The 110,225-nt window shown below is 61.4% G+C and carries 118 protein-coding genes and 6 pseudogenes (2 of these 124 only partly in view); 79 read left to right on the plus strand and 45 right to left on the minus strand.

What is annotated here, in order from left to right; translation table 11 throughout:
- A protein-coding gene (locus tag ACERZ8_RS13075; protein ID WP_407592614.1) for a thioesterase family protein crosses the window boundary here: on the minus strand, window positions 1-175 show its beginning. The gene continues 299 nt to the left of window position 1, outside the view; only the first 175 of its 474 coding nucleotides appear in the window; the start codon lies at window positions 173-175; its stop codon lies off the left edge, out of view.
- Between the two features lie 133 nt (window positions 176-308).
- On the opposite strand from ACERZ8_RS13075, the gene ACERZ8_RS13080 reads away from it, so the two are divergent.
- Window positions 309-1,499: a class I SAM-dependent methyltransferase gene (locus ACERZ8_RS13080; protein ID WP_407592615.1), complete on the plus strand. Its 1,191-nt coding sequence runs from the start codon at window positions 309-311 to the stop codon at window positions 1,497-1,499.
- Between the two features lie 80 nt (window positions 1,500-1,579).
- Here the strand turns inward: ACERZ8_RS13080 and gatB are convergent, their stop codons facing one another.
- A complete protein-coding gene (gene gatB / locus ACERZ8_RS13085) occupies window positions 1,580-3,103 on the minus strand; it encodes an Asp-tRNA(Asn)/Glu-tRNA(Gln) amidotransferase subunit GatB (RefSeq protein ID WP_407592616.1) in 1,524 nt (507 codons plus the stop codon).
- Between the two features lie 119 nt (window positions 3,104-3,222).
- Between gatB and ACERZ8_RS13090 the strand changes: the two genes are divergently transcribed.
- Window positions 3,223-3,705, plus strand: a complete 483-nt coding sequence (locus tag ACERZ8_RS13090; RefSeq protein WP_407592617.1) for a hypothetical protein — start codon at window positions 3,223-3,225, stop codon at window positions 3,703-3,705.
- 8 nt (window positions 3,706-3,713) lie between these two features.
- On the opposite strand, the gene ACERZ8_RS13095 is transcribed toward ACERZ8_RS13090, so the two are convergent.
- The 5 genes from ACERZ8_RS13095 to ACERZ8_RS13115 form a co-directional block, all read right to left on the minus strand.
- Entirely contained in the window at window positions 3,714-4,181 is a 468-nt protein-coding gene (locus ACERZ8_RS13095; RefSeq protein WP_407592618.1) for a hypothetical protein, read from the minus strand.
- Window positions 4,182-4,197: 16 nt separating this feature from the next.
- Window positions 4,198-4,671 (minus strand): hypothetical protein, encoded by a 474-nt coding sequence (locus ACERZ8_RS13100; protein WP_407592619.1) that lies wholly within the window; start codon window positions 4,669-4,671, stop codon window positions 4,198-4,200.
- The gene (locus ACERZ8_RS13105; RefSeq protein WP_407592620.1) at window positions 4,668-4,913 is read right to left on the minus strand and encodes a hypothetical protein; all 246 of its coding nucleotides are present in this window, start codon (window positions 4,911-4,913) and stop codon (window positions 4,668-4,670) included. Before ACERZ8_RS13105 ends, ACERZ8_RS13100 begins: the two co-directional genes overlap by 4 nt.
- A 203-nt stretch (window positions 4,914-5,116) precedes the next feature.
- Window positions 5,117-5,650 (minus strand): hypothetical protein, encoded by a 534-nt coding sequence (locus tag ACERZ8_RS13110; protein ID WP_407592621.1) that lies wholly within the window; start codon window positions 5,648-5,650, stop codon window positions 5,117-5,119.
- Window positions 5,622-6,413, minus strand: a complete 792-nt coding sequence (locus ACERZ8_RS13115) for a hypothetical protein (RefSeq protein ID WP_407592622.1) — start codon at window positions 6,411-6,413, stop codon at window positions 5,622-5,624. Before ACERZ8_RS13115 ends, ACERZ8_RS13110 begins: the two co-directional genes overlap by 29 nt.
- A gap of 203 nt (window positions 6,414-6,616) precedes the next feature.
- Between ACERZ8_RS13115 and ACERZ8_RS13120 the strand changes: the two genes are divergently transcribed.
- Window positions 6,617-7,378: a transglycosylase SLT domain-containing protein gene (locus tag ACERZ8_RS13120; RefSeq protein ID WP_407592623.1), complete on the plus strand. Its 762-nt coding sequence runs from the start codon at window positions 6,617-6,619 to the stop codon at window positions 7,376-7,378.
- 29 nt (window positions 7,379-7,407) lie between these two features.
- On the opposite strand, the gene ACERZ8_RS13125 is transcribed toward ACERZ8_RS13120, so the two are convergent.
- Window positions 7,408-8,082 carry an alpha/beta fold hydrolase gene (locus ACERZ8_RS13125; protein ID WP_407594267.1) on the minus strand — a complete coding sequence of 225 codons (675 nt, stop codon included), beginning with the start codon at window positions 8,080-8,082 and terminating at the stop codon, window positions 7,408-7,410.
- On the opposite strand from ACERZ8_RS13125, the gene ACERZ8_RS13130 reads away from it, so the two are divergent.
- Complete coding sequence (locus ACERZ8_RS13130; protein ID WP_407592624.1) at window positions 7,966-8,211, plus strand: hypothetical protein; 246 nt, start codon at window positions 7,966-7,968, stop codon at window positions 8,209-8,211. The two genes, ACERZ8_RS13125 and ACERZ8_RS13130, sit on opposite strands and share 117 nt — an antisense overlap.
- An 82-nt stretch (window positions 8,212-8,293) precedes the next feature.
- Here ACERZ8_RS13130 and ACERZ8_RS13135 read toward each other — a convergent pair whose 3' ends face one another.
- The 5 genes and pseudogenes from ACERZ8_RS13135 to pepN all read right to left on the minus strand — a co-directional run bounded on the left by ACERZ8_RS13135 (window position 8,294) and on the right by pepN (window position 12,634).
- Complete coding sequence (locus ACERZ8_RS13135; protein WP_407592625.1) at window positions 8,294-8,725, minus strand: hypothetical protein; 432 nt, start codon at window positions 8,723-8,725, stop codon at window positions 8,294-8,296.
- A 7-nt stretch (window positions 8,726-8,732) separates the two neighbouring features.
- On the minus strand, window positions 8,733-8,843 hold the full coding sequence (locus tag ACERZ8_RS13140) for an SDR family oxidoreductase (protein ID WP_407592626.1): 111 nt from the start codon (window positions 8,841-8,843) through the stop codon (window positions 8,733-8,735).
- Window positions 8,840-9,475, minus strand: coding sequence for an SDR family NAD(P)-dependent oxidoreductase (locus ACERZ8_RS13145; protein WP_407592627.1), 636 nt, complete (start codon window positions 9,473-9,475; stop codon window positions 8,840-8,842). The genes ACERZ8_RS13140 and ACERZ8_RS13145 overlap by 4 nt, the downstream gene beginning before the upstream one ends.
- A gap of 20 nt (window positions 9,476-9,495) precedes the next feature.
- A complete protein-coding gene (locus tag ACERZ8_RS13150; RefSeq protein ID WP_407592628.1) occupies window positions 9,496-9,837 on the minus strand; it encodes a DUF1993 family protein in 342 nt (113 codons plus the stop codon).
- 252 nt (window positions 9,838-10,089) lie between these two features.
- Window positions 10,090-12,634 (minus strand): annotated as a pseudogene (gene pepN / locus ACERZ8_RS13155) (aminopeptidase N).
- Between the two features lie 190 nt (window positions 12,635-12,824).
- Between pepN and ACERZ8_RS13160 the strand changes: the two are divergent.
- The 13 genes from ACERZ8_RS13160 (at window position 12,825) to ACERZ8_RS13220 (ending at window position 25,265) form a co-directional block, all read left to right on the plus strand.
- Window positions 12,825-13,016: a hypothetical protein gene (locus tag ACERZ8_RS13160; RefSeq protein WP_407592629.1), complete on the plus strand. Its 192-nt coding sequence runs from the start codon at window positions 12,825-12,827 to the stop codon at window positions 13,014-13,016.
- Window positions 13,017-13,221: 205 nt separating this feature from the next.
- Window positions 13,222-13,851: a deoxyribodipyrimidine photo-lyase gene (locus tag ACERZ8_RS13165; RefSeq protein ID WP_407592630.1), complete on the plus strand. Its 630-nt coding sequence runs from the start codon at window positions 13,222-13,224 to the stop codon at window positions 13,849-13,851.
- Entirely contained in the window at window positions 13,836-14,732 is an 897-nt protein-coding gene (locus tag ACERZ8_RS13170; RefSeq protein ID WP_407592631.1) for an FAD-binding domain-containing protein, read from the plus strand. Before ACERZ8_RS13165 ends, ACERZ8_RS13170 begins: the two co-directional genes overlap by 16 nt.
- A gap of 1 nt (window position 14,733) precedes the next feature.
- Window positions 14,734-14,880: a DUF2256 domain-containing protein gene (locus ACERZ8_RS13175; RefSeq protein ID WP_407592632.1), complete on the plus strand. Its 147-nt coding sequence runs from the start codon at window positions 14,734-14,736 to the stop codon at window positions 14,878-14,880.
- 194 nt (window positions 14,881-15,074) lie between these two features.
- The gene (locus ACERZ8_RS13180) at window positions 15,075-17,228 is read left to right on the plus strand and encodes a malate synthase G (protein WP_407592633.1); all 2,154 of its coding nucleotides are present in this window, start codon (window positions 15,075-15,077) and stop codon (window positions 17,226-17,228) included.
- 120 nt (window positions 17,229-17,348) lie between these two features.
- Window positions 17,349-17,774, plus strand: a complete 426-nt coding sequence (locus tag ACERZ8_RS13185) for a GlcG/HbpS family heme-binding protein (RefSeq protein ID WP_407592634.1) — start codon at window positions 17,349-17,351, stop codon at window positions 17,772-17,774.
- 112 nt (window positions 17,775-17,886) lie between these two features.
- Complete coding sequence (locus ACERZ8_RS13190) at window positions 17,887-18,666, plus strand: gamma-glutamyl-gamma-aminobutyrate hydrolase family protein (protein ID WP_407592635.1); 780 nt, start codon at window positions 17,887-17,889, stop codon at window positions 18,664-18,666.
- Between the two features lie 144 nt (window positions 18,667-18,810).
- Window positions 18,811-19,281: an REP-associated tyrosine transposase gene (locus tag ACERZ8_RS13195; protein ID WP_407594268.1), complete on the plus strand. Its 471-nt coding sequence runs from the start codon at window positions 18,811-18,813 to the stop codon at window positions 19,279-19,281.
- Window positions 19,282-19,367: 86 nt separating this feature from the next.
- Window positions 19,368-19,820 (plus strand): methyltransferase family protein, encoded by a 453-nt coding sequence (locus ACERZ8_RS13200; RefSeq protein WP_407592636.1) that lies wholly within the window; start codon window positions 19,368-19,370, stop codon window positions 19,818-19,820.
- A 151-nt stretch (window positions 19,821-19,971) separates the two neighbouring features.
- A complete protein-coding gene (locus ACERZ8_RS13205; protein ID WP_407592637.1) occupies window positions 19,972-21,552 on the plus strand; it encodes a Re/Si-specific NAD(P)(+) transhydrogenase subunit alpha in 1,581 nt (526 codons plus the stop codon).
- A gap of 17 nt (window positions 21,553-21,569) precedes the next feature.
- The gene (locus ACERZ8_RS13210) at window positions 21,570-23,087 is read left to right on the plus strand and encodes an NAD(P)(+) transhydrogenase (Re/Si-specific) subunit beta (protein WP_407592638.1); all 1,518 of its coding nucleotides are present in this window, start codon (window positions 21,570-21,572) and stop codon (window positions 23,085-23,087) included.
- Between the two features lie 319 nt (window positions 23,088-23,406).
- Window positions 23,407-24,690 (plus strand): DUF3422 family protein, encoded by a 1,284-nt coding sequence (locus ACERZ8_RS13215; RefSeq protein WP_407592639.1) that lies wholly within the window; start codon window positions 23,407-23,409, stop codon window positions 24,688-24,690.
- A gap of 110 nt (window positions 24,691-24,800) precedes the next feature.
- The gene (locus tag ACERZ8_RS13220) at window positions 24,801-25,265 is read left to right on the plus strand and encodes a cupin domain-containing protein (RefSeq protein WP_407592640.1); all 465 of its coding nucleotides are present in this window, start codon (window positions 24,801-24,803) and stop codon (window positions 25,263-25,265) included.
- 53 nt (window positions 25,266-25,318) lie between these two features.
- On the opposite strand, the gene ACERZ8_RS13225 is transcribed toward ACERZ8_RS13220, so the two are convergent.
- The 3 genes from ACERZ8_RS13225 to ACERZ8_RS13235 form a co-directional block, all read right to left on the minus strand.
- The gene (locus ACERZ8_RS13225; RefSeq protein ID WP_407592641.1) at window positions 25,319-26,290 is read right to left on the minus strand and encodes an ABC transporter permease; all 972 of its coding nucleotides are present in this window, start codon (window positions 26,288-26,290) and stop codon (window positions 25,319-25,321) included.
- On the minus strand, window positions 26,283-27,290 hold the full coding sequence (locus ACERZ8_RS13230) for an ABC transporter permease (RefSeq protein WP_407592642.1): 1,008 nt from the start codon (window positions 27,288-27,290) through the stop codon (window positions 26,283-26,285). Before ACERZ8_RS13230 ends, ACERZ8_RS13225 begins: the two co-directional genes overlap by 8 nt.
- Before the next feature lie 88 nt (window positions 27,291-27,378).
- The gene (locus ACERZ8_RS13235) at window positions 27,379-29,082 is read right to left on the minus strand and encodes a peptide ABC transporter substrate-binding protein (RefSeq protein WP_407592643.1); all 1,704 of its coding nucleotides are present in this window, start codon (window positions 29,080-29,082) and stop codon (window positions 27,379-27,381) included.
- 302 nt (window positions 29,083-29,384) lie between these two features.
- Here ACERZ8_RS13235 and ACERZ8_RS13240 point away from each other — a divergent pair.
- From ACERZ8_RS13240 to ACERZ8_RS13265, 6 genes and pseudogenes are all read left to right on the plus strand, one after another.
- Window positions 29,385-31,216 (plus strand): annotated as a pseudogene (locus tag ACERZ8_RS13240) (ABC transporter ATP-binding protein).
- A gap of 6 nt (window positions 31,217-31,222) precedes the next feature.
- Entirely contained in the window at window positions 31,223-31,936 is a 714-nt protein-coding gene (locus tag ACERZ8_RS13245) for an SDR family NAD(P)-dependent oxidoreductase (RefSeq protein WP_407592644.1), read from the plus strand.
- Window positions 31,933-33,085 (plus strand): annotated as a pseudogene (gene argE, locus ACERZ8_RS13250) (acetylornithine deacetylase). Before ACERZ8_RS13245 ends, argE begins: the two are co-directional and overlap by 4 nt.
- A gap of 70 nt (window positions 33,086-33,155) precedes the next feature.
- Window positions 33,156-34,499: an NAD(P)/FAD-dependent oxidoreductase gene (locus ACERZ8_RS13255; protein ID WP_407594269.1), complete on the plus strand. Its 1,344-nt coding sequence runs from the start codon at window positions 33,156-33,158 to the stop codon at window positions 34,497-34,499.
- A gap of 19 nt (window positions 34,500-34,518) precedes the next feature.
- Complete coding sequence (locus tag ACERZ8_RS13260) at window positions 34,519-35,685, plus strand: M20 aminoacylase family protein (RefSeq protein ID WP_407592645.1); 1,167 nt, start codon at window positions 34,519-34,521, stop codon at window positions 35,683-35,685.
- A gap of 26 nt (window positions 35,686-35,711) precedes the next feature.
- Window positions 35,712-36,878 carry a M20 aminoacylase family protein gene (locus ACERZ8_RS13265; RefSeq protein WP_407592646.1) on the plus strand — a complete coding sequence of 389 codons (1,167 nt, stop codon included), beginning with the start codon at window positions 35,712-35,714 and terminating at the stop codon, window positions 36,876-36,878.
- Window positions 36,879-36,919: 41 nt separating this feature from the next.
- Here ACERZ8_RS13265 and ACERZ8_RS13270 read toward each other — a convergent pair whose 3' ends face one another.
- From ACERZ8_RS13270 to moaA, 3 genes are read right to left on the minus strand one after another with little or no spacing between them, the layout of a single operon-like run.
- Window positions 36,920-37,969: a glycosyltransferase family 4 protein gene (locus ACERZ8_RS13270; RefSeq protein WP_407592647.1), complete on the minus strand. Its 1,050-nt coding sequence runs from the start codon at window positions 37,967-37,969 to the stop codon at window positions 36,920-36,922.
- Entirely contained in the window at window positions 37,966-39,258 is a 1,293-nt protein-coding gene (locus ACERZ8_RS13275) for a 3-deoxy-D-manno-octulosonic acid transferase (protein ID WP_407592648.1), read from the minus strand. Before ACERZ8_RS13275 ends, ACERZ8_RS13270 begins: the two co-directional genes overlap by 4 nt.
- A 5-nt stretch (window positions 39,259-39,263) precedes the next feature.
- Window positions 39,264-40,271: a GTP 3',8-cyclase MoaA gene (gene moaA, locus ACERZ8_RS13280; protein ID WP_407592649.1), complete on the minus strand. Its 1,008-nt coding sequence runs from the start codon at window positions 40,269-40,271 to the stop codon at window positions 39,264-39,266.
- Between the two features lie 85 nt (window positions 40,272-40,356).
- Between moaA and ACERZ8_RS13285 the strand changes: the two genes are divergently transcribed.
- On the plus strand, window positions 40,357-40,773 hold the full coding sequence (locus ACERZ8_RS13285) for a hypothetical protein (protein ID WP_407592650.1): 417 nt from the start codon (window positions 40,357-40,359) through the stop codon (window positions 40,771-40,773).
- 4 nt (window positions 40,774-40,777) lie between these two features.
- Here ACERZ8_RS13285 and ACERZ8_RS13290 read toward each other — a convergent pair whose 3' ends face one another.
- The 3 genes from ACERZ8_RS13290 to glmU are packed head-to-tail and all read right to left on the minus strand — an operon-like array spanning window position 40,778 to window position 44,635.
- Window positions 40,778-41,461: a DNA alkylation repair protein gene (locus tag ACERZ8_RS13290; protein WP_407592651.1), complete on the minus strand. Its 684-nt coding sequence runs from the start codon at window positions 41,459-41,461 to the stop codon at window positions 40,778-40,780.
- Window positions 41,458-43,278: a glutamine--fructose-6-phosphate transaminase (isomerizing) gene (gene glmS / locus ACERZ8_RS13295; protein ID WP_407592652.1), complete on the minus strand. Its 1,821-nt coding sequence runs from the start codon at window positions 43,276-43,278 to the stop codon at window positions 41,458-41,460. The genes ACERZ8_RS13290 and glmS overlap by 4 nt, the downstream gene beginning before the upstream one ends.
- Window position 43,279: 1 nt before the next feature.
- The gene (gene glmU / locus ACERZ8_RS13300; protein WP_407592653.1) at window positions 43,280-44,635 is read right to left on the minus strand and encodes a bifunctional UDP-N-acetylglucosamine diphosphorylase/glucosamine-1-phosphate N-acetyltransferase GlmU; all 1,356 of its coding nucleotides are present in this window, start codon (window positions 44,633-44,635) and stop codon (window positions 43,280-43,282) included.
- A gap of 141 nt (window positions 44,636-44,776) precedes the next feature.
- On the opposite strand from glmU, the gene ACERZ8_RS13305 reads away from it, so the two are divergent.
- The 45 genes and pseudogenes from ACERZ8_RS13305 to ACERZ8_RS13525 all read left to right on the plus strand — a co-directional run bounded on the left by ACERZ8_RS13305 (window position 44,777) and on the right by ACERZ8_RS13525 (window position 82,761).
- Complete coding sequence (locus ACERZ8_RS13305) at window positions 44,777-45,439, plus strand: HAD-IA family hydrolase (protein ID WP_407592654.1); 663 nt, start codon at window positions 44,777-44,779, stop codon at window positions 45,437-45,439.
- An 81-nt stretch (window positions 45,440-45,520) separates the two neighbouring features.
- Complete coding sequence (locus ACERZ8_RS13310) at window positions 45,521-46,717, plus strand: DegT/DnrJ/EryC1/StrS family aminotransferase (protein WP_407592655.1); 1,197 nt, start codon at window positions 45,521-45,523, stop codon at window positions 46,715-46,717.
- A gap of 112 nt (window positions 46,718-46,829) precedes the next feature.
- Entirely contained in the window at window positions 46,830-47,207 is a 378-nt protein-coding gene (locus tag ACERZ8_RS13315; protein ID WP_407592656.1) for a SnoaL-like domain-containing protein, read from the plus strand.
- 152 nt (window positions 47,208-47,359) lie between these two features.
- Window positions 47,360-48,523 (plus strand): isovaleryl-CoA dehydrogenase, encoded by a 1,164-nt coding sequence (locus ACERZ8_RS13320; protein ID WP_407592657.1) that lies wholly within the window; start codon window positions 47,360-47,362, stop codon window positions 48,521-48,523.
- Window positions 48,523-48,795 (plus strand): hypothetical protein, encoded by a 273-nt coding sequence (locus tag ACERZ8_RS13325; protein ID WP_407592658.1) that lies wholly within the window; start codon window positions 48,523-48,525, stop codon window positions 48,793-48,795. Before ACERZ8_RS13320 ends, ACERZ8_RS13325 begins: the two co-directional genes overlap by 1 nt.
- Before the next feature lie 2 nt (window positions 48,796-48,797).
- Window positions 48,798-50,261 (plus strand): AMP-binding protein, encoded by a 1,464-nt coding sequence (locus tag ACERZ8_RS13330; protein ID WP_407592659.1) that lies wholly within the window; start codon window positions 48,798-48,800, stop codon window positions 50,259-50,261.
- Entirely contained in the window at window positions 50,258-51,862 is a 1,605-nt protein-coding gene (locus tag ACERZ8_RS13335; protein WP_407592660.1) for a carboxyl transferase domain-containing protein, read from the plus strand. Before ACERZ8_RS13330 ends, ACERZ8_RS13335 begins: the two co-directional genes overlap by 4 nt.
- A 51-nt stretch (window positions 51,863-51,913) precedes the next feature.
- Window positions 51,914-53,851, plus strand: a complete 1,938-nt coding sequence (locus tag ACERZ8_RS13340) for an acetyl/propionyl/methylcrotonyl-CoA carboxylase subunit alpha (RefSeq protein ID WP_407592661.1) — start codon at window positions 51,914-51,916, stop codon at window positions 53,849-53,851.
- Window positions 53,848-54,513, plus strand: a complete 666-nt coding sequence (locus ACERZ8_RS13345) for a glutathione S-transferase family protein (RefSeq protein ID WP_407592662.1) — start codon at window positions 53,848-53,850, stop codon at window positions 54,511-54,513. The genes ACERZ8_RS13340 and ACERZ8_RS13345 overlap by 4 nt, the downstream gene beginning before the upstream one ends.
- Window positions 54,514-55,365, plus strand: coding sequence for a hydroxymethylglutaryl-CoA lyase (locus ACERZ8_RS13350; RefSeq protein ID WP_407592663.1), 852 nt, complete (start codon window positions 54,514-54,516; stop codon window positions 55,363-55,365).
- An 11-nt stretch (window positions 55,366-55,376) separates the two neighbouring features.
- Window positions 55,377-56,165 carry a crotonase/enoyl-CoA hydratase family protein gene (locus tag ACERZ8_RS13355; RefSeq protein ID WP_407592664.1) on the plus strand — a complete coding sequence of 263 codons (789 nt, stop codon included), beginning with the start codon at window positions 55,377-55,379 and terminating at the stop codon, window positions 56,163-56,165.
- 207 nt (window positions 56,166-56,372) lie between these two features.
- Window positions 56,373-57,152, plus strand: a complete 780-nt coding sequence (locus ACERZ8_RS13360; protein WP_407592665.1) for a GAF domain-containing protein — start codon at window positions 56,373-56,375, stop codon at window positions 57,150-57,152.
- Window positions 57,153-57,295: 143 nt separating this feature from the next.
- Window positions 57,296-57,661, plus strand: a complete 366-nt coding sequence (locus ACERZ8_RS13365) for an NADH-quinone oxidoreductase subunit A (protein WP_108837585.1) — start codon at window positions 57,296-57,298, stop codon at window positions 57,659-57,661.
- A 536-nt stretch (window positions 57,662-58,197) separates the two neighbouring features.
- The gene (locus ACERZ8_RS13370; RefSeq protein WP_407592666.1) at window positions 58,198-58,731 is read left to right on the plus strand and encodes a NuoB/complex I 20 kDa subunit family protein; all 534 of its coding nucleotides are present in this window, start codon (window positions 58,198-58,200) and stop codon (window positions 58,729-58,731) included.
- Window positions 58,732-58,783: 52 nt separating this feature from the next.
- Window positions 58,784-59,392, plus strand: coding sequence for an NADH-quinone oxidoreductase subunit C (locus tag ACERZ8_RS13375; protein ID WP_407592667.1), 609 nt, complete (start codon window positions 58,784-58,786; stop codon window positions 59,390-59,392).
- A gap of 5 nt (window positions 59,393-59,397) precedes the next feature.
- Window positions 59,398-59,565, plus strand: coding sequence for a hypothetical protein (locus ACERZ8_RS13380; RefSeq protein ID WP_407592668.1), 168 nt, complete (start codon window positions 59,398-59,400; stop codon window positions 59,563-59,565).
- Window positions 59,565-59,954 (plus strand): nuclear transport factor 2 family protein, encoded by a 390-nt coding sequence (locus tag ACERZ8_RS13385; RefSeq protein ID WP_407592669.1) that lies wholly within the window; start codon window positions 59,565-59,567, stop codon window positions 59,952-59,954. Before ACERZ8_RS13380 ends, ACERZ8_RS13385 begins: the two co-directional genes overlap by 1 nt.
- A 10-nt stretch (window positions 59,955-59,964) precedes the next feature.
- Entirely contained in the window at window positions 59,965-61,176 is a 1,212-nt protein-coding gene (locus tag ACERZ8_RS13390; RefSeq protein WP_407594270.1) for an NADH-quinone oxidoreductase subunit D, read from the plus strand.
- Entirely contained in the window at window positions 61,173-61,445 is a 273-nt protein-coding gene (locus ACERZ8_RS13395) for a hypothetical protein (RefSeq protein ID WP_407592670.1), read from the plus strand. The genes ACERZ8_RS13390 and ACERZ8_RS13395 overlap by 4 nt, the downstream gene beginning before the upstream one ends.
- A gap of 26 nt (window positions 61,446-61,471) precedes the next feature.
- Window positions 61,472-61,726 carry a hypothetical protein gene (locus ACERZ8_RS13400; RefSeq protein WP_407592671.1) on the plus strand — a complete coding sequence of 85 codons (255 nt, stop codon included), beginning with the start codon at window positions 61,472-61,474 and terminating at the stop codon, window positions 61,724-61,726.
- Window positions 61,727-61,746: 20 nt separating this feature from the next.
- Window positions 61,747-62,919 (plus strand): NADH-quinone oxidoreductase subunit E, encoded by a 1,173-nt coding sequence (locus ACERZ8_RS13405; protein WP_407592672.1) that lies wholly within the window; start codon window positions 61,747-61,749, stop codon window positions 62,917-62,919.
- A 27-nt stretch (window positions 62,920-62,946) separates the two neighbouring features.
- Complete coding sequence (locus tag ACERZ8_RS13410; RefSeq protein WP_407592673.1) at window positions 62,947-63,684, plus strand: endonuclease; 738 nt, start codon at window positions 62,947-62,949, stop codon at window positions 63,682-63,684.
- Between the two features lie 3 nt (window positions 63,685-63,687).
- Window positions 63,688-63,906, plus strand: coding sequence for a DUF5337 family protein (locus ACERZ8_RS13415; RefSeq protein WP_407592674.1), 219 nt, complete (start codon window positions 63,688-63,690; stop codon window positions 63,904-63,906).
- Window positions 63,907-64,221: 315 nt separating this feature from the next.
- A complete protein-coding gene (nuoF, locus tag ACERZ8_RS13420) occupies window positions 64,222-65,499 on the plus strand; it encodes an NADH-quinone oxidoreductase subunit NuoF (RefSeq protein ID WP_407592675.1) in 1,278 nt (425 codons plus the stop codon).
- Entirely contained in the window at window positions 65,496-65,876 is a 381-nt protein-coding gene (locus ACERZ8_RS13425) for a hypothetical protein (protein ID WP_407592676.1), read from the plus strand. Before nuoF ends, ACERZ8_RS13425 begins: the two co-directional genes overlap by 4 nt.
- Window positions 65,877-65,882: 6 nt before the next feature.
- Complete coding sequence (locus tag ACERZ8_RS13430; protein WP_407592677.1) at window positions 65,883-66,323, plus strand: DUF3291 domain-containing protein; 441 nt, start codon at window positions 65,883-65,885, stop codon at window positions 66,321-66,323.
- A gap of 20 nt (window positions 66,324-66,343) precedes the next feature.
- Window positions 66,344-66,721, plus strand: a complete 378-nt coding sequence (locus tag ACERZ8_RS13435; protein WP_407592678.1) for a hypothetical protein — start codon at window positions 66,344-66,346, stop codon at window positions 66,719-66,721.
- Window positions 66,722-66,841: 120 nt separating this feature from the next.
- Window positions 66,842-67,240 carry a DUF5333 domain-containing protein gene (locus tag ACERZ8_RS13440; RefSeq protein WP_407592679.1) on the plus strand — a complete coding sequence of 133 codons (399 nt, stop codon included), beginning with the start codon at window positions 66,842-66,844 and terminating at the stop codon, window positions 67,238-67,240.
- 4 nt (window positions 67,241-67,244) lie between these two features.
- Window positions 67,245-69,263, plus strand: coding sequence for an NADH-quinone oxidoreductase subunit NuoG (gene nuoG / locus ACERZ8_RS13445; protein ID WP_407592680.1), 2,019 nt, complete (start codon window positions 67,245-67,247; stop codon window positions 69,261-69,263).
- Window positions 69,260-69,640: a hypothetical protein gene (locus tag ACERZ8_RS13450; RefSeq protein ID WP_407592681.1), complete on the plus strand. Its 381-nt coding sequence runs from the start codon at window positions 69,260-69,262 to the stop codon at window positions 69,638-69,640. The genes nuoG and ACERZ8_RS13450 overlap by 4 nt, the downstream gene beginning before the upstream one ends.
- Window positions 69,641-69,646: 6 nt before the next feature.
- Window positions 69,647-70,687, plus strand: coding sequence for an NADH-quinone oxidoreductase subunit NuoH (nuoH, locus tag ACERZ8_RS13455; protein ID WP_407592682.1), 1,041 nt, complete (start codon window positions 69,647-69,649; stop codon window positions 70,685-70,687).
- A gap of 1 nt (window position 70,688) precedes the next feature.
- Window positions 70,689-71,183, plus strand: coding sequence for an NADH-quinone oxidoreductase subunit NuoI (gene nuoI, locus ACERZ8_RS13460; RefSeq protein ID WP_407592683.1), 495 nt, complete (start codon window positions 70,689-70,691; stop codon window positions 71,181-71,183).
- Complete coding sequence (locus ACERZ8_RS13465) at window positions 71,180-71,563, plus strand: carboxymuconolactone decarboxylase family protein (RefSeq protein ID WP_407592684.1); 384 nt, start codon at window positions 71,180-71,182, stop codon at window positions 71,561-71,563. The genes nuoI and ACERZ8_RS13465 overlap by 4 nt, the downstream gene beginning before the upstream one ends.
- Window positions 71,556-71,975, plus strand: coding sequence for a carboxymuconolactone decarboxylase family protein (locus ACERZ8_RS13470; protein WP_407592685.1), 420 nt, complete (start codon window positions 71,556-71,558; stop codon window positions 71,973-71,975). Before ACERZ8_RS13465 ends, ACERZ8_RS13470 begins: the two co-directional genes overlap by 8 nt.
- A complete protein-coding gene (locus ACERZ8_RS13475; protein WP_407592686.1) occupies window positions 71,972-72,574 on the plus strand; it encodes an NADH-quinone oxidoreductase subunit J in 603 nt (200 codons plus the stop codon). Before ACERZ8_RS13470 ends, ACERZ8_RS13475 begins: the two co-directional genes overlap by 4 nt.
- Window positions 72,575-72,605: 31 nt before the next feature.
- On the plus strand, window positions 72,606-73,046 hold the full coding sequence (locus ACERZ8_RS13480; RefSeq protein WP_407592687.1) for a hypothetical protein: 441 nt from the start codon (window positions 72,606-72,608) through the stop codon (window positions 73,044-73,046).
- Between the two features lie 42 nt (window positions 73,047-73,088).
- Window positions 73,089-73,394 (plus strand): NADH-quinone oxidoreductase subunit NuoK, encoded by a 306-nt coding sequence (nuoK, locus tag ACERZ8_RS13485; protein WP_039686350.1) that lies wholly within the window; start codon window positions 73,089-73,091, stop codon window positions 73,392-73,394.
- Between the two features lie 219 nt (window positions 73,395-73,613).
- On the plus strand, window positions 73,614-75,713 hold the full coding sequence (gene nuoL, locus ACERZ8_RS13490) for an NADH-quinone oxidoreductase subunit L (protein ID WP_407592688.1): 2,100 nt from the start codon (window positions 73,614-73,616) through the stop codon (window positions 75,711-75,713).
- Window positions 75,713-75,970: a hypothetical protein gene (locus ACERZ8_RS13495; RefSeq protein WP_407592689.1), complete on the plus strand. Its 258-nt coding sequence runs from the start codon at window positions 75,713-75,715 to the stop codon at window positions 75,968-75,970. The genes nuoL and ACERZ8_RS13495 overlap by 1 nt, the downstream gene beginning before the upstream one ends.
- The gene (locus ACERZ8_RS13500; RefSeq protein ID WP_407592690.1) at window positions 75,970-77,511 is read left to right on the plus strand and encodes an NADH-quinone oxidoreductase subunit M; all 1,542 of its coding nucleotides are present in this window, start codon (window positions 75,970-75,972) and stop codon (window positions 77,509-77,511) included. The genes ACERZ8_RS13495 and ACERZ8_RS13500 overlap by 1 nt, the downstream gene beginning before the upstream one ends.
- 16 nt (window positions 77,512-77,527) lie before the next feature.
- The gene (gene nuoN, locus ACERZ8_RS13505) at window positions 77,528-78,964 is read left to right on the plus strand and encodes an NADH-quinone oxidoreductase subunit NuoN (RefSeq protein ID WP_407592691.1); all 1,437 of its coding nucleotides are present in this window, start codon (window positions 77,528-77,530) and stop codon (window positions 78,962-78,964) included.
- A gap of 51 nt (window positions 78,965-79,015) precedes the next feature.
- Window positions 79,016-79,765, plus strand: a complete 750-nt coding sequence (locus tag ACERZ8_RS13510) for a biotin--[acetyl-CoA-carboxylase] ligase (protein ID WP_407592692.1) — start codon at window positions 79,016-79,018, stop codon at window positions 79,763-79,765.
- A gap of 12 nt (window positions 79,766-79,777) precedes the next feature.
- Window positions 79,778-80,551, plus strand: coding sequence for a type III pantothenate kinase (locus ACERZ8_RS13515; protein ID WP_407592693.1), 774 nt, complete (start codon window positions 79,778-79,780; stop codon window positions 80,549-80,551).
- A gap of 4 nt (window positions 80,552-80,555) precedes the next feature.
- Window positions 80,556-82,225: pseudogene (locus ACERZ8_RS13520) on the plus strand (ribonuclease J).
- 47 nt (window positions 82,226-82,272) lie between these two features.
- Entirely contained in the window at window positions 82,273-82,761 is a 489-nt protein-coding gene (locus tag ACERZ8_RS13525; RefSeq protein WP_407592694.1) for a hypothetical protein, read from the plus strand.
- Between the two features lie 4 nt (window positions 82,762-82,765).
- Here ACERZ8_RS13525 and ACERZ8_RS13530 read toward each other — a convergent pair whose 3' ends face one another.
- The 4 genes from ACERZ8_RS13530 to ACERZ8_RS13545 all read right to left on the minus strand — a co-directional run bounded on the left by ACERZ8_RS13530 (window position 82,766) and on the right by ACERZ8_RS13545 (window position 87,896).
- Window positions 82,766-84,244 carry a DEAD/DEAH box helicase gene (locus ACERZ8_RS13530; RefSeq protein ID WP_407592695.1) on the minus strand — a complete coding sequence of 493 codons (1,479 nt, stop codon included), beginning with the start codon at window positions 84,242-84,244 and terminating at the stop codon, window positions 82,766-82,768.
- A gap of 159 nt (window positions 84,245-84,403) precedes the next feature.
- Window positions 84,404-85,339, minus strand: coding sequence for a glycosyltransferase family 2 protein (locus ACERZ8_RS13535; protein WP_407592696.1), 936 nt, complete (start codon window positions 85,337-85,339; stop codon window positions 84,404-84,406).
- 3 nt (window positions 85,340-85,342) lie between these two features.
- Window positions 85,343-86,293 carry a glycosyltransferase family 2 protein gene (locus tag ACERZ8_RS13540; protein ID WP_407592697.1) on the minus strand — a complete coding sequence of 317 codons (951 nt, stop codon included), beginning with the start codon at window positions 86,291-86,293 and terminating at the stop codon, window positions 85,343-85,345.
- Between the two features lie 4 nt (window positions 86,294-86,297).
- On the minus strand, window positions 86,298-87,896 hold the full coding sequence (locus tag ACERZ8_RS13545) for a peptide chain release factor 3 (protein ID WP_407592698.1): 1,599 nt from the start codon (window positions 87,894-87,896) through the stop codon (window positions 86,298-86,300).
- A gap of 167 nt (window positions 87,897-88,063) precedes the next feature.
- Between ACERZ8_RS13545 and ACERZ8_RS13550 the strand changes: the two genes are divergently transcribed.
- Window positions 88,064-88,429 carry a SnoaL-like domain-containing protein gene (locus ACERZ8_RS13550; protein ID WP_407592699.1) on the plus strand — a complete coding sequence of 122 codons (366 nt, stop codon included), beginning with the start codon at window positions 88,064-88,066 and terminating at the stop codon, window positions 88,427-88,429.
- Window positions 88,430-88,461: 32 nt separating this feature from the next.
- Here the strand turns inward: ACERZ8_RS13550 and ACERZ8_RS13555 are convergent, their stop codons facing one another.
- Window positions 88,462-89,466 (minus strand): Hint domain-containing protein, encoded by a 1,005-nt coding sequence (locus tag ACERZ8_RS13555; RefSeq protein WP_407594271.1) that lies wholly within the window; start codon window positions 89,464-89,466, stop codon window positions 88,462-88,464.
- A gap of 136 nt (window positions 89,467-89,602) precedes the next feature.
- On the opposite strand from ACERZ8_RS13555, the pseudogene ACERZ8_RS13560 reads away from it, so the two are divergent.
- The 5 genes and pseudogenes from ACERZ8_RS13560 (at window position 89,603) to ACERZ8_RS13580 (ending at window position 93,405) form a co-directional block, all read left to right on the plus strand.
- Window positions 89,603-90,381, plus strand: a pseudogene (locus ACERZ8_RS13560) (SDR family oxidoreductase).
- A gap of 12 nt (window positions 90,382-90,393) precedes the next feature.
- Window positions 90,394-91,521, plus strand: a complete 1,128-nt coding sequence (locus tag ACERZ8_RS13565; protein WP_407592701.1) for a DNA alkylation repair protein — start codon at window positions 90,394-90,396, stop codon at window positions 91,519-91,521.
- Between the two features lie 137 nt (window positions 91,522-91,658).
- Window positions 91,659-92,714, plus strand: a complete 1,056-nt coding sequence (locus tag ACERZ8_RS13570) for an ABC transporter ATP-binding protein (RefSeq protein WP_407594273.1) — start codon at window positions 91,659-91,661, stop codon at window positions 92,712-92,714.
- Window positions 92,714-93,073, plus strand: coding sequence for a Lin0512 family protein (locus tag ACERZ8_RS13575; RefSeq protein WP_407592702.1), 360 nt, complete (start codon window positions 92,714-92,716; stop codon window positions 93,071-93,073). The genes ACERZ8_RS13570 and ACERZ8_RS13575 overlap by 1 nt, the downstream gene beginning before the upstream one ends.
- Window positions 93,070-93,405, plus strand: a complete 336-nt coding sequence (locus ACERZ8_RS13580; RefSeq protein WP_407592703.1) for a Lin0512 family protein — start codon at window positions 93,070-93,072, stop codon at window positions 93,403-93,405. Before ACERZ8_RS13575 ends, ACERZ8_RS13580 begins: the two co-directional genes overlap by 4 nt.
- 15 nt (window positions 93,406-93,420) lie before the next feature.
- Here ACERZ8_RS13580 and ACERZ8_RS13585 read toward each other — a convergent pair whose 3' ends face one another.
- Window positions 93,421-94,092, minus strand: coding sequence for a helix-turn-helix transcriptional regulator (locus ACERZ8_RS13585; protein ID WP_407592704.1), 672 nt, complete (start codon window positions 94,090-94,092; stop codon window positions 93,421-93,423).
- Window position 94,093: 1 nt separating this feature from the next.
- Window positions 94,094-94,396, minus strand: a complete 303-nt coding sequence (locus ACERZ8_RS13590; protein ID WP_407592705.1) for a hypothetical protein — start codon at window positions 94,394-94,396, stop codon at window positions 94,094-94,096.
- Between the two features lie 209 nt (window positions 94,397-94,605).
- Here ACERZ8_RS13590 and ACERZ8_RS13595 point away from each other — a divergent pair, with 209 nt between their 5' ends.
- From ACERZ8_RS13595 to ACERZ8_RS13610, 4 genes are read left to right on the plus strand one after another with little or no spacing between them, the layout of a single operon-like run.
- Window positions 94,606-94,872, plus strand: a complete 267-nt coding sequence (locus ACERZ8_RS13595) for a twin-arginine translocase TatA/TatE family subunit (protein WP_407592706.1) — start codon at window positions 94,606-94,608, stop codon at window positions 94,870-94,872.
- A gap of 3 nt (window positions 94,873-94,875) precedes the next feature.
- Window positions 94,876-95,358 (plus strand): Sec-independent protein translocase protein TatB, encoded by a 483-nt coding sequence (tatB, locus tag ACERZ8_RS13600; RefSeq protein ID WP_407592707.1) that lies wholly within the window; start codon window positions 94,876-94,878, stop codon window positions 95,356-95,358.
- The gene (tatC, locus tag ACERZ8_RS13605; RefSeq protein ID WP_407592708.1) at window positions 95,351-96,268 is read left to right on the plus strand and encodes a twin-arginine translocase subunit TatC; all 918 of its coding nucleotides are present in this window, start codon (window positions 95,351-95,353) and stop codon (window positions 96,266-96,268) included. The genes tatB and tatC overlap by 8 nt, the downstream gene beginning before the upstream one ends.
- Window positions 96,265-97,107, plus strand: a complete 843-nt coding sequence (locus ACERZ8_RS13610) for an ATP-binding protein (RefSeq protein ID WP_407592709.1) — start codon at window positions 96,265-96,267, stop codon at window positions 97,105-97,107. The genes tatC and ACERZ8_RS13610 overlap by 4 nt, the downstream gene beginning before the upstream one ends.
- 74 nt (window positions 97,108-97,181) lie before the next feature.
- Here ACERZ8_RS13610 and ACERZ8_RS13615 read toward each other — a convergent pair whose 3' ends face one another.
- The 16 genes and pseudogenes from ACERZ8_RS13615 to ACERZ8_RS13690 all read right to left on the minus strand — a co-directional run.
- Window positions 97,182-98,225, minus strand: coding sequence for a Hint domain-containing protein (locus ACERZ8_RS13615; protein ID WP_407592710.1), 1,044 nt, complete (start codon window positions 98,223-98,225; stop codon window positions 97,182-97,184).
- Between the two features lie 148 nt (window positions 98,226-98,373).
- A complete protein-coding gene (locus ACERZ8_RS13620) occupies window positions 98,374-99,567 on the minus strand; it encodes a peptidoglycan DD-metalloendopeptidase family protein (RefSeq protein ID WP_407592711.1) in 1,194 nt (397 codons plus the stop codon).
- Between the two features lie 94 nt (window positions 99,568-99,661).
- Entirely contained in the window at window positions 99,662-100,309 is a 648-nt protein-coding gene (locus tag ACERZ8_RS13625; RefSeq protein ID WP_407592712.1) for a protein-L-isoaspartate(D-aspartate) O-methyltransferase, read from the minus strand.
- Window positions 100,306-101,088 (minus strand): 5'/3'-nucleotidase SurE, encoded by a 783-nt coding sequence (gene surE / locus ACERZ8_RS13630; protein ID WP_407594274.1) that lies wholly within the window; start codon window positions 101,086-101,088, stop codon window positions 100,306-100,308. The genes ACERZ8_RS13625 and surE overlap by 4 nt, the downstream gene beginning before the upstream one ends.
- Before the next feature lie 107 nt (window positions 101,089-101,195).
- Window positions 101,196-101,381 carry a hypothetical protein gene (locus ACERZ8_RS13635; protein ID WP_407594337.1) on the minus strand — a complete coding sequence of 62 codons (186 nt, stop codon included), beginning with the start codon at window positions 101,379-101,381 and terminating at the stop codon, window positions 101,196-101,198.
- A gap of 100 nt (window positions 101,382-101,481) precedes the next feature.
- Window positions 101,482-101,847 (minus strand): annotated as a pseudogene (locus ACERZ8_RS13640) (methyltransferase domain-containing protein); the annotation flags it as partial.
- A complete protein-coding gene (locus ACERZ8_RS13645) occupies window positions 101,822-102,520 on the minus strand; it encodes an SDR family NAD(P)-dependent oxidoreductase (protein WP_407592713.1) in 699 nt (232 codons plus the stop codon). The pseudogene ACERZ8_RS13640 and the gene ACERZ8_RS13645, both read right to left, overlap by 26 nt.
- A 31-nt stretch (window positions 102,521-102,551) precedes the next feature.
- Entirely contained in the window at window positions 102,552-102,842 is a 291-nt protein-coding gene (locus tag ACERZ8_RS13650) for a pilus assembly protein PilP (protein ID WP_407592714.1), read from the minus strand.
- Window positions 102,843-103,010: 168 nt separating this feature from the next.
- Window positions 103,011-103,886, minus strand: coding sequence for a regulator of G-protein signaling domain-containing protein (locus ACERZ8_RS13655; RefSeq protein ID WP_407592715.1), 876 nt, complete (start codon window positions 103,884-103,886; stop codon window positions 103,011-103,013).
- A 101-nt stretch (window positions 103,887-103,987) separates the two neighbouring features.
- Window positions 103,988-104,320, minus strand: coding sequence for a hypothetical protein (locus ACERZ8_RS13660; RefSeq protein ID WP_407592716.1), 333 nt, complete (start codon window positions 104,318-104,320; stop codon window positions 103,988-103,990).
- A gap of 111 nt (window positions 104,321-104,431) precedes the next feature.
- Entirely contained in the window at window positions 104,432-105,886 is a 1,455-nt protein-coding gene (purF, locus tag ACERZ8_RS13665) for an amidophosphoribosyltransferase (RefSeq protein WP_407594275.1), read from the minus strand.
- Between the two features lie 116 nt (window positions 105,887-106,002).
- The gene (locus tag ACERZ8_RS13670; protein ID WP_407592717.1) at window positions 106,003-106,572 is read right to left on the minus strand and encodes a hypothetical protein; all 570 of its coding nucleotides are present in this window, start codon (window positions 106,570-106,572) and stop codon (window positions 106,003-106,005) included.
- 257 nt (window positions 106,573-106,829) lie between these two features.
- Window positions 106,830-107,864 carry a Hint domain-containing protein gene (locus ACERZ8_RS13675; protein WP_407592718.1) on the minus strand — a complete coding sequence of 345 codons (1,035 nt, stop codon included), beginning with the start codon at window positions 107,862-107,864 and terminating at the stop codon, window positions 106,830-106,832.
- Window positions 107,865-107,962: 98 nt separating this feature from the next.
- Complete coding sequence (locus ACERZ8_RS13680) at window positions 107,963-108,517, minus strand: CvpA family protein (RefSeq protein ID WP_407592719.1); 555 nt, start codon at window positions 108,515-108,517, stop codon at window positions 107,963-107,965.
- 33 nt (window positions 108,518-108,550) lie between these two features.
- Complete coding sequence (gene radA / locus ACERZ8_RS13685; protein ID WP_407592720.1) at window positions 108,551-109,915, minus strand: DNA repair protein RadA; 1,365 nt, start codon at window positions 109,913-109,915, stop codon at window positions 108,551-108,553.
- 39 nt (window positions 109,916-109,954) lie between these two features.
- Window positions 109,955-110,225, minus strand: the 3' end of a protein-coding gene (locus tag ACERZ8_RS13690) for a DNA repair protein (RefSeq protein WP_407592721.1). It continues 482 nt past the right edge of the window; the window shows 271 of its 753 coding nt (coding positions 483-753); the start codon falls outside the window, past its right edge; its stop codon occupies window positions 109,955-109,957.

The following is a 110,225-nucleotide window of genomic DNA, read 5'->3' on the forward strand; positions in this document are numbered from 1 at the left end:
CGTAAGTCGTGTTGCCCGTGCGTGCGTGATAGTCGGGGCCAAAGCCCATGATTTCGTAAACCTCGTCGGCGCATTGATCGAAGAGGACGTTGTAATAGGCCATGTTCAGATGGCCGTTATAGTCGATCCATTCCGGTTTCACGGTCATGATCGAGGATGTAAACGGGGCGGTCATGGGCAGGCCTGTCTTTGGGTGTCCGGTATGGTCGAAGGCTAGGCGAGCTTGGCGCAATTGGAAAGGCGACAGGCCGTTGCGCGCGCGCGCAGTGCTGCTAGGTTGCGCGCCAACAGCGAAGGGACCGCCGCAGATGACGCAAGACGCCGTGCAGGCCCAATACGAAGCCTATCCGTATCCCGAGCGCAAACCGAGCGATGAGCGCAAGCGGTTGATCACAGGCTCGCCCTCGCTGCCAGTTGAAATGGATCACTGGCTGTGGGGTGGTGAGCGCGACTGGTCCCAACCTTTGCGCGCGCTGGTCGCGGGGGGTGGCACGGGGGATGCGCTGATCCAGTTGGCACAACGGCTGACGGATGCGGGTCGGCCCTATGACATCACCTATCTGGACATGTCCGTGGCGGCGCGCGGCATTGCCGAAAAGCGTGCAAAAGTGCGCAAGCTCGACCGCATCACCTTTGTCACGGGATCGTTGCTGGATGCGGGCGATTACGGCCTGTTTGATTACATCGACTGCTGCGGCGTGCTGCATCATCTGGAGAATCCACAGGCCGGATTTGACGCGTTGGCGGGGGCTTTGGCCCCGGATGGCGGGATGGGCATCATGGTCTATGCCCCGCACGGGCGGTCGGGCGTCTATCCCTTGCAGGCCGCATTTGGGACGCTGTTTCAAGGGCTTGCCCCGGAAAAGCGCCTCAAGCAGGCCAAACGCATCTTTGCCGCCTTGCCAGATGCGCATCCGTTCAAGCGCAACACGCGACTGGTCGATCACGAACAGGGCGATGCGGGGTTTTACGACCTGCTGCTGCACGGGCGCGACCGGCCCTTTACCATCACCGAAGTGCTGGCGGCGCTGGAGGTGGCGGGGCTTGACTATGCAGGCAGTCCCGAGCCGATGCTGTATGATCCGACACCGCTGATGGGTCAGTTGCCTGCGGCGATGGATCGTGTGGAGCGGATGCAACTGGCCGAAGATCTGCGCGGCACGTTTAAGACCCATGTGATCTATGCGCGCAAATCAGGGCAGGTGGTTGCACCGCCCTTGGGGCAGAAGGATGCCGTGCCGCACCTGCGCGGCGTCGCACCCGAAGCGTTGGCGGCGCATGTCGCCGAGACGGGGCAGATCACCATCGACACGGCGGGCGAGGCGTTCACTTTTGACGTGCCGCGCGCCGCCGCCGGGGCCATTGCGCTGGTGGACGGGCGACGTGACCTTGAACAGATCGGGCGGGGGCAGGACGGGTTTGCGCCGCTCTGGGCGCAGGTCGAGGCGGCGCTGTGTGGCTCGGGCATGATGCACTATTCGTGCATATTGGCCGTTTGATCCTTCGCCTCACCTGAACCGGGTGCCGCTCTCGCGCATCCCTTTGGGATACTCTGCCGCGCACTCAATCCAAAAACTGTTTACGAGTTCAGTTTCTTCGAAACCAACTCATTTACCGCTTTTGGATTGGCCTTGCCCCCCGTCGCCTTCATCACCTGACCCACGAACCATCCCGCCAGCTTGGGGTTCTCGCGCGCCTTTTCGACCTGCGCGGGGTTGGCGGCGATGATCTCGTCCACAGCCGCTTCGATGGCGCCGGTGTCCGTGACCTGTTTCATGCCGCGCGCCTCGACCACCTGGGCCGGGTCGCCGCCTTCGGAGTAGATAATTTCGAACAGGTCCTTGGCGATCTTGCCCGAAATGTCACCCTTGGCAATCAGGTCCACGATCCCGCCCAGTTGGGCAGGGGAAACGGGGCTGTCGGTGATGTCGCGGTCGTCCTTTTTCAGGCGGCCAAAGAGTTCGTTGATCACCCAGTTGGCGGCCTGCTTGCCATCGCGCTCCTCGGCCACGGCCTCGAAATAGGCGGCGGTGTCGACTTCGGCGGTCAGAACGCTCGCGTCATATTCCGTCAGGCCATAGTCGCCCATGAACCGCGCCTTTTTGGCGTCGGGCAGTTCTGGCAGGCTGGCGGCGATGTCGTCCACCCATGCCTGTTCAATCTCGAGCGGCAGCAGGTCGGGATCGGGGAAATAGCGGTAGTCATGCGCCTCTTCCTTGGAGCGCATCGAGCGGGTTTCGCCCTTGTCCGGATCATAAAGTCGGGTCTCCTGATCGACCTTCCCACCACCTTCGACGATGGCGATCTGGCGGCGCGCCTCGACCTCAATGGCCTGCTGGATAAAGCGCATTGAGTTCATGTTCTTGATTTCACAGCGCGTGCCGAGATGGGAGAAATCCTGCGTTTCCTGATACTTCTCGTACTGACCCGGCAAGCAGATCGATACGTTCACGTCCGCACGCAAGTTGCCGTTCTGCATGTTGCCATCGCAAGTGCCGAGGTAACGCAGGATCTGGCGCAGCTTGGTGATGTAGGCCGCCGCCTCTTCGGGGCCGCGGATGTCAGGGCGGGAGACGATCTCCATCAGCGCCACGCCCGTGCGGTTCAGGTCAACAAAGGACATGTTCGGGTCCATGTCGTGGATCGATTTGCCCGCGTCCTGTTCCATGTGGATACGCTCGATCCGCACCAGACGCTTTTTGCCAAGGTCAGGGCCCGGACCCATTTCCACCAACACTTCGCCTTCGCCCACGATGGGGTGGTACAGCTGGGAAATCTGGTAGCCTTGGGGCAGGTCGGGGTAGAAATAGTTTTTGCGGTCAAAGGCCGAAGTCAGGTTGATTGCTGCCTTGAGGCCAAGGCCCGTGCGCACCGCCTGTTCGACGCAAAACTCGTTGATCACGGGCAACATGCCGGGCATGGCCGCGTCCACGAAGGCGACGTTGGAATTGGGTTCGGCCCCGAAGGTGGTTGAGGCCCCGGAAAACAGTTTCGCATTCGAGCTGATCTGGGCGTGCACCTCCATCCCGATCACCAGTTCCCAATCGTGTTTGGCACCGGCAATGGTTTTGATCTTGGGGGTCTCGTAGGTCAGGTCCAGCATGGGTGTCTTCCCGTCTAACAGCGCTGGTGCGGGAATAGATCAGCCCTGTCAGCGCTGCAAGGGGGCGCGACCATTGCGCCCCTATGCAACGGCTCAGCTTATGCCAAACTGACCGGGTTATGAGCGTTCAGGAAACATCACCACCGGCAGGCAGCCTGCTTGCTGAGTACGCAACGCGCGACGCGTACTACACCGACTGTTTTGAAACGCACCTTGAAGGCGATGTGCCGCTTTCGGCCTTTATCACCGCGTTTTACACGCAGCCCCTGTTTCGCGCCGAACGGCTGGTGCTGCGGGTGGCCGCGCGCGCACCGTCCACGGACGCAGATGTGGCAGCACTGGCGGCGGGAGAGGCCACGCGTTTTGCCGTTTGGCAAGTTGAGGGGCGCAAGGACGACGAGATTCTGTTGAAGGACAGAAGCGGGCGCACCTGTTCGTGGCTGCAGGTCGCACCCGGCACGCTGCGCTTTGGGTCGGTCGTGGTGCCGGTCGCGGGGCGCGGTGGAACGCTGACCCTTGGCCCGGTCTTTCACAGCCTTTTGGGTGCACATAAGGTCTATTCGCGCGCGCTTTTGTCAGGTGCCGCGCGAAAGCTGCGTTGAGGTCCGCGCTATTTGTAGCAGTGAAACACGTTGGCCTTGGTGATCGACACGCCGTAATTCGACGTCGATCCGGACACCTGTTCAAACAGGATCTTGATCCCGGCCTTTTTCATGATGGCTGACAGCTTTTTCTTGTCATCATTGCTCAGGTTTTTGACGGAAACGTCCTGCGCTTTGCCGCCCACATGGGGAAAGCCGGGGGATTTTCCGGCCTGCGCCATGATCGCCTTTTTCCACCACGCCAACTGGTCCTTGGTCAGGTCGCCACGTTTCTTGGGCAGTTCCTTGAGCGAGAATTTGGCAAGAAAGCGCGCCTTGATGTTCTTGTAGTTCTTGGCCCGCTTGGGCTGCAGGATGATGTCGAGCTGATCCTGCCACGTCCGGCTGCCAGAGGTCAGGTACGCCTTGCCCTTCAGCTTGGGGTTTTCCTTTTCGAAGGTCGCGATGGCGGCCTGTACGTCACTTTTGATACCCATCTTGTCTGTGTTTCCCTTACCCTAAGAACCCTTGAAAACGGCTGAACTGAAATGTCTGGACCACCTCGCCGTCGCGGATCACGTCGACAACGAAATGACGATAGATGTGCTGGGCGACGGAAATGCGCTCCCATTCAGACAGGCGCAGCACGCCGCCCTCGATCGGCACATCGGCCAGAATGCGGGCATCGGCCAGCGTTGTGATCTCTCCGATCGGGCTTTGATCGGGATCAAAGGCGGTGCCGAAGGCGGATTGGTACTGTGCGCGGAATGTCTCGCGATATGCATCGGCTTCGGCGGCTTCTTCTACGCTGGTGGCCCGCAACGCACCTGCCTGTGAAAAGTCGGGTGGCCCCGCAAATGGGCCTGTCCATCCCAGGACGGCGCTGGCTGGCACGCCCGCCTCAGCCCGGTACAGGCCAAGGCGATCATCGGTGTCACAATTGTCCGGCATGCCCGGGTCAAAGACATTCAACGTCTCATCGGTCACAGGCGTACCTTCCCGCCCGCAGCGCCCCCCGGCGGAGGGTGCGTTTTCGGCCGCAGGGGGTGCACGTCGCGTGCGATCCGGTCAAGCCTTGCGTCTGCGCCCTGTGCATCGTCGCGTAGCGGCATCAGCGATATTGTGTCCGGCCACTGAATGTCATCCCCGTCCGGGGCCATCATGTAGATCGCGCCAGATGGGTAGGATTGGCCAAGCATCACAGTCTGGGCCGCGCCGGATATCGGCATCGCAAATGCGGCGCATGCAAGGATGAATAAACCGCGGCACAGAACTGACAAACGCATACAAAATTCCCGTTTTACGGGGATCAGCGTAGCGGCAAAGTCCGGGGCCTGCAACGGGACAAGACCATGAAATCACAGCGGATGCTGGGGCGCACTCTCGGGCAAGGCCAAGCCGCCGGGAACGTCAGCCAATTCAGTTGCAAACCTCAGGCCGCGTGGACTTCTGCCCCGGTCTTGGTGAACACAACGCGCTTGCCATCATGCAATTCACGACGATACAGGCCACGCAGGAAATGCATCGCATCTGAATGGCCGGAGGCGGCAAAACGGCTGGGTGAGCGGACGCGCAGCGCATTGTCAAACCCACGTGCGGCATGCGCCCACAGCATCGGGTGCAGTTCAACCAGATGCTCCAGCACGATCCACTGCGCAGTTTCGGCGATCTGGGCGCGGACGTAATCGGCCTCGTCATTGCCGGTTTGCGTGGCCCCCATCGTGTTGGCGCAATAGGCCAGCAACAGGTTGACGGTGTGCTGGTCATTTGAATGACGCAGGACATCGCGCAGCCCCTCCTGGAAAAACGTCAGATCAACCTGCGCACAGGCGGTCACGTCGCTCGAAATGGCGTCGAACATGGTCCACGCATAGCCCCCGGCGCCCCAGATGTCGTAGGTGCGCCCGGCGGTGCGGCGGGCCTCAAGCTCAAGCTGGTCATAGGTGCCGTTCCAGCGCGGGAGCATCTGGGCACCAAAGGTGCGGTAGGCCTGTGCGTTCTTGGGATCGAGTTCGATCCAGGTTTCGAAACGGCGCGCGACCTGGCGCGTGGTTTCGGTGCGCCCGGCGCACAGCGCACATTGCGCCGCCGCGACCAGCGGCGAGATCGAGTGCGGCGGCGTCAAAATCCGACAGAATGCTGGCGGCCCGGTCGAAATGCGCGCTGAACGCTTCGAGGTTGCGGGCTGGCACATCGATCTTCCACGCCGTGCCGCGCCAGGCCCAGCCAAGATCGACATGGGCCAGAGCGACAATGGACGCAAGAATGGGGTTTTCGGGATGTTCGGACAGCACATGTTCCAGCGCCTCGATCCCGGCCATCAAGGGCGCGTCATGCGCGGGACGCCCATTCATCAGGGCGTGTTCGGCGGCGCTGACCACATCGTTGCGCGCCCCGAAGGCGAGGATTTCGGCCACGGGCATACCGCCCGGCGTCTTCACCCGCCCTGCATCGGCCTGCACGATTTCATCGGTCAGCTTTTCCCAATCCTCAAGGCGGGCCAGTTTCTGGCCGCGCATCTGATGCACGTCGCGTGCGCGTTCTTCGGCGGTGGGATCAGGACAGGGGATCGTCAGGTTGTTCGGAGGCGACTGGCTGGCCGTGTGCCGGATCGGCTGCGGCGCTTTCAACGGCTGCATCACACCATCATGCGCCATCTCCATCTTTTGGGGTTTGAATTTCCCGCGGATATGCGCGATCGGCGCAAAAATACGTTCTGCCAGGGCCATGATACTTCCAAACTGATTACCGGGAAACAGATGCCAGCAGATTGGGTCACAAACGGGGCAGGGGCGGGACATGTTCGGGCAGCTTTGGTGATGATTTCGAGCAGGTTTTGGGGTGGGTTTCTACAATCCTGCCTTTTTCGGTGGATTGTTGCGCGGTTTCGGTCAGAATCCGCCTGAAAACGCCCGGCGCTGGACAGGTGACGATGGGCACGCGCATACTGCGCGGCATGTTTTGGAATGGCCCCCTTTGGATGATCTGTGCGGCAGCGGCGACGCTGATCCTGCCGATCAGTGCGCACGCCGATGCGCAAACCGTGACGGCGCCCGTTCCGGCGATACAATCTGACGTAGAAACAAGCACTTCCGTGCCAGACCCGGCCATCGCGGTGGTCCGCCCCCAGATGCGCGAGCGCAATGTGTCCGCCACCCGCTGGACCCATCAGCCCGGACATATGGTGTGGAACCGGGCCGCGTTGAGCGCCCTGAAAACCCATGGCAGTGCTTTGGTCGACATGGTGCCCGGCGACATCGGGTCGTGGTGCCCCCTTTACCCGGATGCGACGCAGGCGCAGCGCCGCGCCTTCTGGCTTGGGTTCATGTCGGCGCTGGCCAAGTATGAAAGCACCTACAGGCCCACGGCGGTCGGTGGTGGCGGGCGCTGGTACGGGCTTTTGCAGATCCTTCCGGCCACGGCACGCGGCTATCAGTGCAATGTGGGCACCGGTGCCGCCCTCAAGAACGGGGCGGCGAACCTGAGCTGTGCCGTGCGCATCATGGCCGAAACTGTCCCCCGCGACGGTGTGATCTATGCACCCGGCGGGCGCGGCGTGGCTGCGGACTGGGGGCCGATGCGATCACGCGCCAAGCGGGCCGACATGGCTGGGTGGCTCAAGCGCCAGCGCTATTGCATGCCGGTTGCCACAACGCGCCCCGCATTGCGCCCTGTTCGGATCGCCGCAGACTGAGGCCTTCGTCGCGGTCAAGGCCGCTTTGATCAGGGCGCAGCGATGCTGGCGGTGATTTGATCCCAGACTTCTGGATAGGTCAGCAGCAGCAGATGACCATGCCCCTCGATCAGATGCAGGTCTGCACCCGGCAGGGTGTTCACGAACCGCGCTGTGATGCGGGGAGGAAAGACCGGATCGACCGCACCGTGATAGTAGTCAAGCTGCGCGCCTGTCAGAGCCGCAGCGTTGCGGTTCTGCCATTGCCGGAGATCGCGGGTGTGCCGCCGCCCGAGGCCGCGGCTCGGCAAGGTGATCCGATCATCATTGGCCGCCACCAGAGCGTCGGCGGCCTGCGCCACTTGCGGATCGGTTTCGGCATCCGGGCCGTAGGCGAGGCGGCGGTAGTATTCCAGCCAGACAGTGCGCGGCTTGAGGCTGCCCGAGCGCGCGGCCGCCGCCACAGTCCCCGCCGCCCCGCGCATCCCGGCCAGCAGCGGTTGCGGCGCGGGCAGGGCCGTCGAGATGGCGTGCACACGTACGTCCGTTTCAGGCGTGGTCTGGCGAATGGCCTTGGCCGCCTCAACTGCGATCACGGCCCCGGTTGAATGGCCGACGAGGTCGACCCGGTCGAGCCGCTGCTGCTGCACCAGCGTCGCGATGCGCTTTGCTGCGCGGTCGATATCGACCCACTCGGCCTCGGGGCGACCGTCATATCCCGGCAGGCGGTAGTAGGCGACGGCGCGCTGGCGCGTCGCAACAGCACCGAGCGGGAGAGCACGCGGATCGAGGTCAACGCGCCGGGGATGCCGATCACCGCACTGCTGGCGCGCGCCATCGCCCGTTCGTCATAGAGCAGGGGGTCAGATGCATCCGGTTGCTGTGGCACAGCGCAGGCCGCAAGCAGGCCCATCAGCAGGAAGGCCGCGATATGCCTCATCCGACAAGAGAAAAGTGATGGCGTTTGACCTTGATGCCGCGCGCGGTGAGTTCCTGTTCGAATGTCTCTGCATCCGGGGTGCTTTCGAGCGGCAGGCGCACCTTGCGGCCCGTAACCAGCACGGCACTGGCGCGCACCGAAAAGTCGAGGCGGGTGTCAAGGCGCATGTGGCTGATCTTGTCCCATGTGATCTGTCCGGTGCGTTTGCCCGCAAACCAGTGCAGCCCGTCGGAGGCCAGCCGCACGCCAGCGCGGCGCGCGGCGATCAGATCGTAAAGGGCAGGGGCCGTGCACAGGCCGATCAGCCCCGCAAGCCAACGAGAGGCGTCAATAAACACCACCGCCGCGATGATCGCCGCCCAGACCCCGAGCAACGCGATCAGCGTTTTGCGGTTTCTGCCGCTGGTCTCGAAGGCATATGGCGTCATGTCCCGCTCAACGCCCGCCGGTGACATCCAGTGTGGAGCCTGTGACATAGCTTGCCTCGGGCGAGGCCAGCCAGAGGATGGCGCGGGCGACTTCCTCGGCCGAGCCTTCGCGTTTCATCGGAACCATGTGCGCAAGGCGCTGGGCGCGACCGGGCTGGCCCCCTTGGCATGGATGGCGGTGTCGATCAGGCCGGGGCGGATCGACATCACACGGATATTGTCGCCCGCCACCTCATCCGACAGCCCCTTGGTGAAACAGTCAATCGCGGCTTTGGACGCGGCGTAGTCGACATATTGATTGCCTGATCCAGGTCGCGCGGCGGCGGAGGAGATGTTGATGATCGCGCCGCCGTCGCCCTGATCCTGCATGCGGATCACCGCCTCTTTCGCGACCAGCATGGCGCCGATCACGTTGACATTCATCATCCGGGTCAGGCGCGCGTGATCGATGTCGGTCAGTCTGGCGGATTGATCGACGATGCCTGCATTGTTGATCAGCACATCGAGGCGGCCAAAGCTGTCATCGACCGTCTTGTAGATGGCTGCGATGTCACCGGGATCAGCGACGTCACCCTGAGCAAGCACCGCCCGCCCGCCTGCGGCCTCGATATCCGCCTTGACCGTTTCTGCCGCATCGGTGTTGCTGCGGTAGTTCAGCACGAAATCATATGTGTTGGCACCCAGGCGCGCGCAGGCCGCGCCGATTCCTGTGGAGGCACCTGTGATCAGGCAGATGGGGCGTTGGGTCATGTCGGTGATGCCTTTTGAATTCAGTGTTGTGTCTGTGGCGTGGTGTAGATGTGATAGCCATCCAGATCGCCTTTGCCCACTGCAGCGCCCGTGTGGCGCAGGGTGGCATAGCCGAGGGTCAGGTGAAACTGCGCATTGGGCAGGCCGAACAGCAGGGCATAATCCTGTCCGTTCTGGGTGATCGTCGCCTCGCCCGCAATATCGGTGATCTCGCGATGGGCCGCATCATCGAAATCGGACCGTTTCACAGTATCGAGCAGAAACGTCATGTCTTCGGCCAGTGCGACGATCAGGCCCGGGTCGTCGTCAAAGGGCAGGTCGGGAATGTCGCGCCCCACAAGCGGCAGCACCGTGCGCGCCACGAACCCGAGCGCGCAGCAGAAATGTTCGCCCCCGTGAACCCGTCCGGTGCAAGGCGCGCGGACAGGGGGGCGGCGTCGTCAAGGCAGGCGATCAGGCGCGGGACGGCCTTGGTCAGCCGTTTGAGCGGTGGGACGGTGGCGTCAAAAAGGGTCAAGTGCAGGTGCCTTTTGTCGGGTGCGGGAGCGAGGGGCCAGCCCCTCACACTCCCCGGAGTTTATCGGGCGAGATGAAGCCCTGATTGTGGGTGGTCCTCAGGCCTCGCGGATGCGTGTGATCATTTCGGTGGTATCCCTGCTGAGGCCCGGTGTTGCCGCGATCCGCTCAAGTTCCTTGCGGATCATCGATTGGCGGATGGCGTCATAGCGCCGCCATGTCTGGAAGGCAGCACACATGCGCGCGGTGGTCTGCGGGTTCACGGGATCGAGCGTGATCAGCCAGTCGGCCAGCAAGGTATAACCCGACCCGTCCTTGGCATGAAAACCTGCGTGATGCGCGGCAAGTGCGCCGAGGGTGGCGCGGAAGCGGTTGGGGTTTTTCCAGTTGAACCCCTTGTGCCGGGTCAGCGCCTTGGCGGTGTCGGCGGCATCGTCGGGCTTGGCCTCAATCACCTGCAGGCCGAACCATTTGTCCATGACAAGGCGGTCGTCTTTCCACTGCGCCTCGAACCGGGACAGGGCGGCGTCGCCGCGCCCGGCGCGGATCAGGTTGGCCAGCGCGCTGAGTTGCTGGGTCATGTTGTCCGCCGCGTCATACTGCGCCTGCGCCTGATCGCCGCCGTCCTGACGGGTCAGCAGCGACAGCAGCGCATTGCCAAAGGCGCGCATGCCGGATTGCGTGGCATCGGGGGAATAGGGTGCCGTGACCTGATGGGCGGCATAAAGCGCGGGCAGATCATCGCGGATCTGATCGGACAGCGCCTGTTTCAGCGTGTTTACAGCGACCCAGATCGCGTCCGGGTCGGGGATATGTCCGGCGCGCTGCATTTCGGCTGCGAGTTCCGACTGGCCGGGCAGGCCGACCATCAGCGCCTTGTAGGCAGGGTCCAGCGCATCGTCGGAGAGCACTTTGGCAACGCCATTGATCCACGCGGGGTCAGGTGCCGCGCCATTGAGTATCGTGTCCATCAGCGAGGCGCGGGCAAGGCTGCGCCCGGCCTCCCACCGGTTGAACGGGTCCGTGTCGTGGGCCAGCAGGAAGGCGTGATCCGCGTCGTGTTCAAGCACCACGGGTGCGGAAAAGCCGCGCAGGATCGACGGTACCGGTTTGGCGTCCAGCCCGGGGAAAGTGAATGTCTGGCTGGCCTGATCAAGCTCCAGTATCTGCGTTGGCATCACTTCGGACCCGTCCTGAGCCAGCAGGCCCACGGCGATGGGAATGACCAGTGGCTGCGGGTCAGGCGTTGTGGCCGAGGGCGGTGTGTTCTGAGTAAACTCAAGCGTGTATGTGCCCGCCTCAAAGCCATCACTTGCCTTGACGTGTGGCGTACCGGCCTGCCCGTACCAACGCTTGAACTGGGTCAGATCGCGGCCCGTGGCATCCTGAAACACGCCCAGCCAATCCTCGATCGTGCAGGCCTGTCCGTCGTGCCGATCGAAGTAGAGATCGAGTGCCTTTGAATAAGCCGCATCACCGACAAGCGTCTTGAGCATCGCGATGACTTCGGCCCCTTTTTCATAGACGGTTGCGGTGTAAAAGTTGTTGATCTCCTGAAAGCTTTCGGGGCGCACCGGGTGCGCGAGCGGACCTTGATCTTCGGGGAACTGGCGCGCACGCAAATCGATCACGTCGCTGATCCGCTTGACCGGTTCAGAGCGCATGTCGGCGGTGAACTGGCTGTCGCGGAAGACGGTCAGCCCTTCTTTCAGACACAGCTGGAACCAGTCGCGGCAGGTGATCCGGTTGCCCGTCCAGTTGTGGAAATACTCGTGCGCGATGATCGCCTCGATCCGCTCGAAATTGCCGTCGGTCGAGGTTTCGGGCGAGGCGAGCACGGCGGAGGCGTTGAAGATGTTCAGCCCCTTGTTTTCCATCGCGCCCATGTTGAAATCGTCCACGGCTACGATGTTGAACACATCGAGGTCGTAGGCGCGGCCATAGATGTCTTCGTCCCATTTCATCGAGATCCTTGAGCGCCTGCATCCCAAAGGCGCATTTGCCCTCGTCACCCGGGCGGACATAGAGGGCCAGGTCGACCTTGCGCCCCTCTATCGTGGTGAAGCTGTCGCGATGGGCGATGAGTTCGCCTGCCACCAATGCGAACAGATAGGCGGGCTTGGGCCACGGATCATGCCATTCGGCCCAGCCATCGCCCGCCGCAACCGGGTTGCCGTTGGATAGGAGTGTGCCGTGCGGGCCGTTGATGCGCACGGTGAATGTGCTCATGACGTCTGGGCGGTCGGGGTAGTAGGTGATCTTGCGAAAGCCCTCGGCCTCGCACTGGGTGCAATACATTCCGTTGGACAAATACAGCCCCTCAAGCGCTGTGTTTGCCTCTGGATCGATCTGAACCTCGGCCTCAAAAGTGAAGGCCATGTCCGGTACGTCACAGGTCAGCCCCTGATCGGTGAGGGTCGGCTTGATCGCCTCGCCGTCGATCTTGGCAGAGATCAGGGTCAGGTCCTCGCCATGCAGGAAAAAGCTGCCGTTCGTGACGGATTTGTCCGGCACAAAGCGGATGCGCGACGTCACCCGCGTGGCGGACGGGGCCAGATCAAAGGTCAGGTGCACATCCTGCACGTCAAAGCCGAACGGCGCGTAATCCTTGAGGTAAATCGTTTGGGGAGACGCATCGCGCATGTACCGGCAACCTTTTGTGGGAACTTTTGTGCTGTCGTCACGTTAGTGGTGTGACCCGCACGCTTCAAGCGATGTCCGCGTTTCGTGGGCAAGGGGCGCAACAGGGCGCGCATCTGGCCGCCCGGCGCAGGAAATACGGTCTGTTCGATCCGCGTGCGGAGAGGGCAAGGCCGAACGGAAAGGAACTGATATGTCGTCGACCGACACAAGTATTGAAAAGCAGACCAAACGCCATCGCCCGGCCTTGGTCGGGATCGGTGTCGCGGTCATTTCGGTGATCGTGGTGATCGTTGCCTTGGCCAATTTCGGGTTTGGACCGGGTATCGACGAGGCGAGCAGCGGTGAGCCTGCCGACGAATCCATGCCGATGGTGTCTGAGTAAGGCGTTTGGCTTTTGCTGCGCCGGATGATGGCAGGATGCAGCACGCCGATCAGATTCGAAGTTATCGTGAAGGCTGGACCATTTGGTCCGGCCTTTTTCTGTTCGCGATAAAGTATGTCGGCGGCGTGGCGGTATTCACCCGTTTCTCAACCTGTAACGCACGTCTCTTTTTGACTGTTGAGCGACCGCACTTACCTCCTCACTCATGACAACGGTTCTTTGGTTCAAACGCGATCTGCGCGTCGGCGATCATGCGGCACTGGCGCGCGCGGCGGTGCTTGGGGACGTTGTGCCGCTTTATGTGTTTGAGCCGGATTATTGGGCGCAACCGGATGTCTCCGGGCGCCAATGTGCCTTTGTGAAGGAAAGCGTGGCAGAGCTGTCTGATGCCTTGGCCGCATTGGGTGCGCCGCTGGTGGTGCGCGTGGGTCGGATCACAGATGTGCTCGACAGCTTGCCAAATGTCGTCACCCTGATCAGCCATGAAGAGACGGGCGGCGATTGGACCTACGCTCGTGACCGTGATGTCGCTGAATGGTGTCGGGCCAACGGGGTGATGTGGCAGGAACTGGCGCAATCGGGCGTTGTGCGCCGATTGAACGGACGTGACGGATGGGCGAAGCAACGCAACGCGTTCCTGCGCCGCGCACCGTGCGATGTGCCCGAGGCTCTGAGCGGCCCAACCCTCGCCAGTGACCCGGTGCCTGATGATCTGACCCCCACGATCCTTGCCCTGAGCGTCAAATCGGCGGGCGAGGTGCGGGGCTGGATCTGCTCGACAGTTTTCTCAACACCCGAGGGCAAACCTATCGGCGCGACATGTCCTCGCCCGTGACCGGAGAGATCGCCTGTTCGCGCCTGTCCCCTTATCTTGCGTTCGGCTGTTTGTCGGTGCGTGAAGTGTCGCGGGCCACGGCGGATCGCCAGCGCGAGGTCAAGGGCACGCGCGCAGGCTGGGGCGGGTCGCTCAAATCCTTTCAGGCGCGCCTCGCGTGGCGCGATCATTTCACCCAAAAGCTGGAGGATGAGCCGCGCCTCGAATTTCACTGTATGCACTCGGCCTATGAGGGGCTGCGCCCCGCTGTCCCGGATGCAGCACGGCTGGCGGCGTGGCAGACCGGAGAGACGGGCATACCCTTCGTCGATGCCTGTGTGCGCTATCTGGCGGCAACAGGCTGGATGAATTTTCGCATGCGCTCGATGCTGATGGCGGTCGCCTCTTATCACCTCTGGCTCGACTGGCGCAGTACCGGGCTGCATCTGGCGCGGCAGTTCACGGATTTCGAACCTGGCATTCACTGGCCGCAGGTTCAGATGCAGTCGGGCACGACAGGCATGAACACGGTGCGCATTTATAACCCGGTGAAACAGGGCAGGGATCAGGACCCGACGGCCGCCTTTACCCGGCGCTGGTGTCCGGAGCTGGCGCAGGTGCCGGATACGCATCTGCAAAGCCCGTGGAGCTGGGAGGGGGCCGGATCGCTGTTGGGGCGCACATATCCCGAACCCATCGTCGATGTGGCTGATGCGGCACGTCGCGCGCGCGAACGGGTGTGGGCCGTGCGTAGGGGCGATGCCTTTCGCAGCGAGGCGCGCGCGGTGATCGACAAGCATGCCAGCCGCAAGGACAGCGCGGGCCACTTCGTGAATGACCGCGCCCCGAAACGGCGCAAGGCACGCGCGGTGGATGACCGGCAGGCGGGGTTTGATTTCTGACATGGGGCGTATGCGCAAAAAGTCCGATCTGCCGGAAAAGATGTGCCCGGTCTGCGCCCGCCCGTTCACGTGGCGCAAGAAGTGGGAAAAGGTCTGGGACGAGGTCAAATACTGCTCTGCGCGGTGCCGCCGCGCGGCGCGCGGGTGAGCGGATGTAGGTGAAACGCGCCGCTCAGGTGATCGTTTGGTGCGTGTGATCCTGCGCTGAACACTACCGATCTGGGGGGAGATTTGATCCCATCGGCCATTTTGGTAAAATTATTTGACCAATGCTGTTTACGATAGGAAACTTTTTCTCTAATCGTCACTGCGACTCGCACACCAAGGTCAGGAGAGCATGCAATGGCGACATATGTGGAACGGGCGGAACTGCGCGTGGCGGACACGCTGGCAGAGTTTATCGAAACGCAGGCGCTGCCGGGAACGGGCGTCGCATCGGCAGACTTCTGGGCCGGGTTTTCCGCACTGGTCCATGATCTGGGCCCCAAGAACCGCGCCCTGATCGCCGAACGCGAAGAGATTCAGGCCAAGATCGATGCATGGCACGTGACCAACCGCGCGTCTGGTCATAATGCAGAGGCCTATACGGCGTTCCTGCAGGAAATCGGGTATCTGGTGCCGGAAGGCCCGGATTTCGAGATCGAGACGGCCAATGTAGACCCCGAAATCGCCAACACCCCCGGTGCACAACTGGTGGTCCCGATCACCAACGCCCGCTTTGCGCTCAACGCGGCCAATGCACGCTGGGGCAGCCTTTACGATGCCCTTTATGGCACCGACGCGCTGGGCGATCTGCCGACCGGCAAAGGGTATGACGCAGCGCGTGGCGCGCGTGTCATTGCATGGGCCAAGGCATTTCTGGACGAGGCCGTTCCACTGGTCGATGCCAGTTGGGCGGACGTGGATCATCTGGGTGTCGACGCCAACGCCCTTGTGCTTCGGATCGGCGACCGGACGGTAATCCTCGCGGACCCGGCGCAATTTGCGGGCTCCGCCAAGTCAGATGACTGGGGCATGTTCCTTTTCAAAAACAACGGCCTGGGGATCGAAGTTCTTGTGAACCGCGACAACCAGATCGGCAGAACGGACGCCGCCGGGATTGCCACAGTCAACCTGGAGTCCGCGCTGTCCACGATCATGGACTGCGAAGATTCAGTCGCCGCAGTCGATGCGGAAGACAAGGTGCTGGCCTATTCAAACTGGCTGGGTCTGATGAAGGGTGACCTGCAGGAGACATTCCAGAAGGGCGGCAAGGACGTCACCCGCAAAATGCACGACGATTTCACCTATACTGGCCCTGATGGTGCCCCCGTGGTCGTCAAGTGCCGCAGCCTGATGCTGGTGCGCAATGTCGGGCACCTGATGACCAACCCGTCCATTTTGGACCGTGAGGGCATCGAAGTGGGCGAGGGGCTGATGGATGCGATGGTGACCACGCTGATCGCCATGCATGATCTGAAAAAGACCGAAGGCCTGCGCAACTCGGTCACCGGATCGGTCTATGTGGTAAAACCCAAGATGCACGGGCCCGCCGAAGTCGCGTTCTCGGACGAGATTTTCACCCGCGTCGAAAAGGTGCTGGGCCTGCCTGCCAACACGGTCAAGCTGGGCATCATGGACGAGGAACGCCGCACGAGCGCAAACCTCAAGGAATGCATACGCGCCGCGAAATCCCGCGTCGCCTTCATCAATACGGGCTTCCTTGATCGCACGGGCGATGAAATCCACACCTCGATGGAGGCGGGACCGATGGTGCCCAAGGGCGAGATGAAGGGGGCGGCTTGGATTGCCGCTTATGAAGATCGCAACGTCGACATCGGTCTGGCCTGCGGTCTCAAGGGGCGCGCGCAGATCGGTAAGGGGATGTGGGCGATGCCTGACCTCATGGCCGACATGCTGGAGGCCAAAATCGGTCACCCACAATCCGGTGCAACCTGTGCATGGGTGCCGTCGCCCACGGCGGCGACGCTGCATGCCACGCATTATCACAAGGTGGACGTGCTGGCGCGTCAGGACGAGATCAAGGCAGGCGGTGCGCGCGGCAAACTGGAAGATTTGCTGACCATCCCCGTGGCTGTGGGCCGCAATTTCTCAGATGCGGAAATCACCCGCGAACTGGAAAACAATGCCCAGGGCATTCTGGGCTATGTCGTTCGCTGGGTCGATCAGGGGGTGGGCTGTTCCAAGGTGCCCGACATCAACGATGTCGCCTTGATGGAAGACCGCGCCACCTGCCGCATCAGCGCGCAGGCGATGGCGAACTGGCTGCACCATGGTGTCGTCAGCGAGGATCAGGTGATGGCCGCGATGAAGAAAATGGCCGAAGTGGTGGACCGCCAGAACGCAGGTGATTCCTCTTACACACCGATGTCGCCTGGGTTTGACGGGATCGCCTTTCAGGCGGCCTGTGATCTGGTGATCCTGGGGCGCGTGCAGCCGTCGGGCTATACGGAACCTGTTCTGCATGCCCGCCGTCTGGAGTTCAAGGCGGCCTGAGATGCACATTGCGGGCGTGGGAGCGAGGGGGCTGTCTGCCTCCCTCGCGCGCGCCCGAGGATTTTTGAAATCAGAGAAGGGACGGGCGCAAGACGCGCCGTTCCGGCAAGGAGACGGACAATGGGAATTTCACTGGATCAGGCGCGCACGATGATTGCCGCCACGCTGGAAACGGGGCGCGAGATGGGGCTCAAGCCCCTGTCAGTCGTGGTTTTGGATGCAGGCGGGCATGTGCAGGCGTTCGAGCGTGAAGACGGCGCGGCCCCGGGGCGTTTCGCCATCGCCCACGGCAAGGCATACGGGTCCATCATGCTGGGCATGGCGGGCAGCGCGCAGATGGCACGGGCCGAAGCGCAGGCCTATTTCATGGGGGCCGTGAACGGCGTGTTCGGCGGTCAGGTTGTGCCGGTGCCCGGTGGCGTGCTGATCCGCGATGGGTCGGGCAGTGTGATCGGCGCGCTTGGCGTGACGGGTGATACGTCCGACAATGACGCGGTTGCCGCGCAGGCAGGCGTCGAAGCGGTAGGCCTTGTGGCTGAAATCTAGGCACGGTTCCATCTGCGGCTTTGCGCACAGTGATCTGCGCGCGGGGTCGGACTATGCGGGCGCGCGCATCACGGCTATATGACTGTGACGCGCGCGATTTAACGAGGACAGCATGGCCCGCCCCATCATTGGCATCATCTCGAACCAACATACGATCAACGACGAATACGTTGTACAGGCCGCCGGAGAGATCAACATCTCGGCCGTGGCCGATGTCGCCGAGGGATTGCCGCTTCTGGTGCCTGCCGACCCGGACAAGGTGCACCTGTCCGACCTGCTCGAAAACTGTGCGGGCTTTGTCTTTACCGGCGGGCGCGCGAATGTGCATCCCGAGGAATATGGCGAGGCCGAGACGCCCGCCCATGGCACCTTTGATCGCAATCGTGACCGTATCACGCTGCCCCTCATCCGGGCGCTTGTGGAGCGGGGTCAGCCCCTGCTCGGCATCTGCCGGGGTTTTCAGGAGGTGAATGTTGCGATGGGTGGCACGCTGTATCCCGAGATCCGCGATCTGCCGGGCCGCGACAATCACCGCATGCCGCCGGATGGCACGCTGGAGGAAAAATTCGCGCTGCGCCACAATGTCGAGTTTTCCGAAGGGGGCGTGTTTCATCAGTTGATGGGCGCGCAATCAGTGTTGACCAACACGCTGCACGGGCAGGGGATCAAGACACCCGGCCCCCGCGTGGTGGTTGACGGTCATGCGCCCGATGGCACGGCCGAGGCCGTCTATATCGATGGCGCGCCGGGCTTTACCCTGTCTGTGCAATGGCACCCGGAATGGAATGCCAAGGCCGACCCGGTGTCGCGCCCCTTGTTCGAGGCCTTCGGTGCGGCGTGCCGTGATTGGGCGGATGGGCAGCGCGCACGTCCGATGCTGCGCAGCGCGTGAGTCTCTGCACCGTTTAACGCTGCATTAACCACGCGCGGTCTAGCGTTTTGGCATGCCACGTTATGTTCGCTCATCTCTGCCCGGTCACACTTACTTCTTTACGCTGCGCGCGGCGCGGCGGGGGATGACCTGTTTGTCCGCCAGATCGAGGCGCTGCGTCAGGCCACCCGCAAGACCCGCGCCGCCTTTCCGTTCGAGATCGACGAGATCGTGGTGCTGCCGGACGTGATCCACACGCTTTGGACGCTGCCGCCGGGCGATGCGGACTTTTCGCGGCGCATCCGCATGCTCAAAAGTGTCTTTTCCCGCAGCGTGCCAGCGCCGCAGGATGTTGGGGCGCAGCGATTGCGGCCCGGGGAAAAGGGGCTGTGGCAGCGGCGGTTCTGGGAACACGCGATCCGGGACAGCGACGATCTGGCCGCCCATCGCCATATGATCCTGTGCGCGCCTGTGCAGGCGGGTCTGGTGAACCGCCCCGAACAGTGGCCGCATTCGTCGATCCATCGCGCGATTGCGCGCGGCACCTATGTGCCGGATCAGCGGGTGGGTGCCGCATACCGCCCCGTGCGTGTCGGGCGCAGGACACCTGTGCCTTACGGAATTGCGGCGCAGTAAGGCGCAGGTGCCCTGCGTCCTGTCGCGCTATTGATCGCGGTTGGCGTTTCTGTATCCATGTGCCTGACCCCGTTGCGAGGCAGCGCATGAAAGACCTGATCGACATTCCCCCCGTCTGGCTCGTGCTCGCGATCATCGCGGCTTGGTGGCAGGCGCGGCTGTTGCCGTTGGGTCTGTCGCTGGAAGGACCTGTGACGGACGCGCTGGCTGGATTGCTCATCGGGGCAGGGGCCATCCTGATCATCGCCGCGGCCCTCGCCTTTCGGCGCGCGCGCACAACGATCATCCCGCACCAGACGCCTGCGCATCTGATCACCACTGGCATCTTCGCCCGCTCGCGCAATCCCATCTACCTTGGCGATGCGTTGATCCTGACAGGCCTGATCCTGCGCTTTGACGCGGTGCTGTCCCTTGTTCTGGTCCCGCTGTTCGTGTGGTGGATCGAGCGTCATTTCATCCTCCCCGAGGAAAAGCGGATGCGCCGCACCTTTCGGGCCGAATTTGCGGCCTACGAACGAAAAGTGCGCCGCTGGCTGTAACCCTTTGTGATTATTGCTTGGGTGACGGGGCTGCCCCGCTTGTATCTCGGTACGGGTAACGGTACTTGGACGCATGGGTGGTGCATGCCGCCTGTCCGCGCGGCCTGCCAGCCGCTAGATGTCTGCCACGACTGCCAAAGGAGCGCTCCGCATGAAGATCGGAACACCAAAAGAAACCTTTGCCGGAGAGCGCCGGGTCGCCATGACGCCGGACAGCGCCACAGCCCTGCAAAAGCTGGGCCATACATGCGTGATCGAAACCGGTGCGGGGCTTGAGGCGGGCTTTGCCGACGCCGCCTATAAGGACGCGGGCGTCGAGGTGGTCAAAACCGGTGCCGCTCTTTGGAAGGCCGCCGATGTGGTTGCCAAGGTGCGCGCGCCAGACGCCACAGAGATGAAGCGCCTGCGCGAAGGGCAGACCCTGATTTCTTTCTTCAGCCCCGTCGCGGACGAGGCCAAGATGGGTCAGGCCGCCGAAAAAGGCGCGACCGTCATCGCGATGGAAATGATCCCGCGCATCAGCCGCGCCCAGAAGATGGATGCGCTGTCGTCCATGGCCAATATCGCGGGCTACCGTGCGGTCATCGAGGCGGGCAACAACTTTGGTCGCTTTTTCACCGGTCAGATCACCGCTGCGGGCAAGGTGCCCCCGGCCAAGGTGCTGGTTGTGGGGGCAGGTGTGGCTGGTTTGGCCGCTATCGGCACATCGACCAGCCTGGGCGCAATCACTTACGCCTTTGACGTGCGCCCCGAAGTGGCCGAACAGGTTGAATCCATGGGCGCTGAATTCGTCTATCTCGACTTTGAGGAAGAACAGCAGGACGGGTCGTCTTCGGGCGGCTATGCCTCTGTTTCCAGTCCTGAATTCCGCGAAGCACAGCTGGCCAAGTTCCGCGAACTGGCCCCCGACATCGACATCGTCATCACCACCGCCCTGATCCCCAACCGCGAAGCACCTGAATTGTGGACCGAAGACATGGTCAAGGCGATGAAGCCCGGATCGGTTATCGTGGACCTCGCGGCGGAAAAGGGCGGCAACTGCAAGCTGACCGTCGCGGATGAAAAGATCGTCACCGACAACGGCGTCACGATCATCGGCTACACCGATTTCCCAAGCCGGATGGCAACGCAGGCCTCAAGCCTTTATGCGACCAACATTCGCCACCTGATGACGGACCTGACGCCGGACAAAGACGGCAAGATCAATCACAACATGGAAGATGACGTGATCCGCGGGGCGACGATCGCCCACGCCAAGGAAGTCACCTTTCCGCCTCCACCTCCCAAGGTGGCAGCCATCGCGGCGGCCCCGAAAAAGGAAAAGGCCAAAGAGCTGACGGCCGCCGAAAAACGCGATCTGGAAACAGCCGCGTTCAAGGCGCAGACCCGCAATCAGGTCACGTTGTTGGGGGCGGGTGCGGCCCTCGTGCTGGGGGTCGGGTTGATCCCGGGCATGCCCGCCAGCTTCATGCAACACTTCATCGTGTTTGTGCTGAGCGTCTTCATCGGTTTCCAGGTGATCTGGAACGTCGCCCATAGCCTGCATACACCGCTGATGGCGGTCACGAACGCGATTTCGTCGATCATCATTCTGGGGGCGCTGATCCAGGTCGGATCGTCCAGCGCGCTGATCACATTGCTTGGCGGCCTGGGGATATTCATGGCTGCGGTCAATATCTTCGGTGGCTTCCTCGTGACACGGCGCATGCTCGCCATGTTCCAGAAATCTTAAAGAACGGGGCAGGGAATATGGAAAACGCATTCACCATCGCGGCCTATGTGGTCGCTGCCATCCTTTTCATCCTTTCGCTGGGCGGCCTTTCGGGACAGGAAAGCGCCAAGCGGGCCGTGTGGTACGGCATCGTCGGCATGGCGATTGCCGTTCTGGCGACGCTTGTTGGGCCCGGGTCGGGCTTGTGGTTTGCATCACTGGTGCTGATCGCGGGCGGCGCGGCAGTGGGTTATCAACTCGCCACCAAGGTCGAGATGACCCAGATGCCCGAACTTGTCGCCATCATGCACAGCCTTGTGGGTCTGGCGGCGGTCTTTGTGGGGTTTAACGCCGATCTGATGATCAATTACGTCAACGACATCTACACGACCGAGGGCCTTGTGATGGGTGCCGTGGGCGATGATGGTCTGACCGCGATCGGCCTGCCAAAAGAGATCTATGAGGGCCTGTCGGCCTTTGGCCAGCTCATCGCCAAGAAATCCAGCGTCGAGATTGGTATCCTGCGCGTCGAACTGGTGCTGGGCATCTGGATCGGTGCCGTGACATTCACGGGCTCTGTCATTGCCTATGGCAAACTCGCAGGCTCGTCCTCGAAACTGCCATTCGAAATCGACACGAGTGCAAAGAAACTGCCCGGCGGTCACCTGTTGAACGCGGGGGCCGCAGCGCTGTCGGTTCTGCTGCTCATCCTGTACCTCAGCGGCTCGGGTTCCTGGGCGCTGGTGCTGCTGACACTGGCGGGCCTCTTCATCGGCTATCACCTGATCATGGGAATTGGTGGCGCGGACATGCCGGTCGTTGTGTCCATGCTGAACAGCTATTCCGGCTGGGCAGCGGCGGCCATCGGCTTCTCCCTCGGCAATGATCTGTTGATCGTTGTGGGCGCGCTGGTCGGCTCTTCCGGTGCGATCCTGTCCTACATCATGTGCAAGGCGATGAACCGGTCCTTCGTGTCGGTGATCCTTGGCGGCTTTGGCGGCCCGGCGGGCGAGCAGATGGCCGTGGAAGGCGAACAGATCGCCATCGAAGCGGACGGCGTCGCAACCGCGCTGAACGAGGCCGACAGCATCGTGATCATCCCCGGCTATGGCATGGCGGTGGCGCAAGCCCAGCAGGGCGTGGCCGAGTTGACGCGCAAACTGCGCGCAGCAGGCAAGACCGTGCGGTTCGCGATCCACCCGGTTGCGGGGCGTTTGCCGGGGCACATGAACGTGCTTCTGGCCGAGGCCAAGGTGCCCTACGACATCGTGCTGGAGATGGACGAGATCAACGACGATTTCCCGGATACCGATGTGGCCATCGTGATCGGGTCGAACGACATCGTGAACCCGGCCGCACAGGACGATCCCAACAGCCCCATCGCGGGGATGCCGGTGCTGGAATGCTGGAAGGCCAAGCAGGTGTTCGTGTCCAAACGCGGGCAAGGGACCGGTTATTCCGGGATCGAGAACCCGCTGTTCTTCAAGGACAACACGCGGATGTTCTACGGCGACGCCAAGGCGTCCATCGACAAGCTGCTGCCATTGATTGACTGACGCAGCGCTGGGTTGACCGGCGGGACATACCAAGAAACACCGCCCCGCACGGGCGGTGTTTTTTTGCCACGTGTCGCAGCGCGCGTGTCCGTCCACTGCACGGTGCAGGCCACATTGTGCGGGCAGCGGGAAGCCCCTGAATTTCCAACAGCTTTTTCACCGGGATGACGCCATGCGTAGCAACTTCCAAGGGGCCTGAGGGGGCTCAACTGCCCATTGCATACCGTTGCATTCTGTTAACACACTGAAAAACCATCAAAAAATGGTTTGCTTTGAACGGGTTTCGGATTATTTCACACCCAAAGAAGTCGGAGCAGTCATGTCCCCTGTCGAAGATCACCCGCTGCGCTATCAATTGGCGAACGAATTGCACGCGCGGCCCTTCCCGTCGATGAAAGCGCCCTGTGCCGCCGCCTATGTTGCCTTCAAGCAGCCCGAGATGGCTGCAAACCGCGACCGTCAGGCCGACATCGACCATCTGCACAAGCTGCTGGACCGGCACGGCGCGCAGCATCCCCAACCCGGTGCGACGCATTACTACGGGCAGGTGGGTCGCTATTGGCTGAAATGGGAACAGCACACCGAATTCGTGACCTACACGATCTTTTCCGAAGGGATCGAGGAACGCCCGTTCGATCCGCGCGCATTCGATCCCTTCCCGCAGGACTGGCTGGCCCAGGCACCCGGACAGCGCGTGACATCAATCCTGATACGTGTCGAACCGCGCGTGCCCGCCGATCAGATCAACGCCCGGTTGCGCGACTGGTTCGTACCAGAAAGCCTTGCCGTGAGTGCAGTGCTGGAAGACGCCGCGATCATGGCCGGTGATTTCCGCATCGACCAGAACGGTCACATGCGCTTTGCCCTGTTTGCGTCCGAAAAGACGGGGCAGCGCCGGATGGGGCGGATCGTGCAGCGCCTGTGCGAGATCGAGACCTACAAGTCCATGTCGATGCTGGGGTTTGCCCGTGTCCGTGGGCTTGGCGCGCAACTGGGCGCGCTTGACACGCGCCTGACCGAACTGGTCGAAAGCATGTCTGACGAAACCTCCAAGGCCGAGGACACGCTGCATTCGCTGCTGGAGATTTCAGCCGAGCTGGAGACTCTTTCGGCGCAAAGCTCGTTCCGTTTTGGGGCGACCTGGGCTTATGAGGCCATCGTGAACGAACGCATCGCTGCCTTGCGCGAAGAACGCTATGAGGGTCGCCAGACGTTCCGTGAATTCATGGTGCGCCGCTATCAGCCCGCCATGCGCACGGTACGCTCCGCCCAGGACCGGCTGGATGCGATGAGCGCGCGGGGTGTGCGTGCGGCGAACCTGCTGCGGACGCGGGTAGACGTCGAACGCTCGGCCCAGAACCAGACCCTGCTGGAAAGCATGGACAAACGCGCCGACCTGCAACTGCGTCTGCAGCGCACGGTCGAGGGGCTGTCGGTGGTGGCGATCAGCTATTACGCGGTGTCGCTGGCGTCCTACCTGCTCTACCCGCTCGAAGCGCCCACGGGGCTGAGCAAGGGGCTGCTGACGGCCTTGATCACAGTGCCTGTCGTGCTGCTGGTCTGGGCGGCCGTGCGCCGCTTGCGGCGGGCGGTGGAGAAGTAGGGGCGGGGTACGGTGTGCCCGTCTTGCAGGGTCGCTGTGAGCCCGGAGTGACGATACGCACCGGGTCTGCTAAACCTCTCGCACATGCAGCATCAGGAGCCCGTTGAGATTTGCCAAAGATCACAGATCGCGATTGGACGAAACACGCCGGCGAAACCAACCCATTTTCGGGACAGAATGATGGCCCCTATGAGGAAATGCCCCTTGGGGACCTCGTTGGCTTGTCTCAGTTTGGGGCGCATTTGGAGCGCCTCCCTCCTGGTTCCAGATCGTCTCATCGCCATTGGCACGAAACCGAAGATGAGTTGATCTATCTGATTTCAGGAGAACTTGTCCTGATAGAGAACGAAGAAACCATGCTCAAACCGGGTGACGCGGCGGGGTGGAAGGCAGGCGAGCCGGTTGCTCATTGCCTTGAGAACCGCTCAAGCGCCGATGCCGTGATGTTGGTTGTTGGAACACGTTCTGTCGACGGCGTGGTTCATTACCCAGATCATGACGTGATCATGCGTCACGGCAAGAACGGTAGAACGTTCACCCGCGCGGACGGATCGGCAATAGACACCCAAATTTGAAGGTCAGCTTTACCCCGCAAAGCTGGCGTCCCATCAAAGCGCAGAACTGCCCCTCACCGCCCCCTGATCCGCGGATCGAGCGCATCGCGCAGGCCATCGCCAAGGTAGTTCACCCCCAGCACCGTCAGCGAAATCAGCAGGCCGGGCAGGACGACGCGTTCGGGATACTCCTCCATCCGCTGCACGGAATCCGCAAGCAGCTTGCCCCATGTGGGGAAGTCCGACGGGAACCCGACGCCAAGGAAGGACAGCGCGCTTTCAGTGATGATCGCGGTGGCCAGACCCAGCGTCGCCGACACCATAATGGGCGAGATCACGTTGGGCAGCAAATGCCGCAAGATGATCGAGCCGGACGTGGTGCCGATCGAACGGGCGGCCAGGATGAACTCACGCTCTTTCAACGCCAGTATGTCGCCGCGCACGATGCGCGCAGTCTGCATCCAACTGGTCAGGCCAATCACCCCGACGATCAGGATGAACATGCCTCCCTCGGGGCCGAAATTCGCCCTGAGCGGCTGGCGAAACAGCGTCACAGCCACCAGCAGCAGCGGCAGGATCGGCAGCGACAGGACAAGGTCGGTGAAGCGCATCAGCCAGAAGTCGGCTTTCTTGAAGTAGCCCGAAATTACGCCGACGGCAGTGCCGATGAGCAAGGCAAGGATCATGGCGGCCCAGCCCACGGCCATGGACGCGCGGCCCCCTGCGATCAGGTTGGCAAGGATATCGCGCCCCAGATTGTCGGTGCCCAACGGGTTGCCCCAGCTAACATTTGCAGTGCTGTCCCAGATGGCGGTGTAGATCGGGCGCAGATCGCGGTTGCGGATGTCCAGCGCCTGTGGATCGACGGCCCAGACCCATGGGCCAACCAGCACGGCCAGCGTGATAAACACAAGGAACCCGCCGCCGAACAACGCGCCCTTATGGTGCTTGAACTGGTCCCAGACGTCTTTCCACTGACTGCGCGGGGCCTTGGGCGGCTCCTTGTCCTGCAGGGCGGCATAGGGGTCGATGGCTTGATCAGTCATAGCGGATCCTCGGGTCCAGCACGCCGTAGAGCACGTCAGCGACGAGGTTGAAGAGCACGATCAGGATCGCGAAGATAAAGGTGAGCGTCATCACCATCGGGATGTCATTGGCGAACAGGGCGGTCAGCAGCAACTGTCCGATCCCGTTCACCTTGAACACGTTTTCGGTAATGATCGCGCCGCCAAAGATCGCCGGTATACCCAGCGCGATGACTGTGATCACCGGGATCATCGAATTGCGCAGCACGTGCTGCATGACCACGACCCCTTCGCGCAGGCCCTTGGCCCGGGCGGTGCGGACATAGTCCTGCCCCAGATTGTCGAGCATGCTTGAGCGCATGTAGCGCGAGATTTGCGCAGTCGTCTGCAAGGCCAGCACCATCACCGGCATGACCATCTGCATGAACTGCACTTTGAAGCTGGCCCAGTCCGTCACCACATGCGTGGTGTCATAGATGGAGGGCAGCCAGCCCAGTTGCACCGAAAAGATCACGATCAGCAAAGGGCCGGTGAAGAAGGGCGGGATCGAGAAACCGATCATCGTGATGAAAGTGCCGGACTGGTCAAAGACCGAATACTGCTTGTAGGCCGAATAGATGCCGATGGGCAGGGCGATGAGGATCCCCACGACATAGGACAGGCCAACGACCCAAAGGGTCTGGGGAATGCGCTGCACCACGATGTCCATCACCGGGCTGCGGGTCTGCCACGAGATGACGCGCAGCTTACCTTCGGAGAAAGTCGTGCCGAACCAGTGATCGATCAGCACCTGCGGTTCGATCCAGAAGAACTGCACGATCCATTTCCAGTACTGGATGTGGATCGGCTGACCAAGGCCGAGCGCCTCGCGCATCTTTTCCTTGACCTCGGGCGGGACGGTCAGGGGCACCTGCGCCATCGGGTCGCCAGGGGCCAGTTGCAACAGCAGGAATATGACAAGGCTGATGAACAAAAGCGTCGGGATCGACAGGATCAACCGGCGGATTGTGAAAGTCAGCATGTAAGGCCAGTCCTTTTGCGGAGGTCTTTGTTATTGGTATGCCCGAAACGGGCGTGGGGCGGGCGCGAACGCCCACCCCGATGTCAGATCAGTCGATGCGGTACCAGTCCGCGACGTTCCAGATCTCGCTGTCCCAGACGTTCAGTTTGACGCCGCCCAGCGTGTTGGAGTGGGCCGACACGCGGCCACGGTGCACAAGGGGCACGATGGTGAATGTGTCTTTGGTCAGCATGTTGTTCATCTTGATCGCGATTTCGGCGCGTTTTTCGATGTCGCCTGTGCGGGCAAGTTCATCGATCAGCGCGTCATATGCGGGATCACAGAAGCGGTTGATGTTCTCACCCTGCCACTGGCTGGCTGGCTTGGGTTCGTTGCCGCAACGGTAAGCCGCCAGATAGGCCTGGGGGTCTGTGCCGTCGAAGGTATTGGCATACATTTCCACGTCCGCATAGAACTTCTGGAAGGTGTCGGGCGAGCCCGGGTCACCCCCAAAGAACACAGACGCATCAAGGTTGCGCAGTTCGGTTTCGACACCGATTTCGCTCCACCACTGCTTGATCAGCGCCTGAAAGTCCTGACGGACAGCGTTGGTCGATGTCTGGTAAAGGATGGAGAGTTTGACGCCGTCCTTGTCGCGGATGCCGTCACCGTCAGTGTCGGTCCAGCCTGCTTCTTCCAGCAGCGCCTTGGCACCTTCGATGTCCTGTGTGGCGCAATGCATGTCGCCGCTGGCGAACATTGCCGGGGCAGGGACCAGATCGCAGGTCACTTTGCCCGCCGCGCCATAGCCGACTTCGACCAGAAGGGGGCGGTCGATGGCCATCGACAGCGCTTTGCGCACGTTGAATTCACTCAGGAACGGGTGCGGTTCTGCGACTGTGGAACGGGTTTCGGCAGGAAGGTCTGGCGACGGGTTCGTCAGGTTCATTTCCAGCCGTTCGACCAATGGGCCGAAGCCGGTGATCGCCATGCCCTTGCCCGCACTTTCCATGCGCGCGATGACGTCGGGCGCCAATTGCAGGTTCCAGGCATAGTCGAATTCGCCGGTTTCCAGAACCGAACGACCCGCGGCTGCGGCATCACCACCACCTTTGAAGGTCAGCTTGGCAAAGGCAGGTTTGGCCGGATCACGGAAATTCGGGTTCGCCGACATCTGGATCACGTCATTGGGGCGGAAATCGTCCACAACAAAGGGGCCGGTGCCGATGGGATTGAAGTTGGCCTCGGTGCACTCGGGCGCTTTGGCGCCTGTGCAGTCAGCAAACTGCGCGGCCTGAATGATCGGGGACTGACCGCCGACAAATGGCCCGTATGGGTTGGGTTTGGGCTGGTTGAACGTCACGACGATGGTCTGCGCATCGGGTGTTTCGACGTTTTCAACGCCTTCGAACTTGGCCAGCTGCGCACAGCCGCCTTCGGGGTTCATGCAGTAATCAGCGGTGAATTTCACGTCTGCCGATGTCACTGGCGTGCCGTCGGACCACAGCAGGCCTTCCTGCAGCTTCCACGTGATCTGGGTCAGGTCTTCGCTCACGCCGCCGTTGCCGACGGTGGGCACTTCGGCAGCCAACCATGCGGTCAGCTCGCCTACTTCGTTATAGCGGGCCAGCGGTTCGATCACGAGAGAAGAGGATTCGATGTCCTTGGTGCCGCCCGAAAGATAAGGGTTCAGGATCGAGGGGGCTTGCCAATAGATGATGCTGACTTCGCCATCCGAGCCGCGCTCGGCAAAGGCTGCCGGCGCAAGCGCGGCTGATGCGACCGCACCCATTAGAAGGGTCTTGAGTGTCATATTTTACTCCTTGTTGGACGGCCCCGGCGCACCAAGGCCATCAATCGCGCACCCCGTTGGCCGGGGCACATTCTTCATCACTTGGGGAGTTTTCGGCGCAAATGTCGGCGTAACCTACGGTTTCTCCGGCAATTTTGCATTTACCCCCAAGCACACCCCAACATCGAAACAGACTTTGCCGAAAATGCAAGCCTCGCGTGCGGTCAACCCGCGATTTCGGACAGGTTAAGTTTGACAGTGCCTGAGGGTTGGACCACTCTTTTGAAACACGAGCCAAAACTGGCGCGAGCCCGGGGATGCACATGCTTGATCAGACAGACCAGAAGCCGATTGCCGATATTCAGGAATTGCGGGTCGCCTTCCAGACCAAGGATGGCCCGGTTCTGGGGGTCGAGGATGTCTCGTTTTCGATCAATGCAGGCGAAACGGTCTGCGTGGTCGGCGAATCCGGGTCGGGCAAGTCGGTCTCGTCCCTGTCGCTCATGCGTCTCGTTGAATTCGGGGGCGGTGACATCGCGGGGGGCGGCTGATTTTCAATCGCAAGGACGCCGAGCCTGTCGATCTGGCCCAAACGGAACAGGAGATGATGCGCACCATCCGCGGCAACGAGATCGGCATGATCTTTCAGGAGCCGATGACCGCGCTGAACCCTGTGTTCACTGTGGGACGCCAGCTGACAGAAGGGGTGCGCCTGCACAAAGGGCTGAGCAAACAGCAGGCAGAGGCCCGTGCGCTGGAACTGATGAAACAGGTCCGCATTCCCGAACCCGAGCGCCGATTGAAACAGTATCCACACGAGCTTTCGGGGGGTATGCGCCAGCGTGTCGTCATTGCGATGGCACTGGCCTGCGAGCCGCGCCTGTTGATTGCCGATGAACCCACCACCGCGCTTGATGTGACGATCCAGGCCGAAATCCTCGCCCTCATGGACCGCCTCAAGCGCGAAACCGGCACGGCGGTGATGTTCATCACCCATGATATGGCCGTGGTGGCACAGATGGCGGACCGCGTCGTCGTGATGTTCCGCGGTAACAAGGTCGAAGAAGGCACCGTCGAGGAAATCTTCGAAAATCCGCAGCACCCATATACCAAGGCGCTGCTCGCGGCCGTCCCCAAACTGGGCGAGATGCGCGGCAAGGCAGCGCCTGAGCCGATGAAACTGATGGGACGCGATCAGGCCGAGATCAAACCGATCCCCGGCACCACGGAACCGCTTTTGAAGGTCAAGAACCTCACCACCCGTTTCCCGGTGCGCGGCGGTTTTTTCCGGCGACTGGTGGCCAATGTCCATGCGGTCGAGGATCTGTCGTTCACCATCAACAAGGGCCAGACCCTCAGCCTTGTGGGCGAGTCGGGATGCGGCAAATCCTCGGCGGGCCGATCGATCCTGCGTCTGGTCGAGCCGATGTCGGGTGAAATCGTGCTGGATGGCAAGGACATCATGGCGCTGAGTGATCGCGAGTTGCGCACGGCGCGCCTTGATATGCAGATGATCTTTCAGGACCCGTTTGCGTCGCTGAACCCGCAGATGCAGCTTGCCGATCAGGTGGCCGAGCCGATGCATAACTTTGGCATGTTCAAGGGCGAAGAAGGACGCAAGCGCGTCGAGATGCTGTTTGACCGGGTCGAACTGCCGCGCAGTTTCATGCGCCGCTTTCCCCATGAATTGTCCGGTGGGCAACGCCAGCGTGTCGCCATTGCGCGCGCCCTTGCCCTGAACCCAAAGCTGATCATCGCGGATGAGGCCGTGTCGGCGCTGGATGTGTCCGTGCAGGCGCAGGTGTTGAACCTGATGATGGAATTGCAGGCCGAACTGGGCCTGTCGTTCCTGTTTATCAGCCACGACATGGCCGTGGTCGAACGCGTCAGCCACTATGTGGGCGTCATGTATCTGGGCCGGATCGTCGAGATGGGGCCGCGCGCCCGCGTCTTCGAAAACCCGCAGCACCCATACACGCAGGCCCTGATGAAGGCGGTGCCGATCGCCGATCCGCGCCAGCGCAAGGACGAAAAAGATCTGAATTTTAAACCGATCCCGTCGCCGATCCACCCGGTCAGCTACGAACCGGAACCCTCCGTCTATGACGAGGTTGAGCCCGGGCACTTTGTTCTGACAACCGACAGCGGCTATTGAGTGGGCGTGACATCTGCGAACGAGCGTAAATCGGTTCTGATCACCGGTGGCGGACGCGGCATCGGGGCCGGGATCGTTGCCGCGTTGCAGGACACGCACGATGTGATGGTGCACTACAACACCACGGCACCGCTGCATGAGGCGGGCGCGCACCTTGCAACGGTGCAGGGTGATCTGACGGATGCGGCCACACCCAGCCAGATCGTCGCTGCAGCACTTGACCGGTTTGGACGGCTGGACGCGATTGTGCATAATGCAGGCGACATCGCGACCTCGCCACTTGAGGGGTTCACACCAGAGGCCTATCGCGCCCTGTTCGATGTGAACCTGTTTGCGGCTCAGGGTCTTTTGGCAGCGGCGCTGCCTCATTTTGCAACAGGTGCGAGCATGGTAAACATCTCTTCTGTCAACGCCGTTCTGCCACCAAAGGGGGCCGCGATGTACGGGGCAAGCAAGGCGGCCCTTGATCTGTGGACGCGCGGTGCCGCCAAAGAGTTGGGGCCGAAGGGCATCCGCGTGAATGCCGTCGCACCCGGCGCGATTGATGTGCCGGACGCGGGCCGGGATGAGGCGCTGAAACAGACCTTTATCGATATGACCGCACTGGGCCGTATGGGCACCCCGCAGGACATCGCCAACGCCGTTGTGTTCCTGCTGAGCGATGCGGCGTCTTTCATCACGGGCGAAGTGCTGACCGTCTCGGGAGGGTATCGATTGTGAGCGCGCGTATGACCCCGCTGGAGCTGATGACCAAGTTGATCAGCTTTCCAACCATCAGCCGGGACACGAACCTGCCGCTGGTAGACTGGGTCGAAGGATACCTGAACGATCACGGCATCACAGCGCATCGCTATTACCACCCCGACCAGACCAAGGCCGCGCTGTTTGCGCATGTCGGCCCCGAGGTCGAGGGGGCGGTCGTTCTGTCGGGTCACACGGATGTGGTGCCGGTAGACGGTCAACCCTGGGATACGGACCCGTTTGTGGTGACAGAACGGGATGGGAAATATTTCGGGCGCGGCACCTGTGACATGAAAGGCTTTGATGCGCTGGCCATCTGGGCGCTGATCGAGGCGCATCACGCAGGCAAGCCGATGCAGATCGCGCTGAGCTTTGATGAGGAAATCGGTTGTCTTGGGGCTCCGCCGATGATCGCGGCGATGCAGGGCGTGGTGCCCAAAGGTGGCCCGGTGATCGTGGGCGAGCCGTCGATGATGAAGGCGGTGACCGGCCACAAGGGCGGGCAGGGGTTTGACACCCACGTGATCGGGTTCGAAGTGCATTCGTCACTGCTGCCCAGCGGGGTCAGCGCCATTCTGGAAGGGGCAAAGATCATCGACTTTGCCAATCATCGCAACGCCGAAAACATGGCCGCAACGCCGACGCCACTGGCGGCGATGTTCGACCCGCCCTTTACCACGTGGCATGTCGGGCAGATCACGGGTGGCACAGCGCACAACATCACTGCCAAATCCTGCCGGTTCGGAATGGACTTTCGTGCTGTGCCCGGTGATGATGTGGACGGGCTGAAAGAAGCCTATCTGGCCCATGTGGCCGGGATCGAAGCTGGGATGAAGGCGATCCATCCCGACACGCGTGTTGAGATCGAACAGCGCTTTGACGTGCCCCCTGAAACCCGAAACCGACGGGGCGGCAGAAACCCTTGTGCGCGCCATCACGGGCGACAACGCGGGACATGTGGTCAGCTACGGCACCGAAGCCGGGCAATTTCAGGCCGCGGGCTATTCCGCGGTGGTTTGTGGCCCCGGCGATATCGCGCAAGCCCACCAACCCAACGAGTTTATCACCGTGGCGCAGTTCGAGGCAGGCCATGCTTTTATGCGCGATCTGGTGGCACGGCTGGCATGATCGTCGCGCGGCACTGTTTTGAGCCATGCTCAAAAGGCGCCCGCCCGCCGACCCGCAAGCGGATGAGCTGATGCAGTTCCCGATCCACGATGGCACGCCTGTCACCTGGCCCGGGCCGCACCCCGACGAGGCCGATGTGGTGGTGATCGGCGGCGGCGTGATCGGCGTATGCACCGCGCTGTTTCTGGCGCGCGATGGCAAGCGTGTCGTCTTGCTTGAAAAAGGGCGCATCGCGGGCGAGCAGTCGTCGCGCAACTGGGGTTGGATACGCCAGCAGGGCCGCGACCCCGACGAATTGCCGATCATGATCGAAGCGAACTGGATCTGGCGTGATCTGGCCAGCGAAACTAATGTCGATATCGGGCTGAAGACCGGCGGTGTCACCTATCTTGCCCGCACCTCGAAGGAGATGGAGGAGTACAGCGCCTGGCTGAAGCACGCACAGGTCCACGGCGTCGACAGCCGCTTGCTGAGCACATCCGAAACGGCGGACCTGATCCCCGGAATGGCGCGTAGCTATGAGGGTGCGCTTTATACGGCCTCCGACATGCGGGCCGAACCCTGGGTGGCCGTACCTGCCCTGGCGGGAATCGCGGCGCGGGCCGGGGCTTCACTCGTGGAAAACTGTGCTGTGCGCTGCCTTGATGTCGCGGCGGGGCGCGTTACCGGGGTGATCACTGAACAGGGTCGGATTAAAGCGCCCGAGGTCGTATTGGCCGGAGGCGCGTGGTCGGCCCTGTTCCTGCGCCGCCATGGCATTACTTTGCCACAGCTTTCCGTGCGCGCGACCGTGGCTGCAACCGAACCCATGCCCATGGTCTATCCCGGTGGGGCCGCGGACGAACACATTGCCTTTCGCCCGCGCGCCGACGGGGGGTATTCGCTGGCGGCGGGGGGCTTTCACGAGCTGTTCGTGGGGCCTGATGCGTTCCGTGCGCTGCCCAAGTTCCTTGCCCAACTGCGCGCTGACCCGTTTGGCACGCGTTTGTTGCCAGCCGCCCCGCGCGGGTTTCCCGATGCGTGGGGGACGCCACGGACATGGGACGCCGACGCAGAAAGCCCGTTTGAACGGATGCGCGTCCTGAACCCGGCACCCAACACATCAAAAGTGCGTGCGCTGACCCGCGATTTTGCCGCGCTGTTCCCCGATCTTGGCCCTGTGCGGATCAAGGCGGCATGGGCCGGTATGATCGACACGATGCCCGATGTGGTGCCCGTGGTGGACCGGGTTGCGGCGCTGCCGGGCCTTACGATCGGCACAGGGATGAGCGGTCACGGCTTTGGCATCGGACCGGGTATGGGAAAGGTTTTGGCCGCTCTGGTCACCGGGGCCGAGGTGGGGCATGATCTGACACGCTTTCGCCTCAGCCGTTTTTCGGACGGCACTGCGATGCGCATAGGTCCGTCAGTCTGAGGTCCAGAAAGGATTAGCGATGCCCGTCAGGAATCGTTTTGCCGAAACCCACGAAGACATCATCGGGTGGCGTCACCACATCCACGCCAATCCCGAACTTGGGTTCGAGGAACATGAAACCGCCGCTTTCGTGGCCGAGCGGCTGACGGCGCTTGGCGTGGACGAGGTCGTGACCGGCGTTGCACAGACCGGCGTGGTGGCAGTGATCAAGGGGCAAAGCGACAGCAAGGGCCGCGTGATCGGCCTGCGCGCGGATATGGACGCTTTGCCGATCCTTGAGGCCAGCGGCGTGCCTTATGCGTCCAAAAACAAGGGCGTGATGCATGCCTGCGGCCATGACGGCCACACATCGATTCTGCTGGGGGCGGCGCAATATCTGTCCGAGACGCGCAATTTCGACGGCACGGTTGTGCTGATGTTCCAGCCCGCCGAAGAAGGCGGCGGGGGCGGGCGCGAGATGGTGGATGAAGGTGTGCTGGATCGCTACAACGTGCAAGAGGTCTATGGCCTGCACAATATGCCCGGTTATCCGACAGGGCAGTTTGCTATCCGGCCGGGGCCGCTGATGGCCTCTGCTGACGAATTCTATATCACCGTGACGGGCAAGGGTGGCCATGCCGCCGCGCCCCATCAATCCATCGATCCCAACGTGACTGCCGCCCACATTATTCTTGGGTTGCAAAGCATTGCCAGCCGCAATGTCGACCCGCTGCACTCGGCTGTGGTGTCGGTCTGTGCGCTGCATTCGGATGTAGACACGCACAACGTCATCCCACAACAAACGCGCATGACGGGCACAGTGCGGGCGCTGGATTCTGACGTGCGCGACCATGTCGAGGCGCGGGTCAAAGCAATCGCCAAGGCAACGGCGGAAGCCTACGATTGCGTCGCCGAAGTGGATTACCGCATCGGGTATCCGGTGACTGTGAACGATCCCGAACATACTGAATTTGCCGCGGCCGCCGCGCGCGCGGTTGCCGGAGAAGTGGATATGGACACACCGCCGATCATGGCGGCCGAAGACTTTTCATTCATGCTCAATGCCCGCCCCGGGGCCTACATTTTCCTTGGGAATGGTGATGGGGCGATGGTTCACCATCCGGAATATGTCTTTGACGATGATGCGATTCCGGCCGGGTGCAGCTGGTTTGTCGAGCTGGTTGAACAGCGCATGCCCGCCCAGTAACCACACCAAAAAACGAGGAGAGCCAGATGCCCATCAAGAACCGCTTTGCCGAAATGCAGGCTGATATCACCGCATGGCGCCGCGATCTGCACGAACACCCGGAAATCCTGTTCGACACCCATCGCACCAGCGCGCTGGTGGCCGAAAAACTGGGCGCGTTCGGTTGTGACGAAGTGGTGACGGGCATCGGTCGCACAGGCGTTGTGGGCGTGATCAAAGGGCGCGCGTCGGCCTCTGGCAAGGTGATCGGGCTGCGCGCGGATATGGATGCGCTGCCCATCCACGAACAAACCGGGCTCGACTATGCCTCCAAAACGCCCAATGCGATGCACGCCTGCGGCCACGACGGGCACACCGCGATGCTGCTGGGGGCCGCGCAATACCTGTGCGAGACGCGCAATTTCGACGGCACGGTCGTCGTCATCTTTCAACCCGCCGAAGAAGGCGGCGGCGGCGGGCGCGAGATGTGCAACGATGGCATGATGGAGCGGTGGGGCATCGACGAAGTCTATGGCATGCACAACTGGCCGGGCCGCCCCACGGGCGAATTCGCGATCCGTTCAGGCGCGTTCTTTGCCGCGACGGACCTGCTGGAAATCGAATTTGAAGGACGTGGGGGGCATGCGGCAAAACCGCAGGACACGATCGATACGACCCTCATGGCGAGTCATGCGGTCACAGCGTTACAATCCATCGTCAGCCGCAATGCCGACCCCATTGACCGGATTGTGGTGTCGGTCACCTCGTTTGAAACCTCGTCCAAGGCGTTCAACGTGATCCCGCAAAAGGTAAAGATCATGGGCACCGTGCGCACCATGTCCGCCGAGGCGCGCGATCTGGCCGAAAAGCGGGTGGGCGAGATTTGCAACGGCGTGGCCGCGACCTTTGGCGGGACTGCGCGCGTCGATTATCTGCGCAACTACCCGGTGATGGTCAATCACGACGAACAGACCGAATTTGCCGCCGAAGTGGCGCGGTCCGTGTCTGGCCAATGCGATGAGGCCCCCTTGGTGATGGGAGGCGAGGATTTCGCCTTCATGCTCGAAGAACGACCGGGGGCCTATATTCTGGTCGGCAACGGGGACACCGCGATGGTTCATCACCCCGAATACAACTTCAATGACGAGGCGATCCCGGCAGGCTGTTCGTGGTGGGCCGGAATTGTCGAGCAACGCATGCCAATCAGGTCCTGACGGGGCGCAATCACCGCTGCGGGCTGCCGATTGCAGGTAAACTAGGCCGCCAGCAGCTTTCGATAGATCGCGACAATCGCGTCGGCCTCTTGCTGCAACTGGAAATTGGCAAGCACATGATCGCGGGCGGCTGATCCCCATTGCGCCATTTTCTCGGGATCAGCCAACAACGCTTGGGTGTGGGCCACCATGGCATCGACATCCTCGATTTCGACAAGGTTGCCGGTTTCGCCATCGACAACGAGTTCCTCAAACGCACCGACGCGTGTGGCGATCACAGGCACGCAGCACGCCATGGCTTCGAGCGGGGTCAGGCCGAACCCCTCCCAGCGTTGCGGCGCAACATATAGATCAAGGGCGCGGAAATGGTCCGCCAGTTGTTCGATGGGCACTTCGTCGCGAAAATGCACCTGCGCCTCCAGTCCGGCCTCGGCAACGCGGGTCTTGAGGCCACCAAGATACTCCTGATTGTTGGCCGTCGCGCGCCCCATAATCAGGGCGTGGGCGTCGGGATGATCGGGCAGGGCGCGCAGCATCGCCTCGACAAACAGATCGTTGCCTTTCTGGTGGCGAATGCGCCCAAAGCATCCGATCAGGATACCTGCGGGCAAATCCAATGCCGTGCGCAATGCCGCCTTGTCTTCAGCCGGGCGAAACTGTTCGCAATCGACGCCGTGCCGGATGACAGTCGCGTCGCGGTCCAGATAGGCGGCGGATTTTGACGACGTTGCGATAATCGCATCCTGTTTGCCGATCAACCAGCGGGTGAAGGGCTTGTGACGCCGCTGGGCCGCAGAGGTGAACAGCAGCTTAAGGCGCTTTTGCAGGACGTATTTCAGCGCAAGGCCCGCGACCATCTCGACATTGCGTCGGGCATGCCAGACGCGCGCCCCGGACGGACCACAGCGCGCCATGCCGACTAAGCGCGTCCACGCCATATTGGGCACTTCGGGCGGCAGATCGGGCGCGCAGCTTGTGATCCCGATCTGTTTTGCCTGCAGCGGCACCAGCCGGATCACCGTCGATGTCACCCCGGAATGGCGACGTTTGAAATTCGGGGCAATCACGTCGATGCGGGACAGGTCGGTCATAGCCCGTCCATAGCGTGACCCTCCGCCAGTGAGAAGAGTTGATGCGACAGCGCCGCGAGGGCCTCATCGCCGGACTGGGCCAGCGGGCGGGCGTTGGCAGCCAGTTGCGCGGCGCGACTTGGATGGGTGAGCAACGTGTCGATCTCGGCTGCAAGGGCCGCGCTGTCGGCGACCTGCACACTGGCGTCCTTTATCTGGAACGCCGCGTAAGCCTCAGAAAAATTGGCATAAAGCGGGCCGTGCAGGATCGCGGTACGGGCTGCTGCCGGTTCAAACGGGGTGTGCCCGCCCACATCCGTGAACGACCCGCCAAGGAACACAATCGGGCTGAGCGCGTACCACAAATCCGTCTCGCCCATCGTGTCGGCCAGATAGACCTGCGCGCCATCCTCTAGCGTACCACCGGTGCTGCGTTGCGAAACGCTCAGGCCGGCACCGCGTATCAATTCCAGAACTTCGCTGGCCCGTTCAGGGTGGCGCGGCACGAGGATCAGGCACAGATCCGGGTGGTCGGCCAACAGGGTCTTGTGCGCGCGCAGCACCTCTGCCTCCTCACCGGGATGGGTCGAGGCGGCGACCCAGACGGGGCGCCCCTGCAACGCGCCATGGGTCTCGTCCACCACTGATTTTGCGATCAGGGGTGGGCCGATCATGGATTTGAGGTTCGCGCCCTGCTGCGCCATCTCCAGTCCCATGTCACGCAAGTGATTGCGCGTGCGTCCGTCCTGACAGTGGGCCATCACGATCCCGCGCAAAACGTAAGCGGCCGTGCCGGAAAACCGCTTCCATCCTCGCGCACTTTTGTCCGACAGGCGGGCGTTGAGCAGGGCAACCGGGATATCCGCACGCGCGCACGCATCCAGCAGGGTCGGCCACAACTCGGATTCCACCAGCACGCAAAGGTCGGGCCGCCAATGGCGCAGGAAACGCGACACAGGCCCGGTGCCATCCAGTGGGCTGAACTGATGGACGGCACGTTTGGGCAGGCGGTGCGCAACGGCTTGGGCCGATGTCGCCGTGCCGGAGGTGAGCAAAAGCGCAGCCTCGGGGTGGTCTTGCGCGATCCGCGCCATCAACGGCAAGATCGATTTCGCCTCGCCCACGCTTGCCCCGTGAAACCAGATCAGCGGCCCTGCACGCCGTTCCGCCGTGGCATGGCCCAGCCGTTCATGGGCACGGTTCACGCTGACCCCGGCACGGCGCAACTTGCCCACTGCGCGGCGCGCGGCAAAGGGCAGGGCAAGGGCAGTGACGGCCTTGTAGAAATAAAACAGGGCCGTTGGCCGCATGCGATCTATCCGCCCGTGTGGCTCATGTGGCGGGGCATCTGCCCGTCAAGGCGCTGGCGGGAATAGTCGAAATCATGGCCCTTGGGCTTGGCCCCGATGGCCGCGCGAATAGCGTCTTCAAGGGGGCCATTGTCGTCCGGGTGCGCACGCAAGGGCGCGCGCAGGTCGGCCATGTCTTCCTGCCCCAGACACATGTAAATTTCGCCCGTACAGGTCAGGCGCACGCGATTGCAGCTTTCGCAGAAGTTGTGGGACAGGGGTGTGATGAACCCGATCTTTTGACCCGTTTCCTCCAGCCGTACATAGCGCGCAGGCCCGCCCGTGCGTTCGGCCAGATCAGTGACGGTGTAGGCGTCATTATAGCGCGCGCGCACGTCCTTGAGGGACCAGTACTGGCCCAGCCGGTCTTCGTTGCCAAGATCGCCCATGGGCATGACTTCGATCCACGTGAGGTCCATGGACCGCTCGGCGCACCACTGCGTGATCGTCTCAAGCTCGTCCTCGTTGAAGCGCTTGAGGGCGACGGCATTGATCTTGACCTTGAGACCGGCGCTAAGGGCGGCATCCACGCCGCGCAACACCTGCGGCAGGCGCCCCCAGCGGGTGATGTCGGCGAATTTTTTCTCATCCAGCGTATCAAGCGAGATGTTCACGCGTCGCACGCCTGCCGCATAAAGATCACCGGCAAAGCGTTCGAGCTGGCTGCCATTGGTGGTCAGCGTCAACTCTTTCAGCGTGCCCGCCTCAAGATGACGGCCCATCCCGTTGAAAAACGTCATGATATCGCGCCGCACCAGCGGCTCACCCCCGGTGATCCGCAGCTTTTCCACGCCCAGACCAATAAATGTCGAACACATGCGATCCAGCTCTTCGAGGGTCAGCAGTTCCTTCTTGGGCAGAAAGGTCATGTTTTCCGACATGCAATAAACACAGCGGAAATCGCAGCGGTCGGTGACCGAGACGCGCAAATACGTGATGGCACGCAGGAAGGGATCAATCAGCGGGGCGTTCATGACTTAAGTGGTATGTGCGAGAGGCGACACCTGCAAGGGGCATTGCGCGCCAAATCCTGTGGTCTATGGTGCGGATATGCGATGGATGTTTATCATTGTGCTCGCCGTTGCTGGGTGTGAGCTGGTTCCGACGTCAGCCAATGACGCTTCGGTGTCGGGTCCGGATGGCGCTGTTCTGGCGCCAGGCGACGTGCAGCGGCCCCAGGCGCGGCCCGAACAAAGCGCGCCCGCACCAACGCCCGAAGTGTCCATCGGCACGCTGGGCCGCACCATAGCCTCGCTTGGCAACGCGGCAGAGCCGGGGCTGTGGCTCAAGACACCTCTGGTCGATGCCACGCGGCAGGCGCGCGTCTACAGCGCCAAAACGGACAAGAGCGTGTCGGTCACCCTGATCCCCATCGAAGGGCCATCCACCGCAGGCAGCCGCATGTCACTGGCCGCCATGCAGGCGCTTGGCGTCTCGCCAGCCGATCTGGTCGAAGTGGACGTATTCGGGGCCTGACGCGTCAGGCATCGGGCAGGTATTTGCCCGCTTCTTTTGCGGCAAAGGGCTTCATCGCGCTGCCATGGGCGTCCAGAAACGCCCGCGCGCGTGGCACGTCATGCTTGCCCAATTCGCGCACCCACCAGGCAATCGCCTTTTGAATAAACCATTGCTGGTCAGACACATAGGTTGCAGCCCAGCCCAGAATGCGTTCGCGCGCGGCGACCTCTTCGGGCTTGGGGAAGTTCTGTTTGGTCCACGGCAGGGTGATCACAAGTGCGGCGCGGCGCGTCCACATGTGATCTGACGTTGTCCATGCCTCGACCTCGTCCAGCCGCGCGGGATCGGCGGTCAGCCGACGTTGCCCGGCCATGCAGGCATGATCGGCGATGGCCCAGCCGTCAAACTCGGGCACCCATGACGCAATCAGCGCCCAGGCGGCCTCATCCGGGCGGATGCGCGCTTGTGTAAGCAGTTTGGCCGCCGCAAGCCGCGCCTCGTAAATGTCAGTGCGCCACAGGCCGTCGGCAAGGGCGACGCGGGCCTCCACATCCAGATCCTTGCGCCACGTCTGCGTCAGATCGTTCAGGACCGGGTTGGGCACACCCAGATGCACACGTTTGGATTTGTGATAGGCCTTGGCACCTGTGGCACGTTCGGCATCTCCATGGGCGCTGATCTGCGCCAGCGCGTCTTCGGGGCTCACTCGACCGTCACCGATTTGGCGAGGTTGCGGGGCTGGTCCACATCCGTGCCCTTGGCCACGGCCGTGTGATAGGCCAGCAATTGCGCCGGGATGGCGTACAGGATCGGGGCCACAATGTCCGGGCAATCGGGCATCTTGATCTGCGCCCATGTGCCGTCTCCGGCCTCTTCAATGCCTGCGGCGTTCGAGATCAGGGCCACTTTGCCCTTGCGCGCCATCACCTCCTGCATGTTCGAGATGGTCTTGTCGAACAGAGTATCGCGCGGGGCCATGACGACGACAGGAACGGATTTGTCGATCAAGGCGATGGGGCCGTGTTTCAACTCACCTGATGCATACGCTTCGGCGTGTATATAGCTGATTTCCTTTAGTTTCAGCGCACCTTCCAAGGCCAGCGGGTACATCACTCCACGCCCCAGAAACAGGATGTCGCGCGCTTCGGCCAGCTTGCGGGCTGTGGACTGCATCGCCTCGCCCTGTTCGATCCCAAGGTTCATCAGGGCGGGCAGACTGCGCAATGCAGAGATGTGATCGGCCATCTGCGTGTCCGTGATCGTGCCGCGCGCCTTGGCCGCTTTCAGCACCAGCATCAGCAACACGGTCAACTGGCAGGTAAATGCCTTGGTCGAGGCCACGCCGACTTCGACACCGGCGAAAATGGGCAGGGCCAGATCGCTTTCGCGCGCTATCGAGCTTTCGGGGACGTTGATCACGGACATGATCTTGTCCGCCTTGCCCTCGCAATAGCGCAGGGCGGCCAGGGTGTCGGCCGTCTCTCCCGACTGGCTGACGAACAGCGCCAGGGTGCGGGCGGGGATGGGTGGTTCGCGGTAACGGAATTCCGAGGCGACATCGACCTCCACCGGCAGGCGCGCGATCTGCTCGAACCAGTATTTCGCGGTGAGGCAGGCGTAATAGGCCGTGCCGCAGGCCACCATGGTCAGCCGGTCGATGGCGGTAAAATCGATGCCCGGATCGGGAAGGGTGATCTCTCCGTTCGCGGTCAGATAGTTGGCCAGCGTGTTGGCCAGCACGACGGGCTGCTCGGCGATTTCCTTGGCCATGAAGTGCTTGTGCCCGGCTTTGTCGACGCGAGTCGCGTCCATCTTGATCTCGCGCATCTCGCGATTTGCGAGGGTCCCGTTGGCGTCGCGGATTTCAACGCCTGCGCGGGTCACGACCGCGCGGTCGCCTTCTTCGAGATAGGTGATGCGGTCGGTGAGGGGGGCCAGCGCGATGGCGTCCGAGCCGACGAACATCTCACTATCCCCGTGGCCGATGGCCAGCGGCGATCCCTTGCGTGCTGCGATAATCAGGTCATCCTCGCCATGAAACAGAAAGGCCAGCGCAAACGCGCCCTGCAATCGGTCCAGCACCGCAAAGGCCGCATCCACCGGGCCCAGACCGCCGTTCATATTGTGCTGGGTCAGCATCGCGACGGTTTCGGTGTCAGTTTCGGTCTGGAAATGCAGGCCCGCCGCAGTCAGTTCGGCCCGCAACTCGCGGAAATTCTCGATAATGCCGTTGTGCACGACGGCGACAGGCCCGGACTGATGCGGGTGCGCATTGCCTTCGGTGGGCGCGCCATGGGTGGCCCAGCGGGTGTGTCCAATCCCGGACTTTCCGGCAAGCGGTTCGTGCACCAGCCGGTCGCTGAGGTTCACCAGCTTGCCAACCGCGCGACGGCGATCCAGCACGCCGTTGTTCACGGTCGCAATACCGGCACTGTCATAACCGCGATATTCAAGACGCTTCAGCGCCTCGACCAGAATGGGCGCGACTTCATGGCTGCCCAGCACCCCAACAATTCCACACATCTTAGCTGCCTCTGCTTTGTCTGGCCTTCTTGGCCTTGAGCATGTCGAACAATTTGCGCGCCATGCCGGGTTTTTCGACTTGCAGTGCGCGGGCCAGGGCCAGTGCGCCTGCCTCAACGTCCGAGGTGATCACCGACCCGGATCCCGTCATCGCCTCGTCCCCGATGGATACCGGGGCCACCAGCATCGTGTTCGAGCCGATAAAGGCACGCTCCCCGATATGGGTGAAATGCTTCATCACGCCGTCATAGTTGCAGGTGATCGTGCCCGCACCGATGTTGGAGGCCGCGCCGATGGACGCATCCCCGATATAGCTGAGGTGGTTGACCTTGGCCCCGGGCGCGAGGGTCGCATTCTTGATCTCGACAAAATTGCCCACCCGCACGTCCTCGGCCAGTTCGGTGCCGGGGCGCAGGCGGGCATAGGGCCCAACGGTGGCGCCGCGCGACACGTGGCACCCTTCCAGATGCGAAAAGGCACGGATCGTGGCGCCGGATTCGACCGTGACACCGGGCCCAAAGACCACGTTGGGTTCGATCAGCGCATCGCGGCCAATCACCGTGTCCAGAGACAGATAGACCGTGTCGGGGGCCACCAGCGTTACACCGTCGGCCAGCAGATCCGCCCGCGCCTGCGTCTGAAACAGCGCATCGGCAGCGGCCAGATCAGCGCGCGAATCCACGCCCAGCGTTTCGGATTCATCACAGGCGATGGCGGTCACCGACAGGCTCTTGGCATTGGCCAGTTCCGCCACTTCGGTCAGGTAATATTCGCCGGACGCATTGTCGTTGCTGGTCTCGCTCAGCAGTGAAAACAGCGTCTGCGCATTACAAGCCAGCAGGCCGCTGTTGGTAAAACGGATGGCGCGTTCTTCCTCGGTGGCGTCCTTGTATTCGACAATCTTGACCAGCCGATCCTCGTCCATGACCAGACGGCCATAGCGGGGCTGCACCTCGGCAATCTCAAAGCCGAGCACGACAACATCATGATCCTTGCGCGCGGCGATCATGCGTTCCAGCGTCTCGGGCCGCAAAAACGGCGTGTCGCCGAACAGGACAACGATATCGCCGTCAAAATCCTTGAGGGCCGCGCGCGCCTGGTCGACGGCATGGCCGGTGCCAAGCTGTTCTGCCTGCAAAACAACCTCGGCGCTGTCATCATGGTCATGCGCGGCGGCGCGCACCTGTTCTGATCCGTGCCCGGCAACAACGATCACATGGGCCGGGTCCAGCGCCGCGCCTGCGCGCATCGCGTGATGCAGCATCGGTGCGCCCCCAATAGGGTGCAGAACCTTGGGCAGATCCGAATTCATCCGCGTGCCCTTGCCTGCGGCCAAGATGATCAATGCGACGCTCATGGTGTGCCTCTTGGCCAATTCTCTTTGTCTTTTTGTTGCGCCCTGTTTATCGCCTGTGTGGATGCGCGCAAGCGGGCCAGGCATCAAACAAGATTGCGGCTTGCAACACTACGCGGGCGGGGCACACAAGCAGGAGCAGGCATGACAGCGGTGATTTTCGATCTCGACGGGACGCTGGCGGACACAAGCGGCGACCTTCTGGCAGCGGCCAATGTGTGTTTCCGCGACATGGGGCTGGGTGATGTGCTGGGGGCAGGGGATGCAGGCGTCGCTTTGCGCGGCGGGCGCGCGATGCTGCGCGCTGGTCTTGCCCGTGCCGAGCAACTGGATGAGTCAACCGTGGATCGCTATTACCCCGTGCTGCTTGAGGCCTATGGCGGCGCGATCAGTGTGCACACCCGCATCTATCCCGGCGCGATGGAGGCGATTGACGTCCTCAAATCCCACGGCCACGCCATCGGCATCTGTACCAACAAACCCGAAGGGCTGGCCGAACAACTGATGCGCGATCTTGGAGTGCGGGACGTTTTTGGCAGTCTGGTCGGGGCCGATACGCTGCCCGTGCGCAAACCCGACCCCGAACCCTTGTTCGAGGCGACGCGCCGTCTGGGTGTGGACCCGCAGGCCTGCGTGCTGGTGGGCGACAGTGACACCGACCGCAACACGGCGCGGGCCGCCGGTGTGCCGTCGGTCCTCGTGACCTTCGGTCCGTCGGGCGAGGATATGGCGGCGCTTGATCCGGAGGCCTTGCTTGACGACTATGCAGCCTTGCCTGCGGTCGCCGCTGCCCTTCTGGCGCGCTGAAGTCCTGCATCTCCGGTTTGATTTTTCAAAATGCGAATGCACCGCATTGACGTGCGCGTGCGCGCATCCCAAAACAAACTCATGACAGAGCATTTCACCGGCAGTTTCACCCAACAAGAACCCATCCCCGAAGCAGGTATCGAGGCGGCACTGGCCGTGCTGCGTCACGGACGTCTGCACCGCTACAACACCGCTCCGGACGAATTGTCCGAAACAGCCCTGCTGGAACAGGAATTCGCGGCATATGTCGGCGCGCAGTACTGCCTCGCCGTGGCGTCGGGGGGATATGCGATGGCGACCGCCCTGCGCGCCGTCGGGGTCAAGGCCGGGGACAAGGTGTTGTCCAACGCATTTACCCTTGCCCCAGTGCCCGGTGCGATTGCCGCGGTCGGCGGGGTGCCCGTCTTCGTTGGCGTTACCGAATGCCTGACCATCGACCTCGATGATCTTGAGGCCAAGCTTGATCAGGCGCATGTCCTACTGCTGAGCCACATGCGCGGGCACATCTGCGACATGGACCGGTTGATGGCCATGTGTGACGCCGCCGGTGTCACCGTGATCGAGGATTGCGCACACACGATGGGGGCAGCGTGGAACGGCGTGCCATCCGGGCGGCACGGCGCGGTGGGCTGCTATTCCTGCCAGACTTACAAACATGTCAATTCGGGCGAGGGCGGATTTCTCGTCACCGACGATCCGTATGTTGCCGCCAAGTCGGTCATGTTGTCAGGCAGTTACATGCTGTTCGAACGCCACCTCGCGGCCCCCCCGAAAGAGGCCTTTGACGAGATCAAATACACCACCCCCAACATTTCGGGGCGCATGGACAACCTGCGCGCCGCCATCCTGCGTCCGCAGGTGGCTGATCTGGCAACCCAATGTGCGCGCTGGAACGAACGCTATCGCACGATCGAGGCGGGGCTTCGCGACACACCCGGCCTCACCGTGATCGAGCGGCCTGAACAGGAAACCATCGTCGGCTCCTCCATCCAGTTCCTGCTGCTGGACTGGGCCGCATCCGCCGTGCGCGACGTCGTGGCGCGCTGTGGCGCACGCGGCGTCGAACTCAAATGGTTCGGCGCGCCCGAGCCTGTGGCCTTTACCAGCAAATACGACAGCTGGCGCTACGCCCCCTCGACCCCTATGGCGGCCAGCGACCGTGTGCTTGCGGGTATCGTGGATATGCGCGTCCCGTTGACCTTCAGCACCGAAGACTGCGCCCTGATCGCCCGGATAATCCGGGGCGAAGTGTCTGCGGTCTATCAGGCGACGGCTTAGGCGATACCGGCACGACTTGCTTTGAAAGTGGTACACGCGCAAGTTTGATCCGCATCAAACTGCGCCGACGACACCCATGCTATCCTCCTCGGAAGTGAACAGGAGGGGTGCCATGGAAGATCTTGTCAAACTCGGGCGTGAATTCGTGCAGGCGATGCGGGATCGCCGCGGTGTCGACCATGTCGACGCGGCCTATGCCGAAAACGCGGAATCGGTTGAGGCCGTCGTGCCCCCCGGACGCGACGTGCGCATCGCCAAGGGGCGCAATGCCATCAAGGCAAAACGCAGCGACTGGGCCGCGACGCATGAAATTCACACGCTTGAGGCGGACGGGCCATACGTCCATCCCCCCAGCCGCTTTTCCGTGCGCTTTGAGGCCGAGGTGACGCAGAAAGAGACCGGGCGGCAGATGACCCTGCGCGAAATCGCGATCTACACGGTTCATGGCGACAAGATCGTGCGCGAAGAGTTCTTTATGCTGCCGAAATAGGCCACGTTTCTGACTGTTATGAACCAAAACCTGACCCGGCGCGCATCTGGCTGCGTCCACCTGTCCGCCTGCGCACCGATTTGAATGCTGGACAGACGGCTTTGCACACTTTATAAATGAACGGGTGTTCAATAAGAGCGGGGAGGCTCGATATGTTCACCCATTCCATGCAGTTTGATTTAGGCGAGGATGTGAACGCGCTGCGCGATATGGTGCATCGCTGGGCACAGGATCGCGTCAAGCCGATGGCCGCCGAGATTGATCGCACCAACACCTTTCCGCCCGCGCTGTGGACGGAAATGGGCGAACTGGGCCTGCTCGGGATCACGGTCGAGGAAGAGTTTGGCGGCGCTGCCATGTCCTACCTTGCCCACACCGTCGCCATCGAGGAAGTGGCGCGTGCCAGTGCGTCCGTCTCGCTGTCGTACGGGGCCCATTCGAACCTGTGCGTCAACCAGATCAAGCTGAACGGCACGCCCGAGCAAAAGGCGAAATACCTGCCGGGCCTGATCAGCGGGGACCATGTCGGCGCGCTGGCGATGTCCGAGGCAAGCGCCGGGTCCGACGTCGTTTCGATGAAGCTGAGCGCACAAAAGCGCAACGACCGCTACATCCTGAACGGCACGAAGTACTGGATCACCAATGGCCCGGACGCCGACACGCTGGTCGTCTACGGCAAGACCGACCCCGATGCAGGTCCGAAGGGCATCACGGCCTTCCTCATCGAAAAATCCATGACCGGCTTTTCGACGTCTCCCCATTTTGACAAGCTGGGCATGCGCGGATCAAACACGGCCGAGCTGGTGTTTGAGGATGTCGAAGTGCCGTTCGACAATGTGCTGGGCGAAGAGGGCCGCGGGGTCGCCGTGCTGATGTCAGGCCTTGATTACGAACGGGTTGTGCTGGCAGGCATCGGCCTTGGCATCATGGCCGCCTGCATGGACGAAATCATGCCCTACATGGCCGAGCGCAAACAATTCGGCCAGCCCATCGGGTCCTTCCAACTGATGCAAGGCAAGATTGCCGACATGTACACGGCGATGAATTCGGCGCGCGTCTATGTTTACGAGGTCGCCAAGGCCTGTGATCGGGGCACCGTGACCCGACAGGACGCCGCCGCCTGCTGTCTTTATGCCTCTGAAGAGGCGATGAAACAGGCGCATCAAGCCGTGCAGGCCATGGGCGGGGCCGGGTTCCTCAACGACGCGCCCGTCGCGCGCATCTTCCGCGACGCCAAGCTGATGGAGATCGGGGCGGGCACCTCGGAAATCCGACGCATGCTGGTCGGGCGCGAACTGGTCACGGCGATGGGCTGATGCCACGCTCCGTCCTCATCACGACATCTGTTCTGGTGGTGCTGGCCGGTATCGCCGGGTTCTGGCTGGGCCAGCGACAGGTCGATCTGGACGCGACGGGGATCATCAATGCAGTGGCCGAACGGTACGTGGCGGAACATGGCGGTTCGGTCACGGAATGCCTTGGCTGGGCAGGCGAGGGCGCAAGCGTGTTTCAGGTGACATGCGGCGACGTCACCTATCAGGTGGATCGCTTTGGCACAGTGCGCATCGCACCGGAGGGCGACTTGTGAATATGGCCGCTCAATGCCTCGCGCATGACGCAGATCAGGTCGCGATCATCGAGCTGACCGGCGCGCGACGCGATGTCAGCTATGGTGAGCTGGCCGAAATGACAGACGGGCTTGCTCGCGCACTCGCCGCGCACGTCCAGCCCGGTGATCGGGTCGGCGTGCTGCTGTCGCAAACGCCATGGTGTGCCGCCGCCCATCTCGCGGTCTGGAAAATCGGCGCGATTTCAGTACCTTTGTTCAAACTCTTCAAGCGGGATGCCTTGCGGTCGCGGATCAGCGATTCCGGCCTGTCGCTGGTCTTGACCGATTCTGAGGGCAAAGAGCTGGTGGGTGATCTCGCAACCTGTTGGCAGGCAGACCGCGCAGGTATCCAGGGCGATCCGATGCCGTTCTTTGAGGCGGATCGCGACACGCCCGCCGTCCTGATCTACACCTCCGGCACAACGGGTACGCCAAAGGGCGCGTTGCACGGGCACGGCGTGCTTGACGGTCATCTGCCGGGCGTTGCGCTCAGCCATGATGATCTGGGTCAGCCGGGCGATTGCCTGTGGACTCCGGCAGACTGGGCGTGGATTGGCGGATTGTTTGATGTACTGATGCCCGGCCTTGCGCTTGGGGTACCGGTTGTTGCGACGCGCATGCCGAAATTCTCAGCCGACGAATGCACAAAGATCATCGCGCAAGGTGCTGTCAAAAATATCTTTTTCCCGCCCACGGCACTGCGGATGCTGAAATCGTCTGACGCGCAGATCACCGGGCTGCGCTCGGTCGCAAGCGGGGGCGAACCGCTTGGTGCGGAGATGCTGGCATGGGGCCAACGCGCTCTGGGGCTGACGATCAACGAATTCTATGGGCAGACGGAATGCAACATGGTGGTCAGCAGTTGCAGCACGCGCTATCCCGCCCGCCCCGGTTGCATGGGGCGGCCCGTCCCGGGCTTTGACGTCCAGGTTATTGACGCAGATGGCAACATAACGGACGGCGAGGGCGATATAGCAGTCAAGCGCGGCGCACCATCGATGATGTTGCGCTATTGGCACCGGCCTGAGGAAACGGCGCAGAGGTTTCGCGGTGACTGGATGCTCACCGGGGACCGCGGCCAACGTGACGGACAGGAAATCCGTTTTGTTGGACGCGATGATGACGTCATTTCCTCTGCCGGTTACCGCATTGGCCCGGCCGAGATCGAAGATTGCCTGATGACGCATCCCGACGTGGCCACTTGTGGTGTGGTGGGCAAACCCGACCCGCTGCGCACGGAAATCGTCAAAGCCTATGTGGTGCGCCGACAGGGTGCCGATGTCACGCCAGACGCTTTGCAGGACTATGTCAAAGAACGGCTTGCAAGTTATTCATATCCCAGAGAAATCACTTTTCTCGACGCGTTGCCCATGACTGTTACGGGCAAGGTGATCCGCAAGGAACTCAAGGCGCGCGCTGCTGCCGAAACAGGAGAGATTCCATGAAACTGACTTCGCAGGCGCTGCCGTCCTCCGAAAGCTTCAAGGCCAACCGCGACACGCATCTTGCAGCGCTCGACGTGATCCGACACGCCGCTGATGCGGCGGCAGCGGGCGGGGGCGATGCGTCGCGAGAACGGCATGTAAGCCGGGGCAAGATGCTGCCGCGCGCGCGTGTTGCGAACCTGCTCGATCCCGGATCGCCCTTTCTTGAGGTCGGGGCGACTGCGGCGCACGGGCTTTATGACGGTGCGGCCCCGTGCGCTGGCGTGATCGCAGGCGTGGGGCAGGTCATGGGGCAGGAGGTGATGGTCATCTGCAACGATGCGACGGTCAAGGGCGGCACCTATTACCCCATGACAGTCAAAAAGCACCTGCGCGCCCAAGAGATCGCCGAACAAAACCATCTGCCCTGCATCTATCTGGTCGACAGCGGCGGTGCGAACCTGCCCAATCAGGACGAGGTGTTCCCGGATCGCGACCATTTCGGACGCATATTTTTCAATCAGGCGCAGATGTCGGCCAAAGGCATTGCGCAGATCGCCGTGGTGATGGGGTCGTGCACGGCGGGCGGCGCTTACGTGCCTGCGATGTCGGATGTGACGATCATCGTGAAGGAACAGGGTACGATCTTTCTAGCCGGGCCCCCGCTGGTCAAGGCCGCTACGGGCGAGGTGGTCAGTGCCGAGGAACTGGGTGGCGGCGACGTGCACACGCGCCTCTCCGGTGTGGCGGATTATCTGGCTGAGGATGATGCCCATGCGCTGGCGCTGGCGCGCAGAAGTGTCGCGAACCTTAACCTTTGCAAACCCGACACCGTCACTTTGCAAAGTCCTGAAGAGCCTGCCTTTGACCCTGAAGAGATCCTTGGCGTAGTGCCCGGAGATCTGCGCACGCCTTACGACATTCACGAGGTGATTGCGCGCATCGTGGACGGGTCGCGCTTTGATGCGTTCAAGGCGCGCTTTGGTGAAACGCTTGTGTGCGGGTTTGCCCATATCCGGGGCTGCCCCGTCGGGATCATCGCGAACAATGGCGTGCTGTTTTCCGAAAGTGCGCAGAAGGGCGCCCATTTCGTGGAACTGTGCAGTCAGCGCCGTATCCCATTGTTGTTCCTGCAAAATATCACCGGGTTCATGGTGGGCAAGAAATATGAAAATGAAGGGATCGCGCGCCACGGGGCCAAGATGGTGACGGCTGTGGCCACCACCTCGGTTCCCAAGATTACGATGCTCGTGGGTGGTTCTTTTGGGGCCGGAAACTACGGGATGGCGGGGCGCGCCTATTCCCCGCGATTCCTGTGGTCGTGGCCCAACTCCCGCATCTCGGTCATGGGCGGCGCGCAGGCCGCAGGGGTGCTCGCCACCGTCAAGCGCGACGCGATTGAGCGCAAGGGCGGCAGTTGGTCGGCAGATGAAGAGGCAGCCTTCAAACAACCCACCATCGACATGTTCGAGGAACAATCCCACCCCCTCTATGCCTCGGCCCGCTTGTGGGACGATGGCGTGATCGACCCGCGCCGCGCGCGCGATGTGCTGCACCTGTCCCTGCGCGCCGCACTCAATGCCCCAATCGAGGAGACGCGCTTTGGCCTGTTCCGGATGTAAACGACTTTGCAAACCGGCATACGTGGATTTGCAAAGTGTAGGAGACTGTTCATGTTTGACAAAATCCTGATCGCAAACCGGGGTGAGATCGCCTGCCGGGTGATGGAAACGGCGCAGTCCATGGGTGTCGCCTGCGTGGCCGTCTATTCAGACGCCGATGCGCGGGCCAAACATGTCGCCATGGCGGATGAGGCGGTGCATATCGGGGCCAGCCCGCCTGCCGAAAGCTATCTGCGCGGCGACGTGATCATTCAGGCCGCTTTGGACACGGGCGCGAGAGCCATCCATCCTGGGTATGGCTTTCTGTCCGAAAATCCGGATTTCGTGGAAGCGGTGGAAGCGGCGGGCCTGACCTTTATCGGACCTTCGGCAAAGGCGATCCGCGCTATGGGCCTCAAGGATGCGGCCAAGGCGTTGATGGTCGAGGCGGGTGTGCCTGTCGTGCCGGGCTATCACGGAGCGGACCAGGACGACGATCTGCTGGCCGCAGAGGCCGACAAGATGGGCTATCCCGTTTTGATCAAGGCCGTTGCCGGGGGCGGGGGCAAGGGCATGCGGCTGGTCGAGGCCCCAAAGCATTTCGCAGATGCCCTTGCCAGTGCCCGCAGCGAGGCCAGGACCGCCTTTGGCAACGCGGACGTGCTGGTCGAGAAATTCGTCACCCAGCCGCGCCATATCGAAGTGCAGGTGTTCGGCGACGGCACCCGCGCCGTACATCTGTTCGAGCGGGACTGTTCGCTGCAACGCCGCCACCAGAAAGTGATCGAAGAGGCCCCGGCGCCGGGCATGACGCCCGAGATGCGCAGCGCCATGGGGGAGGCAGCCGTAAAGGCCGCGGAGGCCATCGGATACAAAGGTGCGGGCACGGTCGAGTTCATCGTGGACGGGTCTGGCCCGCTGCGCCCCGACGGGTTCTTTTTCATGGAGATGAACACCCGTTTGCAGGTCGAACACCCGGTGACCGAGGCGATCACGGGCGTTGATCTGGTCGAATGGCAGTTACGTGTTGCCGCCGGAGAGGCGCTGCCTGCAACGCAGAACGCGCTGACCATCACCGGCCACGCGTTCGAGGCACGCCTTTACGCCGAAGACGTGCCCGCCGGGTTTCTGCCCGCCACCGGCACGCTGACCCACTTGCAGTTTCCGACGACGGCCCGCGCCGATAGCGGTGTGCGGGCAGGGGACGAGATCAGCCCGTTCTACGATCCGATGATTGCCAAGGTCATCACCTATGGTCCAACCCGCGACGTTGCGCTGCGGCGCTTGTCGCAGGCTTTGGCTGACACGCAGGTGGCGGGGACTGTCACGAACCTCGCCTTTCTGGGTGCCCTGGCGCAGCATGACGGGTTTGGGCGCGGTGAGGTTGATACCGGATTGATCGCGCGTGATCTTGAGGCGCTTACGGCTGTAACGGCTCCGACCCAGCGCCATGCCGTGGCAGCGGCCATGGCCGTTGCAGGATTGCGCGATGGCACTGCCACGACCGGCTTTACCCTCTGGCAGCCGCTGCGCCGCGCTGTGCCTTTGGCTTTGGGTGAGACTCTGCTGGATATGCATGTCGAGGTGTCTGGGCCGGATGCGCAGACGTGGCATGTGGACGGAACAACCATTGCCGCAACCCGCAATCAGGGCAAATGGATCATCGATGGGCGCACTGCGCCGGATGTCAGCATCGCTGGCACTGTCGTCACCGTGTTTGACCACTATGGCATCGCTTATCGCGCCATCGACCTGCTGGATGTGGCCGCAAGTGCTGCGGGTGATGGCAACCTGATCGAAGCGCCCATGCCCGGTCTGCTGAAGGCCGTGTTTGCCCGCCCCGGCGCAAAGGTTGCAAAGGGCGACAGATTGGCCATTCTGGAAGCCATGAAGATGGAACATGCCCTGCTGGCCCTGCGCGACGGTGTCATTGCCGAAGTGCTGGCGAGCGAGGGAGATCAGGTGAGTGCAGGTGCGGCCCTTGTCCGCCTTGAGGATGCGAAGGCATGATCACCCTGCATCACTGCCCCCAGACAAGGTCGATGCGCACGCTTTGGCTGCTGAACGAGCTTGATGTGCCCTTTCGTCTTGTCGTGCATCCGTTTGACAAGGCGCTGCGCCGCCCCGAATTCCTGTCCGTCAGCCCCGCAGGTCGGGTGCCCGCGCTTGAGATCGACGGCGAGCGGATGTTCGAGACCGGGGCGATCACAGAGTACCTGTGCGAACGCTACAGTCCCGACAGGCTGGGCCGCAGCACGGCCAGTCCGGACCGCATGGCGTGGCTGGTCTGGGTCCATTTTGCCGAAACCGTCAGCCAGCATGTCGCCGCCCTGACGCAACAGCACGTGGCGCTTTACGAAGATCACATGCGCAGTCCCATCGTGATGAAGCTTGAGGCGGCACGGGTCAAAAAATGCTATGACGCGATCGAGGCACGGCTGTCCACGCCGCTGGAAAACCGTGACTACCTGCTGACATCCGGCTTTTCTGCTGCCGACATTTCGGTCGGGCAGGCCGTCTACATGGCGCGCCATTTCGCGACGCTTGATGGGCATGTCGAAACCGCCAAATGGTTCGACCGCATCAGTGCGCGCACAGCGTTCAAGGCCAGCCTGCCCGAAAATGGCGGCGGTCTTTATGACAAGGATTTTTATCCAGCTTGGGAGGGTTAGGTGGCAGGCGCAGTCGAGATTTACGAGGTGGGCCCGCGCGACGGCTTGCAGAATGAAGCAGGCGAGATCCCGGTGGCCGACAAGGTTGCGCTGATTGATCACCTGAGCACGGCAGGCTTTCGCCGGATCGAGGCGGGCAGCTTTGTCAGTCCGAAATGGGTGCCCCAGATGGCGGGCAGTGCGGAGGTGTTTGCAGGGATCACCCGCGCAGCGGATGTGCGGTATTCTGCGCTGACGCCCAATATGAAAGGCTTTGACGCCGCAATCGAGGCCGGTGTCGATGAAATCGCGGTGTTCGGGTCGGCCAGTGAAGGGTTTTCGCAGGCCAATATCAACGCCAGCATCGACGAGTCGCTGGAACGCTTTGCCCCCGTGATCGAGGCGGCGCGCATCATTGATTTGCCGGTGCGCGGCTACGTGTCCTGCGTGGTGGATTGCCCGCATGATGGCACTATCGACCCCAGCGCCGTGGCGCGTGTGGCAGATCGGCTTTTTGCCATGGGCTGTTACGAGATTTCGCTGGGCGACACGCTGGGCCGTGGTACCCCGGATGCCATCGCGCGGATGCTGCTTGCGGTGCGCGATGTGGTGCCTGTGGGCCGTCTGGCCGGGCATTACCATGACACGGGCGGGCGCGCGATTGACAACATCGACGCCTCGCTCAGCCTTGGGGTGCGGGTGTTTGATGCAGCGGTCGGCGGCCTTGGCGGGTGTCCTTATGCGCCCGGTGCGGCGGGCAATGTGGCGACCGAAGCCGTGGCCGAGCATCTGGAGCGTTTGGGCTATGACACCGGTCTTGATCTGGACATCGTCAACACCTGTGCGGCGCGTGCGCAGGCCATGCGCGCCTGAGGGGGGCACTCATGAGTTTTGAAACCATTTCCATCGCAACGGACGGGCGCGGTGTTGCGATGCTGACCCTGAACCGTCCGGACAAACACAATGCACTAAGCGCGCAGATGCTGGCCGAACTGACCGATGCCGCGGCGCATCTTGGCGCGGACGCCGCGGTGCGCGTGGCCGTGCTGACCGGGGCGGGCAAAAGCTTTTGCGCGGGGGGCGATCTGGGCTGGATGCGCGAACAGATGCAGGCCGATGCCGCAACCCGCGCGCGCGAAGCGGCCAAACTTGCGCATATGTTGCAGGCACTCAATACGATGCCCAAGCCGCTGATCGGCGCGCTGCAGGGCAATGCGTTTGGTGGCGGGGTCGGCATGGCCTCGGTCTGTGATGTGGCCATCGGGGTGGACAGTCTGCGCATGGGGCTGACGGAAACGCGGCTTGGCATCATTCCTGCAACCATCGGACCATACGTTCTGGCCCGGATGGGTGAGGGGCGTGCACGCCGCGTGTTCATGTCGGCGCGCCTGTTTGATGCGCATGAGGCCGTGTCGCTTGGTCTTTTGGCGCGCGCGGTGCCGCGGGATGATCTGGACGCTGCGGTGGAGGCCGAAGTCGTGCCCTACCTTTCCTGCGCCCCCGGCGCCGTGGCGGAAGCCAAGGCACTGGCCCGCGCGCTTGGACCGCGCATCGACGCAGACACAATCGACATGACCATCAAGGCGCTGAAACAGCGCTGGGAAACCGAGGAAGCGGCAGAAGGCATCGGAGCGTTCTTTGACAAAAGACCTGCGGCGTGGATGCCGGAATGAGGGCGTTTGATGCGATCGGATGGTCAGGTGACGATGGTGTATAGCAGCACGTGTCAACCACTGGTTGAAGATGGCCGGGTTTTTAGCACGATCCCGCCGAGCGGGTAATTTTGTTTTGTGAACGGGTCAATTTCCGTTATTTCTGAAAATAGCACGCAGCCATCACGCGGCTGTGACAGGACAACCGGTAAGAAGTAAAGACGATCAATGAGCCACTACTCCAATGATTTCAGTAACATGGCCGAATTCGATGCGCTGTCGCAATCGATCTCGGCCAAGCTGAGATGTGACGCCAGCCTGATCAGCATCGTGAGTGCCGAGGCTTTGGTGGCGCTTGGGTATTCCGGGGACAACGCGGCCCTTGCAGGCCGGTCGTTTCATCTGCGCGATACGGTCTGCGCGCGCACCGTACAGGCGGGCCGGCCCCTGCGGATCGCGAATGCGCAAGCGGACCCCGATCTGCGCGCACTGCCAGCAGTCGAGCGTCTGAACATCGGTGCCTATCTGGGGGTGCCGCTGAAACTGGAAGGACGCGGCATTGTCGGGGCCGTGTGCGCGATTTCAACCTCTGCCCGCATCTGGCGGGATTCCGAAGTGGATTACCTGATCGCGGTGTCCGATCTGGTTGAAAGCAAGATCGAACGTCACCTTCTGCGTTATGAGCAGAAGGCGCTGAGCGCGGCACTGGCAGAGAACGATGCCATCCTCACCATGCTGTCCCAAATGGACGGCAAGGCGATGACGGTGCACAATGCCGCTGGCGAATTGGTGTTTGCAAACAACGCAATGCGCACCGATCTTAACCTGAATACCCAAGAGATGCTGAGCCTGCCGCAAGTGGCGCGCCATCTGTTGCCGGAAACGACTCATCCCGGAGGCGTCGATGTGGCCCTGCCGGTTCCAACGCAAACGGCGCTCAATGTGCATGTTTCGGCCTGCGAGAACGGGCTGACGCTGGCCGAATGGTCGCGCAAGGCGCCCGAATAGCATCTGCGACAAAATCCCCGTTGATTTGCTGCTGATCCATGCGCGGGTTGATTGACGCTGCGCGGTCGCCTGCGTACACAGGTGCGAACGACAAGACGCATGCCCGGAAACGGACAGGCATTGGTAAGACAAGGGAATGACACATGGATGGAATGCTGCGGGAATACCTCCCCATTCTGGTTTTTCTGGCCGTCGCGATTGGCCTTGGCCTTGTTTTGATGCTGTCAGCGGTGGTGATTGCCGTGCGCAACCCCGATCCGGAAAAGGTCAGCGCTTACGAGTGTGGGTTCAACGCCTTTGACGACGCGCGCATGAAATTCGACGTCCGGTTCTACCTGGTGTCCATCCTGTTTATCATTTTCGACCTCGAAATCGCCTTCCTCTTCCCATGGGCCGTCGCCTTCAAAGACGTGAGCATGGTTGGGTTCTGGTCGATGATGGTCTTCCTTGGCGTGCTGACCATCGGCTTTGCCTATGAATGGAAAAAGGGCGCACTCGAATGGCAGTGAGTGCGCCCTGACACCGTAGAATTTTATTTTGGGCCGTCCCGGTTGGGGCGGCCTTTTTATGTCAGAGGTCATCAAAGTGATGACTGACCAATAACCACTGAAAACCGATGCACCCAGTGAAAAATTCCGGTTTTCCATTCCGAAAAATACCTATGGTTGAAACAGCCGGAAATTATCCTTTCCCTGGCGTCAGTCGGTTTTCAGAATGAATATGGGGTGGGTGGCTGCGTTGTTGCCAAAACAGAAACAATATTGGTCCTGTCAGATCATTTATGCGCAAACGCAGCGCCCCGATTCGCTGTGCCACCTGGATTTGGCCGTGCGATTCGGGGTGTGATTCGACTGTCCGGTTTACGGATCAGACGCGCGTTACGCCTCCTTCGCGCCGCGCGATTGGATGCGATCAATCTGCATGCGACAAGCCGCCCGGATCAGTGCATGTCGCGTTGACCCCCTCAGGGCGCTAGGATACATGGGAAAAGAACCTTTTCGGGGCGGCGTTTTCCGCTTGCCTGACCGCAGGAGCAAATGAACAGATGTCGATTGCCACATCTCCGAACGCCGCGGGCATGGACCGCGATGTTGCCACCCAGAACCTGAACGCCGCGTTGCAGGACAAAGGGTTCCTGCTGACCTCAACAGATGACCTGATCAACTGGGCGCGCACCGGGTCGTTGCACTGGATGACATTTGGTCTGGCGTGCTGCGCGGTCGAGATGATGCACACGTCGATGCCGCGCTATGATTTGGAACGGTTCGGCACCGCTCCGCGCGCCTCCCCGCGCCAGTCCGACCTGATGATCGTAGCAGGCACCCTCACGAACAAGATGGCCCCGGCGCTGCGCAAGGTTTATGACCAGATGCCCGAACCGCGCTACGTGATCTCGATGGGGTCCTGTGCGAACGGGGGTGGATACTACCACTACAGCTATTCCGTGGTGCGCGGTTGTGACCGCATCGTGCCTGTCGATGTCTATGTCCCGGGCTGCCCGCCCACGGCCGAGGCGCTGCTGTACGGCATCATGCAATTGCAGCGCAAAATGCGCCGGACCGGGACGATTGTGCGCTGACCTATGACCCCGCGCCCCTGCGGCGCACAGATTTCTCCGACAAGGAGCAGAAATGACCGAAGCCCTGAACGAACTCGGCACCTATATCGAAGCCAAGCGCCCGGATTGCGTCCTGCAATGGGATGTCACCCATGGTGAGTTGAACGTGGATGTGGCCCCGGCCAACATCGCCGGTTTCGTCGAATTTCTGCAGGGCGACTCGACCTGCAAATTCTCGTCCCTCGTGGATATCACCGCCGTCGATTACCCTGGGCGGGCCAAGCGGTTCGACGTCGTCTATCATTTCCTGAGCATGTACCAGAACCACCGTATCCGCCTGCGCGTGTCGATCCGCGAGGATCAGATGGTGCCGTCGGTCACGGGTGTGCACCCGTCGGCCAACTGGTTCGAGCGCGAAGTGTTCGACATGTTCGGCATCCTGTTTTCCGGCCATCCGGATCTGCGCCGCATCCTCACCGATTATGGCTTTCGCGGCTATCCGCTGCGCAAGGATTTCCCGACCACGGGCTATACCGAAGTCCGCTATGACGAGGCGGAAAAACGGGTGGTTTACGAGCCGGTATCCCTTGTTCAGGAATACCGCCAATTCGACTTCATGAGCCCATGGGAGGGTGCCGGATACATCCTGCCCGGCGATGAGAAAGAGGCGGAGGCAAAGTAGTGGATATGATCATCTGGCTTATCATCGCAGCGCTGACCATCATCCCGATGTTCAAGCTGCTGCCCCACTTCGGCATCAACGCCTACTGGGCCTTTGTCTGCGTGATCCCGATCGGGACGATCGCACTGTTGTGGTTCATGGCGATGAAGCTGCAGGAACTGGAGAAGCGGTGATGGACGCACAAACCCCATCCCGTGACGCCATCCAGGTGCTGGCTGAGGCCTATTGCGACGCCGTGCATTTTGCCAAGGCGGATGTGTTTGCCGACATGTGTCATGACAGGTTCACCATGACAGAGGTGAGCGCGGACGGATCGGCGCAATTCTGGGACAAGGCAGCCTATCTCGCGCGCGTGTCGGGCCGAAGCGCCTTTGACGGCGCGCCGGTTTACGAGATTTTCAGCATCGATGTGGCGGGTGACGAAATTGCCCGTGTGCATCTGCGGGTCGACGTGCCCCCAAAACGCTACGAGGACCACCTTGGGTTCATCCGTGTCGATGGGGCGTGGAAACTGATGACAAAAGTATTCCGGACCATGGGTGGTTCGGCCATGGAAGGGTGAGCGTAACATGATGGACGGCTCCAAATTCGAGGATGCCCTGACGGGCGAGCAGAAGATCCGCAATTTCAACATCAACTTCGGCCCGCAACACCCTGCTGCACATGGGGTTTTGCGTCTGGTGCTGGAGCTGGACGGAGAGATCGTGGAGCGCTGCGATCCGCATATCGGCCTGCTGCACCGTGGCACCGAAAAGCTGATGGAAAGCCGGACCTACCTGCAGAACCTGCCCTATTTTGACCGGCTGGATTACGTGGCCCCGATGAACCAGGAACATGCCTGGTGTCTGGCCATTGAAAAGCTGACGGGCGTCGAAGTGCCCCGCCGCGCCAGCCTCATCCGCGTGCTTTATTCCGAGATCGGGCGCATCCTGTCCCACCTTCTGAACGTCACGACGCAAGCCATGGATGTGGGCGCGCTGACGCCGCCGCTCTGGGGTTTTGAAGAGCGCGAAAAGCTGATGGTATTCTATGAGCGGGCCTGCGGCGCGCGCCTGCACGCGGCCTATTTCCGCCCCGGTGGGGTGCATCTGGACCTGCCCGATGATCTGATCGACGACATCGAACAGTGGTGCCATGAATTCCCGGCGTTGCTTGACGATATCGACGGGTTGCTGACCGAAAACCGCATCTTCAAACAGCGCAACGCCGACATTGGCGTCGTGAGCGAAGACGACATCCAGCAATATGGTTTTTCCGGTGTGATGGTGCGGGGCAGTGGCCTTGCTTGGGATTTGCGCCGCAGCCAGCCCTATGAGTGCTACGACGAATTCGACTTCCAGATCCCGGTTGGCAAGAACGGCGACTGCTATGACCGCTATCTGGTGCGCATGGAAGAGATGCGCCAATCGGTCAGCATCATGAAACAGTGCATCGGCAAGCTGCGCGAAGCGACGGGCGATGTGCTGGCGCGGGGCAAGATCACACCGCCAAGCCGGACGGACATGAAAACGTCGATGGAATCACTGATCCACCACTTCAAGCTGTACACCGAAGGGTTCCACGTGCCCGAGGGCGAGGTGTACTGCGCCGTCGAGGCCCCCAAGGGCGAGTTCGGCGTTTACCTCGTGGCCGACGGCAGCAACAAACCCTACCGCGCCAAACTGCGCGCGCCCGGGTATCTGCACTTGCAGGCGATGGATTATGTCTCCAAAGGGCATCAACTGGCTGATGTCGCCGCGATCATCGGCACAATGGACGTGGTGTTCGGAGAGATTGACCGATGAAACAGGCGGCCAGCCTCTTGCTGATCTTCGCGGCCACAGTGGCGGGCGCGCAGGTCGATGCGGACAAGAAGGCCGCGTTCATTGCCGTGCTGGAACGTAACGATTGCCGCATGCACAACTTTTCCCCCACTCCCGACCTGATCAACGACATCGCCGCCAGCGGTCTTGAGCGCCCAGACGTCCGCGCGATCGGGCAAGACATGATGGCCAAGGGCGAAGCGGTGGCAGATGGTGATTTCTTTGTGCTGAAGACCGGGGCGTGCAAGTGAAAATTTTTCGATCAACGTTTGCCCACGTGGCTCTGGTTTGTGCGGTATCGGGCCTTGGGACGCCCTCATATGCCGATACGCAGAAAGATGCCTTGATCGCGGCGATGCAAGCCAATGGCTGCATGATGACCACCGCACAGGCAAATGTACAAATGCCGCAACTTGGTATCGACCGTCCGACGGCGATCCGGTTGTCCCGTGAAATGATGGCCGAAGGCATTGCCGCCTTTGCGTCAGATGAAGAAACGCTTTTGCTCTTGCCGCCTGCGTGCAAGTCGTGAAGCGACAAGGATAGATTGAGATGCTGCGCAGACTGCACCTGGACCAACCCGATAGCTTTGCCTTTACCCCCGCCAATCAGGCCTGGGCCGAGGCGCAGATTACCAAGTACCCCGAGGGGCGTCAGGCGTCGGCCATCATCCCGCTCTTGTGGCGTGCGCAAGAGCAGGAAGGCTGGTTGACCCGCCCCGCGATCGAAACTGTGGCCGACATGCTCGACATGGCCTACATCCGCGCGCTTGAGGTCGCCTCGTTCTACTTCATGTTCCAGCTGCAACCGGTTGGTTCTGTTGCGCATATTCAGGTTTGCGGCACCACGTCCTGCATGATCTGCGGGGCCGAGGATCTGGTGGCGGTGTGTCAGGACAAGATCGCTAAGAAGCCGCATCAACTGAGCGCAGACGGCAAGTTCAGCTGGGAAGAGGTCGAATGCCTCGGGTCCTGCGCCAACGCGCCCATGGCCCAGATCGGCAAGGATTATTACGAGGACCTGACTGCCGCCCGTATGGGCGAGATCATCGACGAACTTGCCCATGGCAAAGTGCCGACGCCGGGCCCCCAGAACGGGCGCTATGCGGCGGAACCGCTGAGCGGTCTGACGACCCTCAAGGAATTTGACAGCGGGCACACGAAATACAACGCCTCCGTCCAACTGGCGACGGACATTGGCGACACCATCAAGCGGATTGATGGCACCGAAGTGCCCCTGATCGCGCCATGGCAGGGCAAGGCGGCCAATGCGGCGGCCAAGCCAAAGGCCAAGGCAGCACCCAAGGCAGATGCAAAGGCTGCTGGCGCAAATGCCAGCGTGCTGGATGCCAAGCCGGCCCACCCCAAAGCGCCGAAAAAACCCAAAGCCACGCCTGCCGCGCAAGAGGCGGCGTCACCGGACGGGCCGGGCACCAAACCCGCAGCACTGGACGCTGCGCGCGATGGCAAGGCCGATGACCTCAAGATGATCAAGGGCGTGGGGCCGAAACTTGAAACGCTTTTGAACACACTGGGTTTTTATCACTTTGACCAGATCGCCGCATGGAGCGGGGACGAGGTGGCGTGGGTCGACCAGAACCTCGAAGGGTTTAAAGGACGCGTGAGCCGCGACAACTGGGTGGCGCAGGCCGATGCGCTGGCGTCGGGGGGCGAAACCGAATTTTCCAAGCGCGCCAAAAAAGATGATATCTACAAAGACGAATAAAATCCTCAACACGGGAGAGGGAGTGTCATGAACAACGAGAACGGGATGGTCAGCTGTGCATTGGGTTGCTGGCTGGTTGCAATTCTAGGCGGTGTGCTGGGCGCGGTGCTGTTGGCATTGCTGGGCGGCTGGACATTTGTGCAGGCCGTTTTTGCCGGGCTGGTCATCGCCGGTATCGCAGGCGCGCTGTTAAGCTGGATCATGTGCAAACCCTTGCCCGCGTTGAACGAGGCAAAGCTGGGTCAGAAATCCGATGCGGACCTGAAGGCGGCAGCCGCCCTTGAAGATGCACAGGCCCGTTCCGAAGCGGTGACGACACCCCCACCGACCGCCGCCGCCGCCAAAACCGCCACTGCCACCAAGGCGGAAACGGCACCGGCGAAAAAGCCTGCGGCGAAGGCCAAAGCCCCCGCGGCGCCCAAAGCGAAAGCCAAGGCAGAGGCCAAGCCTGCCACGAACCCGGAGCCTGTAAGCGGTGGCACAAAGCCCGAGACGCTAAAAGAGGCGCGCGAAGGCGGCCCTGACAACCTCAAGCAAATCAAGGGGGTTGGGCCCAAACTTGAAGCGCTTTTGCACTCCATGGGCTTTTATCATTTTGACCAGATCGCAGGCTGGGGTCCCAACGAAATCGCTTGGGTTGACGAGAACCTAGAAGGGTTCAAGGGCCGTGTGAGCCGCGATGAATGGGTGTCGCAGGCCAAGACATTGGCCGAAGGCGGCACCACCGAGTTTTCCAAGAAGGTCAAGAAGGGCGGCGTTTACTAATCCGTGTCTGACCGACTTGATCCCAAACTGGCCCGACAGGGCCGTATCGCGGCCCTCGTCATTGCGGGGGCCGCAATTCTGTCCATCTTTGCGCCCGTGATCGTGTCCGCATTGGGCCTGCCTGCACGGTTCGAGATACTTTTGCTGCTGTTTGCGCTGGCTGCGTTCATTTGGTCACTGGTGGTTGCCGTCAGGATTTGGCAGAAAAGCCGGGACACCTGAGAAAACTATTGATGCAACAGACGTTGATCGAACCTAGGAATGAACCTGCAACCACTCCGATGCCAATCATCGGTAGGAAATGGCGAGTGGCCATAATCCTTACTGTTGTGTTTTTTCCGGTTCCCTCCATTTTGCTCAATCCACATCCAGAGACCCCAGTTTTGTCTGGTGCTGAGGAGATGGGCCTGTGGATCATGGGATTATTTTTCTTTGCTTGTGTTATCCATGTCGTCCGATGGATATACACTCGCCCTAGTAAACATTCTGATTTTCGGAAATAGCCCGTATTTCCGGACTGCTGACAAAGGAAGTGACATGCTCGACGACAAGGATCGTATCTTTACCAACCTTTACGGGATGCACGACCGCACGCTGAAAGGTGCGCAGGCCCGTGGTCACTGGGATGGCACGGATAAGCTGATCCAGAAGGGGCGCGACTGGGTTGTGCAGGAGATGAAGGATTCCGGTCTGCGCGGTCGCGGCGGGGCGGGTTTCCCCACGGGCCTCAAATGGTCCTTCATGCCCAAGGAAAGCGACGGGCGCCCCGCCTATCTGGTGGTGAATGCGGACGAATCCGAGCCGGGCACCTGCAAGGATCGCGAGATCATGCGCCATGATCCGCACACGCTGGTCGAAGGGTGCCTGATTGCCTCTTTCGCGATGAACGCGCATGCCTGTTACATCTACATCCGCGGCGAATACATCCGCGAGAAAGAAGCGCTGCAGAACGCCATCGACGAGGCCTATGACGCCGGGCTGGTGGGCAAGAACGCCGCCGGGTCCGGCTGGGATTTCGACATTTACCTGCATCACGGGGCAGGGGCGTATATCTGCGGCGAGGAAACCGCCTTGCTGGAATCTCTTGAGGGCAAGAAGGGGATGCCGCGCATGAAGCCGCCATTCCCTGCCGGTGCGGGCCTTTATGGCTGCCCGACCACGGTGAACAACGTGGAATCCATTGCTGTTGTGCCCACCATCCTGCGTCGGGGCGCGTCGTGGTTTTCGTCCTTCGGTCGTCCCAACAATGCTGGAACCAAGCTGTTTGCCATCTCGGGCCACGTGAACAACCCTTGCGTGGTTGAAGAGGCGATGAGCATCCCGTTCGAGGAACTGATCGACAGGCATTGCGGCGGCATTCGCGGCGGTTGGGACAACCTCAAGGCGGTGATCCCCGGCGGGTCGTCCGTGCCCAACGTGCGCGGCGAGCATATGCGCGATGCAATCATGGATTTCGACGCGCTGAAGGAAAAAGGATCGTCGCTCGGGACCGCTGCGGTGATCGTGATGGATCAGAGCACCGATATCATCAAGGCGATCTGGCGCTTGTCCAAGTTCTACAAGCATGAATCCTGCGGCCAGTGTACGCCGTGCCGCGAAGGCACCGGCTGGATGATGCGCGTGATGGATCGTCTGGTGAAGGGCGAGGCAGAGGTCGAGGAAATCGACATGCTGCTGGATGTGACCAAACAGGTCGAGGGGCACACGATTTGTGCGCTTGGTGATGCGGCGGCGTGGCCGATCCAGGGGCTGATCAAGAACTTCCGGGATGAGATTGAGGACCGGATCGCGACCAAGCGGATCGCGGCGGAATGAGGCGCGGCCTTTCAACTATCGTTTTGGTTCTCAGCGTTTCGGCCGCGGCTGCATCAGCCGAGCCGGATCGCCTCAATGTCGATTTCGGTTCTTTCCCGACTGGTACCGCCTGCAAGGTGCATGGGACTTCCGGAAAAGTCTCGTTGCGCACTGGCCGCGAGATCGAATTCAAGGTGCGCGGGGATACCGGCAACGTATCGTTCACCTGTACACAGCCTGACGGAACGTCCTTCCTGGTACGGACGGGGCCACTATTGCCTCAGGGCAATTTTCGGTTGGTTGCCATCCAGATCAACCAGGACAACCATGCTCATATCTTCTGGGATCAGGGCGGTTTGCGGCGCAGCACAGTGCCCGGCATTCTGGACTGGCAGTAGGGCACGATGCCCCTCGCTGAATTCAACATTGGCACCCTGAAATACGACTGGGATGACCCGCGCGTCGCGGGCTTTCAAAACAACCTCGACCGGGTCTATGACATCGCCCGCCGTGCCCCCGGTTACATCTGGCATCTGGAGGGCGAGGACATGGAAGCCGCGCAACTGGACCCTGACGGGCCGATGGGCGGCAATCCCCGCACCGCCTCGACCCTGTCGGTCTGGCAGGACGTGCAAAGCCTGCACAATTTCACCTTTCAAACCGTTCACAAGCAGTTCTATGACCGCAAGGGCGAATGGTATGATCCCGATCAGGGCCTGCGCTTTGTCATGTGGCATGTGGACGATGGGCACATCCCGACGATCAAAGAGGCGATGGAACGCTTTCATCATCTTGAAAAGCATGGCAATAGTGATCACGCCTTTGGCTGGGCCCATGTGATTTAGGCAGCGCGGAGACTGTGAAGATGACCAAGACCGAAATGCTTTCCCGGACGGATCCGCGCCCTATTTGGTTGGTGGCCCTGTTGCTGATCGCGGCCCTGATGCTGTCGGCCTGCAGTGGTGAGCGCAAGGCAGATCGCATTGCCTTTGACGGGCAGTTCTTTCGCGCCTCTGCCAAAAAGGTTGATCGCGAACGGCTGGATTTTGAGGTGACGGTGCGCCCTGTCTCGGCCTCTCTTGAAGGGGCGCGTGCGGCGGGAGCCTATGAGGCGACGCGCTACTGCGTGGGCAACTTCGGCACCTCTGACATCGAGTGGACAAACGGGCCTGATGGCGAGGACGGAACCTTGCGCATTGCCAATGACCGGCTGTTGCTGCTGGGCACCTGTGCGGCGCGGTGAACTTATCCTTGGATCGGCGACAATTTGTGCGCTAACGGGTTGTACCAGCCCATGATATTGCATAGCACAGGAGTGCTTTCCCATCTTGCGTCTGCACGACGCGATCAGAGGAGAGAAACGATGCGCGCAATGACCATGGCCCTGATCCTTAGCCTGTCCGCCGGAGCCCTTTCGGCAAAGCCCCATCTGCGGGATGTCCCGGAGGTTGACGGAACGCTTTTGTCTGTCGGGATTGCCGATGAAATCCGCAAGAACTGCCCCGACATTTCGGCCCGCATGATGAAGGCCCTTGGCGTGGTCCGCTCAGTCGGCGCGCGCGCCCGCGAGTTGGGCTATACCGACGCCGAAATCGACGCCTACCGCAAGTCGGACACGGAAAAAGACCGCCTGCGCGCCAAGCGCGATGCCTATCTGGCCTCCGCCGGTGCCACGCCCGGATCCAGCGAAGGCTATTGCCAGCTGGGCCGCACTGAGATCGAAAAAGGCAGCCTCGTTGGCGCCCTGTTGAGGATGAACTGAACCCATGAGCACCCTGCGCAAGATCGTGATTGATGGCAAAGAGGTCGAGGTCGAAGGGGCATTGACCCTTATTCAGGCCTGCGAGGAAGTCGGGGTGGAAATCCCGCGGTTCTGCTATCACGAACGTCTGTCCATTGCAGGCAACTGCCGGATGTGTCTGGTCGAGGTCGTGGGCGGCCCGCCCAAGCCTGCCGCCTCTTGTGCGATGCAGGTCAAGGATCTGCGCCCCGGCCCCGAAGGTGCGCCGCCTGTCATCAAGACGAACTCACCCATGGTCAAGAAGGCCCGCGAGGGCGTCATGGAATTCTTGCTCATCAACCACCCCCTTGATTGCCCGATCTGCGATCAAGGCGGCGAGTGCGATCTGCAGGATCAGGCGATGGCCTATGGCGTCGATTTCTCGCGCTTCCGCGAGCCCAAGCGTGCAGCGACCGATCTGGATCTGGGCCCGCTGGTCGAGACCCACATGACCCGCTGCATTTCCTGCACCCGCTGTGTGCGCTTTACCACCGAGGTCGCGGGCATTGCTCAGATGGGCCAGACGGGCCGGGGCGAGGACAGCGAGATCACGTCCTATCTGGGCGAAACGCTCGATTCCAACCTGCAAGGCAACATCATTGATCTGTGCCCCGTGGGCGCGCTGGTGTCCAAACCTTACGCCTTTACCGCGCGGCCTTGGGAGTTGACCAAGACCGAGTCCATCGACGTGATGGACGCCCTTGGATCAAGCATCCGCGTGGACACCAAGGGGCGTGAAGTCATGCGTTTCCTGCCGCTGAACCATGACGGCACGAACGAGGAATGGATTTCCGACAAGACCCGTTTCGTCTGGGACGGGTTGCGCCGCCAGCGTCTGGACAAGCCCTATATCCGCGAAAACGGCAAGCTGCGCCCGGCCACATGGCCCGAGGCGCTTGGCAAGGCGGCGGACGCCATCAAGGGGGCCTCTAATCTGGCCGGCCTCGTGGGTGATCTGGCCCCGGTCGAGGCGGCCTATGCCCTCAAGCAACTGATCGAAGGGCAGGGCGGCATTGTCGAGTGCCGCACCGACGGAGCCAAGCTGCCGAGCGACAACCGCGCCGCCTATGTCGGTACGGCCCGGATCGAGGATATCGATACGGCCCAGGCCATCATGCTGATCGGCACCAACCCGCGCCTTGAGGCGCCTGTGCTGAATGCACGCATCCGCAAGGCGTGGTCGCGTGGAGCCAGTGTCGGCGTGATCGGCGAAATGGTCGATCTGACTTATGAGGCCAACCATATCGGAACAGATGCGACCGTGATCGACGATCTGCTCAAGCGCGATCATTCCGAGGTGCAGGAAAAACCCTCGGTCATTATCGTTGGTATGGGGGCCCTGACGCGCGGCGACGGTGCGGCCATTCTGGCAGGCGCACAGGCGCTGGCCGAAAGCACCAAGTCCGGTCTGTTGATCCTGCACACGGCTGCGGGTCGTGTGGGGGCCATGGATGTGGGGGCGACAAACCCCGACGCGATGGCGGCCATCGATGGGGCTGACGTGATCTACAACCTTGGTGCGGATGAGATCGACATCGCGGATGGTGCCTTTGTGATCTACCAGGGGTCGCACGGGGATCGCGGCGCACACCGCGCCGATGTGATCCTGCCCGGGGCGGCCTATACCGAAGAGGGCGGCCTGTTCGTCAACACCGAAGGGCGCCCGCAACTGGCCGCCCGCGCCAGTTTCGCCCCCGGTGAGGCCAAGGAAAACTGGGCCATCCTGCGCGCCCTGTCAGGCGAAATGGGCGATGCCCTGCCATTTGACAGTCTGGCCGCGCTGCGAAACCAGATCGTCAAGGCGCACCCGCATCTTGGTGACGTCGATGAAGTTGCCGAAAACGCTGGTGACGCGCTGGAGCAGGGACAGATCGAAGGCGGCACACTGACATCGCCGATCACGGACTTTTACCTCACCAACCCCATCGCCCGCTCCAGCCAGTTGATGGCCGAGTTGAGTGCCAACGCAAAGGCGCGCAAGACCGAGGCCATGGCCGCTGAATGAAGGCCGCGTGGCTCATAACCATCGCGCCGTTTGCGGCCTGTGAGCCTGTGCCCACGGCAGAGCGGTTCATTCCGGACTATCGCGGTGTGGAAACCATGTTGCTGGCCGATGATCTGGTGCAGTTCAACGTGTCGATGACCAATGCGCTGAGCGCGAGGGACGTCGAGAACTATGCCGAATGCGCCGCTGCGGGCTATACCCTGATCCGGGGCTGGGGTTTTGCGCGCCATTTGCGTACAAATGTTGACGAAGAGGCTGGCGTGTGGACGGCGGATGCTGTTTACACCATCTCGCCTGCCTTGCCGCGGGGGATCAGTACAATCGACGCCGAAGTCGTGTCTGCTGCCTGCGCGGAAAAGGGAATACCGACGGTGTGAGGACTGATGGCTGACTTTTTCACAAATAGCCCGTTGGGCATCGGACTTCTGATCGTGGGGCAAGTGCTGCTGGTGGTGGTGCCGCTGCTCGTCGCTTTGGCCTTTCTGATGTATGCCGACCGCAAGATCTGGGCCGCTGTGCAGATGCGCCGTGGTCCCAACGTGGTCGGTGTGTTCGGCCTGCTGCAAAGTTTCGCGGATTTCGGCAAATACATCGTCAAGGAAGTCGTCGTGCCCGCAGGTGCGGACAAGGGCGTGTTTTTCCTCGCCCCGATGGTCAGCCTTGTCATGGCGCTGATCGCCTGGGCCGTGATCCCGTTCAACGATGGCTGGGTGTTAAGCGACATCAACGTCGCCATCCTTTACGTCTTTGCCGTGTCCTCGCTTGAAGTTTACGGCGTGATCATGGGCGGCTGGGCGTCGAACTCGAAATACCCCTTCCTCGGCTCCTTGCGCTCTGCCGCGCAGATGATTTCCTATGAAGTGTCCATTGGCCTCATCATCATCGGTGTTATCCTGTCCACGGGTTCGATGAACTTTGGATCGATCGTGGCCGCGCAGGACGGTGATTGGGGCATCTTCAACTGGTTCTGGCTGCCGCATCTGCCGATGCTGTTCCTGTTTCTGATTTCGGCGCTGGCCGAAACGAACCGCCCGCCTTTCGATCTGCCCGAAGCGGAAAGCGAACTGGTGGCGGGTTATCAGGTCGAATATTCCTCGACCCCGTTTCTGCTGTTCATGATCGGCGAGTTGGTGGCCGTTGTGCTGATGTGTGCGCTGGTGTCGCTGCTGTTCTTCGGTGGCTGGCTGTCGCCCGTACCGTTCCTGCCCGATGGCATCTTCTGGATGGTGTTGAAAATGCTGTTCGTCTTCTTCATCTTCTCGATGGTGAAGGCGATCACGCCCCGCTACCGCTACGACCAGTTGATGCGTCTGGGCTGGAAAGTGTTCCTGCCGTTCTCGCTGTTCTGGGTCGTGTTCGTGGCCTTTGCCGCCAAGTTTGACTGGTTCTGGGGCTTCTACGCCCGCTGGACCGTAGGAGGGTAAGATGACACAGATCGATTACGGACGTGCCGCGAAATACTTCCTGCTGCAGGACTTCTTTCAGGGGTTCAAGCTGGGCCTGAAGTACTTCTTTCGCCCCAAAGCCACGCTGAACTACCCCCATGAAAAAGGGCCACTGTCCCCGCGCTTCCGGGGCGAACACGCCCTGCGCCGCTATCCCAATGGCGAGGAACGCTGCATCGCGTGCAAGCTGTGCGAGGCGATCTGCCCGGCGCAGGCCATCACCATTGATGCCGAACCGCGCGAGGATGGCTCGCGCCGCACCACGCGTTATGACATCGACATGACCAAGTGCATCTATTGCGGCTTCTGCCAGGAGGCGTGCCCGGTTGATGCCATTGTCGAAGGCCCCAACTTCGAATTCTCCACCGAGACGCGGGAAGAGCTGTATTACGACAAGGACAAGCTGCTTGAGAACGGCGAACGCTGGGAAGCAGAGATAGCGCGCAACCTTGAAATCGACGCGCCCTACAGATGACAACCTCTGACGCATATACACGCGGCAAGGCGATGGCGGAGGCCACGAACCCGGGCATCGAAGATGCGCTGGCGGCGCGGTATGATGCGGTTCTGCCGGGCTTTTCCAGCACCATGATGGAAGTCGCGTTCGGGCATTATTACACCCGCGACGGGCTGGATGACAAAACGCGGTATCTGGCGACTGTTGCGGCATTGGCGGCCTTGGGCGGGCAAACCGCTCCGCAACTAAAGGTGCACATCCGCAACGCGCTGCGCTCTGGTGCGACACAGCGCGAAGTGGCCGAAGTGATCAACCAGATGGCGCTTTATGGTGGGTTTCCGGCGATGATCAACGCGCTGAACGCGGCGTTAGAAGTGTTCGAGGCCGAAGATGACTGACGACACGAACCCCTTCACCGCCATGATGGCGCAGATGCAGGAGTTGGCCAAAGCCTTTCCACAGATGGGTGCGTTCGACCCGGCCAAAGGGTTTGACCCAAAGGCGATGGAAGCGATGTGGCCCACCATGCCCAAAGAGGTGATGGAGGCGTGGTTCGGCAATGCGCTCAATGAAAACGGGCTGGATGCCAAGACGCGGCTGCTGATCACACTTGCGGGGCTGACCATGCAGGGCGCGCAGGCCGATGTGGCCGTGCGCCAGACTGTGCGCCATGCGCGCGAGGCCGGGGCCACCGACCAACAGATTTCCGAGACATTGGGCATGATGGCAGTCTTTGCCGGCGTGCCCGCCATGACCCGCGCCATGGAACTGGCGCAAGAGGTGATGGCCGACAGCGAGGACAAGACATGAGCGTGTTTGCCTTTTACCTCTTTTCTATCTGCGTGATCTCGGGGGGGCTGTTCACCGTGATCAGCCGCAATCCGGTGCATTCGGTGCTGTGGCTGATCCTCGCCTTCCTGTCCTCCGCCGGTCTGTTCGTGATGCTGGGCGCTGAATTCGTCGCGATGCTGCTGATCATCGTCTATGTGGGCGCTGTCGCGGTGTTGTTCCTGTTTGTGGTCATGATGCTCGACATCGATTTTGCGGAACTCAAGGCCGAAATGGCGAAATACATGCCGCTTGCCCTGCTGATCGCGGTGGTGATCCTGATGCAGTTCGTGATCGCCTTTGGCGCATGGGAAAGCAACGCCGCCGCCGAAGGTCTGCGCGCGCAGGTGACCCCTGTGGATCGCCATAATACCGAAGCATTGGGTTTGATCCTGTACGACCAGTATTTTCTGCTGTTCCAGCTGTCGGGCCTGATCCTGCTGGTCGCAATGATCGGGGCGATTGTTCTGACGCTGCGCCACCGCACCGACGTGAAACGCCAGGACGTGGTCGCCCAGATGATGCGCGACCCGGCAACGGCGATGGAGCTCAAAGACGTCAAACCGGGGCAGGGGCTGTAAAGTTGAAGCTCCGTTCTGCATATCTGGCGGCATGTGTCGCGGTTCTAGGGGAGAAGCCGTTGCGCTGTCCCTCACCGACTGCGATCGCACCACGCATATCTCTCATGGCGGCGAGGCGGATCACGTTGATCTGGGCCAGGGCCGCGTGATGTGGCGCGACTGGTGGAGCCAGGAGGGGACGGCGACGTCGTTTTCAATCGTCGACTGTGCGCCCGGCACCGCGCTGACCTTTCGCACGCAGGAAGACAATATGGGGCGCCGCTTGCCCTTTGATCGCACCGACAAGGCATTGGCCGTGATCGAACGCCACGAGGCGGGCGCGCGCGCCTTTGCCACCTTGGACCGCATGGCCACCGATCTGGACAACATCGCGCGCGACATCGCCATCACGACACTTGAGGCAGAGCCCTGCGCCTGCGCCGCACTTTACCCGGATGCCCGGGGGGACAAGACAGAATTCATGCTGGGCTGACCCAGACAGACGACAAGCGGGGACATACCCCGGAGGGACGACATGATTGGACTTGAACACTACCTGACCGTTGCGGCGACGCTGTTCGTCATCGGCATTTTCGGGCTGTTTCTGAACCGCAAGAACGTGATCATCCTGCTGATGAGCATCGAATTGATGCTCTTGGCGGTGAACATCAACCTTGTGGCGTTCTCCTCCTTCCTCGACGACCTTGTGGGGCAGGTGTTCACCTTGTTCGTGCTGACCGTCGCCGCCGCCGAGGCCGCCATCGGTCTTGCGATCCTCGTCTGCTTCTTCCGCAACCGTGGCACCATCGCGGTTGAAGACGTCAACGTGATGAAGGGTTGAGACCATGGAAGCGGGCTATTCGACGCGGGTCGGCTTCGTTAACAGGAACGCGCAGGTCGTGATCCGAAAGACTGATTTGGACGGAAACGACCACATGCAAAAAGTTTATCAAGTCGGGTGTTCTGAGTGCGGCGCAGTGTACGGTGCGAATGGCAGCGATTTACACCTCAGAAAATGCCCTGAGTGCCAGTCAGGTCAATCGGGACTGGAGTTTAAATAATGGAAACCATCCTCCTCTTTGCCCCCCTCGTTGGCGCGCTGCTCTGTGGCTTTGGCTGGCGCATCTTTGGCGAGGCTCCGGCCTGCTGGATCGCGACGAGCCTGCTGTTCCTCAGCGCGATCCTGTCGTGGATCGTGTTCCTGACCTTTGACGGCACCACGGAAAACATCCAGATCATGCGCTGGATCGAAAGCGGTACGCTTAGCACCGATTGGGCCATTCGCCTCGACCGCCTGACAGCGATTATGCTGATCGTGATCACCACGGTCTCAAGCCTCGTGCACCTCTATTCCTTTGGCTACATGGCGGATGATCCGCAGTGGCGTGAGGGCGAAAGCTATAAGCCGCGCTTCTTTGCGTACCTGTCCTTCTTCACCTTTGCGATGCTGATGCTGGTGACGGCCGACAACCTTGTGCAGATGTTCTTTGGCTGGGAAGGGGTCGGTGTCGCATCCTACCTGCTGATCGGATTTTACTATCGCAAACCCACGGCCAATGCCGCTGCCATCAAGGCCTTTGTGGTCAACCGTGTGGGCGATTTCGGCTTTGCGCTGGGTATCTTCGCGCTGTTTTTCCTGACGGACTCGATCCGCTTTGACGACATTTTTGCGGCCGCCCCAACGCTGGCTGAAACGCAACTGACCTTCCTGTGGACGGAATGGAATGCGGCGAACCTGATCGCCTTCCTGCTGTTCGTCGGGGCCATGGGCAAATCGGCGCAACTGTTCCTGCACACCTGGCTGCCGGACGCGATGGAGGGTCCGACACCTGTGTCCGCCCTGATCCACGCCGCGACCATGGTGACGGCGGGGGTCTTTCTTGTCTGCCGCATGTCGCCCCTGATGGAGTTTGCGCCCGAAGCGATGGCGTTCGTCACCTTCCTGGGCGCTGCGACCGCATTCTTTGCCGCGACCGTGGGTCTGGTACAGACCGACATCAAGCGCGTGATCGCCTATTCGACTTGCTCGCAGCTTGGCTACATGTTCGTGGCCGCGGGCGTGGGCATGTATTCGGCCGCGATGTTCCACCTGCTCACCCACGCCTTCTTCAAGGCGATGCTGTTCCTTGGAGCCGGCTCCGTCATTCACGCGATGCACCACGAACAGGACATGATGAACTACGGCGGTTTGCGCAAAAAGATACCGTATACGTTCTGGGCCATGATGATCGGCACGCTGGCCATCACAGGCGTCGGCATTCCGGTCTGGATCTTCACGCTGGGTGAAATCCCCATCGGGTTCGCGGGCTTCCAGTCCAAGGATGCGATTGTCGAAAGCGCCTATGCGGCCGGGACGGGCTTCAGTTTCTGGGCCTTGGTCCTCGCAGCCCTCATGACCAGTTTCTACAGCTGGCGTCTGATGTTCCTGACCTTCTATGGCGAAGCGCGTGGCGACAAGCACACCCATGATCACGCCCATGAAAGCCCGATGACCATGATCATACCGCTGGGCGTTTTGTCCGTCGGTGCGATCTTTGCGGGCATGGTCTGGTACGGATCGTTCTTTGGCCACACCGATCAGGTCGCCAAGTTCTACGGCATTCCTTATGCCGAAGAGGGTGAGGATCATTCCGCCATTGTGACCGAGCGCGACAAGGCGGCCGAGAAGAAAGAGGGCGAACACCACTACGTCTTCGCTGGTGAGCCAGGCGAAGGAGCGATCTATATCGGTGAGGGCAACACGGTGCTCGATGACGCGCACAAGGTGCCCTATTGGGTCAAAACCTCGCCCTTCGCGGCGATGCTGATCGGGTTCCTGATGGCCTATTGGTTCTATATCAAGAACCCCAGCCTGCCCGGCCGTCTCGCCGAAAACCAGCGCCCGCTCTACCTGTTCCTCAAGAACAAGTGGTATTTTGACGAACTCTACAACTACATCTTCATCCAGCCTGCGATGTGGATCGGCAAGCAGTTGTGGAAGAAGGGCGACGGCAACGTCATCGACGGATCGATCAACGGCGTGTCCATGGGCATCGTGCCCTTCATCACGCGCCTCGCCGGTCGGGCGCAGTCGGGCTACATCTTTACCTATGCATTCGCGATGGTGATCGGGATTGCGGTTCTGATCACATGGATGAGCCTCAGTGGAGGAGCGAACTGATGCTGCAGGCGCTTCCATTTGAATTTTGGGTGGTGGCAGGCGGGCTGACCCTGTTGATGGCCGTGGCCGCGTTCTTTCTGGGCGCGCCGCAATGGTGGCAGCGTGGCCTTGCGCGCTCGGCACTGGTTGTTTCGTGTGCCGGGCTGTTCGTTTACACGATGACTTACGTGTCGGTTCTTGCTGCAGTGATTGTGGTGGTTCTGCCCCTGCTTATGATCATCGCCTTTTTCACCAATCTATTCGGGGGATTGTTCTGATGGACAACCTTCTATCCATCGTCACCTTCATGCCTGCGGTCGCAGCGCTGATCCTCGCCATTTTCCTGCGCGGCGATGACGAGGCGGCCAACCGCAACGCCAAATGGGTGGCGATGGCTACCACGTCGATCACCTTTGTCGTGTCGCTGTTCATCCTTTTCGGTTTTGACCGCAACGACACCGGCTTTCAGTTCGTGGAAGAGGGCGCGTGGATCATGGGCCTGTCTTACAAGATGGGTGTGGACGGGATTTCGGTGCTGTTCGTGATGCTGACCACCTTCATGATGCCGCTGGTTATCGCGGCCTCTTGGAATGTGGAAACCCGGGTCAAGGAATACATGATCGCGTTCCTGATGCTCGAAACGCTGATGCTGGGCGTGTTCATGGCGTTGGATCTGGTGCTGTTCTACCTGTTCTTTGAGGCCGGTCTGATCCCGATGTTCCTGATCATTGGCATCTGGGGCGGGGCGAACCGGATCTATGCGAGCTTCAAATTCTTCCTTTATACCTTCCTCGGCTCGGTCCTGATGCTGGTGGCGATGGTGGGGATGTATGCGGATGCGGGCACCACGGACATCGAACGGCTGCTGGTGCACAATTTCGGGTTCGAGACATTTGATCTGCTCGGCATCCAGATTGTGGGTGGCTTGCAGACGCTGCTGTTCCTCGCCTTCTTTGCCAGCTTTGCGGTCAAGATGCCGATGTGGCCGGTGCACACATGGTTGCCGGATGCGCACGTGCAGGCCCCGACGGCGGGGTCTGTCGTGCTGGCGGCGATCCTTTTGAAGCTGGGCGGCTACGGGTTCATCCGCTTTTCCCTGCCTATGTTTCCGGTAGGGGCAGAGGTGATGACACCGCTGGTGCTCTGGATGTCGGCGATTGCGATTGTCTACACCTCGCTGGTGGCGCTGGTGCAGGAAGACATGAAAAAGCTGATCGCCTATTCCTCCGTCGCCCATATGGGGTTCGTGACCATGGGTATCTTTGCGGCGAACCAGCAGGGCGTGGATGGCGCGATTTTCCAGATGCTCAGCCACGGGTTCATCTCTGGTGCGCTCTTCCTCTGTGTCGGCGTGATCTATGACCGGATGCACACCCGCGAGATCGACGCCTATGGCGGTCTCGTGAACCGGATGCCGGCCTATGCGCTGATCTTTATGTTGTTCACAATGGCCAATGTGGGCTTGCCGGGCACTTCGGGTTTCGTCGGCGAATTCCTGACGCTGATGGCGGTGTTCCAGGTCAACACATGGGTGGCGCTGGTCGCGACGTCTGGTGTGATCTTTTCGGCAGCTTATGCGCTGTGGCTTTACCGCCGTGTCGTCATGGGCGATCTGATCAAGGAAAGCCTGAAATCGATCACCGACATGACCCGCCGGGAAAAGGCGATCTTTGCGCCACTGGTGGTGATGACGATCCTGCTGGGCGTGTACCCGGCGCTGATCCTTGACATCACCGGTCCGTCCGTGGCCGCATTGGTAAGCAACTATGATACGGCGCTGGCCGCGGCAGAGGCCGCCACCCAGCTTGCTGCGAACTGAGTAAGGACGAAAGCCCATGGCTGCTGATCTGACCATCATCCTGCCCGAAATCCTGCTGGCTGTCTTTGCCATGCTGGGGCTGCTTGGCGCGGTCTACACGTCCAAGGACGGTCTGGCCTCTGCACTGCTTTGGGCGACGGCTGCCGTGTTTCTGGCCGTTGCCGCGTGGATCGGGTTCACGGGCGAGGGCACCAATATCGCCTTTGGCGGCATGTTCGTGGATGATGCATTCTCGCGCTTTGCCAAAGTGGTGATACTTATGTCCGCCGCCGCTGTTTTGTTGATGAGCGAAGGCTACATGTCCGCGCGCGGCATATTGCGGTTTGAATACCCGGTGCTGGTTGTGCTGGCGGCTGTGGGTATGATGATGATGGTGTCTGCCGGGGATCTTATGGCGCTATACATGGGGCTCGAGTTGCAATCGCTGGCCCTGTACGTTGTTGCCTCCCTGCGCCGGGATTCCGTGAAATCGACCGAGGCGGGGCTGAAGTATTTCGTGCTCGGCGCACTGTCTTCCGGCCTGCTGCTTTATGGGGCGTCGCTGGTCTATGGCTATGCAGGCACAACCCTGTTTTCGGGCATTGTTCAGGTGGCCGAAGGCGGCATCTCGCTTGGGTTGCTCTTTGGCCTTGTGTTCCTGATGGCGGGCTTTGCCTTCAAAGTGTCTGCCGTGCCGTTCCACATGTGGACGCCGGACGTCTACGAAGGCTCGCCCACGCCGATCACCGCATTCTTTGCCACGGCCCCCAAGGTTGCAGCCATGGCGCTGTTCGCACGGGTCATGCATGACGCGTTCGGCGGGGCAGTGGCCGACTGGCAGCAGATTATGGCATTGCTGTCCGTCCTGTCGATGTTCCTCGGGGCATTCGCGGCTATTGGACAGACCAATATCAAGCGTCTGATGGCATTCTCGTCGATTGCGCATATGGGATACGCGCTGATGGGGCTGGCGGCGGGCACCGTGCTGGGTGTGCAGGCGATGCTGGTCTATATGGCGATTTACGTCACCATGAACGTGGGCACCTTTGCCTTTATCCTGATGATGGAGAAGGACGGGCAGCCTGTGACGGATATTGGATCGCTCAACATGTATGCCAAGCGTGAACCCGGCCGGGCACTGGCAATGCTGGTCCTGCTGTTTTCGCTGGCAGGTGTGCCGCCGATGCTCGGGTTCTTTGGCAAGCTTTACGTGCTGCGCGCGGCCTACGAGGCGGACCTCGTCTGGCTGGCGGTTGCGGGTGTCATCGCATCCGTGATCGGCGCCTATTACTATCTGCGCATCGTGTTCTTCATGTATTTCGGCGATGAGCCCGAAGAGGGTCTGAACGGTGGCAAATCCGTCATCCTCGGTGCGATGCTGATGGGATCGGCGGCGATCATGGTCTTTGGCATCGTCAACATGTTCGGTGTTGAAGGCGCTGCGGCGATGGCCGCGCAGACACTGGTCAACTAGGCCCTTTTTGCGACCCGACCCTCCGGGGGGAGTTTTTCTGGCGAGATGAAGATGAGCGCCTGGCCAGATGGATACGGTCGTTGCGTCCTTGCGCAGGTGGATTCCACGCTGAGCGAGGCGGCCCGTATTGCGCCTGACCTGTCTGGCCCCACCTGGATTCTCGCCCATCGCCAGACAGCACCGCGTGGTCGACGCGGGCGGCCCTGGACCATGCCGGTCGGCAACTTTGCTGCGACCCTCGTGATGCCGCTGGCAGAGCCGCCGGGGCAGGCAGCGCTGCGGTCTTTTGTTGTCTCTTTGGCCTTGTATGAGGCGTTTGTTGCGGCCACGGGCCGGGCGGAAGCCTTTGCGCTCAAATGGCCCAACGACGTGCTTTTGCGCGGTGGCAAGGTGGCAGGCATCCTGCTTGAGACGATTGCGACCGGAGGGCGGACCAGCCATCTGGCGATCGGCGTCGGGATCAATCTGGCAACGGCCCCCGATGTGGCCGAGGTCGAGGCGGGGGCCACGCGTCCAGTCGCTTTGAGGTCCGAACTGGCTGTGGACATCGCAGCGGAGGATTTTCTGGACCTGCTGGCACAGTCTTATGCCCGTTTTGAAGACCAGTTTGTCACTTACGGCTTTGCGCCGATCCGGACCGCCTGGCTCGCCCATGCGGCGCGGTTGGGGGAACCCATCACGGCACGCACCACCCGTGATGTACATCACGGCACGTTTGCGGATGTGGACGACAGCGGGCAACTTGTTCTAGAGACGCAGCATGGCCGCATGACCATCCCTGCGGGCGACGTCTATTTCTGAAGGGGGTTCTCCATGCTCTTGGCCATCGACTGCGGCAACACCAACACCGTGTTTGCGATCTGGGACGGTGAGGCGTTCCTTGGCACTTGGCGCACCTCGACCGAGTGGCAGCGCACGGCGGATCAGTATTACGTGTGGCTGTCGACCCTGATGAAATTCCAGAACATCGATGTCGAGATCACGGATGTGATTGTGTCATCGACTGTGCCGCGTGTGGTGTTCAACCTGCGCGTCTTTGCCGATCGCTATTTCAACACGCGCCCCATCGTGGTCGGCAAGCCCGATTGCCTGCTGCCCGTGGACGTGCGCGTGGATGAGGGGACGGCCGTGGGCCCGGACCGGCTGGTCAACACGGTGGCGGGCTTTGATCTTTTTGGTGGCGATTTGATCATGGTCGATTTCGGCACCGCGACTACCTTTGATGTGGTGGCCAGTGACGGCGCCTATATCGGCGGGGTGATCGCACCAGGCGTGAACCTGTCCCTTGAGGCGCTGCACAACGCCGCCGCCGCCTTGCCACATGTGGACATCACCAAGCCGCAGGCCGTGGTCGGCACCAACACCGTCGCCTGTATGCAATCGGGCGTGTTTTGGGGTTACGTCGGCCTTGTTCGTGAGATATGTGCCCGAATCAAAGCGGAACGCGCCCGCGACATGCGCGTCATTTCAACCGGGGGTCTGGCACCGCTGTTTCAGCAGTCCGAAACCCTCTTTGACCATTACATCGACGATTTGACGATGCATGGCCTGACGGTCATCCATCGCTATAACAAGGAAAATAACTGACACAATGAGCAGTGAACGATTGATCTACCTGCCCCTGGGGGGGCGGGTGAAATTGGCATGAACGCCTATGTCTACGGCTATGGAGCGCCCGAACAGGAACGCCTGATCGTGGTCGACCTTGGCGTGACGTTCCCGGATATGGACGGAACACCGGGCGTGGATTTGATCCTGCCCGACATCGCTTGGCTGGCTGAGCGGCGCGACCGGATCGAGGGGATATTCATCACCCACGCCCACGAGGACCATGTGGGCGCCGTGGCGCACACCTACGAACAACTGGGTGCGCCCGTCTATGCGCGCCCCTTCACCGCCAATATCGCAAGCCGAAAGATGGGCGAACATGGCCATCCCGATGATGCGGTGAACGTCGTCGCCGCCTGGCCCGAACAGGTGCAGGCAGGCCCGTTCAAGGTGGGCTTTCTGCCCATGTCCCACTCGATCCCGGAAAGTGCGGCACTTGTCATCGACACACCCGATGGCCGCGTCATCCACTCTGGTGATTTCAAACTGGACGAGACCCCGCTGGTGGGTGAGCCGTTTGATCCCGCCCTTTGGGCCGAGGTCAGCAAGGATGGGGTCAAGGCGCTGATCTGCGACAGCACCAACATCTTTTCCCCGCATCCCGGACGGTCCGAAGCGACACTGGGCCCAGAGATCGAAAAGCTGGTGCGCGCGCATGATACAGGCATCGTTGTGGCCACCACCTTTGCGTCCAACGTGGCCCGTGTCAAAACACTGGCAGAGGCGGGCGAGCGGGCAGGGCGATCCATCGTGCTGCTGGGCCGTGCGATGCGTCGCATGATCGAGGCGGCTGTGGAAACCGGCGTGCTCAAGGACTTTCCAAGCACGGTAAGTCCCGAAGATGCCCGCAACATCCCGCGTGAAAACCTGATGCTGCTGGTGACGGGATCGCAAGGCGAACGCCGCGCGGCCTCGGCCCAACTGGCCAACGGCAAGTACATGGGGCTGGAGTTGAAAGAGGGCGATCTGTTCCTGTTTTCGTCCAAGACCATTCCGGGCAATGAACGCGGTGTAATCCGCATCATGAACCAGCTTTCGGAAAAAGGTGTGGATGTGGTTGACGATTCCTCGGGCCTGTATCACGTGTCGGGCCATGCCAACCGCCCGGATCTTGAGCGTCTGCAGGACATCGTGAACCCGCAGGTCGTGGTGCCGATGCACGGCGAACACCGGCATTTGCGCGAACACGTCAAGCTGACAGAAGGCAAAGGGCGCACGGGCGTTCTGGCCGTGAACGGCATGATGATTGACCTCAGCGGCAATGCGCCACGTGTTGTCGAATATGTGGAAACCGGGCGCACCTATCTCGACGGCTCAGTGCAGATCGGCGCGCTGGACGGCGTGGTGCGGGATCGCATCCGCATGGCGCTGAACGGGCATGTGACGGTCACGCTGATCCTTGATGAAGAGGACGAACCGCTGGGCGAGCCGTGGTGCGAAACCATGGGGATGGCCGAAACGGGGCGTTCCCGGGCCGCTATGGTCGATGTGTTCGAGGCCGATCTGAGCCAGTTTCTGGGCCGCGCAGACGCCAAGACACTGCGCGACGATGAAAAGCTGGAAGAGGCCCTGCGGCGCATCGTGCGCAAGACCGCGCAGGACGAGATCGGCAAGAAACCGGAAGTGACGGTTGTGATCAGCCGGATGCACTGATGCACCACTGCTATCGCGATATCCTTGATCGTGTGAGTGATCCGCCTGTGTGGTTTGACGAGGCCGCAGTGCCACGTTTCGAGCCTTTCAGTCCTCAGCAAACGGCCAATATCTACGCATATGAGGCGGTTCTGGTTCGTATTGAGTGCCAGGGCTGCCAACATCCCTTTGATGTCGCTTTTACATCCACGGCGGCGTCAAAACCTTTGCCCAAGGTCGAGCGCGCAGACCGCAGCTATCCGTTGTTGCGGGATTACATCCGTGCGGGGCAACTCCATTACGGTGATCCGCCCAACATTGAATGCTGCGCTGCGGGTGCAAGCATGAACAGCGTGCCCCGCCAAGTGCTTGAATACTGGGTGAAACCTTACGTGCTGGGCGAGGGCGTTTGCAGTTCCTGGCCAAGACGTGCCATGCCCGAAGATCCAACGAAGTGGATCAAACCGAGCCGTGTCATTCTTGCGCCGGATGCTATGCACTTCCGGCGCGAGCGCGACTTGGAGACTTATGATCTGACGCCAGACTGGGCGCGCTGATCCATCAGCTCGCGCGGCGTTCTTCGAAACTCAACTCGATAAAACTGGGTGTGTGATCGCCCAGACCCACGACCTTGTTGCCGCCGCGATCCTCGCGGTTCGACGACCGGTTGCGGCCTCCGGACGATCCGCGACCACGCCCGCGCTCCGGCTTTGGCTCTGCCGGCGTGTCAGCCACTGGCTCTGTGCTCGCCTCGACCGTTGCTGACGCTTCGACTTGTTCAGCCACCGCTTCGGAGGGCGCGTCGGCTTTGGGCTTGCGCGGTGCGCGGGTGCGTTTGGGCTTTTCCGCCTTGGGCGCATCATCATCCGCGGCAGGGGCCGGGGCAGTGTTGCCAAGCGGATTGTCCAAACGCGGAATTTCCTTCTGGATCAGCTTTTCGATGGCATCGAAATTCTTCTCATCACGCGGAACGCAAATCATCATGGCCTTGCCATCACGCCCGGCACGGCCAGTGCGGCCGATGCGGTGAACATAGTCTTCGGCATGGCTGGGCACATCAAAGTTAAAGACGTGACTGACCGACGGCACATCAAGCCCGCGCGCGGCCACGTCCGAGGCCACGAGGAAGCGCAACTCACCATTGCGGAACCCGTCGAGCGTGCGCGTGCGCTGTGACTGGTCCAGATCGCCATGGATCGGGGCCGCATCATATCCGTATTTTTTCAAGGACTTGGCGACGATATCCACGTCCGTCTTGCGGTTGCAGAAGATGATTGCGTTGGTGCACTTTTCACCCTCGCCATCGATCATCAGGCGCAGAACTTTGCGTTTTTCGGACCCCTCGCGGTCACGGCGCGAGCCCTTGAACATGACCACGCCCTGTTCGATGGTTTCGGAGGCCGTGGCCTGACGGGCCACTTCGATCCGCTCGGGGTTGGACAGGAAGGTGTTGGTGATCCGCTCGATCTCCGGCGCCATGGTGGCCGAAAAGAACAGCGTCTGTCGGGTGAATGGCGTGAGGCCAAAGATCCGCTCGATGTCCGGAATGAACCCCATGTCGAGCATCCGGTCCGCTTCGTCCACGACCATGACTTTTACGTCGTTCAGGATCAGTTTGCCGCGCTCGAAATGGTCGAGCAGGCGACCGGGAGTGGCGATCAGCACGTCGACGCCCTTGTCGATCAGCGTGTCCTGTTCCTTGAAGCTGACGCCGCCGATCAGCAGCGCTTTGCTCAGCTTGACGTATTTTGCATATGTGTCGAAGTTTTCGGCAACCTGTGCCGCCAATTCGCGCGTCGGGCACAGCACAAGGCTGCGCGGCATGCGCGCGCGGGCGCGTCCCCGGGCAAGCTGCGTGATGAGGGGCAGGGTGAAGCTCGCTGTTTTGCCGGTGCCCGTCTGGGCAATCCCCAGCACATCGCGCCCTTCAAGGGCGGGGGGAATCGCGCCTTCCTGAATAGGGGTTGGGGTTTCGTAGCCAGCCTCTTCGACTGCTTTGAGGACCTTCGGGTTGAGGTTCAGATCAGAGAATTTTGTCATGTATGTCCGTGAGTTGCGGACACTGACTTGGCCCGCTGCGTCTGATGATGTCGGCCCGCATGGCCCAAAGTGGAGGCATATTGCCCCGACATGCTGCGCGTCCATAACAAAGCCACCGCGCCCCGTCAAACAGCATCGGTTTCAAGGGGTTGCGGGGTGTCAAAGGGCGACGTTGGGGAAATGGCGTGCAACAGCGCCATCAAGGTCGAGGGCGGCGAGACGCAATAGGCCCTGGGCCTCAAGGCGCGCCCGCAAATCGGGGCTGTCCCCGATCACCTCGTCATAGAAGGCGCGCAGGCCCGCCGCGCCCTGTTCGGCCTCGATCCGCTGGAACAGGTCATGCAGGGAAAGCCCGCCCTGTTCTGGCTGCGTCGCGGGCTTGAGTTCAGCCCGGTAGGACCCTTTTTGAAGTCGGTAGGCATAAGACGCCTGCCAGCTTTCCCACGACTTGGCATGGCAATGGGCGAGGTCGATCTCACCAAGCTCCGCGGCCCCTTCCAGCATCTCGCCGTTCTGAAAGGCGTTGTGGATTTTGACGGTGACCGTGTCCAACCCCGTGCGCACAAACAGCTTTCCCGCCACATGACTGAGGAACCCGCCTTTGAGATGTCGCCCGAAATTGGGATAGATTTGGTCAACGCGCGCGCGGCGCTGTCCGTCGGCGGGGATGAACGCCTTGAACGCATCGGTGCCGCCGCCCAGCAACTCCATGGGTCGCACGCGGGCTGACGTTAGATCATCCGGCAGACCTGCCAGCACATCGGCCACTGGCACGCGAGGGACAAGGAATTCATCGACGTCCATATGGATCAGCCAGTCGACTTCGGCCCGGCGGTTGTAGGCGTGGGTCGCGTTCATCGTCTGGCGCACTTGATGCTTGTCAGGGCGCTTGCCGCCAAGCCGTTTCCAATGCGCTGTATCACAGGTCTGAACCCGGATTTTCGAATGTGCTTTCAAGGCGTTATAGGCATCCGGTGTGTCATCATCGAGGTAGATGTAAAGCCGGTGCGCCCCCTGATCGAGATGGTAGGCGGCAAAGCGTAGGATATCTGGTGTGGGCGCGAGGATCGTGGCGGACAGGCCCCAGGTGGTCACGTCTCAGCCCTCCAACTTGCCGAAATAGCGCCGAACCTTGGCATCAAGGTCAAGGCAGCGCGTGATCAGCATGTCATGGGCCCCCAAGAGGTCAAGCCGCTCAGGCTCTGCACTGCTCATTTCGCGGTGAAACGCGCGCAAGGAGTCCTTGTCAGGATCATCGATCAGGGCGCGGATCAGGTGACCCAGCGGGTTCAGGCGCCCCTTGCGATCATGATAGCTGCCCTTGTCGAGCCGATAGGCCATATGCCGTTGAAAAGTCTCGAAATCCGGGGCATGGGCATGGCCAAGATCAAGGCCTTCGATACGTGCGCCGCCCCGCACGATCTTTCCCTTGTGGCGCAGCGCGTGGATGCCCAGACGAACGCCGTCCAGCCCAGTTCGCGCAATCAGTTTGGGACTCAGCGTGCTGATGAAACCGCCCGGAATATGTGCGCCATAAGTTGGGTAAATCTTGCGTTTAAGGGCCGCGCGCGCCGGGCGTTTGAAGTGATGCGGATCGCCCTGGCTGTCGAGCATCTCGCAGGGATCGACTGAGACATAAGGCACGTTCGGATCGACAGCGGCCAGCAGGTCGGGCAGGAGTGATGGCGCCAGCAGAAATTCGTCCACATCGATATGCGCCAACCAATCCAGTTGCGAGATGCGGTACATGCGCGTTGCGTTGAACACCTGCCGCATCTGGTGCGTGCTGCGCGCGCGCGCCGGTTTGCCCTGCCAATACGCGTCGTCGCATTGGGTAAACCGGACCTTGGGATGGGCCAGACGGTCGGCAAGTGCCTCGTCCGGCACGTCCAGATGAACGTGGACGCGATTGGCCCCCAGATCGAGGTGATAGGCGATAAAGCGGGCGATTTGAGGCAGCGACCCCTTGACCGTCGACACGATCCCCCAACGCAAACGATCCGGATCGGTCTGGACAGGTTGCGGGACGGGGACGCTCAGGTCTGCCATCGGCTCAGACCATCATTTCCTTGGTCGCGGTCAGCGTGATGTCCGGGTAATCCCGCGCAACGCGGTCGATATCCCATTGCAGGCGCGTCAGGTAGACAATGTCGCCGTCGTGATCATGGCTGATGTGTTGCTTGTTACTTTCCACAAACTTATCAACGGCTTGCCGATCACCCTTCACCCAGCGGGCAGAGGTGAATTGCGATGCCTCGAACCGCACGGGCAGCCCGTATTCCAGCTCGATCCGGCTGGCCAGCACTTCGAATTGCAGCGCCCCCACGACGCCGACGATGAACCCCGACCCGATGGAAGGTTTGAAGACTTTGGCCGCGCCTTCCTCGGCAAACTGCATCAGCGCTTTTTCGAGGTGTTTGGATTTCAGCGGATCGCCAGCGCGCACGCCTTGCAACAGTTCCGGGGCAAAGGACGGGATGCCCGTCACCCGCAACGCTTCGCCCTCGGTCAGCGTGTCGCCGATGCGCAGTTGCCCGTGGTTCGGGATGCCCATGATGTCGCCGGCCCACGCCTCTTCGGCCAGTTCCCGGTCGCTCGCAAGGAACATCACCGGGTTGGAAATTGCCATGGGCTTTTTGGTGCGCACATGGGTCAGCTTCATGCCGCGTTTGAAGTGCCCGCTTGCCATCCGTACGAACGCGACACGGTCGCGGTGTTTGGGATCCATATTCGCCTGCACCTTAAAGACAAAGCCGGAGACTTTCGTTTCTTCGGGCAGGATCTGGCGCGGTTCAGCCGATTGGATCTGTGGCTGGGGGCCGTAGGATGCGATCCCTTCCATCAGTTCCTTGACCCCGAACGAGTTGATGGCAGAGCCAAACCAGATCGGTGTAAGCGAGCCTTCAAGCATCGCGTCCCGATCCAGGGGTGGCAGCAATTCCCGCGCCATTTCAAGCTCTTCCCGCAGGGTGTTCAACTGATCCTCGGGCACGTATTGCTCCAGTTTCGGATCGTCCAGCCCGTTGATCTCGATGCTTTCAGCGACCTTGTTGCGGTCGGCACGGTCCATCAGTTCCAGCCGGTCGCGCAGGATATCGTAACAGCCGATGAAATCGCGGCCGACCCCGATGGGCCAACTGGCCGGGGTCACGTCAATGGCCAGATTTTCCTGAATCTCGTCAATGATTTCAAAGGTGTCGCGGCTTTCCCGATCCATCTTGTTGCAGAATGTCAGGATCGGCAGGTCGCGCATCCGGCAGACTTCGAACAGCTTTTGCGTCTGGCTTTCCACCCCTTTCGCCCCGTCGATCACCATGATCGCAGCATCGACGGCAGTCAGGGTGCGATAGGTGTCTTCGGAAAAGTCGGAGTGGCCGGGCGTGTCGACCAGATTGAACCGGAACTCTTTGAAATCAAATGACATTGCAGAGGCTGAGACGGAAATGCCCCGATCCTTCTCCATCGCCATGAAATCCGAGCGCGTGCGCCGTGCCTCGCCCTTGGCGCGCACCTGTCCGGCCATCTGGATCGCGCCGCCGAACAGCAGGAATTTCTCGGTCAGCGTGGTCTTGCCAGCGTCCGGGTGCGAAATAATCGCAAACGTCCGGCGGCGGGCAATTTCGGGGGGCAATTCTGGGCGATTGTCGAGCATGACAGCCCTATATCCGGGGTGCAGTGGGGCGGCAAGTGACCGCGAAGACCACCGTGCACAGGAATTGCAGATCCGGTCAGCGCAATGCGCACGTCCGATACTGCTGCCAGATTTTGACAGGGGTGTTGGCGTAGTGTTCCTCATCACCAACCCAAGGAGACAAGAATATGACTTTCGACGAAGTGGCGAACAAACTGGTGGACGGCTGCCGCACTGGTAAAACCACCGAAAACCTCGACCTGCTGTATGCACCCGACGCCGTGTCAGTCGAAGCGATGGACAATGGCAATGGTCGCGAAGTGCAGGGCCTTGATGCCATCAAGGGCAAGCATGAGTGGTGGGACAGCACCTTTGAGATGATCAGCGGCGATGTGTCTGATCCGTTTCCAAGCGGTGATGACCGTTTTGCGGTGATCTTTGAGATCAAGGTCAAGCACAAGGAAAGCGGCGAAGTGAGCGATATGAAAGAGGTGGCACTGTACACCGTGGACGACGGCAAGATCGTGCGGGAAGAGTTCTTTTACAGCGAATAAGGTCAGGGCGGGTGAAAACCCGCCTTAGCCCGTCACCGCAATGACGCACGCCGCAGCAGTTCCGCGGCATCGGGCCGGTCCAGCAGGGTTTCTGTCACATCCAGCCCCGACAGGCCCGCGTCACCATGTACGTTCAGGTCTGCGGTGATTTCATCCGGCAGCGCCGATCTGGTGCGCGTGTCGATCAGCATGGATTCGGCGGCAATACCTTCGGCATAGATGATCTGGTGGCTGTCAAAGAGCAGCTCGAAATAATCGACAAACCCGCCATCCTGCACCACGACGGACTCTCCATTCACAAGATGGCGCACCTTGACCAGCAGTTCAGAGCGCCCCGCGCCAAGGCGATCCTTGCGCTGGTAGATGAACAACCGGTGGTCGGGCGAGACGATCAGGTCGCGGTCGTTGTTCAGCGCGCCAGCACGCACACATATGGGCGCAAAATCCCCCACGGCCCTCACGGTGGTCTGGCCAACCCAGCGCACCTCTTGGGGGCCGTCGTTGCGGGTGAGAACCCGGTCGCCGACTTCAAGCTCTTCAATCGGTTTCTGTGCGCCGGAGGCCAGCGTGATATGCGTGCCGCGCGTAAAGCGCGCGCAGGTCAGATGCGCGAATTTGGTGCGTGCCTCGTCCTTGTCCGTGCCCACTAGTGCGTATGGCGTGCGCGGGCTGAGACGGGCCAGCGGCAACAGATAGATCTGGGCAATGTCGCCATCCGCATCCGTTTCGACCAGAACGATGGCGTCTGTGATCTGTCCATCCGGAGACATCAGCGTCAGCGCGCAATCAAGGTGGATGTCCGCGCCATCCTGACCGACTTCGCTATCGGCAGCAATGGTCAGGTGGTCGTTGTCAGTGGCATGCAGTGTCAGGCGTTGGGGATCGGCGGTGCCGGCCAGTGAATAGACGTCGTCCAGCATCAGATCGTCGAGACACGACAGCGGATCGCCAAGGTTGGCTCCATGGCTCACCCGAAAATCCTCGGCCCGGAATACGGGCAGGTTCTGGGCCGGGCCGGAAGAGGGGGCGGATGTCATCATGCGCACTGCTTGGTTGTTTGCGACAGGCTAGCTTAGAATTGTGGCAAGGCTGGGTCAACGACCGGGTGTTTTGCTGGCGCATCGCGCCGTGCGGCGTTACCTGTTGGGCGACAAAGAACAGGGGAGACTGATCATGGATTTGGGAATCGCGGGAAAACGGGCCGTTGTATGTGCATCGTCCAAGGGGCTTGGACTGGGCTGTGCCGAGGCATTGGCAGAGGCGGGCGTGCATCTGGTCATGAACGCGCGCGGCGTCGACGCGCTTGAGGCCTCTGCCGAGGCAATCCGCGCGGCCCACGGTGTCGAAGTCACGACTGTCGCCGCCGATGTCAGCACCTCAAACGGGCAGGCGGCCCTGATCGAAGCGGCAGGCGACGCCGACATTCTGATCAACAACGCAGGCGGCCCACCCCCGGCATGTGGAGCGATTGGGACCGGGACGATTTCATCGCCGCCCTTGATGCCAACATGCTAACCCCAATCGCCCTCATCAAGGCGCTTGTGCCGGGCATGATGGATCGCGGCTGGGGCCGGGTGGTCAACATCACGTCGCAATCGGTCAAGGCGCCGATCCCGGTGCTGGGTCTGTCCAATTCCGCCCGTGCGGGGCTCACGGGCTATGTCGCTGGCACCTCGCGACAGGTCGCCAACAAGGGCGTGACCATCAACAACCTGTTGCCCGGCATCCATGCCACTGATCGTGCCGATGCGTTGGACGGCGGTGTTGTCAAGGCGCAGGGCATCTCGCTGGACGAGGCCCGCGCGCAACGTGCCGCGACCATCCCTGCGGGGCGGTATGGCACGCGCGAGGAGTTCGGCGCGGCCTGTGCGTTCCTGTGTTCGAAACATGCCGGGTTCATCGTGGGGCAGAACCTGCTGTTGGATGGCGGGGCGACCAACGCCACGATCTGAGGACGCGACAGGATGGCCAAGGCAGCCCCGACATTATCGCTGAAGGATCAGCTGTTTAACGCGGAAAGCTTAGGCGATCTGGCCGATGAATTTGCGGCCGGTGTGGATGGTTTTGACCGGGACCGTTTTCAGGCGCTGGCACTGTCGGGCGTGGCTGAACGGTCGCTGCTGGAATGCCTCGACTGGTTTGCGGATTGTATCGAACCGTACCTGGCCGCAGATTTCCCGACCATGGCCGATCAGTTGGAGGCGGCGATGCCGCCCCCGCTGGACCCGGAATTGCGGGATGATGACTTTGGCCGCTTCATTCACGCAGTGCCCGGCGTGCTGGCCGTTCGCCACGGGCTTGAAGATCATCGCGACCGCGCCTTGGATTTGCTGCACAGCGCCACGCAGCGCTTTTCGATGGAGTTCTACATCCGCCCGTTCCTGAACCGCTGGCCGGATGAGACACTGGCGCGTCTTGCGGTCTGGGCGGGGGACGAAAACTACCATGTGCGCCGATTGGTGAGCGAGGGGACGCGTCCCAAATTGCCATGGGCGCGCAAGATCGAGGTTGGACCCGAGCGGGTGCTGCCGCTATTGGACATGTTGCAGGGCGATCCAACGCGCTTTGTCACCCGCTCGGTCGCCAACCACCTCAATGACATCGCCAAAACGGATCCCGACACGGTGCTGACGCGGTTGGAGCGTTGGGAGGCGGATGGCCGTCAACACGAGGGTGAGCGCGCATGGATGCGCCGCCATGCCTTGCGCACGCTGGTCAAGGATGGGCATCCGGGGGCTATGGCAATGCTCGGCTATGCGGGCGATGCGCCTATAGACGTTGCACTTGCAGTGACGACGCCCGAGGTTGCCCTTGGATCGGCGCTGGAATTCGAGGTGACGCTGGGCTCTGATACTGACCTGCCCGTGCTTGTCGATTACCGCATCCGCTTTGCCCGCCCGAACGGGAAGAGCGGTGAAAAGGTGTTCAAACTGAAAGTGGCCGAGGTGAAGGCCGGTAAGCCGCTGGTGCTGAAGAAGGCCCACAAGCTCAAGGCCAATGCGACCACGTTTGAACTGCATCCCGGCACGCATGGGCTGGTTGTTCAGGTCAATGGGGTGGACCGGGCCGAGACGTCGTTCGAGATTGTCTGAGCCGGACCCATGTGCATGCGCGTTTCACTGCAGCGCTTGCGGGCGCGCGGCGGGCCTGATACCTCCCGACTGTTTTGATCGGGAATGGGTGTTTGGACGTGACTGACGCCACGCCGCCACGGCTGGAAATCCGCGACATGGTGCGCAGCTTTGGCGGGCGGCGTGTTGTGGATGGCGTCAGCCTGACCATTCAGCCGGGGCAGGTGACCTGCCTTCTGGGCCCGTCGGGCTGTGGCAAATCGACGACCCTGCGGATGATCGCCGGAGTCGAGATGCAGGATTCGGGCGAGATTTACGTGGACGGTGCGCTGATCTGCGACACGGTGTTCCGGGTTCCGCCCGAACGGCGCGAGATCGGCTTGATGTTTCAGGACTTTGCCCTGTTTCCGCACCTGAGCGTGGCTGGCAATGTCGCCTATGGGTTGAGCGGGACAAAGGCGGAAAAGCGCGCCCGCGTCGAGGAAATGCTGGCGCGGGTCCGGATGGAGCGGTTCATTGACATGTTTCCCCATCAACTGTCGGGCGGCGAACAGCAGCGTATCGCTTTGGCCCGGGCATTGGCGCCACGTCCGCGCATCATGCTGATGGACGAGCCGTTCTCGGGCCTCGACAACCGGTTGCGCGATGGCATCCGTGACGAGACTCTCGCGATCCTGAAGGAAGAGGACACAGGCGTTCTGCTCGTCACTCACGAACCCGATGAGGCGATGCGCATGGCCGATGAAATCGCCCTGATGCGCGATGGCAAGATCGTGCAGCGCGGCGCGCCCTACAATGTCTACACGCGGCCCGTCGATCGCGCGTCCGTCGCTTTTTTCAGTGATGCCAATCGGTTGCGCGCAACTGTTGAGGGTGCACTGGCGATGACCCCCTTTGGCCGCTTTCTTGCCCCCGGGGTTCCGGATGGCACGGAAGTAGACATCGTGTTTCGCCCGCAGCACGTAAAGATTGATTTCGACCGCGCCGGTGTCGGCCCTGGACCCACGGCGGCTGATGGCACCGCCGCACGTGCATCCGTTCTGCGTGCGCGGTTCATGGGCAATGAAAGCCTTGTGGAGTTTCGCCTGGATCATGACGGCGCGGTCATCAAGGTGACAGTGCCGGGTGTATTTCTGCCGCAGGCGGAGACAGTGATGTGGCTGCGCATCCGGCGCGACAAGTGTTTTGTATTCCCCGCCAAGGAGGGCATGTAATGGGACCGATGATTGTGGAATTTGGCCTCGGCACGTCCCTGCGCCGGGGCGATTACACCCAAGCCGCTGAACGCGCGGTGCGCGCCGCCCTTTGGCGCAATTCGATCAACCTCGCCGAATATATGGGAGTCGCCAAGGAAGATATGGTGATCGAGGTCCGCATCGGTTGCGCGCACCCCGAGGCGGTGGATGTCCAAGTTTTGGCGAACGTGTTTCCTTATGGGCAGACCTCTTTTGTCGTGGAAAAGGGCGGGCTGGATGTGGTGCGCCCAGAAGGCACCGGCAACCCTACCGTAATGGCGCAGGCCGCGCTGATCGTGTCGGTGACCTCTTCTGAGCGGCCCGGGGTGGCGACATGAGGGAACAACGTCTGATCATCGAGATGGCGCAAGGTATCGATCTGCACGGGCGCGATGACACCAAGGCGGCCCGCCGCGCGGTGGAGCAGGCGTTACAGGGCGCGTCCTTGCCGATTTTTGGCACGCTGGAGCTGGAGCGGGATGTGATGCGCGTCGTTGTCCACATCGGCGTGCCAAGGCCGGACGCGGTGGACGTGGACGTGATTGCAGCGCTGTTGCCCTATGGGTCGGTCGAAGTGGTGGTCGAGGCCGGAGGGCTGGATGTGCCCGTGGCGGGCGACGTGGCTGTGATGGCTGTCGCCGCGATTGAGGTGTTCCTGCCCAAAAGCTAGCCGCTGGATGGCGCGTCACAGGTTCGGATCGTAATCCGCCAAGGTCTTGCCAGGTTCATCCACGAACATCTCTGGCAGGGCTTCGGCGGCTTGGATGAGGTCCACCCGGAACACGCGGAATGCGTCGCGCATTTCGCACCATGCCGTCAGCGTCCAGACCCGCCCCCAATATTCCATATGCAGCGGGCGGATGGTGCGCGTCGTGATCCGGTCGCCTTTGGAGTGGTAGGTCAGGCGCAGTTTTTGCCGCGCACGGATCGCGGCGCGCAAGGTTGGCATCTGGGTAAAACCCCGCACTGCATCCGCGAACGGGTAGACGGCGAATTTCCATTTATCCGCGTCCCGCACGGTGCGTTCGGGCAGCACGGCGTCGATCTTGTCCGCAAGGCTTTGTGCGGCGGATTTGAGGGCGGGGTCGGCGGCCTCGGCAACGATGGCCATGCCGAGGTTGAGCGCTTCCAGTTCTTCGACCGTGAGGGTGAGGGGCGGCAGGCTGATCGCTTCGGTGATCATGTAGCCGACGCCGCGTTCGCCCTGCACCGGCACGCCAGAGGCCACGAGCGTGTCCATGTCGCGGTAGATCGTGCGCACCGACACCTCGAGCGCCTCAGCCATGTCCTGCGCGCGGTGCAGCCGCCCGTCACGCAGGATCTGGATGATGTCGAACAGGCGGTCGGTGCGGCGCATATTACCCCGGGTTCAGGTGAACGGTGGCGTGGCGCATATCCATGCCCTCTGGATCGATAAGCGCCATGAATGGTGCAGCTTCGGGCCGTTTGAACATCTCCTTGGCGGCGGCATCTGCTGCCGCGCGGCTGGTCCAGGTGATGTGATCGGTCCACAGGCCGCCCTCATCGCAACTGAGCGTGCGCGCAATCATGTCGCCAGTCCCCTGCAGAAAGGGCATCATGTCTTGGGCCGCTTTGGCAAAGGCTTGCGGATCGGACCCGGCTTTCAGGCGGAAGGTGACGATTTCGGCAGTTGTGGTCATGTGAAGTCTCCCAATCATGTGTGATGAGGGGGATATGGCAGAGTCCAACTGACACTAACCTGTCAGTTGAGTGCAGGCCACAGCAAAAATTCACGGAAATTCGGGTGCGCGCGCCGTCCGATCAACCGCAATGACTGGTCCGCGCCGCCCCGCACCCATAGAACGGTGCGCGACAGGCGGCGTCTGCCGCGCGCGATAGGAGAACTGAAATGTTGAACAATATTGGACTGCCCGGGATTCTGCTGATTGCAGTTGTGGTTCTGGTTCTGTTTGGCCGTGGCAAGATTTCCAGCCTGATGGGCGAAGTCGGTAAGGGCATCACCAGTTTCAAGAAGGGCATCAATGATGGTCAGAAAGAGCTGGAAGACGAGGCACAGGCCGATATCGCCGCCGAGGCCAAGGATGTCACACCCCAGCCAACGGATGCAGGCACGCACCCAAAGACCGACCTGAAAACCGAAAAAGACAAGGTCTGACCTATGTTCGACCTCGGCTGGACCGAGATGCTGGTGGTCGGGATCGTCGCGTTGATCGTGATCGGCCCCAAGGATCTGCCCGTGCTCTTTCGCAATGTCGGCCGCTGGGTCGGCAAGGCCAAGGGCATGGCACGTGAATTTTCAACCGCGATGAACCAGGCCGCTGACGATGCGGGCGTGAAGGACATTCAGAAAACGATCCGCACCGCGACAAACCCGGTCGGGTCGGCCATGGATGGGGTCAAGGATGCCGCCCGCGATGTGACATCATCCCTGTCCAACCTCGATCCTGATAGCGAAACCGGCAAGCTGGCTGCTGAAAAGGCGGAGCGCGCTGAAAACGCACGTAAAATTCAGGCGGCGACAGCACGCGCGCAGGCCGAGCGCAAGGCCAAGGAAGCGGCAGACGCGCTGAAAAAGGCCGAGGAACTGGAGGCCGCAGCGCCTCCTGCGCCGGCGCCAGTGAAAGAGACCAAAGATGGCTGACGCCCCCGACATGGACGACAGCACAGCACCGCTGATCGAGCATCTGGCAGAGCTGCGCACGCGGCTGATCCGCTCGGTCATGGCGTTTATCGTCGGAATCGTGCTGGCCTTCACCGTGGCCGAACCGATCCTGCAGTTTCTGCTGGGCCCAATCGAGGAAACCCTGCGCGATCTGGGCGATCCGTCCCCGACGATGCAATATACCAGCCCGCAGGAATACCTGTTCACGCTGTTCCGCATCTCAATGGTTTTTGGCTTTGCGCTCGCATTTCCGGTGATCGGGTTCCAGATGTGGCGCTTTGTGGCGCCGGGCCTGTACCGGCAGGAAAAGAACGCCTTTCTGCCCTTTCTGATCGCCTCGCCGCTGATGTTCTTCCTTGGTGCCTCCTTTGCCCATTTCGTGGTTACCCCGCTGGCCATGGCGTTTTTTCTTGGCTTTGCTGATGTGCCCTCGATCATTGCCGGGCTCATGAGCGGCTTTGTCAGCCCCGAGACGGTGCCGGATGTGGCGATCCCGGCGGCGCCGGAAACCAGCGATGGCATCCGCATCACCTTCTTTGGCAAGGTCAACGAAAGCCTTGATATCACGCTGAAATTCATCATGGCCTTTGGCCTGTGCTTTCAGCTGCCGGTGCTTTTGACCCTGATGGGCAAGGCCGGGCTGGTGAGTGCCGAGGGTCTGGCCAATGTGCGCAAATACGCGATGGTGGGCATTCTGGTGCTGGCCGCCCTTGTGACCCCGCCGGATGTGATCACCCAAGGCATCCTGTTCACGGTGGTCTACGGTCTTTACGAAATTTCGATTTTCCTTGTCGCCCGTGTCGAGGAAAAACGAGAGGCCAAGTTGCGCGCCGAAGGGTACTATGACGACGAAGACGAGGACGATCTGCCCGAGGAAGACGTGAAGTGATCGACGACCCGATGGATCGCATTGCGGCAGCCCTTGAGCGGATGTCGCCCGCGCCCATGGCCGCCCCCGATTTCGATGCAAGCAGCGCCTTTGTCTGGCAGACCGGGCCGGATCGTCTGGACCCGGTCGCGCAGGTGTCGCGCATCCCGCTGGATCTGCTTTTGGGGCTTGAGCGGTCGCGTGACACGCTGCTGGCCAACACCGTGCAATTCGCCAAGGGGTTACCCGCGAACAACGCGCTGCTGTGGGGCGCGCGTGGGATGGGAAAATCAAGCCTTGTCAAGGCGATACATGGCGCACTTGAGGCAGAACATCCGCAGCTGAAAATCGTGGAACTGCACCGGGAAGACCTGCCATCCGTCGGACGCTTGCTCGCTGTGTTGCGGCAGGCCGAGACGGCCCGCTTTGTCCTTTATTGCGATGATCTGAGCTTTTCCCACGACGATCAGCACTACAAATCCCTCAAGGCGGTGCTGGATGGCGGGATCGAGGGGCGGCCTGACAACGTGATCCTTTATGCCACGTCCAACCGCCGCCACCTGATGCCCCGCGACATGATCGAAAACGAGCGCGGATCGGCGATCAATCCATCCGAGGCGGTCGAGGAAAAAGTGTCGCTGTCGGATCGGTTCGGGCTGTGGCTTGGCTTTCATGCCTGCAATCAGGATCAGTACCTTGCCATGATCCGGGGCTATTGTGCCGCCTACGGTGTCGAGATCGACGATGACACCCTATGGGCCGAAGCGATTGAATGGCAGGCGACGCGCGGCGCGCGGTCGGGCCGTGTGGCATGGCAATACTTCTGCGATCTTGCAGGCCGTCGCGGCGTTGCCCTGTAAACGTCCGAGCCCGCCGCGACCCTGATCCCGAGAGAGGGCCGCGGCGTGTCCGGGGAGGGGCACCAAAATACTCGTTACGCTGCCAGCAATCGGGCCTCATACCCGCGCAAACACGGCGCGGCCATTGGGCCATAAGCGGCAAGGTCTGGAAACAATGTCTGGATTTCATTGCGTGCAGCGGCGTTGACCGCGCTCATCGCAACGACACCGGGGTATAGCGTTTCGCTCCATACACCATGAGAGCGGACAAGCTGGTGCTGATCCAGCAGGATGTGACAATAGGTGATCGCGCCGCCCGTCTTGCGATAGACGCCGTCCATGCCCAGCAGGTCAATGGCGCGCACAAGCACCTGTTCCTCGCCAAACAGCATTTCAGCGCGCCAGTCATCCAGCAGGATAGCGTGCTGGGGCGAGACAACAAGATCAGCGGCATTGCCCAGCGTCCCTTGGGTGATCACAACCGGTGCCAGATCGCCCACAGCAGGCACCGTGGTTTGCCCGACCCAGCGGATCGCTTGCGCGCCCATATGGGCTGTGTCGACCAGATCGCCGGGGCTCAGGTCCTCGACCCGCTGTGGGCCCTGAGGCGTTTCAATCAGGCTGCCAGCGGCAAAGCACACGATTTCCGCCCCGAGGCCCAGATGCGGGGTGCTGTCGTCGTTTTCGACAATACCGCCTGTCGTCAGGTCCGTATCGGGCGGCGGCATCCCATCCGGAAACACCAGGAAATAGCCGTCTTCGCCCGCGTCATTGAGGTCGTTGTCATTGTTCAGGTCGACGTCGATCACGGCCACTTCCCACGTGGTCGTGCCGTCGGTGACGGTGAAGGTATAGTCCCAGATGACCTGACGCTCGATCCCGTCGATAAACACGGTTTGTTGCCAGTCGCCGCCAAAGCGTTCGTTGGGATCAACAAATTCGTTGACGTCGCCATCCCCGTTGAAAACGGTCGCGCCTTCGTTTTCGTTGACCACAAAGGACGTCGTCGGCCCCGAGTAACGCCAGGTGCCATCCGGGGCAAAGGCGTAGTTCACGGGCGCGCCGTCGATCGTCGTCTGGGTGCCCAGCAGAGCAAACCCGTAGGAATAGAATATCGGCATCGCGCAGAGCCAATCCAACTTGTTTCGTTGAATTGTTTCTGATCCGGCAACGGGGCGAAGGTAGGGCCGATCCGCGCAATTCGCGAAAAATCAAAGGTGATTTTGTGGCAAATGTGGCGGTTCTACACGCGTGGGTCGAACCCTCGCCATCTGGTTGCAGGCGCCGTCAGGGCAGATAGTTGGCCGGATCGACGCTGTCAAAACCATCGCGCACCTCAAAATGCACAAAGGCCTGATCGGCGCTGCTGCGCAATTGCGCGATGGCTTGCCCGCGCTGTACGGCATCGCCCTTGGCGACTTTGACCCCGTCCACATTGGCATAGACCGTCAGCAGGTTGTCAGGGTGACGCACGACGATGATGGGGATGCCATCCGCGCTTTCGGTGATCGCGGCCACGGTGCCTGCAGCGGCGGCATTTACCGGCGCGCCGGGGGCGGCCTTGATGTCGATGCCTTCGTTACGCCCCTTGGAATAGGTGCGGATGATGCTGCCTTGCACGGGCACCTGCATCGCCGCGCTGGGGGTCGACGTGGTCTGGCCCACATCGGCGACAGGTTCGGACGGTGTCGGTGCAGGCGCGGCCGCAGTTGTGGTGTCATCGTCGGGCAAGGGCTTCGTCGCACTGGGCGGAGTCGGTGTGGCCGACCCCGCGCCGGGCAGTGCCGTCGTGGTTGTGGTAGTCGTGCGCGTTGGCGCTGCCACGCGCGCCACCGGGATCAGCAGGAACTGCCCTTCGCGGATGGTAAAGTTGGCATCCAGCCCGTTCCATTCCGCCAGTGATTTGGCGGGCACCTGGTACAGCCGGGCAATGGTAAAGGCGGTTTCGCCGCGTTCGACCTTGTGGCGGACCGGTTCCTGCCCCGATGGCGGCAGTGGTGTGCTTGATACGGATGGGCTGGCCGGGGTCGGGTCCGCGCGGTCAATCGCCGAGCCTGCCAGCGTCGTCACATCGACACCTGCCGGATTGCCAAGGCTGCCGCTGGGTTCGGCCACGCGGCGGGGCAGGGCGATGATTTCATCCTTGCGCAAAGGCACGTCCACGGCGACCCCGTTGAACCGGCCCAGCTCATCCGCAGGCAGACCGACGCGCGCGGCCACATCGTTCAGCGTGTCGCCACGCCGCGCTACAGCGACCTGATAGTTCGGATAGGAGATCACGCCACGCTCATCGGCACGGGGCCGCTCGGTCGTGGCATTGCGTGCGGCGTCCCGGGTGTTGAACCCGCCCTCGGGCCCGCGCAGATCGAAATCAAGCGGTTCATCGCAGGCCACAAGTGCCGACAACGCAAGCGTTGCAATGATCAGGGACCCACGGGGCGTGCGGCGCCCACGGGACATGCGTGGAAAAGTCGGAGTCATCTGCGTCGTCCTCTGCCGGACCCCTCTGAGACGGGGGCGTTGCCGGGTACGGCACCCGAAACGGGCACCGATTTGAAGGTGTTTTACACCATGTTTACTCTTTGCCCAAGCCCTCGAGCAGCGGGACAAAGCGCACGTCGCGCAATTCGTCATACTCAAGGCCATCTTCGGTCTTGTTGACGCGGATCAGGCTTTGCACAGCGTCCGACTGGCCAACGGGCAGCACCATGATCCCGCCCACCTTCAACTGGGCCAGCAGGGGGCCGGGCGGGTCTTCGGCGGCGGCGGTCACGATGATGCGGTCAAATGGGGCCTGATCGGGCAGCCCGTGCGATCCGTCATCGGTGATGGCGGTGATCGTGTGCAAATCCAGTTCGTCAAAGATCGCGCGCGCCTCGTGCACGAGGCGGCGGTAACGGTCGATGGTGTAGACCCGACGCGCCAGTTTGGCCAGAATCGCGGCCTGATAGCCCGACCCGGTCCCGATTTCGAGCACCTTGTCACGCGGTGTCACGTTCAGCGCCTGTGTCATCAGCCCCACGACCGATGGCTGGCTGATCGTTTGGCCGCACGCGATCGGCAGCGGCATATCCTCATAGGCCCGTTCGGCGAAAAGCCCACGCACAAAGGGCCCGCGGTCGATGCTTTCCATCGCCCCCAGCACCCGCTTGTCCGTCACCCCGCGCGAGCGCAGCGCGTAAAGGAACTGCATCTTGCGAGTGGCGAGGTCGTCCTCGGTCATGTGGCGATGGCCCTCAGGCTGTCCAGCATGTCATGGGCCGTAAGGTCGGCGCGCATCGGCGTGACCGAGATGTAGCCGTCCAGATTGACAGCGGCGTCGGTGTCCGGCGCAGTGGGCACCTGCTGGTTGCCCCCCTTGATAAAGAGAAAGCGGCGCCCGGAGGGCGATGTGGTGGGTTCGGTGTGAAAACCGACCCCGGGCCGCAGCCCTTGTGGCACCAATGCCGTCCCTTTGACGTCCGCCGCAGCGACGGGCGGTACGTTCACATTGTAAAACAGCTGATATCCGGGCTGGTCCTTTGGCGTGTTGGCGATAATCCGCTCAATCACCGCTTTTCCATGGGTGACAGAAGCCTCGAACGGGTCCTCAAGGTCGCGGTTGCCGGGGCCGAAATACTGTGACAGCGCGATGGACAGCACACCCTGCAACGCGCCCTCCAGTGCTCCGCCAAGTGTTCCGGAGTAAAGCGCGTTTTCGGCCGAGTTGTTGCCCCGGTTCACACCCGAAAGGATCAGGTCGGGCGGGGTGTCCATCACTTCATAAAGCCCTGCCAGAACGCAGTCGGCCGGGCTGCCCTCGACCGCAAAGCGGGTGGGGCCGATCTTCTGGACCATGAACGGGCGGGTGTAGTTGATGCAATGGGCGACACCGGATTGCTCGAACGCAGGCGCAACTGTCCACACAGTCCCTGTCGGGCCGGCGATGTCATTCGCGATTTTTTCAAGAACGTGCAGGCCGGGGGCCGAAATGCCGTCGTCATTGGTGATGAGAATGCGCATGGTTGGCCCTTTTCCCTCCTTACTATGTGGCGGGGGTGCACGGGGCAACTGCGGGAGCCTCTGGCGAGGATTTTTTTGAATGAGAGAAGAGAGGCGTTGCGCGCACGCTACGGACGGCGCGCGATATAGCCACACGAGACCCGCGAGGGCGGGCCGGTGCGGAATGGGTGGGTGATGATGTCTGTAAATCCGGCCCGTTCCAGCATGGCGCGGCTGTGTTCGGGCGGGTAGGCCGCATTGCCCCAACGCCAGCGCACCAGCGCGGTGCACCAGTGGGGTTTGGAAATCGCCATGACCAGCAGGCCACCCGGTGCGAGCCGGTCGTGCAGCCACGTGAGCGCGCCGTGCGAGATCCGGCAGGTGTTCGATCACATGCGCGCACAGCACCACATCCTGTGGCGGCACCTTTGGCAGCGCATCCCCAAGCGCGCCATTGATCGCAACGGCATCCGGCAGGCGCCCCTGTGCTGCATTCAACATCGCTGGCGAGATGTCAGTGAGCGTTAGCGTGTCCGGAGCCCCATGCGCATTACACCAGGCTTGTGCAAATGCGCCGGTTCCCGTGCCTACGTCCATGACGGTCAACGGTTTTGACGGTGGCGTCGGGCAATGGTCCATCAGATCGGCATAGGCCTGAAGAAAGCCCAGCTTGGAGATCCCGTCCTGCCACCCCGTCTCGGCCGCGTCATAGATCCGGGCCAGCGTACCGCCGCCCCGTGCAGGGCGCGGTGTATCAAAGCGGGTGATGAGGCGCAGCATGGGTGGCAGTGAGCCACGCCAGCCCTGTCACTTCAAGAGGGAGTTCGCCCAGAATGCGCGTCGCCTCTGCCATCGGGTCGGCAAGTGCCGCGCGGTCTTCGCCCGGATGAAAGCGGGCGCGGGTGGCGGTGGGCATCGGTGCGGGCGTTGCGATATGCACCTTTGGCCCGGTGCGCTGCGTTTCTGCCTGCCAGCTGCGCGCCAGCGCGATCTGTGCCGCCTTGGTCGCGCCATAGCAGCCATAGAAAGGCGCGCCTGCCTGCGGATCATCAAAGAACAGCGCAGTGCCATCCGTGCCCAACAGTGGCGCGATGTAGGTGATCAAGGTTGTGCTCGCAGTGACATTGGCCTGAAGCGATTTGCTCATGTCCTTGGCGTCGATCATGGAGGCAGGGGCCAGCGTGGCGGCGTGGATGGCGGTGTGCGCCCACAGGTCCAGACTGCCCCACCGGTCATGAATGCCGCGGCACAATGTCTGCATCGCCGCCCCCACTGTGATGTCCATGGGCGCAAGCGTGGCCGATCCCCCCAGCGCCTTGATCTGGTCATCCAGCTCTTCGAGCGCGCCGGTGGTCTTGGCCACCGCGATGATGTGATGGGTGGGCGCAAGGGCGCGGGCAAGTGCTGCGCCAAGGCCGCGCGAGGCGCCGGTGATGAGGGCTGTTTTGGTCATAGGCGCGTCTTGCCCGCCCGGGGCGGGGGCGTCAAGCGGCGACGCGCGGCAGGGCCGTGGATTGAGGGATGCGCAGCGTGCGGCTGCCGGTGGCTGCGTTCAGGATGACGGCATCGTCATCAATGGCCACAACTGTGCCCTGGCGCAGGGCATCACCCACACGCACCGTATCAATCTGCCCGCCACTGCTGCGCAACAGGGCGCGCCGGTCTTCTTCGGGGCCAACCACGCCGATCAGTTGCAGGCTGCGCAAGGGAATGACATCGCGCTGGGTGGCCAGATCGGCAGTGGTGGCGTTGGTGGTTTCGGTCGTCTCGGACATGGTGCCTCGGCTGAGTGAAGTGCGGAGGCGGGCGCTAACACGGCGCTGCGCGGATCAAAATGCGCGATTTTGTCCCTAAGCCAAGATGTGCCGACTGACGTTGCGGCACATCCTGGCTTGGGGCGGCGCAAATCCCCTGAGGTTTTGCGCCGCCTTTGCTTTGGACCTTTAGACGATGTATTTGCGATCCGGGATGGCGCCCTTGGCAATGAGCAGCTTGACCATCGCGGGGTATTTCATCTTTTGGATTGGGCTGGTCTTTGGCTCTTTCTTCTTGACCTGTTCAAAGACTTTGGGCGCTTTCTTGCGCGTGTTGTAGTCCATTTGCAGCTCGATCATCTCTTTCATCAGCTTGAGCAGCGATGCGTCGTTCACGTTCTCAAAGCCGCAGATCACCAGTTTTTTGGCATCCATCTTCACAAGGTCAGCGCCAGACGACAGCCCCTTTTGTTCGCGGATCGCCTCCTTGATCAAAAAGGCTTTCCACTTGATGCCTGACTTTTTGCATGCGTTTGTCGCTTCGACTTCGTCGTCCATGTAAAGCGCAGTCATGATGTCCTTGACTGCGGCTTTGTTCGTCCCGCCCAGCCGCTCGGTCACAACGCTCACCTTGCCATAGCGGCTTTCGCATTTCTTTTCGGCGATCTTGCGGCAAATCTTGTTGAGCGGGGAGCCCTTTTCAAACCGCGTGTCGTAGAACGCACCCAGCAGGCGCTTGTTGAACAGGTCGCGGAATTCCTTGTTCAGAACACGTCCCATCACATCAAGCTTGGAGGCGGCTTCGCTTTGTGCGCCTGCCATGATCTTGTCGAGTGCCCCTTTCAACTGCCCATCCAGTTGAATGCGCGTGCTCGCATCGGGCGCGAGAAACTCGGTGTAAATCTTGTAGCCCTTGGGGTTTTCGTCGATAAAGCTGAGCTTGGCGGCGGCGTTCGGCCCTGCATTTTTGATGACGAAGGTGTTGAAAACCACGCTGAGCGCGCGGTTGGCCAGCATTTCGTCGATGTTTCCGGGAAAGCTTTCGCCAAGAAGTTTGATGGGCATTGCGTCGTCCTTTCGATGTAAATCCTCGGGGCCTGTCTTGGCCCGGTTCATTTAGGAAACATCCTGGACGTGGGTTTTATTCGCGGACTCGTGAAAAAAATTTACGAGGTGGGCAGAACACGTTTGTAGCGAAACGCCATTTTGGCGAGGTGACGCAGGGCCTCTTTGGGCAGTGCCGTGTCAGGGTGCAGGAACAGGGCCCGAGGTGCGACGTAGCGAAAGGCAGTCGGAAAATCGGATTGCATGCGCGCGCAAAGATCCGTCTTGCAGTCCATGTATATGCCCAGTCCCTCCACATCGCCTTTCCAGCTCATGCGAAGCGTCGTGCCGCCTTTGCGCGGACGCCACGCGGGTTCGCCCCATTTCAGGGATTCATCAAGTGGAGGCAGCTCAAGTGTCTGCACCGTTTCGTGCCACTCCGTGCGTATGGCCAAAGCAACCTCCACCCCGGAGTAGGCCAAGTGTGGATGATTTGAAGTACGGGGTTGATCTGGTCGTTCATGACAAAAAGCTAAGGTGCCCTGTTGTCGGATCGTGGCAGCAGCCTATTCCGCCGCCTTCATCTCAAATCCCTTTTCGATCTGGTCCGCCGGTTCGACCGGGTATTCACCAGAGAAACACGCATCGCAATATTGCGGGCTGTCGTTGTCGCGCCCCTTGGCCTCGCCCACGGCGCGATAAAGCCCGTCAAGCGAGATGAACTTGAGGCTGTCAACGCCCAGATGCTCGGTCATTTCCTCTTCGGACATGGTGGCGGCCAGCAGCTTTTCGCGTTGCGGCGTGTCCACCCCGTAAAAGCAGGGCCATGCGGTCGGCGGAGAGGCGATGCGGAAGTGGACCTCGGCGGCGCCAGCATCCAAAATCATCTCTTTGATCTTGCGGCTGGTTGTGCCGCGCACGACGGAATCGTCCACAAGGATCACCCGCTTGCCCTTGATCAAGGCGCGGTTGACGTTGAGTTTCAGGCGCACACCCATGTTGCGGATGCTTTCCGTCGGCTCGATAAAGGTTCGGCCCATATACTGGTTGCGGATGATGCCCATGGCGTAGGGAATGCCCGATTCCAGCGAGTAGCCAATGGCCGCAGGTGTGCCTGAGTCCGGCACGGGACACACCAGATCGGCTTCGACCGGGGCTTCCTTGGCCAGTTCGCGGCCAATGTTTTCGCGGGTTTCATAGACAGAACGGCCGCCCAGAATACTGTCGGGGCGGCTGAAATAGACATGTTCAAAGATGCAGAAGCGCGACTTTTGCGGTCGGAACGGATGGTGGCTTTCTACACCTTTTTCGGTGATCACGACCATTTCGCCCGGCTCGATTTCGCGCACGAACTCGGCCCCGATGATATCAAGCGCGCAGGTTTCCGAACTAAGCACGTAGCCGGTTTCCAGCTTTCCCAGCACCAGCGGGCGCACGCCCAGCGGATCACGCACACCGATCAGCTTGGTGCGGGTCATCGCCACGATGGAAAAGGCACCTTCAACCCGGCGCAGGGCGTCTTCCATACGCTCGGGGATGTTGCGTTGCAGCGAGCGGGCCATCAGGTGAATGATGCATTCGCTGTCCGACGAGGATTGGAAAATCGAGCCCCGCTCGATCAGTTCGCGCCGCAGAGAATCGGCATTGGTGATGTTGCCGTTATGGGCAATGGCCGCGCCGCCCATGGCGAACTCACCAAAGAAGGGTTGCACGTCGCGGATCGCCGTCTGTCCCTTAGAACCTGTGGTGGAATACCGCACATGGCCAATGGAAAGGGCGCCGGGCAGAGTCTCCATCACTTTTTGTGAGGTGAAGTTGTCGCGCACATAGCCAAAGCGGCGGGCAGAGTTGAAACCGTGGTCGGGGTCGTAAGAGACGATGCCGCCTGCTTCCTGACCGCGGTGTTGAAGAGCATGGAGGCCAAGAGCGACGAAATTGGCGGCGTCCATGGTCCCGAGAACGCCGAATATGCCGCATTCTTCCTTGAGTTTGTCATCATCGAAAGGATGCGCAGGGGGCATCAGCGCGTCAGCGTCTTGATCGGACAAGGGGCAGCTCCGAATCCGTGAAAAGGGTTAGCCGGGGTGTAGCAAGCCCGGCCAGTCCTGTCACGAAAGGATCACGTTTCGCGACCCCTTTACGCAGCGGCCGCATCCGGACCGGGCATTTTACCATCCATAAGGGCGAGAAGCGCGCGGGTGTCACCGTAGTTGAGTGTCGGGAAAAAGCTGTCTGTGCGGGCGTCAAAGGCATGGATCAACAGGCCGGTCTGAGCATAGATCATCTCTTCATCCGCAAAATGCAGGGTGGCAAGGTCTGGGCCTGCAAACAGGGTCGGGCGGATACCGTTCCAGCCGCTCAGCGCCTTGATCGGGGCAGAGACCACCGGGGCCTGTGACAAGCGCGCTGGTGGGGTTAGGGCGATATGTGCGTCAGCAGGCAAAGAGATGTCCGAGCAGGTGGACAACACACCACCTGGTACCTGCACCAGCGGTGCGCGGCGCTTGGGGTGTGAAATGGCGGTGATGGTCGCAAACCCGCCATCCATGGTGGCCACACGGTCGCCCACGCTGAGGGCGTCAACACTGGCCCAGCCACGTGGTGTTTCCAGCTTGGTCTGTGCGCTCAGCGTGGCGGTGTGATCGGGCAGGCTGGACTGCATGGCGGGGGAAAACGTGGTGAATGCGGCGTCATGGTTGAGGAACATTGGGGCTCTCCGGTGTGTTGGGTTGAATGTGTTCTGCCATCCAAAACGCATCACAAATCCGCCGCTTTTTGGTCACAACGGGGGCCATTGGCGGGCTCTGTTTCGCCACAGGTCCCAGTGGGCCCGGAGGGGGGTACTTTGCACGCATGGGCCACGCGATTAACTTTGCGTTTACCATGACCAGCCGATTCACGCTTGCCTGGGTGCAATGTGCGGACGACGAATCATGCCTAATGATCGACTCGCGTGCCGTATTCTCAGGCTGCCGTGGCGTAGCGACACCAAAGCGTCGCCTCGTGACGCTTCAGCGCCGTGCCCACTGTTGGCCCGAATGCGAGCGTCGCGTCTGGCAGCGATGGAAACAGCGCCAGCAATTCGCGTTGAGGCCCGGATTGAAGGCTGCCGACAGACAGCCGAGACAAAAAGAAACTTTCGCTTGGGATGCCGTTTGCGAACACGATCTCGTGGCGATCAAACATGAAGTGGGTGTAGGTGATGACCGGGCAGGGGGCGATGGACACTCCCGGCAGGCCGCACAGATGCTTGGCGGCAATCAGCACTTGGGATGACCCGAACAGATAGTCCGACAGGTCATCCTCGAAATACATCCGGTGTTCCTGTGACACCGTCAGCGCGCGGGCGTTGCCAAGCGCTCCGGCAGCGATCTCGACCGGGGCCAGCGCACCAATCCCGGATACAGTCGCGTGCCCGACCCAGCGCACGGGTTGCAGCCCATTGCGCAGCGTGCGGATTTGATCGCGCACCGCAATGTCACCGACGCGCCGGGGGCCGGTTTCGGTTTCGACCATCGTGTTGGGGCCAAAGCACGGAATGAAATCGTCGTAGGAGGACGAGCCTATATTGCTGCCGCTGATCTTGACGTAGGACACGCCCGCCTGCAGCGGCAGGTCAGTGCCAAAGCCCCACACGTCGCCCGTCACCCCGTTCTGGGAAAACACGGTCAGACTGATCAGTGGCCCGGTGGCGTTGCCGTTGGGATCGAGCGCCTGCACGCGGATGATGGATTCCGCCTCGACGCCGGTCGTGTTTGCGATCAGGCCCGCGCCATTGGTGATGACATGCCCGCCGGTCTGGTCATCTTCGAACGTGTCGGGATCGCCGCTGGTGTCATCCAGGGTCACATTCTGTGCGGCCGTCCCATCAAAGGTGAACACCGTGCCATTGGGCGTATCCGAATTGTTGATGATCGGATTCCCGACCAGTCCCCCCGAGGAGCTGGACTGAACAACAAGGGATTCGCTGTCAAAGACGGCAAAGGTACGCGCAACCATGATACTTCCGGCATAGTGAAACTTGCCGGATGCCTAAGCGGCCACCTTGTCCCTGCCGTGGACAAAAAGGGGCATATTAGTGAATTGTTGATAGTGACCTACTGCGCACAGGCCCCGACGAGGGTTTCGTATTGTGCCGTGATCCAGCCAAGCGCCTGCTCGGGGTTCTGCTCTTCGATCTGGCCGGTGAAGCGGCCAAAGACGGCTGCTGAGCGGCTTTCATCGACAATCGTGTATTCCTGCCCGGTGATCACCGTGTCGTAGACAAAGAACGCTATCGCGACGAGCAGGATGCCGCGCGCCACGCCAAACAGGAAGCCCATGCCCTGATCGATGCCCCCAAGGGCAGAGCGTTGGACAAGCGAGGAAAAGAGCGGCGTGAACAGCGACACCACAATCAGCGCGACGGCAAACACAAGGGCGAAGGCCCCGATGATGCTCAACTCGCAACTGTCGGCAAGGAAATCACCCACAACCGGGATCTCTCGCACCAGCGGTTCGACGCGCGGCGCAAAGAGAAAAGCAAGGATGGCCGCTGCGATCCAAGCGGCGATGGCCATGATTTCGCGCACGATCCCGCGCCCATAGGCCAGCAGGGCCGACAGGATGATGACCACGGCCACAATGCCGTCAATGATGGTGAACCCTTCCATGGTCCTGTTCCTTCTTTTCTGCCCGTCGCGTTGCTAGCCCGCGCCAAATACCTCACCCACGAACCCGGTCAGATCACTCATCAGGTTGAGCGTCATGCCTTGCGATCCGTAGGCTTTGCCCCCTTTTGGGGCAATGGCAGATGCAAAACCAAGTTTTTGGGCTTCTTTCAACCTATTTTCGGTTTGAGGGGCCGGGCGCAGAGCGCCAGACAAGCTGATTTCCCCGAAAACGACGGTATCTGCGGGCAATGCACTGTCTTCACGGGCCGACAGCAGGGCAGCTGCGACGGCCAGATCGGCGGCAGGTTCCGAAATCTTCATCCCACCTGCCACGTTCAGGTACACATCAAGGCCCGCAAACGGAATGCCACAGCGCGCTTCGAGCACGGCCAAAATCATCGCTAGCCGCCCGCCGTCCCAGCCCACGACGGTGCGGCGGGGTTGGGAATGGGGCGTGGGGGCGACCAGCGCCTGCAATTCGCACAACACGGGCCGCGTGCCTTCAATCCCCGCAAAGACGACCGATCCGGGCGAGGGGGTGCCGCGTTCGCTGAGGAACAGGGCCGACGGGTTGGTGACTTCGGCAAGCCCTGCGCCCGTCATTTCGAACACGCCGATCTCCTCAGCCGGGCCAAAACGGTTCTTGACCGCGCGCAGGATCCGGAACTGGTGGCCGCGCTCACCTTCGAAATAAAGAACGGTGTCGACCATATGTTCGACGACGCGTGGGCCTGCGATCTGCCCTTCCTTGGTGACGTGGCCGACAAGGACGACGCTGACGCCTTTGCGCTTGGCGAAGGTGGTCAACTCGTGGGCCGCCGCGCGCACCTGACTGACCGAACCCGGAGCGCTGTCGACGGTATCCAGCCACATGGTCTGGATCGAATCGATGATGGCGAGGCCGGGGGCCTCTGCCTCAAGCGTGGTCAGGATGTTGCGCAGGTTGGTGTCGGCGGCCAGTTGCACGGGCGCATCCGCCAGGCCAAGGCGCTGGGCGCGCATACGGACCTGCGCGCTGGCCTCTTCGCCGCTGACATAGATCGTCTTCAGGCCCGACCGTGCAAATTGCGCGGCAGCTTGCAGCAGCAAGGTGGATTTGCCGATGCCCGGATCACCGCCGACAAGAATGGCCGAGGCCGGGACGAGGCCTCCGCCCAGAACGCGGTCCAGCTCGGGCATCTTCGCGGCCGTCCGCGGTGGCGGGGCCTCTTCGGTGCGCAGATCGCTGAGGGCGATGCCCGTGCCCCGTTTGGAGCCCAGCGAATTCGCGCCGGGACCGACCGACAGGCCCGTGTCTTCGGAAATCGTGTTCCACTCGCCACATCCATCGCAGCGCCCGGACCATTTGGTGAATGAGGAGCCGCAGGCGGAACAGGAATAGGAGGGTGATTTGGCCATGGGCCAAGAAGTGCCAGCGCGCTGATGTCGGGTAAAGCCCTATTCGGCGCGCTTGGGCAGCTGGGTGACCTTGGCGGTGCGTTGAACGGCGGGCAGAGGCGTCGCCGGTTTGTTCAATTCGGGCAGCATGGTTTCCAACTCGTCCAGCAGCCGCTCCATCTGCGTGCGCGCGACGTTTTCGTCCAATTCGATGCGCGTGATCCAGTTCGAGAATTCGGAATGGATCGCCTTGGCGTGGGCCAGACGGTCGTTGAATCGATCCACTTCGTATTGGCGTTCCTTGAGGAACGAGCGTGCCCGGCTGACCCGG

Origin of the sequence: Tateyamaria armeniaca (assembly GCF_045797845.1) — a bacterium.
GTDB classification, from domain to species: Bacteria; Pseudomonadota; Alphaproteobacteria; order Rhodobacterales; family Rhodobacteraceae; genus Tateyamaria; species Tateyamaria armeniaca.

What these genes read in the sequence shown, in the direction of transcription:
- ACERZ8_RS13080 (WP_407592615.1), top strand. Translation starts at nt 309, where the DNA reads ATGACGCAAGACGCCGTGCAGGCCCAATACGAAGCCTATCCGTATCCC.
- gatB (WP_407592616.1), bottom strand. Translation starts at nt 3,103, where the DNA reads ATGCTGGACCTGACCTACGAGACCCCCAAGATCAAAACCATTGCCGGT.
- ACERZ8_RS13090 (WP_407592617.1), top strand. Translation starts at nt 3,223, where the DNA reads ATGAGCGTTCAGGAAACATCACCACCGGCAGGCAGCCTGCTTGCTGAG.
- ACERZ8_RS13095 (WP_407592618.1), bottom strand. Translation starts at nt 4,181, where the DNA reads ATGGGTATCAAAAGTGACGTACAGGCCGCCATCGCGACCTTCGAAAAG.
- ACERZ8_RS13105 (WP_407592620.1), bottom strand. Translation starts at nt 4,913, where the DNA reads ATGCCGATATCCGGCGCGGCCCAGACTGTGATGCTTGGCCAATCCTAC.
- ACERZ8_RS13110 (WP_407592621.1), bottom strand. Translation starts at nt 5,650, where the DNA reads ATGCTCCCGCGCTGGAACGGCACCTATGACCAGCTTGAGCTTGAGGCC.
- ACERZ8_RS13115 (WP_407592622.1), bottom strand. Translation starts at nt 6,413, where the DNA reads ATGGCCCTGGCAGAACGTATTTTTGCGCCGATCGCGCATATCCGCGGG.
- ACERZ8_RS13120 (WP_407592623.1), top strand. Translation starts at nt 6,617, where the DNA reads ATGGGCACGCGCATACTGCGCGGCATGTTTTGGAATGGCCCCCTTTGG.
- ACERZ8_RS13130 (WP_407592624.1), top strand. Translation starts at nt 7,966, where the DNA reads ATGGCCGACGAGGTCGACCCGGTCGAGCCGCTGCTGCTGCACCAGCGT.
- ACERZ8_RS13135 (WP_407592625.1), bottom strand. Translation starts at nt 8,725, where the DNA reads ATGACGCCATATGCCTTCGAGACCAGCGGCAGAAACCGCAAAACGCTG.
- ACERZ8_RS13140 (WP_407592626.1), bottom strand. Translation starts at nt 8,843, where the DNA reads ATGAAACGCGAAGGCTCGGCCGAGGAAGTCGCCCGCGCCATCCTCTGG.
- ACERZ8_RS13145 (WP_407592627.1), bottom strand. Translation starts at nt 9,475, where the DNA reads ATGACCCAACGCCCCATCTGCCTGATCACAGGTGCCTCCACAGGAATC.
- ACERZ8_RS13160 (WP_407592629.1), top strand. Translation starts at nt 12,825, where the DNA reads ATGTCGTCGACCGACACAAGTATTGAAAAGCAGACCAAACGCCATCGC.
- ACERZ8_RS13165 (WP_407592630.1), top strand. Translation starts at nt 13,222, where the DNA reads ATGACAACGGTTCTTTGGTTCAAACGCGATCTGCGCGTCGGCGATCAT.
- ACERZ8_RS13170 (WP_407592631.1), top strand. Translation starts at nt 13,836, where the DNA reads ATGTCCTCGCCCGTGACCGGAGAGATCGCCTGTTCGCGCCTGTCCCCT.
- ACERZ8_RS13175 (WP_407592632.1), top strand. Translation starts at nt 14,734, where the DNA reads ATGGGGCGTATGCGCAAAAAGTCCGATCTGCCGGAAAAGATGTGCCCG.
- ACERZ8_RS13180 (WP_407592633.1), top strand. Translation starts at nt 15,075, where the DNA reads ATGGCGACATATGTGGAACGGGCGGAACTGCGCGTGGCGGACACGCTG.
- ACERZ8_RS13185 (WP_407592634.1), top strand. Translation starts at nt 17,349, where the DNA reads ATGGGAATTTCACTGGATCAGGCGCGCACGATGATTGCCGCCACGCTG.
- ACERZ8_RS13190 (WP_407592635.1), top strand. Translation starts at nt 17,887, where the DNA reads ATGGCCCGCCCCATCATTGGCATCATCTCGAACCAACATACGATCAAC.
- ACERZ8_RS13200 (WP_407592636.1), top strand. Translation starts at nt 19,368, where the DNA reads ATGAAAGACCTGATCGACATTCCCCCCGTCTGGCTCGTGCTCGCGATC.
- ACERZ8_RS13205 (WP_407592637.1), top strand. Translation starts at nt 19,972, where the DNA reads ATGAAGATCGGAACACCAAAAGAAACCTTTGCCGGAGAGCGCCGGGTC.
- ACERZ8_RS13210 (WP_407592638.1), top strand. Translation starts at nt 21,570, where the DNA reads ATGGAAAACGCATTCACCATCGCGGCCTATGTGGTCGCTGCCATCCTT.
- ACERZ8_RS13215 (WP_407592639.1), top strand. Translation starts at nt 23,407, where the DNA reads ATGTCCCCTGTCGAAGATCACCCGCTGCGCTATCAATTGGCGAACGAA.
- ACERZ8_RS13225 (WP_407592641.1), bottom strand. Translation starts at nt 26,290, where the DNA reads ATGACTGATCAAGCCATCGACCCCTATGCCGCCCTGCAGGACAAGGAG.
- ACERZ8_RS13230 (WP_407592642.1), bottom strand. Translation starts at nt 27,290, where the DNA reads ATGCTGACTTTCACAATCCGCCGGTTGATCCTGTCGATCCCGACGCTT.
- ACERZ8_RS13235 (WP_407592643.1), bottom strand. Translation starts at nt 29,082, where the DNA reads ATGACACTCAAGACCCTTCTAATGGGTGCGGTCGCATCAGCCGCGCTT.
- ACERZ8_RS13255 (WP_407594269.1), top strand. Translation starts at nt 33,156, where the DNA reads ATGCAGTTCCCGATCCACGATGGCACGCCTGTCACCTGGCCCGGGCCG.
- ACERZ8_RS13260 (WP_407592645.1), top strand. Translation starts at nt 34,519, where the DNA reads ATGCCCGTCAGGAATCGTTTTGCCGAAACCCACGAAGACATCATCGGG.
- ACERZ8_RS13265 (WP_407592646.1), top strand. Translation starts at nt 35,712, where the DNA reads ATGCCCATCAAGAACCGCTTTGCCGAAATGCAGGCTGATATCACCGCA.
- ACERZ8_RS13270 (WP_407592647.1), bottom strand. Translation starts at nt 37,969, where the DNA reads ATGACCGACCTGTCCCGCATCGACGTGATTGCCCCGAATTTCAAACGT.
- ACERZ8_RS13275 (WP_407592648.1), bottom strand. Translation starts at nt 39,258, where the DNA reads ATGCGGCCAACGGCCCTGTTTTATTTCTACAAGGCCGTCACTGCCCTT.
- moaA (WP_407592649.1), bottom strand. Translation starts at nt 40,271, where the DNA reads ATGAACGCCCCGCTGATTGATCCCTTCCTGCGTGCCATCACGTATTTG.
- ACERZ8_RS13285 (WP_407592650.1), top strand. Translation starts at nt 40,357, where the DNA reads ATGTTTATCATTGTGCTCGCCGTTGCTGGGTGTGAGCTGGTTCCGACG.
- glmS (WP_407592652.1), bottom strand. Translation starts at nt 43,278, where the DNA reads ATGTGTGGAATTGTTGGGGTGCTGGGCAGCCATGAAGTCGCGCCCATT.
- glmU (WP_407592653.1), bottom strand. Translation starts at nt 44,635, where the DNA reads ATGAGCGTCGCATTGATCATCTTGGCCGCAGGCAAGGGCACGCGGATG.
- ACERZ8_RS13305 (WP_407592654.1), top strand. Translation starts at nt 44,777, where the DNA reads ATGACAGCGGTGATTTTCGATCTCGACGGGACGCTGGCGGACACAAGC.
- ACERZ8_RS13310 (WP_407592655.1), top strand. Translation starts at nt 45,521, where the DNA reads ATGACAGAGCATTTCACCGGCAGTTTCACCCAACAAGAACCCATCCCC.
- ACERZ8_RS13315 (WP_407592656.1), top strand. Translation starts at nt 46,830, where the DNA reads ATGGAAGATCTTGTCAAACTCGGGCGTGAATTCGTGCAGGCGATGCGG.
- ACERZ8_RS13320 (WP_407592657.1), top strand. Translation starts at nt 47,360, where the DNA reads ATGTTCACCCATTCCATGCAGTTTGATTTAGGCGAGGATGTGAACGCG.
- ACERZ8_RS13325 (WP_407592658.1), top strand. Translation starts at nt 48,523, where the DNA reads ATGCCACGCTCCGTCCTCATCACGACATCTGTTCTGGTGGTGCTGGCC.
- ACERZ8_RS13330 (WP_407592659.1), top strand. Translation starts at nt 48,798, where the DNA reads ATGGCCGCTCAATGCCTCGCGCATGACGCAGATCAGGTCGCGATCATC.
- ACERZ8_RS13335 (WP_407592660.1), top strand. Translation starts at nt 50,258, where the DNA reads ATGAAACTGACTTCGCAGGCGCTGCCGTCCTCCGAAAGCTTCAAGGCC.
- ACERZ8_RS13340 (WP_407592661.1), top strand. Translation starts at nt 51,914, where the DNA reads ATGTTTGACAAAATCCTGATCGCAAACCGGGGTGAGATCGCCTGCCGG.
- ACERZ8_RS13345 (WP_407592662.1), top strand. Translation starts at nt 53,848, where the DNA reads ATGATCACCCTGCATCACTGCCCCCAGACAAGGTCGATGCGCACGCTT.
- ACERZ8_RS13355 (WP_407592664.1), top strand. Translation starts at nt 55,377, where the DNA reads ATGAGTTTTGAAACCATTTCCATCGCAACGGACGGGCGCGGTGTTGCG.
- ACERZ8_RS13360 (WP_407592665.1), top strand. Translation starts at nt 56,373, where the DNA reads ATGAGCCACTACTCCAATGATTTCAGTAACATGGCCGAATTCGATGCG.
- ACERZ8_RS13365 (WP_108837585.1), top strand. Translation starts at nt 57,296, where the DNA reads ATGGATGGAATGCTGCGGGAATACCTCCCCATTCTGGTTTTTCTGGCC.
- ACERZ8_RS13370 (WP_407592666.1), top strand. Translation starts at nt 58,198, where the DNA reads ATGTCGATTGCCACATCTCCGAACGCCGCGGGCATGGACCGCGATGTT.
- ACERZ8_RS13375 (WP_407592667.1), top strand. Translation starts at nt 58,784, where the DNA reads ATGACCGAAGCCCTGAACGAACTCGGCACCTATATCGAAGCCAAGCGC.
- ACERZ8_RS13380 (WP_407592668.1), top strand. Translation starts at nt 59,398, where the DNA reads ATGATCATCTGGCTTATCATCGCAGCGCTGACCATCATCCCGATGTTC.
- ACERZ8_RS13385 (WP_407592669.1), top strand. Translation starts at nt 59,565, where the DNA reads ATGGACGCACAAACCCCATCCCGTGACGCCATCCAGGTGCTGGCTGAG.
- ACERZ8_RS13390 (WP_407594270.1), top strand. Translation starts at nt 59,965, where the DNA reads ATGGACGGCTCCAAATTCGAGGATGCCCTGACGGGCGAGCAGAAGATC.
- ACERZ8_RS13395 (WP_407592670.1), top strand. Translation starts at nt 61,173, where the DNA reads ATGAAACAGGCGGCCAGCCTCTTGCTGATCTTCGCGGCCACAGTGGCG.
- ACERZ8_RS13405 (WP_407592672.1), top strand. Translation starts at nt 61,747, where the DNA reads ATGCTGCGCAGACTGCACCTGGACCAACCCGATAGCTTTGCCTTTACC.
- ACERZ8_RS13410 (WP_407592673.1), top strand. Translation starts at nt 62,947, where the DNA reads ATGAACAACGAGAACGGGATGGTCAGCTGTGCATTGGGTTGCTGGCTG.
- nuoF (WP_407592675.1), top strand. Translation starts at nt 64,222, where the DNA reads ATGCTCGACGACAAGGATCGTATCTTTACCAACCTTTACGGGATGCAC.
- ACERZ8_RS13425 (WP_407592676.1), top strand. Translation starts at nt 65,496, where the DNA reads ATGAGGCGCGGCCTTTCAACTATCGTTTTGGTTCTCAGCGTTTCGGCC.
- ACERZ8_RS13430 (WP_407592677.1), top strand. Translation starts at nt 65,883, where the DNA reads ATGCCCCTCGCTGAATTCAACATTGGCACCCTGAAATACGACTGGGAT.
- ACERZ8_RS13435 (WP_407592678.1), top strand. Translation starts at nt 66,344, where the DNA reads ATGACCAAGACCGAAATGCTTTCCCGGACGGATCCGCGCCCTATTTGG.
- ACERZ8_RS13440 (WP_407592679.1), top strand. Translation starts at nt 66,842, where the DNA reads ATGCGCGCAATGACCATGGCCCTGATCCTTAGCCTGTCCGCCGGAGCC.
- nuoG (WP_407592680.1), top strand. Translation starts at nt 67,245, where the DNA reads ATGAGCACCCTGCGCAAGATCGTGATTGATGGCAAAGAGGTCGAGGTC.
- ACERZ8_RS13450 (WP_407592681.1), top strand. Translation starts at nt 69,260, where the DNA reads ATGAAGGCCGCGTGGCTCATAACCATCGCGCCGTTTGCGGCCTGTGAG.
- nuoH (WP_407592682.1), top strand. Translation starts at nt 69,647, where the DNA reads ATGGCTGACTTTTTCACAAATAGCCCGTTGGGCATCGGACTTCTGATC.
- nuoI (WP_407592683.1), top strand. Translation starts at nt 70,689, where the DNA reads ATGACACAGATCGATTACGGACGTGCCGCGAAATACTTCCTGCTGCAG.
- ACERZ8_RS13465 (WP_407592684.1), top strand. Translation starts at nt 71,180, where the DNA reads ATGACAACCTCTGACGCATATACACGCGGCAAGGCGATGGCGGAGGCC.
- ACERZ8_RS13470 (WP_407592685.1), top strand. Translation starts at nt 71,556, where the DNA reads ATGACTGACGACACGAACCCCTTCACCGCCATGATGGCGCAGATGCAG.
- ACERZ8_RS13475 (WP_407592686.1), top strand. Translation starts at nt 71,972, where the DNA reads ATGAGCGTGTTTGCCTTTTACCTCTTTTCTATCTGCGTGATCTCGGGG.
- ACERZ8_RS13480 (WP_407592687.1), top strand. Translation starts at nt 72,606, where the DNA reads ATGTGTCGCGGTTCTAGGGGAGAAGCCGTTGCGCTGTCCCTCACCGAC.
- nuoK (WP_039686350.1), top strand. Translation starts at nt 73,089, where the DNA reads ATGATTGGACTTGAACACTACCTGACCGTTGCGGCGACGCTGTTCGTC.
- nuoL (WP_407592688.1), top strand. Translation starts at nt 73,614, where the DNA reads ATGGAAACCATCCTCCTCTTTGCCCCCCTCGTTGGCGCGCTGCTCTGT.
- ACERZ8_RS13495 (WP_407592689.1), top strand. Translation starts at nt 75,713, where the DNA reads ATGCTGCAGGCGCTTCCATTTGAATTTTGGGTGGTGGCAGGCGGGCTG.
- ACERZ8_RS13500 (WP_407592690.1), top strand. Translation starts at nt 75,970, where the DNA reads ATGGACAACCTTCTATCCATCGTCACCTTCATGCCTGCGGTCGCAGCG.
- nuoN (WP_407592691.1), top strand. Translation starts at nt 77,528, where the DNA reads ATGGCTGCTGATCTGACCATCATCCTGCCCGAAATCCTGCTGGCTGTC.
- ACERZ8_RS13510 (WP_407592692.1), top strand. Translation starts at nt 79,016, where the DNA reads ATGAGCGCCTGGCCAGATGGATACGGTCGTTGCGTCCTTGCGCAGGTG.
- ACERZ8_RS13515 (WP_407592693.1), top strand. Translation starts at nt 79,778, where the DNA reads ATGCTCTTGGCCATCGACTGCGGCAACACCAACACCGTGTTTGCGATC.
- ACERZ8_RS13530 (WP_407592695.1), bottom strand. Translation starts at nt 84,244, where the DNA reads ATGACAAAATTCTCTGATCTGAACCTCAACCCGAAGGTCCTCAAAGCA.
- ACERZ8_RS13540 (WP_407592697.1), bottom strand. Translation starts at nt 86,293, where the DNA reads ATGGCAGACCTGAGCGTCCCCGTCCCGCAACCTGTCCAGACCGATCCG.
- ACERZ8_RS13545 (WP_407592698.1), bottom strand. Translation starts at nt 87,896, where the DNA reads ATGCTCGACAATCGCCCAGAATTGCCCCCCGAAATTGCCCGCCGCCGG.
- ACERZ8_RS13550 (WP_407592699.1), top strand. Translation starts at nt 88,064, where the DNA reads ATGACTTTCGACGAAGTGGCGAACAAACTGGTGGACGGCTGCCGCACT.
- ACERZ8_RS13555 (WP_407594271.1), bottom strand. Translation starts at nt 89,466, where the DNA reads ATGACATCCGCCCCCTCTTCCGGCCCGGCCCAGAACCTGCCCGTATTC.
- ACERZ8_RS13565 (WP_407592701.1), top strand. Translation starts at nt 90,394, where the DNA reads ATGGCCAAGGCAGCCCCGACATTATCGCTGAAGGATCAGCTGTTTAAC.
- ACERZ8_RS13570 (WP_407594273.1), top strand. Translation starts at nt 91,659, where the DNA reads ATGGTGCGCAGCTTTGGCGGGCGGCGTGTTGTGGATGGCGTCAGCCTG.
- ACERZ8_RS13575 (WP_407592702.1), top strand. Translation starts at nt 92,714, where the DNA reads ATGGGACCGATGATTGTGGAATTTGGCCTCGGCACGTCCCTGCGCCGG.
- ACERZ8_RS13580 (WP_407592703.1), top strand. Translation starts at nt 93,070, where the DNA reads ATGAGGGAACAACGTCTGATCATCGAGATGGCGCAAGGTATCGATCTG.
- ACERZ8_RS13585 (WP_407592704.1), bottom strand. Translation starts at nt 94,092, where the DNA reads ATGCGCCGCACCGACCGCCTGTTCGACATCATCCAGATCCTGCGTGAC.
- ACERZ8_RS13590 (WP_407592705.1), bottom strand. Translation starts at nt 94,396, where the DNA reads ATGACCACAACTGCCGAAATCGTCACCTTCCGCCTGAAAGCCGGGTCC.
- ACERZ8_RS13595 (WP_407592706.1), top strand. Translation starts at nt 94,606, where the DNA reads ATGTTGAACAATATTGGACTGCCCGGGATTCTGCTGATTGCAGTTGTG.
- tatB (WP_407592707.1), top strand. Translation starts at nt 94,876, where the DNA reads ATGTTCGACCTCGGCTGGACCGAGATGCTGGTGGTCGGGATCGTCGCG.
- tatC (WP_407592708.1), top strand. Translation starts at nt 95,351, where the DNA reads ATGGCTGACGCCCCCGACATGGACGACAGCACAGCACCGCTGATCGAG.
- ACERZ8_RS13620 (WP_407592711.1), bottom strand. Translation starts at nt 99,567, where the DNA reads ATGACTCCGACTTTTCCACGCATGTCCCGTGGGCGCCGCACGCCCCGT.
- ACERZ8_RS13625 (WP_407592712.1), bottom strand. Translation starts at nt 100,309, where the DNA reads ATGACCGAGGACGACCTCGCCACTCGCAAGATGCAGTTCCTTTACGCG.
- surE (WP_407594274.1), bottom strand. Translation starts at nt 101,088, where the DNA reads ATGCGCATTCTCATCACCAATGACGACGGCATTTCGGCCCCCGGCCTG.
- ACERZ8_RS13635 (WP_407594337.1), bottom strand. Translation starts at nt 101,381, where the DNA reads ATGGCGATTTCCAAACCCCACTGGTGCACCGCGCTGGTGCGCTGGCGT.
- ACERZ8_RS13645 (WP_407592713.1), bottom strand. Translation starts at nt 102,520, where the DNA reads ATGACCAAAACAGCCCTCATCACCGGCGCCTCGCGCGGCCTTGGCGCA.
- ACERZ8_RS13650 (WP_407592714.1), bottom strand. Translation starts at nt 102,842, where the DNA reads ATGTCCGAGACGACCGAAACCACCAACGCCACCACTGCCGATCTGGCC.
- ACERZ8_RS13655 (WP_407592715.1), bottom strand. Translation starts at nt 103,886, where the DNA reads ATGCCCATCAAACTTCTTGGCGAAAGCTTTCCCGGAAACATCGACGAA.
- purF (WP_407594275.1), bottom strand. Translation starts at nt 105,886, where the DNA reads ATGCCCCCTGCGCATCCTTTCGATGATGACAAACTCAAGGAAGAATGC.
- ACERZ8_RS13670 (WP_407592717.1), bottom strand. Translation starts at nt 106,572, where the DNA reads ATGTTCCTCAACCATGACGCCGCATTCACCACGTTTTCCCCCGCCATG.
- ACERZ8_RS13675 (WP_407592718.1), bottom strand. Translation starts at nt 107,864, where the DNA reads ATGGTTGCGCGTACCTTTGCCGTCTTTGACAGCGAATCCCTTGTTGTT.
- ACERZ8_RS13680 (WP_407592719.1), bottom strand. Translation starts at nt 108,517, where the DNA reads ATGGAAGGGTTCACCATCATTGACGGCATTGTGGCCGTGGTCATCATC.
- radA (WP_407592720.1), bottom strand. Translation starts at nt 109,915, where the DNA reads ATGGCCAAATCACCCTCCTATTCCTGTTCCGCCTGCGGCTCCTCATTC.